General features: G+C 66.9%; 79 protein-coding genes and 21 pseudogenes (1 of these 100 cut by a window edge). 44 read left to right on the top strand and 56 right to left on the bottom strand.

The window, feature by feature from the left end:
• Window positions 1-19: 19 nt before the first annotated feature.
• From BKA18_RS34490 to BKA18_RS34470, 5 genes and pseudogenes are all read right to left on the bottom strand, one after another.
• Entirely contained in the window at window positions 20-1,324 is a 1,305-nt protein-coding gene (locus tag BKA18_RS34490; RefSeq protein WP_366048706.1) for an alpha/beta hydrolase, read from the bottom strand.
• A 396-nt stretch (window positions 1,325-1,720) separates the two neighbouring features.
• Window positions 1,721-2,041: a hypothetical protein gene (locus tag BKA18_RS34485; protein ID WP_366048707.1), complete on the bottom strand. Its 321-nt coding sequence runs from the start codon at window positions 2,039-2,041 to the stop codon at window positions 1,721-1,723.
• Between the two features lie 563 nt (window positions 2,042-2,604).
• Window positions 2,605-2,799 carry a hypothetical protein gene (locus BKA18_RS34480; RefSeq protein ID WP_366048708.1) on the bottom strand — a complete coding sequence of 65 codons (195 nt, stop codon included), beginning with the start codon at window positions 2,797-2,799 and terminating at the stop codon, window positions 2,605-2,607.
• Between the two features lie 111 nt (window positions 2,800-2,910).
• A complete protein-coding gene (locus BKA18_RS34475; RefSeq protein ID WP_366048709.1) occupies window positions 2,911-3,054 on the bottom strand; it encodes a hypothetical protein in 144 nt (47 codons plus the stop codon).
• 30 nt (window positions 3,055-3,084) lie between these two features.
• Window positions 3,085-3,543: pseudogene (locus BKA18_RS34470) on the bottom strand (SPDY domain-containing protein); the annotation flags it as partial.
• Here BKA18_RS34470 and BKA18_RS34465 point away from each other — a divergent pair.
• Both BKA18_RS34465 and BKA18_RS34460 read left to right on the top strand, forming a co-directional pair.
• The gene (locus tag BKA18_RS34465) at window positions 3,511-3,828 is read left to right on the top strand and encodes a hypothetical protein (protein WP_429638738.1); all 318 of its coding nucleotides are present in this window, start codon (window positions 3,511-3,513) and stop codon (window positions 3,826-3,828) included. The pseudogene BKA18_RS34470 and the gene BKA18_RS34465 overlap by 33 nt on opposite strands.
• 20 nt (window positions 3,829-3,848) lie before the next feature.
• A pseudogene (locus BKA18_RS34460) lies at window positions 3,849-4,169 on the top strand (hypothetical protein); the annotation flags it as partial.
• Here the strand turns inward: BKA18_RS34460 and BKA18_RS34455 are convergent.
• The 4 genes and pseudogenes from BKA18_RS34455 to BKA18_RS34440 form a co-directional block, all read right to left on the bottom strand.
• The gene (locus BKA18_RS34455) at window positions 4,085-5,134 is read right to left on the bottom strand and encodes a cation:proton antiporter (RefSeq protein ID WP_366048607.1); all 1,050 of its coding nucleotides are present in this window, start codon (window positions 5,132-5,134) and stop codon (window positions 4,085-4,087) included. The pseudogene BKA18_RS34460 and the gene BKA18_RS34455 sit on opposite strands and share 85 nt — an antisense overlap.
• 24 nt (window positions 5,135-5,158) lie before the next feature.
• Window positions 5,159-6,697: a tryptophan halogenase family protein gene (locus BKA18_RS34450; protein ID WP_366048608.1), complete on the bottom strand. Its 1,539-nt coding sequence runs from the start codon at window positions 6,695-6,697 to the stop codon at window positions 5,159-5,161.
• Window positions 6,698-7,038: 341 nt separating this feature from the next.
• Window positions 7,039-7,143 (bottom strand): annotated as a pseudogene (locus BKA18_RS34445) (3-deoxy-7-phosphoheptulonate synthase); the annotation flags it as partial.
• Window positions 7,144-7,383: 240 nt separating this feature from the next.
• Window positions 7,384-8,359, bottom strand: a pseudogene (locus BKA18_RS34440) (AAA family ATPase); the annotation flags it as partial.
• Window positions 8,360-8,696: 337 nt separating this feature from the next.
• Here BKA18_RS34440 and BKA18_RS34435 point away from each other — a divergent pair.
• The 7 genes from BKA18_RS34435 to BKA18_RS34405 all read left to right on the top strand — a co-directional run bounded on the left by BKA18_RS34435 (window position 8,697) and on the right by BKA18_RS34405 (window position 18,793).
• On the top strand, window positions 8,697-10,292 hold the full coding sequence (locus tag BKA18_RS34435) for a sensor histidine kinase (RefSeq protein ID WP_366048629.1): 1,596 nt from the start codon (window positions 8,697-8,699) through the stop codon (window positions 10,290-10,292).
• A complete protein-coding gene (locus tag BKA18_RS34430; RefSeq protein WP_366048610.1) occupies window positions 10,285-10,980 on the top strand; it encodes a response regulator in 696 nt (231 codons plus the stop codon). Before BKA18_RS34435 ends, BKA18_RS34430 begins: the two co-directional genes overlap by 8 nt.
• A gap of 179 nt (window positions 10,981-11,159) precedes the next feature.
• The gene (locus BKA18_RS34425; protein ID WP_366048611.1) at window positions 11,160-11,930 is read left to right on the top strand and encodes an ABC transporter ATP-binding protein; all 771 of its coding nucleotides are present in this window, start codon (window positions 11,160-11,162) and stop codon (window positions 11,928-11,930) included.
• A gap of 74 nt (window positions 11,931-12,004) precedes the next feature.
• The gene (locus BKA18_RS34420) at window positions 12,005-14,563 is read left to right on the top strand and encodes an ABC transporter permease (protein ID WP_366048612.1); all 2,559 of its coding nucleotides are present in this window, start codon (window positions 12,005-12,007) and stop codon (window positions 14,561-14,563) included.
• A gap of 236 nt (window positions 14,564-14,799) precedes the next feature.
• Entirely contained in the window at window positions 14,800-15,351 is a 552-nt protein-coding gene (locus BKA18_RS34415) for a tyrosine-type recombinase/integrase (RefSeq protein WP_366048613.1), read from the top strand.
• 172 nt (window positions 15,352-15,523) lie between these two features.
• Window positions 15,524-16,255 (top strand): transposase, encoded by a 732-nt coding sequence (locus tag BKA18_RS34410; RefSeq protein ID WP_366048614.1) that lies wholly within the window; start codon window positions 15,524-15,526, stop codon window positions 16,253-16,255.
• A 1,413-nt stretch (window positions 16,256-17,668) separates the two neighbouring features.
• Window positions 17,669-18,793, top strand: a complete 1,125-nt coding sequence (locus BKA18_RS34405; RefSeq protein ID WP_366048616.1) for an RICIN domain-containing protein — start codon at window positions 17,669-17,671, stop codon at window positions 18,791-18,793.
• A 330-nt stretch (window positions 18,794-19,123) separates the two neighbouring features.
• Here BKA18_RS34405 and BKA18_RS34400 read toward each other — a convergent pair whose 3' ends face one another.
• From BKA18_RS34400 to BKA18_RS34390, 3 genes and pseudogenes are all read right to left on the bottom strand, one after another.
• Window positions 19,124-21,439 (bottom strand): ATP-binding protein, encoded by a 2,316-nt coding sequence (locus BKA18_RS34400; protein WP_429638737.1) that lies wholly within the window; start codon window positions 21,437-21,439, stop codon window positions 19,124-19,126.
• A gap of 263 nt (window positions 21,440-21,702) precedes the next feature.
• Window positions 21,703-21,840 (bottom strand): annotated as a pseudogene (locus BKA18_RS34395) (alanine--tRNA ligase-related protein); the annotation flags it as partial.
• Between the two features lie 1,032 nt (window positions 21,841-22,872).
• Window positions 22,873-23,454 (bottom strand): hypothetical protein, encoded by a 582-nt coding sequence (locus tag BKA18_RS34390; protein WP_366048633.1) that lies wholly within the window; start codon window positions 23,452-23,454, stop codon window positions 22,873-22,875.
• Between BKA18_RS34390 and BKA18_RS34385 the strand changes: the two are divergent.
• A pseudogene (locus tag BKA18_RS34385) lies at window positions 23,348-23,886 on the top strand (transposase); the annotation flags it as partial. The gene BKA18_RS34390 and the pseudogene BKA18_RS34385 sit on opposite strands and share 107 nt — an antisense overlap.
• A gap of 20 nt (window positions 23,887-23,906) precedes the next feature.
• Here the strand turns inward: BKA18_RS34385 and BKA18_RS34380 are convergent.
• Window positions 23,907-26,771 carry an ATP-binding protein gene (locus BKA18_RS34380; protein ID WP_366048618.1) on the bottom strand — a complete coding sequence of 955 codons (2,865 nt, stop codon included), beginning with the start codon at window positions 26,769-26,771 and terminating at the stop codon, window positions 23,907-23,909.
• Window positions 26,772-27,411: 640 nt separating this feature from the next.
• Entirely contained in the window at window positions 27,412-27,726 is a 315-nt protein-coding gene (locus BKA18_RS34375; protein ID WP_366048619.1) for a hypothetical protein, read from the bottom strand.
• A gap of 485 nt (window positions 27,727-28,211) precedes the next feature.
• Between BKA18_RS34375 and BKA18_RS34370 the strand changes: the two are divergent.
• From BKA18_RS34370 to BKA18_RS34360, 3 genes and pseudogenes are all read left to right on the top strand, one after another.
• Window positions 28,212-29,373, top strand: a pseudogene (locus BKA18_RS34370) (IS110 family RNA-guided transposase); the annotation flags it as partial.
• A gap of 33 nt (window positions 29,374-29,406) precedes the next feature.
• On the top strand, window positions 29,407-29,613 hold the full coding sequence (locus BKA18_RS34365; protein ID WP_366048634.1) for a hypothetical protein: 207 nt from the start codon (window positions 29,407-29,409) through the stop codon (window positions 29,611-29,613).
• 687 nt (window positions 29,614-30,300) lie between these two features.
• Entirely contained in the window at window positions 30,301-30,507 is a 207-nt protein-coding gene (locus BKA18_RS34360; RefSeq protein WP_366048621.1) for a hypothetical protein, read from the top strand.
• Between the two features lie 350 nt (window positions 30,508-30,857).
• On the opposite strand, the gene BKA18_RS34355 is transcribed toward BKA18_RS34360, so the two are convergent.
• Complete coding sequence (locus BKA18_RS34355; RefSeq protein ID WP_366048622.1) at window positions 30,858-32,213, bottom strand: alpha-L-fucosidase; 1,356 nt, start codon at window positions 32,211-32,213, stop codon at window positions 30,858-30,860.
• 1,057 nt (window positions 32,214-33,270) lie between these two features.
• On the opposite strand from BKA18_RS34355, the gene BKA18_RS34350 reads away from it, so the two are divergent.
• The 7 genes and pseudogenes from BKA18_RS34350 to BKA18_RS34320 all read left to right on the top strand — a co-directional run bounded on the left by BKA18_RS34350 (window position 33,271) and on the right by BKA18_RS34320 (window position 39,740).
• Entirely contained in the window at window positions 33,271-34,362 is a 1,092-nt protein-coding gene (locus tag BKA18_RS34350; RefSeq protein WP_366048630.1) for a sugar ABC transporter substrate-binding protein, read from the top strand.
• Window positions 34,363-34,402: 40 nt separating this feature from the next.
• Entirely contained in the window at window positions 34,403-35,491 is a 1,089-nt protein-coding gene (locus tag BKA18_RS34345; RefSeq protein WP_366048623.1) for a mandelate racemase/muconate lactonizing enzyme family protein, read from the top strand.
• Window positions 35,488-36,567, top strand: a complete 1,080-nt coding sequence (locus BKA18_RS34340) for an ABC transporter permease (RefSeq protein WP_366048624.1) — start codon at window positions 35,488-35,490, stop codon at window positions 36,565-36,567. Before BKA18_RS34345 ends, BKA18_RS34340 begins: the two co-directional genes overlap by 4 nt.
• Entirely contained in the window at window positions 36,564-37,640 is a 1,077-nt protein-coding gene (locus BKA18_RS34335) for an ABC transporter permease (protein ID WP_366048625.1), read from the top strand. Before BKA18_RS34340 ends, BKA18_RS34335 begins: the two co-directional genes overlap by 4 nt.
• Window positions 37,637-39,181 (top strand): sugar ABC transporter ATP-binding protein, encoded by a 1,545-nt coding sequence (locus BKA18_RS34330; protein WP_366048626.1) that lies wholly within the window; start codon window positions 37,637-37,639, stop codon window positions 39,179-39,181. Before BKA18_RS34335 ends, BKA18_RS34330 begins: the two co-directional genes overlap by 4 nt.
• Before the next feature lie 35 nt (window positions 39,182-39,216).
• Window positions 39,217-39,376, top strand: a pseudogene (locus tag BKA18_RS34325) (fumarylacetoacetate hydrolase family protein); the annotation flags it as partial.
• A gap of 193 nt (window positions 39,377-39,569) precedes the next feature.
• The gene (locus BKA18_RS34320; RefSeq protein WP_429638736.1) at window positions 39,570-39,740 is read left to right on the top strand and encodes an amidohydrolase family protein; all 171 of its coding nucleotides are present in this window, start codon (window positions 39,570-39,572) and stop codon (window positions 39,738-39,740) included.
• A gap of 157 nt (window positions 39,741-39,897) precedes the next feature.
• On the opposite strand, the gene BKA18_RS34315 is transcribed toward BKA18_RS34320, so the two are convergent.
• Window positions 39,898-42,732: a SpoIIE family protein phosphatase gene (locus BKA18_RS34315; RefSeq protein WP_366048627.1), complete on the bottom strand. Its 2,835-nt coding sequence runs from the start codon at window positions 42,730-42,732 to the stop codon at window positions 39,898-39,900.
• 644 nt (window positions 42,733-43,376) lie between these two features.
• A complete protein-coding gene (locus tag BKA18_RS34310) occupies window positions 43,377-45,416 on the bottom strand; it encodes an FG-GAP-like repeat-containing protein (RefSeq protein ID WP_366048628.1) in 2,040 nt (679 codons plus the stop codon).
• A gap of 3,077 nt (window positions 45,417-48,493) precedes the next feature.
• Here BKA18_RS34310 and ilvC point away from each other — a divergent pair.
• Together ilvC and BKA18_RS34300 are read left to right on the top strand one after the other, a co-directional pair.
• Window positions 48,494-49,492, top strand: coding sequence for a ketol-acid reductoisomerase (ilvC, locus tag BKA18_RS34305; protein ID WP_429638735.1), 999 nt, complete (start codon window positions 48,494-48,496; stop codon window positions 49,490-49,492).
• A gap of 497 nt (window positions 49,493-49,989) precedes the next feature.
• Entirely contained in the window at window positions 49,990-52,842 is a 2,853-nt protein-coding gene (locus BKA18_RS34300; RefSeq protein WP_366048602.1) for an ATP-binding protein, read from the top strand.
• Between the two features lie 830 nt (window positions 52,843-53,672).
• Here BKA18_RS34300 and BKA18_RS34295 read toward each other — a convergent pair.
• Window positions 53,673-54,935, bottom strand: a complete 1,263-nt coding sequence (locus BKA18_RS34295) for an alpha/beta hydrolase (RefSeq protein ID WP_366048601.1) — start codon at window positions 54,933-54,935, stop codon at window positions 53,673-53,675.
• A gap of 558 nt (window positions 54,936-55,493) precedes the next feature.
• On the opposite strand from BKA18_RS34295, the gene BKA18_RS34290 reads away from it, so the two are divergent.
• Complete coding sequence (locus tag BKA18_RS34290) at window positions 55,494-55,667, top strand: hypothetical protein (protein ID WP_366048600.1); 174 nt, start codon at window positions 55,494-55,496, stop codon at window positions 55,665-55,667.
• A 588-nt stretch (window positions 55,668-56,255) separates the two neighbouring features.
• On the opposite strand, the gene BKA18_RS34285 is transcribed toward BKA18_RS34290, so the two are convergent.
• From BKA18_RS34285 to BKA18_RS34275, 3 genes and pseudogenes are all read right to left on the bottom strand, one after another.
• Window positions 56,256-57,446: a peptidoglycan recognition protein family protein gene (locus BKA18_RS34285; RefSeq protein ID WP_366048599.1), complete on the bottom strand. Its 1,191-nt coding sequence runs from the start codon at window positions 57,444-57,446 to the stop codon at window positions 56,256-56,258.
• Between the two features lie 610 nt (window positions 57,447-58,056).
• Window positions 58,057-58,467 (bottom strand): annotated as a pseudogene (locus BKA18_RS34280) (transposase); the annotation flags it as partial.
• 142 nt (window positions 58,468-58,609) lie between these two features.
• Window positions 58,610-59,776: pseudogene (locus BKA18_RS34275) on the bottom strand (IS701 family transposase).
• 442 nt (window positions 59,777-60,218) lie between these two features.
• Here BKA18_RS34275 and BKA18_RS34270 point away from each other — a divergent pair.
• Both BKA18_RS34270 and BKA18_RS34265 read left to right on the top strand, forming a co-directional pair.
• A complete protein-coding gene (locus tag BKA18_RS34270; protein WP_366048598.1) occupies window positions 60,219-61,364 on the top strand; it encodes a YncE family protein in 1,146 nt (381 codons plus the stop codon).
• Between the two features lie 74 nt (window positions 61,365-61,438).
• Window positions 61,439-61,687 carry a hypothetical protein gene (locus tag BKA18_RS34265; RefSeq protein ID WP_366048597.1) on the top strand — a complete coding sequence of 83 codons (249 nt, stop codon included), beginning with the start codon at window positions 61,439-61,441 and terminating at the stop codon, window positions 61,685-61,687.
• Window positions 61,688-62,394: 707 nt separating this feature from the next.
• On the opposite strand, the pseudogene BKA18_RS34260 reads toward BKA18_RS34265, so the two are convergent.
• Window positions 62,395-62,712: pseudogene (locus tag BKA18_RS34260) on the bottom strand (transposase); the annotation flags it as partial.
• Here BKA18_RS34260 and BKA18_RS34255 point away from each other — a divergent pair.
• Window positions 62,707-63,079, top strand: a pseudogene (locus tag BKA18_RS34255) (transposase); the annotation flags it as partial. The pseudogenes BKA18_RS34260 and BKA18_RS34255 overlap by 6 nt on opposite strands.
• Here the strand turns inward: BKA18_RS34255 and BKA18_RS34250 are convergent.
• The 4 genes and pseudogenes from BKA18_RS34250 to BKA18_RS34235 all read right to left on the bottom strand — a co-directional run.
• A pseudogene (locus tag BKA18_RS34250) lies at window positions 63,064-63,497 on the bottom strand (IS110 family transposase); the annotation flags it as partial. The pseudogenes BKA18_RS34255 and BKA18_RS34250 overlap by 16 nt on opposite strands.
• A 154-nt stretch (window positions 63,498-63,651) precedes the next feature.
• Complete coding sequence (locus tag BKA18_RS34245; RefSeq protein WP_366048596.1) at window positions 63,652-64,344, bottom strand: helix-turn-helix transcriptional regulator; 693 nt, start codon at window positions 64,342-64,344, stop codon at window positions 63,652-63,654.
• A gap of 276 nt (window positions 64,345-64,620) precedes the next feature.
• Window positions 64,621-65,874 (bottom strand): IS701 family transposase, encoded by a 1,254-nt coding sequence (locus tag BKA18_RS34240; RefSeq protein WP_429638734.1) that lies wholly within the window; start codon window positions 65,872-65,874, stop codon window positions 64,621-64,623.
• A gap of 216 nt (window positions 65,875-66,090) precedes the next feature.
• Window positions 66,091-66,392, bottom strand: a pseudogene (locus BKA18_RS34235) (DDE-type integrase/transposase/recombinase); the annotation flags it as partial.
• Window positions 66,393-67,287: 895 nt separating this feature from the next.
• Here BKA18_RS34235 and BKA18_RS34230 point away from each other — a divergent pair.
• Both BKA18_RS34230 and BKA18_RS34225 read left to right on the top strand, forming a co-directional pair.
• Entirely contained in the window at window positions 67,288-68,499 is a 1,212-nt protein-coding gene (locus BKA18_RS34230) for an ABC transporter substrate-binding protein (RefSeq protein WP_366048595.1), read from the top strand.
• A 650-nt stretch (window positions 68,500-69,149) separates the two neighbouring features.
• A complete protein-coding gene (locus tag BKA18_RS34225) occupies window positions 69,150-69,386 on the top strand; it encodes a hypothetical protein (RefSeq protein WP_366048604.1) in 237 nt (78 codons plus the stop codon).
• Window positions 69,387-69,428: 42 nt separating this feature from the next.
• On the opposite strand, the pseudogene BKA18_RS34220 reads toward BKA18_RS34225, so the two are convergent.
• Window positions 69,429-70,128 (bottom strand): annotated as a pseudogene (locus BKA18_RS34220) (transposase); the annotation flags it as partial.
• Window positions 70,129-70,683: 555 nt separating this feature from the next.
• On the opposite strand from BKA18_RS34220, the gene BKA18_RS34215 reads away from it, so the two are divergent.
• Window positions 70,684-70,932 (top strand): hypothetical protein, encoded by a 249-nt coding sequence (locus BKA18_RS34215; protein WP_366048606.1) that lies wholly within the window; start codon window positions 70,684-70,686, stop codon window positions 70,930-70,932.
• Window positions 70,933-72,298: 1,366 nt separating this feature from the next.
• Window positions 72,299-72,733 carry a cupin domain-containing protein gene (locus BKA18_RS34210; protein ID WP_429638790.1) on the top strand — a complete coding sequence of 145 codons (435 nt, stop codon included), beginning with the start codon at window positions 72,299-72,301 and terminating at the stop codon, window positions 72,731-72,733.
• Between the two features lie 1,240 nt (window positions 72,734-73,973).
• On the opposite strand, the pseudogene BKA18_RS34205 reads toward BKA18_RS34210, so the two are convergent.
• A pseudogene (locus tag BKA18_RS34205) lies at window positions 73,974-75,299 on the bottom strand (IS1380 family transposase).
• Between the two features lie 236 nt (window positions 75,300-75,535).
• On the opposite strand from BKA18_RS34205, the gene BKA18_RS34200 reads away from it, so the two are divergent.
• Window positions 75,536-76,036 (top strand): RICIN domain-containing protein, encoded by a 501-nt coding sequence (locus BKA18_RS34200; protein ID WP_366048591.1) that lies wholly within the window; start codon window positions 75,536-75,538, stop codon window positions 76,034-76,036.
• 172 nt (window positions 76,037-76,208) lie between these two features.
• Here the strand turns inward: BKA18_RS34200 and BKA18_RS34195 are convergent, their stop codons facing one another.
• From BKA18_RS34195 to BKA18_RS34180, 4 genes are all read right to left on the bottom strand, one after another.
• Window positions 76,209-76,406 carry a hypothetical protein gene (locus BKA18_RS34195; RefSeq protein ID WP_366048590.1) on the bottom strand — a complete coding sequence of 66 codons (198 nt, stop codon included), beginning with the start codon at window positions 76,404-76,406 and terminating at the stop codon, window positions 76,209-76,211.
• Between the two features lie 432 nt (window positions 76,407-76,838).
• Window positions 76,839-77,120, bottom strand: coding sequence for a hypothetical protein (locus tag BKA18_RS34190; RefSeq protein ID WP_366048589.1), 282 nt, complete (start codon window positions 77,118-77,120; stop codon window positions 76,839-76,841).
• Between the two features lie 89 nt (window positions 77,121-77,209).
• Window positions 77,210-77,713 (bottom strand): hypothetical protein, encoded by a 504-nt coding sequence (locus BKA18_RS34185; RefSeq protein ID WP_366048588.1) that lies wholly within the window; start codon window positions 77,711-77,713, stop codon window positions 77,210-77,212.
• A gap of 394 nt (window positions 77,714-78,107) precedes the next feature.
• A complete protein-coding gene (locus BKA18_RS34180; RefSeq protein ID WP_366048587.1) occupies window positions 78,108-78,857 on the bottom strand; it encodes a trypsin-like serine protease in 750 nt (249 codons plus the stop codon).
• 1,213 nt (window positions 78,858-80,070) lie between these two features.
• On the opposite strand from BKA18_RS34180, the gene BKA18_RS34175 reads away from it, so the two are divergent.
• Window positions 80,071-80,787, top strand: a complete 717-nt coding sequence (locus BKA18_RS34175) for a GntR family transcriptional regulator (RefSeq protein WP_366048586.1) — start codon at window positions 80,071-80,073, stop codon at window positions 80,785-80,787.
• A gap of 64 nt (window positions 80,788-80,851) precedes the next feature.
• Here the strand turns inward: BKA18_RS34175 and BKA18_RS34170 are convergent, their stop codons facing one another.
• From BKA18_RS34170 to BKA18_RS34115, 12 genes are all read right to left on the bottom strand, one after another.
• Window positions 80,852-81,715 (bottom strand): amidohydrolase family protein, encoded by an 864-nt coding sequence (locus BKA18_RS34170; RefSeq protein ID WP_366048585.1) that lies wholly within the window; start codon window positions 81,713-81,715, stop codon window positions 80,852-80,854.
• An 8-nt stretch (window positions 81,716-81,723) separates the two neighbouring features.
• Window positions 81,724-82,392, bottom strand: a complete 669-nt coding sequence (locus BKA18_RS34165; protein WP_366048584.1) for a LutC/YkgG family protein — start codon at window positions 82,390-82,392, stop codon at window positions 81,724-81,726.
• Window positions 82,389-83,852, bottom strand: coding sequence for a lactate utilization protein B (locus tag BKA18_RS34160; RefSeq protein WP_366048582.1), 1,464 nt, complete (start codon window positions 83,850-83,852; stop codon window positions 82,389-82,391). Before BKA18_RS34160 ends, BKA18_RS34165 begins: the two co-directional genes overlap by 4 nt.
• Window positions 83,849-84,589, bottom strand: a complete 741-nt coding sequence (locus tag BKA18_RS34155; RefSeq protein WP_366048581.1) for a (Fe-S)-binding protein — start codon at window positions 84,587-84,589, stop codon at window positions 83,849-83,851. Before BKA18_RS34155 ends, BKA18_RS34160 begins: the two co-directional genes overlap by 4 nt.
• 2 nt (window positions 84,590-84,591) lie before the next feature.
• On the bottom strand, window positions 84,592-85,623 hold the full coding sequence (locus tag BKA18_RS34150) for an aldo/keto reductase (RefSeq protein WP_366048580.1): 1,032 nt from the start codon (window positions 85,621-85,623) through the stop codon (window positions 84,592-84,594).
• On the bottom strand, window positions 85,610-86,431 hold the full coding sequence (locus BKA18_RS34145) for an SDR family NAD(P)-dependent oxidoreductase (RefSeq protein ID WP_366048579.1): 822 nt from the start codon (window positions 86,429-86,431) through the stop codon (window positions 85,610-85,612). Before BKA18_RS34145 ends, BKA18_RS34150 begins: the two co-directional genes overlap by 14 nt.
• A gap of 14 nt (window positions 86,432-86,445) precedes the next feature.
• On the bottom strand, window positions 86,446-87,297 hold the full coding sequence (locus BKA18_RS34140; RefSeq protein ID WP_366048578.1) for a fumarylacetoacetate hydrolase family protein: 852 nt from the start codon (window positions 87,295-87,297) through the stop codon (window positions 86,446-86,448).
• 104 nt (window positions 87,298-87,401) lie between these two features.
• Window positions 87,402-87,725 (bottom strand): L-rhamnose mutarotase, encoded by a 324-nt coding sequence (locus BKA18_RS34135; RefSeq protein ID WP_366048577.1) that lies wholly within the window; start codon window positions 87,723-87,725, stop codon window positions 87,402-87,404.
• A gap of 166 nt (window positions 87,726-87,891) precedes the next feature.
• On the bottom strand, window positions 87,892-88,983 hold the full coding sequence (locus tag BKA18_RS34130; RefSeq protein WP_366048576.1) for an enolase C-terminal domain-like protein: 1,092 nt from the start codon (window positions 88,981-88,983) through the stop codon (window positions 87,892-87,894).
• 72 nt (window positions 88,984-89,055) lie between these two features.
• The gene (locus BKA18_RS34125; protein WP_366048575.1) at window positions 89,056-89,979 is read right to left on the bottom strand and encodes a carbohydrate ABC transporter permease; all 924 of its coding nucleotides are present in this window, start codon (window positions 89,977-89,979) and stop codon (window positions 89,056-89,058) included.
• Window positions 89,976-90,890, bottom strand: a complete 915-nt coding sequence (locus tag BKA18_RS34120) for a carbohydrate ABC transporter permease (RefSeq protein ID WP_366048574.1) — start codon at window positions 90,888-90,890, stop codon at window positions 89,976-89,978. Before BKA18_RS34120 ends, BKA18_RS34125 begins: the two co-directional genes overlap by 4 nt.
• Window positions 90,891-90,981: 91 nt before the next feature.
• Entirely contained in the window at window positions 90,982-92,277 is a 1,296-nt protein-coding gene (locus BKA18_RS34115; protein ID WP_366048573.1) for an ABC transporter substrate-binding protein, read from the bottom strand.
• 156 nt (window positions 92,278-92,433) lie between these two features.
• Between BKA18_RS34115 and BKA18_RS34110 the strand changes: the two genes are divergently transcribed.
• Window positions 92,434-93,156 carry a GntR family transcriptional regulator gene (locus BKA18_RS34110; protein ID WP_366048571.1) on the top strand — a complete coding sequence of 241 codons (723 nt, stop codon included), beginning with the start codon at window positions 92,434-92,436 and terminating at the stop codon, window positions 93,154-93,156.
• 189 nt (window positions 93,157-93,345) lie between these two features.
• On the opposite strand, the gene BKA18_RS34105 is transcribed toward BKA18_RS34110, so the two are convergent.
• Entirely contained in the window at window positions 93,346-94,155 is an 810-nt protein-coding gene (locus BKA18_RS34105) for a discoidin domain-containing protein (protein WP_429638733.1), read from the bottom strand.
• 240 nt (window positions 94,156-94,395) lie between these two features.
• Between BKA18_RS34105 and BKA18_RS34100 the strand changes: the two genes are divergently transcribed.
• Complete coding sequence (locus tag BKA18_RS34100) at window positions 94,396-95,622, top strand: extracellular solute-binding protein (RefSeq protein ID WP_366048816.1); 1,227 nt, start codon at window positions 94,396-94,398, stop codon at window positions 95,620-95,622.
• Window positions 95,623-95,802: 180 nt separating this feature from the next.
• Here the strand turns inward: BKA18_RS34100 and BKA18_RS34095 are convergent, their stop codons facing one another.
• From BKA18_RS34095 to BKA18_RS34075, 5 genes are read right to left on the bottom strand one after another with little or no spacing between them, the layout of a single operon-like run.
• On the bottom strand, window positions 95,803-96,894 hold the full coding sequence (locus tag BKA18_RS34095; RefSeq protein ID WP_366048815.1) for a LacI family DNA-binding transcriptional regulator: 1,092 nt from the start codon (window positions 96,892-96,894) through the stop codon (window positions 95,803-95,805).
• Window positions 96,891-97,973 (bottom strand): Gfo/Idh/MocA family protein, encoded by a 1,083-nt coding sequence (locus BKA18_RS34090; RefSeq protein ID WP_366048814.1) that lies wholly within the window; start codon window positions 97,971-97,973, stop codon window positions 96,891-96,893. Before BKA18_RS34090 ends, BKA18_RS34095 begins: the two co-directional genes overlap by 4 nt.
• 50 nt (window positions 97,974-98,023) lie before the next feature.
• Window positions 98,024-98,524, bottom strand: coding sequence for a VOC family protein (locus BKA18_RS34085; protein ID WP_366048813.1), 501 nt, complete (start codon window positions 98,522-98,524; stop codon window positions 98,024-98,026).
• 23 nt (window positions 98,525-98,547) lie between these two features.
• Window positions 98,548-99,327: an SDR family NAD(P)-dependent oxidoreductase gene (locus BKA18_RS34080; RefSeq protein WP_366048812.1), complete on the bottom strand. Its 780-nt coding sequence runs from the start codon at window positions 99,325-99,327 to the stop codon at window positions 98,548-98,550.
• 34 nt (window positions 99,328-99,361) lie between these two features.
• On the bottom strand, window positions 99,362-100,648 hold the full coding sequence (locus tag BKA18_RS34075; RefSeq protein WP_366048811.1) for a class-II fumarase/aspartase family protein: 1,287 nt from the start codon (window positions 100,646-100,648) through the stop codon (window positions 99,362-99,364).
• A 272-nt stretch (window positions 100,649-100,920) separates the two neighbouring features.
• Here BKA18_RS34075 and BKA18_RS34070 point away from each other — a divergent pair, with 272 nt between their 5' ends.
• Together BKA18_RS34070 and BKA18_RS34065 are read left to right on the top strand one after the other, a co-directional pair.
• A complete protein-coding gene (locus tag BKA18_RS34070; RefSeq protein WP_366048810.1) occupies window positions 100,921-101,868 on the top strand; it encodes a thiamine pyrophosphate-dependent dehydrogenase E1 component subunit alpha in 948 nt (315 codons plus the stop codon).
• Window positions 101,861-102,850, top strand: coding sequence for an alpha-ketoacid dehydrogenase subunit beta (locus BKA18_RS34065; RefSeq protein WP_366048809.1), 990 nt, complete (start codon window positions 101,861-101,863; stop codon window positions 102,848-102,850). The genes BKA18_RS34070 and BKA18_RS34065 overlap by 8 nt, the downstream gene beginning before the upstream one ends.
• A 512-nt stretch (window positions 102,851-103,362) precedes the next feature.
• Here BKA18_RS34065 and BKA18_RS34060 read toward each other — a convergent pair.
• The 3 genes and pseudogenes from BKA18_RS34060 to BKA18_RS34050 all read right to left on the bottom strand — a co-directional run.
• A complete protein-coding gene (locus BKA18_RS34060; RefSeq protein WP_366048808.1) occupies window positions 103,363-103,611 on the bottom strand; it encodes a hypothetical protein in 249 nt (82 codons plus the stop codon).
• Window positions 103,612-103,753: 142 nt separating this feature from the next.
• A pseudogene (locus BKA18_RS34055) lies at window positions 103,754-104,606 on the bottom strand (IS5 family transposase).
• Between the two features lie 188 nt (window positions 104,607-104,794).
• Window positions 104,795-104,899, bottom strand: a pseudogene (locus BKA18_RS34050) (IS5/IS1182 family transposase); the annotation flags it as partial.
• Window positions 104,900-105,054: 155 nt separating this feature from the next.
• Here BKA18_RS34050 and BKA18_RS34045 point away from each other — a divergent pair.
• Window positions 105,055-105,249: pseudogene (locus tag BKA18_RS34045) on the top strand (transposase); the annotation flags it as partial.
• A gap of 32 nt (window positions 105,250-105,281) precedes the next feature.
• Here the strand turns inward: BKA18_RS34045 and BKA18_RS34040 are convergent.
• Window positions 105,282-106,805: a hypothetical protein gene (locus tag BKA18_RS34040; protein WP_366048836.1), complete on the bottom strand. Its 1,524-nt coding sequence runs from the start codon at window positions 106,803-106,805 to the stop codon at window positions 105,282-105,284.
• Between the two features lie 122 nt (window positions 106,806-106,927).
• Between BKA18_RS34040 and BKA18_RS34035 the strand changes: the two genes are divergently transcribed.
• The 7 genes and pseudogenes from BKA18_RS34035 (at window position 106,928) to BKA18_RS34005 (ending at window position 114,337) form a co-directional block, all read left to right on the top strand.
• Window positions 106,928-107,176: a transposase domain-containing protein gene (locus BKA18_RS34035; RefSeq protein WP_429638732.1), complete on the top strand. Its 249-nt coding sequence runs from the start codon at window positions 106,928-106,930 to the stop codon at window positions 107,174-107,176.
• Window positions 107,127-107,276: a hypothetical protein gene (locus tag BKA18_RS34030; protein WP_429638796.1), complete on the top strand. Its 150-nt coding sequence runs from the start codon at window positions 107,127-107,129 to the stop codon at window positions 107,274-107,276. The genes BKA18_RS34035 and BKA18_RS34030 overlap by 50 nt, the downstream gene beginning before the upstream one ends.
• Window positions 107,277-107,298: 22 nt before the next feature.
• Window positions 107,299-108,584, top strand: a protein-coding gene (locus BKA18_RS34025) for an IS3 family transposase (RefSeq protein WP_366048837.1) whose coding sequence is annotated in 2 segments (ribosomal slippage) — window positions 107,299-107,572 and window positions 107,572-108,584 — 1,287 coding nt in all. Because the reading frame shifts where the segments join, the coding sequence is not laid out codon by codon here.
• A gap of 454 nt (window positions 108,585-109,038) precedes the next feature.
• A pseudogene (locus BKA18_RS34020) lies at window positions 109,039-109,891 on the top strand (IS5 family transposase).
• Between the two features lie 636 nt (window positions 109,892-110,527).
• Window positions 110,528-111,496, top strand: coding sequence for a sugar ABC transporter substrate-binding protein (locus tag BKA18_RS34015; protein ID WP_366047318.1), 969 nt, complete (start codon window positions 110,528-110,530; stop codon window positions 111,494-111,496).
• Window positions 111,497-111,501: 5 nt separating this feature from the next.
• Window positions 111,502-113,037 (top strand): sugar ABC transporter ATP-binding protein, encoded by a 1,536-nt coding sequence (locus tag BKA18_RS34010; protein WP_366047317.1) that lies wholly within the window; start codon window positions 111,502-111,504, stop codon window positions 113,035-113,037.
• A 31-nt stretch (window positions 113,038-113,068) separates the two neighbouring features.
• Entirely contained in the window at window positions 113,069-114,337 is a 1,269-nt protein-coding gene (locus tag BKA18_RS34005) for an ABC transporter permease (RefSeq protein ID WP_366047316.1), read from the top strand.
• 170 nt (window positions 114,338-114,507) lie between these two features.
• On the opposite strand, the pseudogene BKA18_RS34000 reads toward BKA18_RS34005, so the two are convergent.
• Together BKA18_RS34000 and BKA18_RS33995 are read right to left on the bottom strand one after the other, a co-directional pair.
• Window positions 114,508-114,790 (bottom strand): annotated as a pseudogene (locus BKA18_RS34000) (transposase); the annotation flags it as partial.
• A gap of 497 nt (window positions 114,791-115,287) precedes the next feature.
• Window positions 115,288-115,343, bottom strand: partial view of a thiamine pyrophosphate-binding protein gene (locus BKA18_RS33995; RefSeq protein WP_366047315.1) — the 3' end only. It continues 1,558 nt past the right edge of the window; 56 of the gene's 1,614 nt are visible here — the last part of the coding sequence; its start codon lies off the right edge, out of view — the gene reads right to left on this strand; its stop codon occupies window positions 115,288-115,290.

Below are 115,343 nucleotides of genomic sequence, written 5' to 3'. Positions count from 1 at the left end.
CAAGGAGGCCAACCGCATTTCAGGGTTGGTAGACCGTGCCGCGGGGCGGGGTCTTCAGCGTAAGGAGGTAGGTGTCGATGGCCAGTGCAGGGGACGACTGGCGATTTTGATAGAGCCAGTGGCCACCGGTGTCGAGGACGGCGAGCCTTCCCTTGGGAAATGAGCGTGCCATGCGGTGTGCGCCGACGAGTGGAGTCGCGATGTCGTACTTGGCGTTGACCACCAGCACCGGCGGGAGCGGGCCCTTCTTCTGGCCCGGCTGCGGCTTGGGAGCGGTCGGCCATCCCTGGCAGCCGAGGATCATGTCCAGTGCCTGGGCGTTGTAGCGGGCCTGCGGGTGGGCGGATTTGGCTTGCTGGAGCAGGGCGCGGTAGTGGGCGTAGTCTCGCAGGCGGAAGTCGAAGTCGCGGCAGAGCACCGGGCGCCAGGCAATCTCAGGGGTGGGGTCTCTGACGATGCCTTTCGATGTCCCCCTGCCGCTGCGCAATGCGGCCAGGCTCTGGGCGGTGCCCTGCGGGTTCCACGACCCCAGGGAGTCGTAGAGGAAGGCGGCCAGCTGGTCAGCAGTGATCTTCTTTCGCGTGGGGCCTTGCGGACCGGGTTCAACCAGCGTGCCGTTGTCGGCGCGGGCGAAGAGCTGACGGATAACGGCCTTCACGTCCTTGCCCTTCAGGGCACACGAGGCGTCCTTGGTGCACCAGTCCGCCAGTCGCTGCACCACGCCCTCAACGGCAGCGGTTCCGTCCATGAGGGAGCGCTTGGCGTCAGGGCGTGCGGGGTCCATGGCGCTGTCGAGGGCCAGCGCCCGGAGCCTTTGGGGGAAGAGGCTGGCGTAGCGCTGGCCGATGAGCGTGCCGTAGGAGTGGCCAAGGAAGCTGATCTTCTGCTCGCCGAGGGCTGCGCGGATCGTGTCCATATCGCGGGCAACGCTTTCGGCGTCCATGTGGTCGACCAGCGGGCCGGTGTGCTGACGGCAGCTGTCCGCGAGCTGCTTGTTCATCTCGCGCATGCGCTGGAATTCCGCGGCGTTCTTCGGGCGGGTGGGGATGCTCGCGGCGAGCTGCTTGTCGCACCGCAGCTGTCCGCTGTGGCCGATACCGCGCGGGTCGAAGCCGATGATGTCGAAGCGCTCCCTGATGCTCTTTTTGTAGCCGTCGATCGGGGAATCGGCGTAATAGGCATCGTCGAGACCCGTGTTTCCGGGGCCTCCTGGGTTGGAGAGCAGCACTCCGATGCGATTGCTGGGGTTGGTGGCCTTCTGGCGAGCCACCGCGATCTTCATCGTCGGTCCGTCCGGGTTGGCCCAGTTGACCGGAACCCGCACGGTGCCGCACTCCGTGCGCTTGCTCGGAATGGGAAACGGCGGGTTTGGCTTTGGACAGTCGCTCCAGCGGACCGCCTGCGCCGAGCTTGCCTTCGGGGTGGGCTCCGGGCCGGCCCAGGCGTGCTGCGGGACCAGGAGCGACGTGACGAGAAATCCAGCCACCGACCCGGCAGCGACGCCGGCCGAATGTCTCTTGACCAAGGATGCCGCGGGAGCCACCGCGCGTGCTCCAGCACGATCATTCGAATGCTTCATGGCGCCATGATTATTCCCCCACATGAGGATATCTTGATATTTTCATCACTGAGAGGTAACAGTGCAGCCGGGGTCCGGTCTGCGCGGATGCAACGGCGGGGGCCTCGGTCGGGCCGGCGTGGTGGGCGCGCTCGGGGGGCCTCATGGCTGGATCAGTGCAAGTGCGTGGCAGGCGTAGGGCGAGTGCGGTCGTTCCGGAGAAGATTGCGCATAGCCCGTCTTGAAGTTGTAGGTCTGAGGTTCCCCCGTTGTACGGGAGGTGCTGATCAGCTGGTTCAGGGTGGATTGACAGGGTTTCATCTTCGCTTGTTCGGCCGTCGCATGGTCGGTGTAGTGCTGCTCGTCGAACTCGATCGGGCTGAGGAAGCCGAGCGGCTCCTGGATGCCAGCTGCAATCCGCTCGGCCCGGTCCGAAGTGCGGGAGCACGTCTGGAAGTTGGCCGGGCCTCGTCTCAACGTCACCCTCGGCCACAAGGCGATCTACCCCGAAGAAGCGATCCTGGCCCACCGGGCCTTCCTTGCCCGCCGCTGTCCGCCCCTCCCGCGTCGTACACCGCGGCGGCCGAAGATGGGTAGCGGGTTCGGCGGATAGGGCTGGTCCTGGGAAGCGACGACACCCGCCCCGCCCTTCCAGCTCTGCAGCAGTAAATGCGTACACCTCACCCCGGCGGCCGGTATGGCCCGCCGCAGGTCGCGATGATCACCGCAGAGGCTCCGCCGCAGTAAATCCGGCATTTACTGCGGGCGCACCCTAACGGGCCGTCAGTGGACCCAAGTCCGATAAACGACCAGGGAAGGGGACGGAGGAGATACGCGAGAATAGGGCCACTTCGTGACGCTCAGTTAGTTCTCGCTGCGCTGTGTGGCGACACGCTGGGTGGTTGTCCGGGGTTCGGAACGTCCAGTTCTGTCGGGGTTAGGGTGCGAACGTTCGAATGATGCCAGTTCAGTCCGCTGAGGAGAGTGCTAACGAGCTCGTGCATGGTTGGCGGTGAGGCATCGAGGGCTTCGGTGGGGCTCTGTGTTCACACCTGCTGAGCCGAGGTCAGGTCCGTAGTCTGCTGGTGGGACAGCAGGCCGGCGACGGCCTGGATGGTGTCGCTCATGTGCTCGCGACGGCCGAGGTGGCGGGCCAATGCCCGCCAGTTCTTCAGGTGCGCGATGCCGTGCTCGTCCCGGATGCGTCGCGAGGAGTGTGCCTTGCGCTGTCGTTCGTACATCTCCTCATACCAGCCAGGCGCGTTCTTCTTGAACTTACGGTGCGTTGGTGTCACCACGCATCCGCGGTCTGCGCGCCCAACCCCTGGTAGCCGGCATCAGCGAGGATCTCCTCAATGCTGACTTTCCTGACGTTGTGGCAGGCGAACCTGATGGCTCCCGCGATAGGGGTGGGCGTAGTAGGTGTTCCCGACGACCGTGCTGTCGGTGAAGGGCAGGCACAGCTCGGCGAAGAACTGGCGGGCTTGGAGTGACATGAGCGGCTTCCGCTAGGAGTGGCGCAGGGCCTATCGACGGGGGCCGGGCAGGGCAGGGCGGCTGGTGGTACTCCAGCGCGGGACGCTGGGAGCGGGGAGTACAGCCGGGCCGCGAGAGGCGGCCCGTTGAATGTCGAGTGGGGTGGGGGCCGGGGGGCTCGGAGGAAGGGTGGGGGTGAGCTGGGCCAGGCCCTCGACGTAGCTGTGGGTGTCCTGTCGCCATCGGGGCAGCGGGGCCGGGTCGGAGACACAGTCGGTGACGACTTTGAGCAGGGCGACAGGGGCGTCGGTGCTGGCGGTGGCGTACCAGGCGGGGCGATCGAGGAAGTGCCGGCCCACAGCCGCCATCGGGCGTCGCGGGTGGTCAGCTCGGCTTCCGGGTCGAGGTGTCCGGTGGTGAACTCCAGCCCGGCAAGCCCGTCGGCCGACTGGACCGCGAAGACGCCCCACCGGGGAGTGGTCGACCTCCCAGCCACGGTTGATGAGCGGTGCTCCGCCGAGTTCCACGAGGGCCTCGGCGACGCGGCCGACCCGCACATCGCCCGACGCCTGCGCTACCTCGCCGACGAGCGCCTGGGCGTCATCAGGAGCGACCTCTCCCACACACGCAACGACCTCGCCGACCGCCACGTCCCGCATCCCGGCCGCAGCATCTGCACCGAGCAGGTCCCCGCCAACGAGCGAGAGCGCTCCGCCGTGTGCGCCTGCCCGCCCCCGCCGCGCACCGTTCCGGCTCCGCCTCCCCCGCCCGTTGCCGCCGCGATGCGCCGCTGACCCACCCGCCCAAGGACACCATGCACGACCACGAAAACTCCGAGCGTCTCGCCTCGTTCGCTGACGTCCTCGCCAGCGAACTCCCTGACAGCTGGACCAGCGCCTATCTCCCGCCCGAGCGCAAGGATGACCTCGCCGAACTGGTTGACCGGATCTGGGACCTGGACCTCGTCGCCGAGGCCCTCGCCCATCACCCGCTCCAGCAGGCGGCCGTCCTGGCCCGGTCGGACGGTGCCAGGCTCGCTGTCCTCCACCGTCACGACGAGCGCGACGGTTTCCTCATCGCCGCCGTCGCCCCCCACGACCTGCCCGACGAGGCATACCGCGGCGTCAGCGAGCCGGCCGTCCAGGGCAGCGAGTCCAACGGACCAGTGGACAGCGTCACCCCGGTGGCTACGAAGAACGCCGGTACCAGCACCCGGCCGATCCGGCTGAGCGTAGCCACCATCGAGGGCCACGGACAGTCCACGTCGTCCTTCGGGATCATCATGCCGACCATGAACGCTCCGAAGATGGCAGTCAGGCCAGCCCTGTGCGCCTGAGTGCCTGCCACCACGGTGGCGACGGCGAGCAGCACGGTCGCCGCGCGCGGGCTCCGGGCGCACGCCTGCCCGACCACCGGGGCCGACAGTAACCTGTACCCCGCAAAGGCCACCACCGCTCCGACCAGGGTCACCGCGAAGGTCGCGCTGACCCCGCCGACGCCGCCCGCAGCCAGGCCCAGCGCCACGATCAACAGCAGCCAGGCCAGGGTGTCGATGACCATGGCGGACATCATGGTGAGCTCGCCGGAACGGCCGAGGTCCTCCTCGCGCTCCTCGACGATGCGGGCGAGCACGGGCACCGCGGTCACGCTCATCGCCACAGCCAGCAGCACCAGCAACGCGGACCACGGCGCGCTGCCGCGCAGCTCCGCCGGGCCGAGCCAGAGCAGCCACCCGGCGAAGGCCAGCCCGGTGAGCAGAGGCAGCACGAACAGCCCCGCCGTCACCCGGGCCACCGCGCGGCTGCGCAGCCCGGTCGATCCATGCTCCAACCGGTAGACGATGCCGACCAGGAACAGCAGGAGCCCCGCATTGCCCATCTGACCCAGCAGGCCCATGATGTCCTCAGGCAGCAGTGCCTGGAAGGTCTGCCGGCCCACCAAGGCCACCAAGACGGGACCGAGGAGCAGACTCACCAGAATCTCCCCGACCACCGAGGGCAGACGCAGCAGCCTGGCCCCCCTGCGTCCGGCCGCGGCGATCAGGAACACGACGCCGAGCAGCGCGATCAGGTGCACCCCGGACAGCCCCAGATCGATCATCGTCTCTTTGCTCCCCGGACTCGTCTAGCGGAACTGCGCGAAGTACTCGTACTGGGTGGGCAAGGACCGTTCCAGGTTCCTGGCCTGCTCGGCCACCAGGCCGAACTCCCGCTGGGCCGAGGACGCGTCGAACAGTTCCAGGGCGGGCGGGGGCTTGAGCGGGATACCGCCCAGCCCGAGGAGCATGCACACATACGAGTAGGGCTCGAACCCGTGGTAGTGCGGGTAGACCGACTCGGAGTCCGGCATTCTCGTCTGCCACTGCTGGATCCGCTCGGCGAGCGAATCCGGGATCTTGCGCGTCTTGGTGTCACGCCAGTAGTCGTTGTCCGCCCGTGCCGCGGCGTAGTAGTGCAGCACGAGGAACTCGCGGACGCCGTCCATGCAGCGGTTGACGACCTGGTTGTAGGAATCGCGCAGACGCTCGTCCCAGTTGGCGTCCGGGAAGTGCTTGACCAGTTGCTCGATCGCCTGCTGGATGAAGAAGATGCCCGTGGACTCCAACGGCTCGACGAAACCACTGGACAGGCCGACGGCAACGCAGTTGTGCACCCAGGACCGGCGGCTGCGGCCGATCCGCATGCGGATGTGGTTGGCCTCCAGGTTCTCCGCCGCCGGGCCGACAAACTCGCGAAGCGTGCGCTCGGCCTTCTCCGGGGTGGTGTAGTCGCTGGCGTAGACATAGCCGGTGCCGATACGTCCGAGCAGCGGGATGGTCCAGATCCAGCCCGCCTCCTGAGCGGTGGCCGTGGTACACGGGCGCAGACCGTCGCGCTCCATGTCCACCGGCACCCGCAGCGCCACGGCGCTGTCATTGGGGAGGGTGTCCTGGTAGGACTCGAACGGCTCGCCCAGCGTTTTGCCGATCAGCAGACCTTTGAAGCCGGTGCAGTCGACGAACAGGTCACCCTCCAGGTCACCTTGCTCGCGGGTGGTGACGTGGGTGATCCAGCCACGCTCGTCCTGGACGACATCGACGACGTCGTCCACCACGTGATTGACCCCGCGCTCCACCCCGTAGTCACGCAGGAAGTCGGCCAGCAGGGCGGCGTCGAAATGGTAGGCGTAGGGGAATTGGGTGTTCTGCTCTGCCAGTGTGGTGCGATAGAGATCCTTCTCGGAGATTCCCTTCTCGAACAGCGAGCCGTCGAGATGGCGGGGCGACTTCTCGTTGTCGCACAGCGTCCCGATGAGGAAGCAGTCCTTGTCGAAGCGGTCAGCGTCCGGGTTGCGCAGCCACCAGTCGGTGAGGCTGAAACCGTCGACCACTCGCTGCCGCTCGAAGGGATGGTAGAAGTGGTGCCCTTGCTCCCGCCAGTTCTCGAATCGGATGCCGAGTTTGTAGGTGGCGTTGCAGGCGGGCATCCAACTGCTTTCGGACAGACCCAAGTAATCGAAGAAGTGCCGCACTGTACTGAACGTCGCCTCGCCGACACCGATCGTGCTGATCCTCGCCGATTCGACCACCGTTATCGAAATTCGATCGCCGAATGCGGCGATCAAGTACGATGCCGTCATCCACCCCGATGTGCCACCGCCTACGACCACAATGCTTTGCAGCATCAAACCCTCCAAGAGCAGACTCTCCATTGACCCGTGCGACATGAACGTCGCATGCGGATATCGTGATGGCCGGATTTCCCAACTCCCCGGAATGCTAGTTAAATTGGGCTCCTTTCGGATGCTCCGACCTGCAAACCACGCGCACGCGCAGGCTCGGGCAGCCGTCCGGGGTGGCGAGTGGGGTCATGCCCACGTGCCCGGCGATGGCATTGAGGGATGCGCGCCTCTCGGTCGAGGCGCTGACGGGAGGTGGGACGGCAGCGAGGAGGGTCCTCTTGCCGTCGGATTGACGGGGTCGTGTGGCCGGAACTCCACGCGCCGGAACGCGCCTGAGCGCACGCCAACGAGCGATGCACCTCGAAGAAGCCGCGCACCTCGTCGAGAATGACGTCGAGGCTGCGGGTCTTGCGCCTGTCGGGAGCGGTGAAGGTGCTGCCGTGCAGGGGCTGAACCGTACAGAGGCTCGCGGGATGCTCTGGATCTCAATGCTTCGGCGCAACTGGGCGAGGACGTCTGCCGCGCGCGGTGACCACGGCATAGCCGGGTGAATGATGTCTCACACTGGCCGAGGCCTCTACGGGCTTCTCCGCCGCGTCCCAGGTCGCTCGCACCCAGCTACGACGGCCTGGTTGGCTGCCTTCAGCCGCCCGCTACGCACCTGGTTCGAAGACTGGCCACTCTTGGTGTCAGCCGCCGTAGAGAGTGGGCAGATCGACCAGGAGGAGGTCGTCTCGGCGTTCGGCCAGGTCCACCAGGTCAGGGTAGAAGCCGTGCAGTGAGTACAGAACCAGAGTGGTGGCAGCGGTGTCGTACCCCTGATCTGCGAGCAGGGCACGGATACGTTCCAGGCGCTCCAGGTCACCGGTCCCACGGCGGGCGGCCGTCGCCTTGGCCTCGCCCAGCAGCGCAATCCTCGCGCTAGGGGCCTGCGGGCGCTCGCCGGCGGCCAGGGCGATGACATCGACCTCGTGCTTGGTCCGGGCAGCCTGGTCGGCGACCTCGGTGGTGCCGACCGGGCCGGGCAGTCCACCGGGCAACAGGGTGTGGGCGTAACGACGAGTGAAGTCGCGGGCCAGGTCCTCGAAGTGCGGCCCGAGGATCTTGGAGTTGAAGGTCGGAGCGGCCTGTTGCCACACCTGCTCGGCGAAGCCCTGTTCCACGGCAGCGGCCTGCGGGAGGGTGATGAGCTGGTTAAAGCGGATGACGGGGTCGGCGAGCGTGATGACGGGGTGCCTGGAGCGGAGGATGTCCTGTTCCCTCCGGATGTAGCCGGTGGATTCCAGCACTCCGAGCGGGTGAGCGACGGCGTTGCGCGGGCGCTCCAGGGCGGCACCGATCCTGCTGGGGGTGGTGGCGCTGCGCGATCGCGGTGAGGATGTCGCAGTACAGGGTGTGCTGCGTGATCCTCGGGTCCTCACGCAGCAAGTACTCGGTCTCGATACGTGAGTACACCGCCCGCCCCGGGTCCAGCAGCGTCCGGGTGAGCCAGGTGTCGAAGCCGTCGTCCGGATGCGGCCGGGCAGCCACCAGCCGGTAGCCGGGGGCGCCGCCCAAGACCGCGTGCACCTTCAGCGCGGTCAGCGGGTCGGCGATCTGCCAGAAGGCCCGGCTGTCCCGATAGTCGAAGGCACTCAGCCGTAGATCGACAACGGCACGCCCTGGCTCCCAGATGGCTCCCAACCACTCCCAGCGGGAAGGAAGAGGCCGGAGCGTGAACAGAACCTGTCTCATGGCTCGTTTGCCGATGCGTCGGACGCCTCGCCCGGGTCCAGCACATGCGTGCTGGCCCCTGGCCGCCTTGTGGGCCTCTGCCTTTGGGTAGAGGCAGGTCGTCCGCAAGGCGTACAGAACTTCCGTGCGGGATCCCCCAATAATCGGCGCTATGTCGTCCAGTGCTCCACCTATCGCCGAGAACCGCCCGTCTCGTAGCCCCTTCGTGGGGCCCGGGGAGCGAGGGTGGGGGTTGTGGCGGGCTGCGGGTGAGGCGGTCTTGGCCGGGGTGCTGGTGCTGCTCACCTACACGGGTGAGTCGGCGATCGACAGGCTGAGGGACGGGGCGGCGGCCCTGGGGCTCATCGGCATCGCGCTGGTGCTGGTGCGGCGCCGGTTCCCGGCGGCCGGTGTGGTGGGGCTCGCGGCGCTGATGGGGGTTGTGCCCTCCGTGGCGCTGCTGACCGCGGTGGCCGCGTACACCGCGACGCGGCAGGTGGAGAGGCCACGGCGGCGGGCCGGGCTGTTGCTCGGTGCGGCTGCTTTGGCGGTGGCCGCCTGCGCGGCGTCCGCGCCCGTGCTGGAGCTGGGGAGCAGGTCGTTCGGTCTGGCGCTGGGTGCGGTGCTCGCCACCACCACGGTCATCGTGCCCGGGTTGGCGGGCACTGCCGCGGGGCAGCAGGACCGGCTGCTGCGGGCGTTGCGGGAGCGCGCCGCCGCGGCAGAGGAGGCGCGGCGGCTGGCGGACAGCGAGTCTCGCGTGCGGGAGCGGTCGCGTATCGCTGCGGAGATGCACGATCTGGTCGGGCATCGGCTCAGCCTGGTCTCGCTGTATGCGGGTGGGCTGGAGGCGGCGCTGTGGAAGGACGCGCCGGAGTTGCGGGACGAGGCCACTGTGGTGGCCCGTGCCGCCCGTGACGCGATGCAGGAGCTGCGGCAGGTGCTTGGGGTCCTGGGCCCGGTGGGGCGGGATACCGGCACTGACGCGCTGACGGAGGCGACGGGTACGCGTGCGGATATCGAGGCACTGATCGAGGAGACGCGCGGCGTTGGCATTCCCGTCGAGTTGGTCTGGGAGGGGCCGGAACTCGATGCGCGGTCGGCCCAGGTGCGGCGGGCGGTCCACCGGGTGGTGCGCGAGTCGCTGACCAACGTTCACCGGTACGCGGCCGGGGCCCATGTGACCGTCGCCGTCCGCCACACCGGTGAGCGGGTGGAGGTGCGAGTGCGCAACGGCGTGCCGCCCGTGCCGCCCGCCGCCGCGACCGGACTCGGCACCGGGCGCGGCCTGACCGGACTGCGGGAGCGGGTGGGGTTGCTCGGCGGCGACTTGGAGGCGGGGCGGACGCCTGGCGGCGGGTTCGCCGTGGCGGCCGATATCCCCGCCGACCCCGGGCCCGGCGTGGAGACGGCGGACGCGGCGTCGTACGAGAAGGGGCCGATCGCTGCCGACCTCGGGCCGGGCAGCGGGCTCTCCGCCTTCCAGCGGCGGCTCGCCGGCGCCGTCACCGGGTTGCTCGGCCTGGCGGGGGTGGGCGTGATGATGCTGTTCGGGGTCATTCTGGTGGACCGGTCGCAGCACGGTCCCAGGTACCGGAGCCCGGAAAAGCCCCGGGTGGGGATGGCGCGGGAGCAGGTGGTGGGGAACGTGGCGCCCGATGACAGCGCGTCCCGCGCGGCCGCCGCGGGGCGCGAGCCGCCGCGGCCGGGCTCCGCCACGGACTGCATCTATCCGTACCCGGGCAGGGAGCCGAAGGGCGAGCGGCTGGAGCTTGTCCGTTACTGCTTCCGCTCCGACGTTTTGATCGCGATCGATCGTTTCACCGTCCCTGTGGTGACGGAAAAGGTGACCGGACCGTCCCGTGGGAGTAGGACGCATGACTGATCAGGCTGACTCCGCGGGCTCCGGGCCGGGTTCCGTGATCCGGGTGCTGCTCGTGGATGACGAGGAGATGATCCGGCATGGCGTCCGGCTGGTCCTCCGGCACGCCGAGGGCATCGAGGTGGTGGGCGAGGCAGTCAACGGTGCCGAGGCAGTCCGGCTCGCCGCCGAGCTCCGGCCCGATGTGTTGCTCCTCGACATCCGTATGCCCGTACTCGACGGGTTGGCGGCTGTCGAGCCGCTGGCCGCCCTCGACCCCGCGCCACAGGTCGTCATGCTCACCACCTTCGGGGACGAGGAGAACGTGATCGGGGCCCTGCGGGCGGGTGCCACCGGCTTTCTGCTCAAGGACGAGGGGCGGCAGGAGTTGATCCGCGCGGTGCGGGCGGCGGCCATGGGGGACGCGGTGCTCTCGCCCGGCGTCACCGGGGCCGTTGTCCGGCGGATGCTGAGTGGTGGGGCCGGCGCCGTGGCCGCTGCCTCGGACGGCAGGGTGGCGGGGCTGACGGACCGGGAGCAGGAGGTGCTGGTCATGCTGGGGGAGGGGCTGTCGAACCTGGAGATCGGCAGGCGACTCGGCATCGGTGTGGGGACCGTCAAGACCCATGTCCGGTCGGTCCTGGGGAAGACGGGGTGCGGCAGCCGGGTGCAGGCGGCGCTGTTGGCGCACCAGGCCGGGCTGATGGGGTAAGCCCCGGGCCGGGGCGTCGGGTCTCTCTTCGGGTAGAGGGGCCATGGCCCGCTGGGACGACACGGCAACGGCGGGTAGCCCTCAGGTATGCGGCGCATTCCCGACCTGAGGGCGACGGATTCGGGGGTGCAGCGCGGCCACGATGGACGGAAGTTCCGCACCCCTTCCAGGAGAGTCCCATGTCGCAGCCTGCCACCCTGTCCCCCTCCTTGGGCGTTGCCGCCCGTGCGACGGAGCTGACCAAGATCTATGGCGAGGGCGAGACCCGCGTGGTCGCCCTCGACTCGGTCTCCGTGGAGTTCGGACGCGGCCGATTCACCGCGATCATGGGGCCGTCCGGATCCGGGAAGTCGACGCTGATGCACTGCATGGCGGGGCTCGACACGATCTCCGGCGGCTCGGCCCGGATCGGTGACACGGAGTTGTCCGGCCTGGGCGACGGGCAACTGACCAGGCTGCGTCGGGAGAAGATCGGCTTCGTCTTCCAGTCGTTCAACCTGCTGCCCACGCTGGATGCCCTGGAGAACATCACGCTGCCGCTGGACATCGCCGGCCGCAAGCCCGACCAGGAGTGGCTGGATCTGATCGTGGGGACCGTCGGCCTGTCCGGGCGGCTGCGACACCGCCCGTCGCAGCTGTCCGGCGGTCAGCAGCAGAGGGTCGCCGTGGCCCGTGCGCTGGCCGGGCGCCCGGAGATCGTCTTCGCGGACGAGCCGACCGGCAACCTCGACTCCGGTTCCGGCGCGGAGCTCCTGGGCTTTCTGCGGGATTCCGTACGCGAGCTGGGGCAGACGGTCGTGATGGTCACCCATGACCCGGTGGCCGCCTCCTACGCGGACCGGGTGGTCTTCCTCGCCGACGGGCGGCTCATCGACGATCTGTCCGCCCCCACCTCCGAGGGCGTGCTGGACCGCATGCGGAGCTTCGACGCCCAGGAGCGGACGAGCTGACGCGTCCCGGCACGGCTTCCACCCCCATCCTGCTCCCCTGTCCCGGCCGTGTACCTCCAGAACGGACTCCGACCATGCTGCGTAACGCCCTGCGTAACGTCCTTGCGCACAAAGCCCGATTGATCATGACCGCGCTCGCGGTCCTGCTCGGTGTCGCCTTCGTCTCCGGCACCCTCGTCTTCGGCGACACCGTCACGAACGCCTACCGCAGCGCCGCTGCCACGAACCTCAGGGACGTGGCCGTCTCCGTACGGGCGGTGGACGACTCCGGGCCCGGCGGCGCGGACCGCCAGCGGACCACCGTCCTCGACGCCACGCTGGCGCGGAAGATCCGCGCGTTGCCCGGCGTCGCCGCAGCGCGCCCCACGGTCAACGGCCAGGCCACCTTGGCCGCCAAGGACGGCCGTCCGGTCAACGCCGACAACAACTGGCAGAACCTCGCTATCAATTACCAGCCCGGCAAGGACGGCAAGGACAGCCGGTTCCCGCTGAAGGAAGGCCGCGGCCCCGTCGCCGAGGGCGAACTGGCGCTGGATGCCAAGACCGCCGAGAAGGCCGGCTACCGGATAGGCGACACCGTCCGCTTCGCCACCAACGGGCCCACCCTGACCAAGAAGCTGGTCGGCATCGTCTCCACCGACGACCCACGGGTCACCGCCGGCGCCACCCTCGCCCTCTTCGACACCCCGACCGCACAGAAGCTGTACCTCCACCCCGGCCAATTCGACGAGATCGCCATCGCGGCCAACCCCGGAACCGACGAGCGGGCACTGACCGACCAGGTGCGCACGCTGCTCCCCACGAAGGGCGCCCAGGCCACCAGCGGCGCCGACCTGGCCGCCGAGCTGTCCGGACAGATCACGCAGGACAACAGTGCCTTCGCCAAGATGCTGACGGTCTTCGCCGGCATCGCGCTGTTCGTCGGCGCGTTCATCATCGCCAACACCTTCACCATGCTCATCGCCCAGCGCAGCCGCGAGATCGCACTGATGCGGGCCGTGGGCGCTTCGCGCCGCCAGGTCGTACGCTCCGTCCTCATCGAGGCGACCCTGCTCGGCCTCGTAGCCTCCGTCGGCGGATTCGCGCTCGGCCTGGGCATCGCCACCGCCATGGTCCCGCTGCTCAACACGACCGGTGCCGCACTGCCCGACGGGCCGCTGGTCATCTCGCCCGCGACCGTTGCCTCTTCGCTCGCGGTCGGCGTCCTTGTCACGGTCCTGGCCGCCTGGCTGCCGTCCCGCAAGGCCGCGAAGATCGCCCCCGTCGAGGTGCTCAGCAGCGTCGATCAGGCGCCGCCCGCACGTGCCCTGCTTATCCGCAACGTGCTCGGCACCCTGCTCACCGGGGCCGGGGTACTGGTGATGCTCTACGTCTCCACGCAGACCGACTTCAATTCTCTCGTACAGATCGCGATGCTCGGTTCCGGGCTGACCATGAGTGGCATGATCGTGTTGGCCCCGCTGCTGTCCCGGCCGCTGATCGCCCTGGCCGGCAAGGTCACCACCCGCCTCTTCGGCGTCAGCGGCAAGCTGGCCAGACAGAACGCGCTGCGGAACCCGCGCCGCACCGCCGCCACCGCCTCGGCCCTGATGATCGGGCTCGCTCTGATCACCGGTCTGACCGTCGCCGGACACTCCATGCAGCAGGCCACGTACAAGGCTCTGGGCAGCCTAGCCGTCGACTACGTGATCTCGAACCGCTCCGATCGTGGTCTCGACGTGGACACGGCCGACAAGGTCACGCGGGTGCCCGGGGTCGCCGCCGCCGTTCCCATCACCTCGGCAAGGCTCGATACCAAGGGCGGGCACGTCCTGATCACCGGCACGGAGCCGAAGGCGTTCGGCAGAGCCGCGCAGCTCGACTTCCGTGCCGGCTCGCCGCACGCCATCGGCCCCGGGAAGATCGCGGTCTCCGACGCGTTCGCCGAGAAGGCCGGCCTCAAAGCCGGCGACACCATCGACGCCGGCACGGACGCCGGCAGGGCCGAGAAGAAGAGACTGACGGTCGTCGGCATCTACGCCAACACCAGCGCCGCGGGCGGGGCAGTGGGCACGCTTGCCGACGTCCTCCCGTACTCCGGCACCAAGAAGCTCGGCAAGGTGCTGGTCAAGGCCGAGCCCGGCAAGGCGGTCGGCCTTGAGCGGACGATCCGCGCCGCGCTCGGCGACAGCCCCCTGCTGAACGTCCAAAGCCAGGAGCAGCTCATCAAGTCGTATAGCGGGCAGCTCACCGCGGCCCTCAACATGCTGTACGGGCTGTTGGGCATGGCCGTCGTGATCGCGGTCATCGGCGTCGTCAACACCCTGGCCATGTCGGTCTTCGAGCGCACCCGCGAGATCGGGATGCTGCGGGCCATCGGCCTCGACCGCTCCGGCATCAGGCAGATGATCCGGCTTGAGTCGGTAGTGATCTCACTGTTCGGCGCGGTGCTCGGGATCGGCGCGGGCATCTTCCTGGCCTGGGCTGGAGGCAGCCTGCTGACTTCGTCGATGAAGGAGTACGAGATGGCGCTGCCGTGGGGGAGGCTGGGGATCTTCCTGGTGCTGGCCCTGGCGATCGGCGTGCTGGCGGCGATCTGGCCGGCCCGCCGGGCAGCCCGCCTGAACATGCTGCGCTCGATCCAGACGACCTGAGCGACGAGGTGGGTACCCCGAGACCAGGGCCGCTCCGGGGTACCCCGCCCGACCTGAGGGCGGCATGTACGGGGTGCGCCGGGTCCACGATGAGGTGCGCTGTACGAGATGCTCATCGGGGCGGTGACGGCCCTGCTCCTGCTGCGCGGCACCGGGCCCAGCAGGACAAGGACCGCGAGGAGTGGGGCAGCGCGTGGGTGGAGAGCGGACGCGTCTGCACCAAGGAGAACGGCGAGATGCTCCACCCCGCCAACGTCACCCGCCGCTTCATCGAGCCGTGCGAGGAGATCGGCCTCCCGCCGATCCGGCTCCATGATCTGCGTCACGGTGCAGCAACTCCCGCGCACGCGGCGGAGGCCGACCTCAAGGACATCCAGGAGATGCTCGGCCACTCCTCGATCGCGATCACGGCAGATACCTACACGAGCTTGCTGCCGGAGACCGACCGGGCAATCGCCGAAGCCGCCGCCCGCCTCGTCCCCCGCGCACGCCCGATGGAGCCGACCACCGAGACCGTGACGGACCTCGAAGCGAATGAAGAACCCGGAACCGAACCCGAAGCCGTGACAAAAGGTGCCGGAAAATCCGTGGCTGAGCACGGCTCTGGTGCCCCATCAGCTCACGCACCGCGCACGCAAACGCCCCGGACTAGGAGGACGCTGACTCTGTCGGGGATCTTGAGGGTGCCCGGCGGGCGGGGCAGCATGATCAACGGGCATGCTCGGCTCTGTTCAAGAACCGATGCAGTTGTCGAGGTGCCCATTGTCGCTCCACGCCCGTGCTGGTGAGCAAGTCCCTTCTCTGACCGTGCAGATGGCGTGAGCGAGCAGCCCGGGCGGTACAACGGCGATGTGGGTGAGAGACCACCTGGGCGGGCTGCGGCGGGACGAGGACTTCGCCGACTGGTAGCCGCGCGACGGCCGCCCGGGGCTCTCACCCGCCCAGCTGGCCACCGTCTGCGTGCTGCAGTTCCTGCTCGGTCTGTCGGACCGGCAGGCTACCGAGGCGGTTCGCTGCCGCATCGATTTCAAGTACGCGCTGGCCATGGAACTGGGCGATCCCGGCTTCCACCACAGTGTGCTGGCCGACTTCCGCGAGCGTCTCACCGAGGGCGGCCGAGCCGACCGTCTCCTCAACCTCGCGCTCGCTCGCCTGAAGGAGGCCGGTCTCGTCCGCGAGCGCACCACCCAGCGCACGGACTCCACCCATGTCCTGGCCGCGGTGCACGACCTGACCCGGCTGGAACTGGTCACCGAGCCGTCCGCGCCGCGCTGGAAGAGCTGGCCGGCACAGCTCCGCACCTGCTTGCCGCCTGTCGGACGAGGAGAGGGGCGCTACTACGGCCGTCCGGTCCGTCTGGGCAAGAACCCCACCCGCCCCAAGACCAGGATCCTCGCCACAGGCGGCGACGCCGTCCGACTGCTGGAGCACGTCGGGGAGCATGGGGCGGATCGCCTGTCCGGTCCCCGGGGCCAGGCCCTTCTGCAGATTATGGTGCAGAACCACTACCGCGACGGGGCCGGCAGCCTGCGCTGGCGCACCGCCGAGGACGGGGGCTGCCGCCCTCGGCCATCGCAGTCGTCTCGCCCTATGACCCGACGGTCCGCTACGCGCGCCGCGGACGTGTCACCCGTTGGAAAGGGTTCGTCGCACATCTCACCGAGACCTGTGATCCCGATGGCGTCAACGTGATCACAGATGTGGCCACCACCGGCGCCACCAACTACGAGGCGAAGGCTCTGCCCGGGATCCACACCCGGCTGAAGCAGCGCGGGCTGCTGCCCGCCGAGCATCTGGTCGACGGTGGATACACCTCCCTGGTCCATCTGAACAGGCAGCCCGCGAACACCAGGTCACGGTCACCGGACCGCTGCCGGTCAACTCCACCCGCCACCGTCTGCGGAGCCCCTGGCCCCATGCTCGATCGGGGCGTTGTGGTCTTCCTCCGGCCAGAGCCCAAGCACTGCGTACGCAGCAGCTGTCACGATCCCCACCAGCCCTGGAGCCGAAATGGCCGCCCGGGTGGCTCGGGCGGTCAGTGCGTGCAGATGTACGAGATGAGGGTCACCATCGGAGTCATCGGTGAGCAGTCCGTATCGATGGAGCTGCCTCAGCACCGCCTGCGTGTCATCCACAGTCACCGTCAGACGGGGGTCGGATGTCTCTGGACGGTGTTCGGTCAATTACGTGGCAAGGACCGTGGTGCCCCATAGCCACCTGGGGTGGCCAGCAGGATCGAGGAACGCAGCGAGGCGGAGTGCCGGGACGGCAAGTCCGACAGGATGGGACGAGTTGGCAACGCTGAGCGAAAGCAACAAGGCTGCGGCTACTGGCCGGCCGTATCCCTCGGTGTCCGCCTGACGTGCCAGCAGCAGGTCCAGCCGAGATTCCTGGTCGATCACTCGGCGCAGCTATTCCGTGCGGACACAGCCTCATTGACGACGTAGGCAGCAGCATTGGGGTAGCGCCCAGGGAAGTCGCCCGAGCTCTTCAATAAACGGGACCACCTGCTCATCCATCAAGGTGGCCGCATCTTCAGCAGTAAGGCGATCCTGTAGATGGGCCAGAGCTTCGGGCTGGGTGAAGGTGTCGACATGCACGACAGATCGATTGCCGCCGGACGGCGCGGAGTCCCGGCGTCGGGGCGTGGAGAGTACCCGCCCACTCTCCGGATTCGAAGCCATGTACTACCGTCCGTTGAACACCCCGACCGCCGCCTGAATCACACAACCCGGCCTCTACGAGACTCGGCGCAGCTCAAATGGGTTATTGGACGTCTGGGGTCTGCTTCGCGGACCGCAACCGCCGCGCTACAAGTCCCCACGCATCGACATCCGTTCCCGATGAAGCACGTAGCGGATGCGTAGTTCTACGCTTTCACAAGCGGGCCCGCCGCGGCGATCGTTGTGCCCGGCCGATATGCGTCTGCCCAGGGACCTGGCCGTTTGTCCTCCAACCTCAATGCGCGCGCCGCATGGCAAAGCCAGGGGAAGGGGGCCAGTCGGTTGATCCGTCTTCTGGGCGACCAAGGCGAGTTGATGAGGTTGCCTTGGCGCCAGTCAGCACGTCGGCCTCAGAGCAAGACACACGAAGGGAAAACACACCATGATCGTTCAGCCGCGATCACCCAGGGCATGGCGACGCGGGAGTGCCGCACTCGTCACGCTGGCCCTTGTGTCACTCGCCGTCGGGGCATCACCACTCGCCACAGGAACGGCGTACGCGGATGGTGAGACCGCCACCTCGCGCCTGTCTATTTCGCCGTCCGAGCCGCAGGCCGCCGGCGGGCCGATGGAATTGGCCTTTTTTACGGAAATGACCGAATTGCGCGTCCTCGACAAGGCGGTGCCCCATAACTGGAGCTTGCTGCCGAACCGCGACGGAAGTTTCGCGATCCGCTCGGAGTACAACGGGGAGTGCGTCGATGTCAACAACGACGACAACCTTACGCGGTCCTCCTGCGACACGAGCAACGGCAAGCAGAACTGGTACCTGCAGGGGAATGGCGGCGACGGATACCGGATCCGGAACGTCACCAACAACAAGTGCATGGACGTCCGCGAGCTACAGAGCCCCGTCATCGGCAAGGTCGGGCTCGGGGACTGCGGTCAGGGGAATAAGAAGCAGATCTGGCACTTGAGCCCGGCCCAGCCCGGCGGCACCGGTCCGACCGTCGCCGATCTGGCCGCCGAGTACGCCCTGAAGCAGTGCAGCAGCCAGTCCAACATCGTCAAGTCATGCGACTACAAGGTCGAAAGTGACAGCACGGCAACGATCGCGCCCTATAAGAGCGTCAGCGACAAGGTCTTCAACTACAGCACCACCCCGGCAAATCGGGCGATCGCCTGGTCGCAGACCATTTCCGAGACGGACATGGTGGGTGGATCCATCACCATCAGCTCCGAACAGGGGTTCGACGTCAAGATGGTCGCTGTCAAGGTCAGTCAAGCCATCAGTGCCCACTACAGCCACTCCTGGCAGCAGTCGTCCACGGTGAGCGACACGAACACGATCACCGTGAACCCAAATCAGTACAGTTGGGCGATCCGGGGCCAGCTGATGAAGACGGTCACGGGCAAGTGGACGTTCACCAACGACCTGGGCGAGAAGTGGTCGGGCGACGGCACGGCAACCGTTCCGGCCGTAAAGGGCACCGACGACAAGGATAGCGCTCTTCTGCTCTGCACGAGCGACAACAAAAAGCCGGAGTGCGTCGCCACCCGTGTGTGAAGGGAAGTCCGTCGTACCAGTGACATGACGGTGGCACCCCGTCCGGAGGTGTCCCGGCCCGTACATACGGGCCGGGACACCGTCCTGCCGTCTCGGCGCCCAACCCGTTCGAGGTGTCCTTCACCGATCCGTGGCCGGTGCGCTGCCCCGGCAGCCGGGCGGAGCCCGCGACCGGTGGCTCGAACACCGGGCGCGGTTTCACCGCGTTCCGCGAGGATTCACCCACGCGGTGATCAGATTCGCCGCCACCGGCGGGTTCCGGTCGCGACTGGCCTGCGCGCGAAAGCCATGGCGACCCTGGGCCGGCAGCCGCCAAGACGACTCCCGCGGTCATCGTCCCGGTTGGCTCGCCTCTTCGCAGGAATCGTTCCATAGCCGGGACTCCTTCAAGGCCCAAGTGGCCGCCTGGGTACGGGAGGTGAAGCCGAGCTTGGCGAGCATGCGTTGGACGTGGCCTTCCGCGGTGCGTGGGGAGATCACCAGTTTGGCGGCGATCTGCCGGTCGGTAAGTCCTTGCGCGAGCAACTCGACCACTTGTCGTTCCCGCCTGGTCAGCGGGGTGTGCGCGGGTTCGGATGTCCCGTTGCTCGCCGCGATGACGACACTGCCGTCGAGCGCGTAGTCGTATGCCTGGCTGCGGGTGAGTTCGATACCGGCCCGTACGGCCTCGTCATAGGCGGTGCCGCCGAGAGCGTTCCGCAGTCGGTTTTCGCATTCGGTGTGGTGGTGCAGCAGGTGGCCGAGCCCGGGAAGTGCGGCTCCGACCGACTGCCAGGCCGTCTGGGCCGCGCCGAGCAGGGTGGCGGCGTGTTCGCTGTTTCCTTCCTGCGCTGTGGCCCAGGCCAGCATCTCCAGGCACTGGGCAGAGCCGAGGAGGTCGCAGCCGGAACGAGTCAGACGCAGGCCGTCCCGAAGCCGCGTGATCGCTTCCAGGTTTTCCCCGTGGAGCCAGTGTTGGAAGCCCAGGAGCCACAGTGCGTAGGAGCGCGCCAGTATCGCGTCGTGGGTTTCGCACAAAGCGAGGCACTGCTGTGCCATCGTGGCGGCGCGCGGGTCGCGGGTGAGGCAGTGGGTGAGCGCGAGGAGGAACAGCGCGGTCCACTGGGCCCACAGGTCCCCGGTGGCGCGGTGACGGTCGAGGGCTTCCTCCAGCAAGGAGGCGGCCGCGGGGAAGTCGTTCTCGAAGAGGGCTGCCAGTCCGCCGAACTCCACGGCGTGGGCCAGGGATTCCGCATCGCCCAGTCCGCTGGCCAGGGCCTGGCACTCGGCCAGCCGGTCTCTGCCCACCACGGTGTCGCCCCGTAGGAAGGCGAGCCAGCCATCCATCCACAAAGCCTTCACCCTGGCGGTGCTGGGCCCGGTTTCCAGGGTGAGGGCCTGGCCGAGCCAGTGGCGCGCCTCGTCCATGCCACCGGCGATGAGGCCATGGCTCCACAAGGAGGAGGCAAGCTGCAGTCCGGTGTGGCTCTCCTGGGGAGCGGTGAGACAGAACTCCAAGGCCGCGCGGATGTTGGCGCGTTCCCGGCGCAGCGTTGCGAGCCAGGCGTCCTGGCGTGCGCTGAACCAGTCGGACTCCGCGCGGGCGACCAACTGCTGGTAGTAGTCGCGGTGGCGGCGACGTACGACTGTCTCCTCACCCGCCTGGTGCAGGCGTGCGCAGCCGTACTGGCGGATCGTCTCCAACATGTGGTACCGCACCGTGCCTTGACCGCCGTTCCGGATGAGGACCGACTTGTCGACCAACTGCGACACCACATCGAGGATCTGCCGACGGTCGAGTTCGTCGCCCACGCAGACCGCTTCGGCGGCTTCCAAGTCGAACGCGCCGCCGAACGCGGACAACCGGGCCCATCCACATTGTTCTTGCGGGGTGCACAGGTCGTAGCTCCAGTCGATCGCGGCGCGCAGCGTCTGCTGGCGTGGCGGTGCGACGCGGCAGCCGCGGTCCAGCAGGCCGAAGCGGTCGTTCAGGTAGGAGAGGATCTGCCGAGGGGTCAGCACCCTCAGCCGGGCCGCGGCCAGCTCGATGGCGAGCGGCATGCCGTCCAGGCGGTGGCAGATACCGGCAACCGCCAGGCGATCCTCCTCGGTGAGCGTGAACCCGCCGACCACGGCTGAAGCTCGCTCAACGAACAACTGCACCGCGTAGTACCGCGCCATGGAGGCCAGCGGCGGTGGGCACTGCGGGTCCGGTGCCGACAGTGGCGGTACCGTCAGCAGGCACTCGCCCTCGACTCCGAGTGCCTGTCGGCTGGTCGCCACCACCTGCAGGTCAGGTGCTGCGGCCAGCAACGCCCTCGTCAACGCGGCACACGCATCAAGTAGATGCTCGCAGTTGTCCAGGACCAACAGCGACCGGCTGTCCGCGAGGTGAGCGATCAGTGCGGCCATGGGCGGCAGGGTCGACGTACGGCCGATGCACAGCGCGGTCAGGACCGTCCGCGCGAGGAGCGCGCCGTCCTCGAGCGGGCTCAGGTCCACAACCCACGTTCCGTCCGGGAAGGAACGCTGAACCTCGGAGGCAAGCCGTAGGGCCAGACGGGATTTGCCGAGCCCGCCCGCACCGGTCAACGTCAACAGCCGCGTCCGCGTGAGTGACTGCCGTGCCTCCGACAACTCGCGCCGCCGCCCGACGAAGCTCGTCACTTCCGAGGGGAGATTGCCGAAATGTCGCTTCGAGCCCGCCACTATCTCAGTCCCGCCTTCCACGCGGGGCACCGGCGGGCGCGGGTTCGGAGGTGATCCGGCGGCCGGCGCCGCCTGGATACACGGACAGGCGTGTGATGAGCGCCAGGCTCGCGTAATGGGAATGACGGATCGGGTCGCTTCTGTTCCGGGGACTGGTGACCAGAACAGCGGTGCAGGGCATGGCGTATCCAATGAGGCGTACGCCGAGGAGGGAGGCTGCCTCGCAGGACGTAGCCGCGGCCCTCGTTGCCGGGGGCGGTGCCGTCGGCGAGCAGCACCAGCGCGGTGCGGGCATGGTCGGCGACTACCCGCAGCCGGACATCGGCTCGGTGGTCGGCGCCGTAGCGCGTCCCGGTCAATCGAGGCACGCTACCTGTCCGTCGATGTACGGCAGCCAGTCTTGGCAACGAGTTCCCCCACCACAAGCACCGCGTCCTCGATGTCGCCCTTCGGAAACCGCAGCGCTGCCAACGCTGCCCCTAGCACGGCCCGGGCCGTGCTGACCGCGGTGCGCTCACCCTCCTCCCAGCGAAACAGGACGCCACTCTGACAACGTTCAGACCTGGTGTTCATCGCGAACCACCGCGCAGTGCGCGCTGCCTTGCAAAGTACGACGGTGCCGGTCGCACTCCAGTCGTAGGCACACCCGTACGTCGCTGAACACGCATGCTTTGGAGCACAACCACGGACAGGAGCAAGGCACCTGTGAGCGGCAGGGACAGGATCATTGCGAGCCTCCAGTGATCACGACGCTGTTCCGGCCCCACCGCACCGTCCGCTCGCGTAAGAGCGGAGCCGTCCTTCTCCGAAGCGGTCGACATTGTCTCCGGAGCCCGCTGGGGCCTGGGCGGGCTAAAGCCGTCCTTAAGCGCCGTTCCGGTTCAGCAACGGCGACTTCTACACCTACTGGCGCTTCCACATCGCCAGCGAGCAACGATGGGCCTGTCAAGTGCCGGGCCAGGGCGAATACTTGCTCGGTGCCTGAGCAGCACCTCCTGTGGGGCGATCCTTGCCCAACCCGCGTAGCCGTCAACGTATGTTCATATGGCAGGCGATACATCCGTCATCTGACGGAAAAAGCGACTTTGTGGTTCTCGGTCAGGCGTCTGACGTTGGTTCACGCGACGATTCGCGACTTCTGGGACTCGGCGTGGGCTTCGCGCAGCGGCGGTAACCCGGCGCCGAGTGAAGACGTTTGCCGTTGCACCAGAATTCGATGGAGCGGGCGATGCCCTGCCGGGCTGCCATTCGGGTCAAGCCCGTTTACCCGTCATACGCGTTCGTTCCGCCCTCGGCGAGCCCCGGCCGCCGGCCGGACTGCGGGGTGGGCCCGCCCTGTCCCCGCTGTGATCCGCATCGTTGCCTCACGGCGCTCGCAAAGGCGGGATACCTCAGTGCGTCGCAGAGATGCCCATACGGGCCGCGATCTCGGGGTTGGGGTGGCCGGCCGCGACATGGTCGGCGACGACGCATTCGGTGTTCGTCAGTGCCTCCCAGCCATTTCGGGCGCTGCCGGAGGGTCGTCGCACGGTCTGACGCACGGCTACGGCACGCAGGCGGGAGGTGGCGCGGACCGAGTCCCAGGCAGCGTCCAGGCGGTTATAGATCGTCAGCGCCCTTTCCAGCAGGTCGCGTGCCTCGCCAGGCATGTGACGTTGTGCCAGCAGGTGCGCTGCGTCGGTGTAGGAGTGTGCTTCGTTCAGCGGCCGTGGTGCGGAGCGGTAGCAGAGGGCTGCTTCCAGGAGCAGGTAAGGGCCTTGGGTCGGTAGCCCTTGGCGTCGGAAAGCATCGCCGAGGTGGTAGTGGTCGGCGCGCTGCTGGGCGGCGCAGGCGTAGCGTTGTGCATTGGTGGCGTCGCCGTGGGCCAGGACGAGGCGGGGTGGCATCGGCTTCCACCCGCTGCTGTGTTTCCTCGCGACCACCGGCGAGGCCGCGTCGGGGCGGCTGCGGCCCGGGAATTCCGGAGCCAACACTGCCGCCGATCACATTGCGGTGCTCGACCAGGCGCTCGCGCAGACCCCGACGCTCACCGGCACGGCACCGACACCCTGGTCCGCGCCGACAGTGCCGGATCCACGAAAGCCTTCCTCGCCCACGTGCACGACCTGCGGAAACGAGGAATTCGTACGTTCTTCTCGGTCGGATACGCAATTCCCGAGCCGGTCCGCTGAGCTGTCCGGGCCATGCCCGACCGCCTCTGGCATCCCGCCCTGGACCAGAACGGGACCCTGCGAGAGGGAGCCGAGGTGGCCGAGCTGACTGGCATGGTCGATCTGGGCGGCCATCCGACCGGCACCCGCATCATTGCGCGCCGGGAGCGGCCGCACCCCGGAGCCCAGCTGTCCCTGTTCGACCAAGACGAGGGCCTGCGCCATCAGGTGTTCCTCACCGAGTGGGACGTTGGCCGTGCAGGTCGGTCACGTCGCTACCGGCGTCCAGCGCTTGAGCCTGAGCGTTGCTGATCCTGGTGGTTGCGGCGGATGACTTCGGCGGCGAGTTCGACGCGTGAGGCCATTCCCAGCTTTTGGAGAATGTTTGAGACGTGGGTACTGATGGTGCGTCGTGAGACGCACATCCGGGCGGCGATCTCGGGGTTGGAGTGGCCGTCGGAAACGTGATGGGCGACGGCACGTTCGGTGCCGGTGAGAGCCTCCCAGCCGTGGCGGACGGTGTTGCGCGACCGCCGTGTGCCCCAGTGGACGTCCGCGGCGCGCAGCCGGGTGGTGGCGCGGGTCGCGTCCCAGCTGGCGTCCAGACGGTTGTAGATCTCCAGGGCTTGGCCGAGCAGGGCGCGGGCCTGGGCCGGCTGCCGGCTGCCGGCCAGGAGTTGTGCCGCGTCGGTGAGGGCGTGTGCCTCGCTCAGTGGCCGGGGCGCCTCGTGGTAGCAGCGAGCTGCTTCCACCAGCAGGTCCGGGTCCTGGCCGAGCAGCCCTTGGCAAAGGTAGGCATCGCCGAGGTGGTACGCCCCTCGGCTCTGGTCGGCTCGGGCCCGCGCAGCGGCGGCGTAGCGGCGTGCGTTTGCCGTGTCTTCCTGATCTAGGGCGAGACGGACGAGGTCGGGTGTCAGGAAGCTGAGGATGTGGCGGCTGGGGAGGGAGCCATTGCCGTGATCGAAGGCATGGCCAAGCCGGCAGTAGGCGTACTCGGTATCGCCTAGGGCTTCGTGCGCGAGGGCATCGGCGCACAGAGGCAAGTATTCGTAGAACCAGCCGAGCGTTCCGCTGTCGAATGCTGCGGATATTGCGGTCAGGTGAGCCGTGGCATCGGTTCTCTGCCCGCGGTGCACGGCGATTTGGGCTGCCACCGCTCGCAGGGCCCGGCTCATGGCGAAGTGTTCACCCGGATCGAGTCCGGCCTCGACTTCGGCGAGGGCATCGTCCCAGCGGCCGGTATGGAAGGCCAGGAGGGCACCGGTGAGGTGGTACCAAGGCAGGAATATCCCTCCGGTCCGCTCCGCCGCGTCGTGGACAGCCATAAGGGTGCGCTGCGCATCGGGACTGCGGTCGAGCTCGATATAGCTGTTGGCCAGAGAGAGTTGTAGCTCGATCCCCTGTGTGGGACGGCATGGCTGCGAGGTGAACCGGGTTGCCTGCCGGGCCAACTCCAGCGCTTCGTCTCCGGGTGCTTCGAGGAACTGTTTGGCGGCCAGGACGTGCAGGGCATCGGCCAGAGCCGGGCCGTCGCCGTCCGCTGCGCGCCGCGCGGACTCCGCAACCTCCCCAGCCTCCCGCAACTTGCCCAGGGACAACAGGCACACCGCACTGAAGGCCTGAAACCGGGTCGCCTCGGTCACCGGAACGCCCTTGCTGCCGGACGCGGCTCGGGCTTCGGCCAGCGCCAGATCAGGCCGGCCGCGGGTGAACGCGGCCTGCACAATGATCCAGCGCAGGGGCCCCTCCCCCTCAGGGATATCCGCCTTGAGCAATGCACATCTTGCGGTTTCCTCGGCATCTGCAAGATGACCCAAGGAGAGCTGGGCGAGGGCACGGTGCAGGTGGAGCCTGGCCTGAAGTGGTTTGTCGGGGTCGGCCAGCGCCAGGGCCGTGTCGATCAACTGGATTGCCACAGCAGGAGCCCGTGCGGTGAGTGAGGCAGCGGATTCCACCAGCCAGGAGCCCAGGAAGGCACCGGCCACCGGTGCGGCGGCGAGCAGGTGCTCGGCAACGTGCTCGGGTGCTGCCCCGGCCCCGTCAAGGGACTGTGCCGCCCTCAGGTGCAGCAAGGCGCGGGTCGAGCCCGGCACGGCGTCGTACAGGGCATGCCGGACCAGGTCATGGCGGAAGACCAGTCGGTCACCGACATCGCGCAGAACGCCGAAGGCTTCAGCTTCGGTGACGATCCTGAGCAGTTCGTGTGTCGGCCTGCCCAGGACCGTAGCGAGATCGGTGACCGTGCAGCTGCCTCGTAGCACAGCGGCGACGCGGAGCGCCTGCAGTACATCGTCCCGAAGGTAGCTCAGCCGGTGGGTGATCACCTTCGTCAGCGGCGGCAGGGGGAAGTCGGCGGTGGACTCCGCTGTCTCGTCGTGTACCTCGATCGCTCCCTCGCGCTGCAGGGCAGCGGCCAATTCCGTGATGTACAACGGGTTTCCCCCCGTTCGGCCGGCCATGGCCCGTAGCCGCGGACCGGGCACACCGCCGCACAACCCCCTCAGCAGGGCCGTCACGGAGGGCGGGCTCAGCGGCGCCAGCTCCAGCACGGTGGGGCGCCCCAGACTCACGCCGCGTGCGAGCCGGTTGGCCTCGCTGTTCAAGCCCGACTGGTAGGCCCCGACCAGGAGGAGCGGCATCTGGTGCACCGAGCGCATCAGCCTGTGCACCACATGCAGGCTTGCTGTGTCCGCACACTGCAGGTCATCGAGGAAGAGCGCCACGGGCTGGTTCGCACACAAGTCATCGATCAGGCTCAACAGCGCTTCGACACAGGCGAAGTCCGCCTCGACAACCCCGCCAGCCATCGCACCCGGCATTCCGCGCCGTCCGCGACCCTGAAGGGTTTCGGCGACACTCCGTCGGCGGTCATCGGCTGACGTCCCGTCCACCCCCAGGCAAGCAGCGATCGCGGCGAAGGGCCGCTGCCGCGCCTCCTCCTGCGCTGCCCCGCTCAGCGTCCGCATTCCCAGCCGCTCCGTGTTCTCCGCAGCCACCTCCAGCAGGGCGGTTTTGCCCAGCCCTGCCTCACCGATGACGAACGCCGACTGCCCCGTTCCTGCCACTGCCAAGGCCGCCAGCCTGCTCAGTTCCGTCGTCTCGGCCGCACGGCCGACAAGACATCTCGCGCCAAGTTCCATGCCCTTGCCCTTGCCCTTGCCCTTGCCCTTGCCCTAGCCCTTGCCCTAGCCCTTGCCCTTGCCCTTGCCCTAGCCCTTGCCCTAGCCCTTGCCCTTGCCGTCTGATCCTTGAGGAGAAGTGAAGCCACCACGGCCCGACCAGCTCGATCCGCTGGCATCAGTGCGCAACAAGCGCGATCGTGGGAGGCCGAGGGCTGCCCCTGGGTGGGTTCGGCCATCACGTCGACGCAAGATCTTCTCACTCCATGCCACCAGCCTCGGTTGGTTACGTAATGAGTTCTGGATGACCGCATCATGGGCGCGTAACAATCTTGCTCGTCATGCGCCGACGGCCCGCCCTGCCCCGATCGACGGGGCTTCGCCCGTTCTTGGCGCCCTCTTTTAACGCCCGGATATGGGAGCCATAGACCGCCACCCGGGCGAAGTCGAGGGCGTTCGTCCTGCGGAGTTCGGCGAGTAACGATCACTGCACCTTCAGTCCGTACCGCGTCAGCACATGCCGGTACCACTGGTCGGGAACGAGGTCGTTCATTGAACGGTCCCGTTCGGAACTCCTCCGTGACGCCCAGCCGTGGCGCACGTCAGCCTCGTTCAGCGGCCGACGTACACCACGGCGGACATGACGAGGAGCCGATCTCCTTCAACCGGTCGACATAGTTCTGCGGTATGCGGCCGGTGCGGTCGGGCCCACGTTGAGCAGGTAGAGACCGTTGCCGGCGTTGGCCTTGTGGACGTTGTCGACAATGTCGTTCGCGGGCCGCGGGTCACCGGTCGAGGTGGTGTTGAACCACGTGCTTTTCGTGTCCAACGTGTCGCTGGCATCGACGGGGCTGGAGTTGGTGGCAGGGGGCATGCCGTCGACCGGGACCGCATAGACGAGGACGTCCGACGTCTGGAGCGATTTGCGGTGGTCGTTATTGGCGACCACGGTGTGCGGTGGGTCCTTCCGGATCATGTCCCGAACGGGCTGGTAGGGGATCTTGTCGTACGGACCTTTCAGCCCCTGCTCGACCCGCTCGACATCCAGGAAGACGCCGCCCGGGCCGGGCCGACAACCTCCGCACGCAGATCGAGGAACTGCAGGGCCGGCTGGGGGGAGGCCGCGCCCCCTCTCGAACACCTCGCGATCCCGCAAGACCATCACCGCTCGCACGGACGAGCCCCCGGCTCAGACCTCCGCGCCCGACCTGCCCGAGCACCCGGACTCCCCCGTTATCTTCTCCACAGCCCCGCAACGGTGCTCCCGGCCTCCGGGCCCGGCATGACTTCTCCCCCCTGTTGAACCACATGATCTGGGGGGTGGTGTCACCGGGCCCTGGGGCACCGGTAGACCGCTGATAAGGGCAGGACCGCCGCAGTGTCGGCAGGCTCTTCATAACGTGGATGCCGGAGATCGGTGCCGCAGGTGAGGCCGGGTGGGCAGAACCTCTCGCTGGAGGAATGCACGTGACCGAGCTCGACCACGTGAACATCTTCGTGGGCCTGGACGTCGGCAAGGGTGAACACCACGCCACCGCCCTGACGCCGGCCGGGAAGAAGGCCTTCGACAAGCGGCTGCCCAACAGCGAACCGAAGCTGCGAGACTTGTTCACCAAGCTCCAGGCCAAGCACGGGACCGTACTCGTCGTGGTCGACCAGCCCGCTTCCATCGGGGCCCTGCCCCTGGCCGTGGCCCGTGACACCGGATGCCGCGTCGCCTACCTGCCCGGCCTGACGATGCGGCGGATCGCCGACCTCTACCCCGGCGAGGCCAAGACGGACGCCCGCGACGCCGCGATCATCGCCGACGCCGCCCGCACCATGCCCCACACCCTGCGCGACCTCGCGCCAACCGACGAGGCCGTCGCCGAGCTGGAGATGATCGTCGGCTTCGACGACGACCTCGCAGGGGAGGCGACCCGCATCAGCAACCGGATGCGCGGCCTGCTGACCCAGATCCATCCCTCGCTGGAACGGGTCCTGGGCCCCAGGCTGGACCATCCCGCGGTCCTGACCATGCTCGAACGCTTCGGATCCCCAGCCGAGTTGAGGAAGGCCGGACGCCGCCGGCTGATCAGCCTCGCCCGCCCGAAGGCCCCACGCATGGCCGAACGCCTGGTCGGCGACATCTTCACCGCCCTGGACGAGCAGACCGTCATCGTCCCCGGCACCGACGCGGCCGCCCTGATCATCCCGAGCCTGGCCGGCTCCCTGAGGGCCGTCCTCGACCAGCGCAAGCTCATCGAGAAGCGGATCGAGGAGCTGCTGGAGGCCCACCCTCTTTCCAAGGTCCTGATCTCGATGCCCGGCATCGGGGTCAGGACCGGAGCCCGCACCCTGATCGACGTCGGCGACGGCAGCACCTTTCCCACCGCCGCCCACCTGGCCGCATACGCCGGACTTGCCCCCGTGACCAGAAGTTCCGGTTCCTCGATCCGCGGTGAACATCCGGCCCGGCGAGGCAACAAACAGCTCAAGAGAGCCTTCTTCCTCGCCGCGTTCGCGTCCCTGGCAGATCCCGCTTCCAGGGCTACTACGACAGGAGATCGCCCAGGGAAAGCACCACACCCAAGCCATCCTCTGCCTCGCTAGACGACGCGTCGACGTCCTCTTCGCGATGCTGCACCTTCTACGAGTCACGACCAGCCATCCCAGCTTGACCAAACCCATAAGGGCACCCCCCCGCGTCCTCACCGTCTTCAACAAGGCCACCGGCCTCCTCCAGGCCCCTGACGTCTGTGAAGCTCTCGTCCACGAGCTGCTGCCGAAGAACATCGAAGGCGCCCGCGCCAAGCTGAAACGCCTCGTCAAGCTCGATATCCTCACCGAGGTCGACGCCAGGAGCTTCACCAGGAAGCACTAGGCAGTTTTGTTGGATCAGTCCGTCGTTGGCCTGGGTATGCCGTCAACTGATGTCCAGTGGGCGCGAATCGAGCCATTGCTCTCGGACCGGACGCCGAAGCGGGGTGGACGCTTCCGTGATCACCGGGAGGTGACCGACGCGATCGCCTTCAATGTCCAGACCGGACGCAGTGGGTGCATCTGCCGGAGAAGGACGGCAACTGGCGAGGCGTCGACAACCGGGTGCGGATGTGGGCCCTGGACGGCACGTGGGAGCGAGTTTTCACCGCACTGATGACTCAGGCGGACGCCGAACACGTGCGCGAGGCAATCGCACGACGCGACGGGGGCATTGAACCCCGGGACCTCAACCGCGTACACCTGCGACAAGCAGGGCCTCCTGGCGTGCGGCGAGACTTCAACACCTTCCGAACCGCCACCAGGCCCTGTTCTCACGAATGAACCACTCCCACGTCATCCGATGGTCCCGCAGCACGTCTGGGCCGAGCCCTGTTTAACGGCAGGGGGGGTCACAGTGCAGCCGGGGTCTGGTCTGTGCGAACGCAACGGGGGCCTCGGCCGGGCCGGTGTGGTGGGCCCCGGCTCGGCGGGCCTCATGGCTGGATCAGTGCACGGTGCGTCGCAGGCGTAGGGCGAGTGCTGTCGTTCCGGCGACAATTGAGCCTCGTCCATCTTGAAGTTGTAGGTCATGGGGCTGGCGTGGGTCGTGGCTGGGGTGCTCGCGCTGGTTTTGGTCGTGATCGGTAGCGGGCCGACGCTGGATCTCGGCGTTCGTCAGCACGAGGAGGGCACGCAGGAGCGTGGCCACATGGTGGGCGTTCATGCGGATTTTGGTGAGCACCCGCCGGTTCTTCAAGTCGGCGAAGCGGTGCTCGTTCGCCGCTCGCTCAGCTGACCAGCCAGTTCGCCTACTTCTGGGCGGCAGTGAGGGGAGGGCTGGCCCCACGGGGCCGCCAACCCGGCCGTGACGGCACGGGTCGGGCGGGCGCTGCTTCGAAGGTCAGCTGGGCAGTGCTGTTGCCGGCTGCGATGAGCGGGCTGGCCGTGCTGTCCCGTGCATCGCCGTATCAGTCGGGCAGCGCGGGTGCCACGGCCTCGGTCTGCTAGGGGATGCAGGCCGTCAGGTTGCTTATCTCAACTGCCGGTTGGTTCTTCACGGCCCGGCGGCACATGGCCCGGTCGTCGATGCAGGATGCCTCGCCGGCGACGGCGAGGCATCCTGGGTTGGTCAGCCGCTGCGACGGTTCAACGCCCCAGCACCCGTACTTCCGCGAGGGTAAGTGTGTCGGCGTCGGTCTTGACCACCGCGACGTACTGCCAAGGCCCAGCTGGCAGCTGACAGCTGTACGTGCTCGCGTAGGGCAGTGGTGTCGCACCGACGGTGCATGCAACGGTGTGCCCTTGGGACATGTCGTGGGTGTTCGACACCCAGACCTGGAAGTTCTTCCGCTCGGTCGTGTAGTCATAGCCGTCGTTCCGGAAGACGATCTCTGCCCGCGACAGGGTGTACTGCTTCGGAAGGGAAGTCTCCCACCACTGAGTGCCGCCGGTAGTACTGGCGAAACTGGTACTGGGGTTGTCGTCGACAGCCTTGGACGCCGGGAAGGCGCTTGACCACTCCGATTTGGCCTCCGCAGTCTGGCCGTAGGCGACGTTCCAATTCCCTTGCAGGCTCCCGATCTCCTTGAGCCGGTCCACATAGTTCTGCGGGATGGCGCCCGTCTTGTCCGGGCCGACGTTCAGCTGGTACAGGGAGTTACCGTCCTTGAGCCTTTTGAGCTTGGTAAGGATGTCTCCGGCGCTGCGGGGATCGCCGGTTGCGGTGGTGTGGAACCAGGTGCTCTTCGAGTCGAGGGTGTCACTGCCGTCGGTGGGGTTGGTGTTGGTCGCCGGTGGCAAACCATCTATGTTGTTGGCGACTTCATAGACGACGACGTCCGACGTCGTGAGTGATTTCTGGTGGTCGTTGTTGGCTACAACGGTGTTGGGCGAGAGCTCGCGGATATAGTCCCGGACGGGCTGGTAGGGGATCGTGGAGTAGGGCACTTTCCAGCCCCAGCCGTCGAACCACAGGTAGTCGATCTGCCCGTAGTTCGTAAGCAGTTCCTTCAGCTGGTTCTTGACCAATTGCTCGTCGTTGCCGTTCTTCTGGTCCCAGATGGAGAAGTACAGACCCACCTTGAGACCGTTGGCGCGCATCGCATCGACGTACTCACGGACGATGTCACCATTGCCGCCCTTGTACGGGCTGGCGGCAATGTCGTGGGTGGAGTAGGCCGTGGGCCACAGCGCGAACCCATCGTGATGCTTGACGGTGAGAGTCCCGTACGTCATCCCGGCGGACTTGATGGCTTTGGCCCACTGGTCGACGTTCAGGTTGGTCGGGTTGAAATCGCTGGGCGAGGCGTTGGGACTGGCCACCTGCACGTTCTGGTAGGTAGACATGTTGTAGTGAATGAACGCCCCGAACGGGTTATCCGTCACCCACTTCTGCGCAGGCGACGGGTCAGCGGCTTGCACCGTGGCGCCGCCTGAGATGCCGGCCAAAGTCAGACACAGTGTCAGGCAGGCGACCGCGTAGGTTCTCAACAATCGGATCACTTCAAACCTCCTCGCATGAAGGTGTTTCCTATATGATTCAGAACCCTGCGGGAGAGTCAAGAAGGATGACACGTCCAAATCAAACCGCTCTCGCAGTCGACTGCGGGAGTTGATGCCGCCGATCATGCGGCACGCCGAACCCGTCGCCACCGTGAAAACAGACGATATCTCCTACATGCAGGCTCTTGCCCGCCGAGCGCACGCGGGTGCATCGAACCGCCCGCACCCGCCCGCAAGCCGGAGATGTCGGCGCGGGCTTAACTGGCCCCTCCTGCAGATCATATGTGATCTACGGGCTGCGGCGGCGTCACTGCGGTGCCCAGCTCCCCAGTAGCGGGAGGCATGGGCGACTACGCGACTGTCATCGATGAGGGGCGTTTAGGGCGTCACGGTCTGGCTGCGATAACAGATGAGGGCCGTGGGGGGGGTGATGGCGGCGCATGCGGGAAGTACTCGGCCTTGCATTCGTAACGGCGATGCAGGCATCGGCAGCCGGCCGCCACGGCCATCCGTTCCTCGATCCGGCGGTAGCGACCCATTCGCTCCCCGGACGCAAGGCTCTGCACTTTCGTCGGCGAACGGCGCCTGCAGCGGGTAATCCCGCTCTCGCGCATGACCCGCTCCACTCGCTTGCGGCTAATGACATGACCGGCCCGCCGTGCGGCAGACACCCACGGCGCCCATGGCCCCGGCAAGAAGGCGGTGCCGAAGGGGCGAAGAGCGAGCTGACCTGGCGACGGGTGCGCCTGCCACAGTTTCCTATATGCATGCGGGATCGAGGGCGCTCAACCAGGCAGGCCATGACCGGTCGAACCATTACCCTCCGGAGCAGTGAGCGTACGCGGCGCGACTGGAAGCCTGCCCTACAGGGCGCCAGCGGGCCACAGGGAGGGGAACTAGCTCGGCACTTTGCCCGGCCAAAGGCCTTGAACGCGAGGTCCGTTCATGGTTGCAGCGGAAACCGGCGGACTTCGTGTCAGCCAAGAGTATTGACGGGACGGCTCGAGTAGCACACTATCGCGGCAACCATTTCCTATTTGATTTGGAGGTGAGGGGGTTGCGTCTCCGGACCAGATCTCTCCTGCCGGGCGTCGTCGCCGTCGCGGTGCTGGCCGCGGGTTCGGCAGCTTGCACGACCAAGAACTCGGATGAGTCAGGCGGGAATACCCGCGCGGCCGCGCGGCCGGGCAGCGGCACGGCTGTGCTCAAGGACGGGTCGGCCACCAAGGTCGCGCTCGTGCCGGGCGGCGCGCACCCTTACTTCCAGCCTTGGAAGACCGCGGGCGCCAAGGCAAAGAAGACGTACCGGCTCGGGGACGTGACGTTCGACGAGACGGCGGAGTGGGACCAGCAGAAGCAGAACAACCTGCTGTCCACGCTCGCCGCGCGCGGCTACAACGCGTTCGGCGTCTTCGGCGTCTCGCCGACTGACATCAACACCACGTTCGCGGACCTGAAGTCGCAGGGCTTCGCCGTGGCCTCACTCGGCTCCTGCCCGGCGGGCAAGAAGAATGCGGCCGACTTCTGCCTCTCCACGGACGTCGAACTCGCCGCGTACAAGGCGGCCAAAGCCGCCATCGACGCGATGGGCGGCAAAGGCAAGATCGTCCACTTGACGGGCAACAATGTGGACGCCAACACCCAGCTGCGGATCAAGGGCGTCGCCAGAGCCGTGAAGGAGTCGGGCGGCAAGGTGCAGCTGCTGCAGACCGTCACCGACATCGACAAGGACCTGCAGACCGCGCAGCGGGCGGTGTCCGACCTGCTGGCGGCCAAGGGCAATCAGATCCAGGGCATTGTTACCACCGCCTACAACCCGGCCGTCGCCGCCGCCGACGCGGTCAGAAGCTCCGGTTCGCGGGCGAAGGTCGTCGCCATCGACGACGACGCCAAGATCCTCAGCTCGATCAAGCAGGGCACGGTCACTGCCACCGTCGTGCAGAACCCGGTGGGGCAGGCCGAGGTCGGAGCGTGGGCACTCGCGCTGCTGCAGACAAAGCAGTGCACCATGCACACGCCCGGGCAGTCCATCGACTCCGGCTCGTTCGTCGTCACCAAGGAGAACATCGCGAGCTACGACAGCGCGAGGCAGCGGAAGACCGATCGGCTGAAGGAGCAGTTCGCTGAGAAAGTCCTGACGTGCCGCTGACCCCTGCCGTCCCCGCACCATAGAAAACGGACATCACGAGATGAGCATCATCACGACCGCCACGGCCAAGCTGGCCGACATAGCCGTGGAGACGGACCGCACCGACGCGGTGCAGTCCTTCGTCAAGCAGGAGACGGTACTCGTCGACATCACGACGGCGGACGGCAGCGCGGGGACCGGCTACGCCTACACCATCGGCACCGGCGGAACCTCCGTACTGGCCCTGTTGCGGGACCACCTGCTGCCCCTCCTCATCGGGCAGGACGCGCGCAATGTCGAAGCGCTGTGGCAGCGGCTGTTTGCCCTGACCCGTGCGACCACTACTGGAGCCATCACTTCGCTCGCGCTCGCCGCCGTCGACACCGCACTGTGGGACATGCGCTGCAAGCGCGCGGGCGAGCCGCTGTGGCGGCTGGCCGGCGGCCACCGCCAGGAAGTTCCGGTCTACGACACCGAGGGCGGCTGGCTCCACCTGACCACCGACGAACTGGTGAAGGGCGCGCTCCAGGCCCAGGAGGCCGGATGGGCCGGTGTCAAGATCAAGGTGGGCAAGCCGCATGCCGCCGAGGACGCGGAGCGCCTACGGGCCGTACGAGAGGCTGTCGGCCCCTCGCTGCACATCATGACGGACGCCAACCAGTCGCAGACGATGTCGTCGGCTCTCCAGCTGGCAGCCGCGCTGGAGCCCTACGATCCTTACTGGATCGAGGAGCCCCTGCCGGCGGACGACATCAGCGGCCATGCCCGGCTGGCGAATGCGACTCGGATTCCCGTCGCTGTCGGCGAGTCCATGTACTCCCTCATACAATTTCGCAACTACCTCGAAGCGGGCGCCGCTTCCATCGTGCAGGTCGACGTCGCCCGCGTCGGCGGGATCACGCCCTGGCTCAAGGTCGCGCACACGGCGGAGAGCCACAACGTGATGGTGTGCCCGCACTTCCTGATGGAACTGCATGTCAGCCTCGCCGCCGCGGTGCCCAACGGCAGGTACGTCGAGCACATCCCACAGCTGCGCGCCGTCACCCGCAGTCAGTTGATCGTCCGCGAGGGGCTGGCCGTGGCGCCTGACGCTCCGGGGATCGGCATCGACTGGGACGTGGACGCCATCGACAACCGGAGGGTGTCATGAAAGCACCCGTCAACGCGCCGGACAGTGACATCGGCACTGCCGGGGCCACCTCGTCGCGTCCCGTGCACCGGCTGCCGTTCTGGGTCAATCAGCGGCTTGGCCTGCTCGTGCTCGTCGTCGGCCTCGGTGCCCTGTTCGGCGTGCTGCAGCCGTCGTTCCTCAACGAGCGGCTCGTGCTGTTCCCGCTGCTGCGGGACATCTCGACGCTGACGGTGGTGGCGCTCGCCCAGATGGTCGTCCTCTCCGTGGGGCACATGAACCTGGCCGTCGGACGGATGGCCGCCTTCGGTGCTCTGTTCGCGGGATTCGGATACGACCGGCTGAGCCTGCCTCTGCCACTGGGCCTGCTGCTGTGTCTGGTCGCCGGAGCCGCCATCGGCGCGCTGACCGGCTGGATCATCACCCGCACAGGGGTGAGTTCCTTCGTCGTGACCCTGGCGATGGACTTCGCGCTGCTGGGACTCGTCTCGCTGCTCTACTCGGCCCTGACCGAGAACGCTGCCTTCACCGCCAAGCCGTCAGGGCTCGCGGAACTGCGCTCGTACTCGCTGGCCGACTTCTGCGTCGGCCCCGTGTGCGGATCCCCGGTCGTACCGCAGCTGGCACAGTTCACTGTCCTGGCACTGCTCGGCCTGGGTTTCCTGTACGCCTGCACCCGCGTCGGCCGGGAACTGCTGCTCACCGGGGCGAACCCCGCGGCAGCGGAGCTGTCCGGCATTCCCACCGGCCGCCGCACCATCCTGGCGCACACGCTCTCGGGGCTGCTCGCCGCGCTCGCCGGATTCATGGCCGCCGTCAGCACCGGCACGTTCCGTGCCTCCATCGGGGACGACTTCATGCTGCCCTCGTTCCTCGGCTCAGTGCTCGGCGGCACCCTGCTCACCGGCGGCGTCGTGTCCGTACTGGGAGCTCTGCTGGGCACGTCCCTGGTCGGCGTCATCCGCAAGGGGCTCGATCTGCTCGATGTCGGTCTCGAAAGCCTGAACATCTACCTCGGATGCGTACTCCTGCTGGCCCTCTCGGCCGACCGCGTGCGCACCCTCCTGTCCTATCGCAAGGTGGTGCGCTCCATATGATCACAGTCCGGGATCGGGGAGCCCGGGGCATCGCGGTCCTGCGCCGCTTCTCCCGCTCCACGACGATGACGCTGCTGTGCGTGGTGCTCGCCGGTTACGTCGCCCTGGGTGTGGCCTCCTCTGGCTCGTTCTTCGAGGGCTCATCGGTGCGTATCTTCCTGCAGTACCTGGCCACCCCCGTTCTCATCGGGCTGGCGCAGATGGTCGCGCTGTGCGTCGGACAGCTCAACCTCGCGGTCGGCGCGCTCGGCGGCTTCATCGCGTGCCTGATGGGCGTCCTCATGGCAGACCATGGCGTGCCCGCCGGGGTCGCGGTGGCAGCCGGTGTGCTGACGGCGACAGCTGTCGGCCTGGTGACGGGCCTGTTCATCGTGGCGACGAAGATGAACGGCTTCATCGTCACACTCGGGACGATGACGATCCTCCTGGGAGCGCAGTACCGGCTGGCCGGCACGCGCACCGTCGACGGCTACTCCCCCGGCCTGAGGGACCTCGGCAGGGCGGCCCCGCTGAACGTCCCACTGGTGTTCGTCACGGCCCTGGCCGCTGCGGCCCTGCTTGCCGCTTTCCTGTACCGCAGCACCGCCGGCCGGCGGCTCCTGGCGGCAGGCGGCAACCCGCTGGCGGCCAGGCTGTCGGGCATCTCCACCGACCGGCAGATCGTGCTCGCCCACACCCTGTCGGGGCTCTTGATCGGTGTGGCCGCCCTGACCGCAACGGCGTCACTGCCCGGAGTCAACCGCAGTGTCGGCGGCGACTGGCTGCTGCCCAGCTTTGCGGCTCCCATCATCGGCGGCGTCGCGCTCACCGGGGGTTCGGTCGCTGTGCTCGGCACGGTGCTGGCAGCCTTCGTGATGCGGCTCATCGACGCCGCACGCGCGCAGTTCTCGCTCGACCCGAGCTGGGTGAACTTCCTCATCGGCCTGGTCGTGCTCGGCACGGTGGTCGGCAGCCGGATCCACCGGACCCACCTGGAGAAGAAGGGCAGTTCGCCCGGCTGCACACCGCCCGCTCCACCGGAGAGTGACGCGCAGGCGGCTGCCGTCCTGCCGCACATGGGAGGTTCCCGATGAACAACGTCCTTCTCGACTGCCAGGACATCGTCAAGGTCTTTCCCGGAGTACGGGCCCTGGACGGCGTCGGACTGCACCTCACCGCTGGGTCCGTCCATGCGCTGCTCGGCGAGAACGGCGCAGGAAAGTCCACCCTCATCAAGGTCCTGACCGGGGTGCACACCCCCAACAGTGGCCGTCTCACCTGGTGCGGCGACGAGGTGCACCTGCGCTCGCCGCTGGAAGCCACCCGCACCGGCATCGGTGTCGTCCACCAAGAGCGCAACCTGGTTCCGGGCTTCTCTGTGGCCGAGAACATCACGTTGCAGAGCCCTCCCTCGCACCGCGGTCTCATCAACCGCTCGGCGATGACCGCCCCCACTCTGACGTGCCTCGGTGAGCTGGGCCTGGACATCAACCCGGACCAGCCGGTTTGTGAACTATCCGTGGCGCAACAGCAGTTGGTGGAGATCGCGAAGGCCCTGTACACCGATAGCCGAGTTCTGCTTCTCGACGAGCCGACCGCCTCCCTCTCCCCGCAGGAGGCGGAGCGCCTGTTCGAGGTGGTCCGGCGGCTGAAGGCCCGAGGAACGTGCGTCGTCTTCGTCAGTCACAAGCTGGAGGAGGTGTTCGCCATCTGCGACACCGTCACCGTGCTGCGCGACGGCAAGTCCGTGCTCGAGTCCTCGCCGCTCGCCGAATACACCCAGGATGACGTGGTCAGCCTCATGGTGGGCCGCGCTCACTCGGCGACCGAGATGCGTCCGCGGGAGGTGGACACATCCGCGGCGCCGGTGCTCTCGTTGGACGGAATCTCCACCGCCGCTGGGCACCGGGACATCAGCCTGGACGTACGGCCCGGCGAGATCGTTGGTCTGTACGGGCTGGTCGGCGCAGGGCGCAGCGAACTGGTTAAAGCCATGCTCGGCCTCGACCGCGTCACCGGCGGCGAGATCCGTGTGCACGGCAAGCCGGCGCGTATCACCTCTCCCCGGCAGGCATTGCACGGCTTCGGCATCGGTTATCTGACCGAGAACCGTAAGGAGGAAGGTGTCTTCCTGGAGCAGCCCATCGTCCGGAACATCACGGTGACGGTGTGGAAGACGCTGGCGAAGGCGCTCGGCTTTGTCTCCTCGCGCGAGGAGCGGGACGTGTCGCACGACCTCGTCGAACGTCTCGGCATCCGCATTTCCGGGCTCGGACAGAACGCCGGTGAGCTGTCCGGCGGCAACCAGCAAAAGGTGAGCCTGGCGAAGTGGCTGGCGGCCGACACACGGCTGCTCATCGTCGATGAGCCGACGGTCGGTGTCGATGTGCGCACCAAGCACGCCTTCCACGAACTCATCTGGGAGCTGGCCCGCGACGGCCTGCCCATTCTGCTGATCAGCAGCGACCTCCCGGAAATGATCACGCTCGCGGACCGGGTGATCGTGATGGCGGACCACCGGATCCGTGGTGAGGTCGTCAACGATCGTGACTACGTGAGGATGAGTGGGAGGGTCATTCGGATTATTCATGATCGGGCGGTGTCGGTGGTGGGGGCGGAGGTGGTGGAGGCGTGACGCGGGTGGCGCAGGTCATCGGGGTTCGTCCGGAGATGTGTGTGGGCCTCAACTATCGGGATCACGCGGCGGAAACCGGGGTTGAGGTGCCGCCGCGGCCGGTGGTGTTCATGAAGGACCCGTCCACTGTGGTTGGTCCGTACGACACTGTTTTGATTCCGCGGGGCTCGGCCAAGACCGACTGGGAGGTTGACCGGCGCGCGCTCGGCGGCTCAAGTCCGCGACGCTGGTGCACAGATGGATCGTGCGATCCCCGACGTGATGTGGGAGGCGCTGCGGTGGGAGGGCCTGCTGCCGCGGCACGTGCCCGTACCGAAAGGGAGGTAGTCATGCGCATCGCACTGTTCATCACCTGCTTGGCCGACACACTGTACCCACAGACCGGCAGATGATGTTCGGCTCCGACTGGCCTGTATGCACCCTGGCCGCGAGCTGCACCGACGTCGTCACATACACCCAAGCCCTCACCACCACACTCAGCAAGACCGAACAGTCCGCACTGTGGTCCACCGCCGCCGCCCGCATCTACCGAATGCCAACAGACCAACCCACACCGTGACCACTCACCCACCACACACCAGCACACCCCCAGCCGAACCGACATGGGAAACCGCACGGGGCGGCAGATGTACGGCAGCGCAAACCTCCCGCTCCTCCGCCACCGCACACCCTGCCTCTCGCACGGCACCACCGGAAGTGCGACAGAGCCGAACGAATTACAGCCTCGTTGTTCCAGGGTGGCCTTCGGGTACGTCCTGTGCGCACTCGGCCCAGATGACCTTGCCGTCGGTGGTGTAGCGGGTGCCCCAGGACTGCGCGAGCTGTGCGACGAGGAACAGGCCGCGGCCGCCCTCGTCGGTGGAAGCCGCCTGCCGCATGCGTGGCGCGGTACTGCTGGTGTCGGAGACCTCGCAGATCAGGGTGCGATCGTGGATCAGCCGTACCCGGATGGGTTCCGCACCGTAGCGGATCGCGTTGGTGACCAATTCGCTGAGCAAGAGTTCCACGGCGAACGCGACCCCGTCCAGCCCCCACTGGCTCAAGCGCCGCATGGCGGCGGCGCGGACGTCGGAGACGCGGGCCGGGTCGGCGGACAGCTCCCAGGAGGCGATCCGGTCGGGCGGCAGGGCATGGGTGCGGGCGACGAGGAGGGCGATGTCGTCGCCGGGGTGCTCGGGCGCGACCGCGTGCATGACCGCGTCGCAAGTGTCCTCGGGTGTGGCGCCGGGGTGTGCCAGCGCGTCGCGCAGACGGTCGAGGGCCTCGTCGACGTCGCGGTCGCGGTCCTCGATGAGACCGTCGGTGTAGAGGATCAGCTGGCTGTGTTCGGGGAGTTGGACCTCGGCCGTTTCGAAGGGCAAGCCGCCCAGGCCCAGAGGGGGGCCGGCGGGCAGCTCGGGGAATGTCACGGTGCCGTCGGGGAAGACCAGCGCGGGCGGAGGGTGGCCTGCGCGAGCCATCGTGCATTGTCGCGAGGTCGGGTCATAGATGGCGTACAGGCAGGTGGCGCCGACCATACTGGCACTACCGACGCCGACGTTGTCGCCACCCTCCTCCCGGTCCAGGCGCACCAGGAGATTGTCCAGGTGGGTGAGGAGCTCGTCAGGGGCGAGCTCCAGTTCGGCGAAGTTTCGTGCGGCGGTACGCAGCCGGCCCATGGTGGCCGCGGCGTGCAGTCCATGACCGACGACGTCGCCGACGAGGAGGGCGACGCGGGTGCCGGAGAGCGGGATGACGTCGAACCAGTCACCGCCTACTCCGGATTCGGCGGGCAGATAGCGATGGGCGACCTCGACGGCGCCCTGCTCGGGGATGCCGCGCGGGAGCAGGCTGCGCTGCAGGGACAGGGCCAGGGTGTGCTCGCGGGTGTAGCGGCGGGCGTTGTCGATGCACAGGGCGGCGCGGGCGGCGAGTTCCTGGGCCAGCGAGCGGTCGTCGTCCCCGAACGGCGCAGGGTCCTGCGAACGGTAGAAGCTGACGATACCCAGGACGACTTCACGGGCCAGCAGAGGGACCGCGATGAGGGAGTGGAGGTTGCAGGCGAGGAGTCGCTCCGCGTGCTCGGGGTCTTGCGCGATCCAGCCGGCGGCAGACCTCAGATCCGGTTCCAGCACTGCCTGCCCGCTGGCCAGGCACCGCATGTGTGGCGTGGTCGGGCGCAGGTCCAGCTGCTCGCCGACCGGGTAGAAGGGGTAGTTCTCGCGGATTCCGTGCACCACCGTACGGTGGAGATCGCTGCCGGGGGCGATGGACTCCTCGCCACGCAGCACGGCCTCGGGCAGATCGATGGTGACGAAGTCGGCCAGCCGCGGGACCGCTGTCTCGGCCAGCTCCCAGGCGGTGCGGCTCACGTCCAGAGTCGTGCCGATACGGGTGCTGGCCTCGGCCAGCAGCTCCAGGCGGCGTCGTGCCGCGACGGCGTACTTCCCCACCTCCGGCTCGCCCACCAGCACCAGCCTGCTGACCATGCCGTTGGCCGAGTCACCGTTGCCCCGCGCACCAGGGTTACCGGACATTGCGTCGCCTCGGCTGGGTGCTACGCCAGGCAGGGGACCACGCGGCGGGGCGGGAGGTGCCAGGAGCTTGCGTGGCTCGTCGGCGAGGTACGGGACGGCGAGGCCCTGCTGGGACCAGTCGTAGGGAAGAAGCACCTCGATGACGACGCCCTCCACCTTGGATGGGCTCGTCACCGAACGGCTCAAGAGGGTGAGCCGCCGTCCACCAGACACAGGCACCTCGACGGCAGCCTTCTGACCCAAGGAGATAAGATCGGCGGCCTTCTCCACGAGGATCACGTGATCACTCCGGTCCACTCCGTAATGGCCCAGATCCTCCATCCCGATCAGGTGGCCTCCGACGACCACCTCGCCGGTCTGCGCGCGCGCCCTGGCCTCGAGGTACGCCTGTAGCAGGGCGCGCTCGCGCGCCGCGCTCTGCTCCAGCAGCCGACGCTCGACGGCTTCGGCTGCCTTGCGAATCAGGGCCCCGATCGGCATGTGCGTGGCGGTCCGCGAAAAGCAGCCGGCGAGGACACCCTCAATATGGCCACTGAGGGGGTTGCGAATAGGTATGCCCGCGCAGACACTCGACTGATAGCACTCGGCGAAGTGCTCAGCACCATAGACGTGGCAGAGGCGCCTTTCCTCGAGCGCGAGACTGATGGCGTTGGTTCCAGCGAACCGCTCGGCAAACACGAAGCCTGGCGTGCTGTGGATCGGAGGAAGTTCTCGGGCCATCGCCGCTTCGCCGAAGCGGCGTAGAAGCACCGCACCGCGTTCATCGGTAAGGCCCACTCGTGCGCTGCTACCCGAGAGTGCAGATTGTAGTCGATCGAGCACGGGCTCGGCTGCGCGAACGAGGCGGCTGTCCACCTCGAGTCCCTGCCAGTAAGGAGGATCCGATCGGTCTGGTGAGAGCCCCATCAGCCGACAGCGCTCCCATGACGTCAGGATGGGACTTCTCACACCCTCTTCGACCTGGTCTCCCTGCAGGAAATGCTCACGAGCGCGCCTGATGCTGAAATTCGCCCCGTGTGTCTCCGACCAGAACATTTAATTCACCGAGCCTGTCACGGTCAGCACACCGCTGCCCCTCACCGGCGGCGCCGGTTGGGCGAATCCTATAACTCTATTCGCGTGTAGGGGCTGGTCGCGGCGAGTATCACGCTGACCATATGGATCCACGGCTCTCAGTTTAGCTTGTTCGCATAGGTCTGAACTCAAACGATTTACCGAACGTGATCGCCCACAAGGGCATTCCGGGGACGTCAAACCGACCTTCGTTTGATTCTGCGCTCCGACCAAAGAGCAGCCTGACCAGCACGAAGGCCCTCAGGAAGAGCCTGCTGCATCATGGCGCCCAGCGGGAGCCGTTACGTTACGTTGCGTAAAACCGCACCCCGCCCCTGGGGCTCGGCAATCTGCGTGGTGGCTGCGTCGGGCTCGCCCCCAGATCTCCGGCCGGGCAAAGCGAAACTCCTTGCTGTGTTTGTGCGGGCGACCGACCGGGGGCGGCGGTTCCGAAACCTCCGGCGGTTCTGAGCCTGGTGAGCCGGGAGGGCTCGGCAGGCTTCTGCGGTCGGCGATGTGGATGCGGTCGGCCTCGCACGAATACCGCGAGGCCGCACAAGGCGGCACCACCGAGTGGATCGGTGCTGCCGCCTTGTTCCCGTAAGGACGGATTGCGTCCGCGGTCGTCAGATCATGCGCTTGCCGGTGGCGAGGTTGCCCTTTCCGTCGCCGGTGTAGAGGTAGGGGAGGTTGTTGTACCAGCGGCCGAGCAGGTCGGCCTTGCCGTCGCCGTTGAAGTCGCCGCGCAGGACGGTCTTCATGGCGTCCCAGGACGGGTCGTTCCACAGCTTGACGGACTTGCCCAGCGGGCCGGAGCCGCTGCCGAGGTAGCGGCGGAAGCTGCCGTCCTCCCACACAGCGGCGACGTCGGTACGGCCGTCGTTGTTGAAGTCCCCGGTGACGAGGTGCTTCATCGAGCCCCAGCTGTTGTCGTGCCAGAGGCTGCGGCTGGTGCCGTTGAGGGTGCCGTCGGGGCGGGTGGGGTAGGAGTGGATGCTGCCGTTGCCCCAGATGGTGAGCAGGCCGTCGCGCTGGGTCCCGTCGATCTTCATCGGGACGATCTTGCGCATGGTGGTCCAGGAGTTGTCGTGCCACATCTTCCGGCCCGGGCCCAGGGCGCCCCGGTCGTTGCTGGTGTAGAGGTGGATGGAGCCGTCGTACCAGATCGCTGCGATGTCGCCGCGGCCGTCGCCGTTGAAGTCACCGGCCACGATGTGCTTCATGGTGGCCCAGCTGTTGTCGTGCCAGAGCTTGCGGCCGTACCCCAGGGTTCCGTCGGTCTTGCTGTAGTAGACGTGCAGGGAGCCGTCCTTGGCGATGGTCACGACGTCGGTGCGGCCGTCGCCGTTGAAGTCCGTCGAGGCTATGCGCTCGGTCATGCCCGCGAAGGCGGGGCGTTGCGGCTTGGGCTGGGGATCGGGTCCGGGCTGCCCGGGGTTGTGAGCGTGCATGCGCTGAGCGACTCGCTTGCGCAGATCGGGCAGCTTGTCGTAGAGGTGCTCGCCGGGGCAGACGGTGTTGAAGACATCGCGGTGGCCCGAGATGACGTCGAGGGATACCTTTTTCCCCTTCGGATAGCGATTGCCGTTGCCGCCACCGGACGTCAAGGTGGCCTTACCTTTGGGGTCCAGGCCGTACTGGGCACCCTTCCAGGCCAGGAGCGTGGCCAGACCGTCCATCATCGGTTCGCTGGGCTGGGGATTGGGGCCGCTGCCTTCGACGTTCGACTCGAAGTTTCCGAGGGTGGCGACGCCCAGAGTGTCCCGGTTGAAGCCCAGGGCGTGCCCGGCCATGATCGCCTTCGGGTCGGAGGTGGGCGACGCGTCGGTGCTTCCCTTGCGGCCCTCCCAGACGCGGCCGAAGCGGTCCACGACGAAGTTGTACGGGAAGTCGCCGTACCCCAGGTTCCTGATGGCGTTGGTGTAGATCGCGCGCAGCACGCCGGGAACGTCGTCGCGGCTGTACTGGTTGCCGTTCACCGTGTGGTGGATGAACATCGCCTTCACGGTGTCCATGCGCTTGTACCCGGAATCGGCCAGGGACTCGTCCGCGCCCCAGTCGGCCCGGGAGTGGACCTCGGGCCGCAGGCGGTCGGCACCGCCCGCCGACCACGCCGCAGGCTTGATGCGCGTCTGCTGCGGGGCGGTGCCCTCGGCCTTCTTGTCGGGATTGATGAGTGACAGCCGCAGACCGGCCGGCAGCTCCCCCTTGGGAGTGGTCATCCGCAGCTGTACGCCGTCGGCGGTGTCGGAGAAGAAGACAGGGCTTCCGGCACGCGTGGCCTCGTCGTCCGTCATCTGGTCGCCGCCGAGCGGGATTTCCTGCCACTGGCTCCAGGATCCGCCACGGTGGAAGCGGGCGAGGGCACGCGCATCGTGGTCGAGAGGGGTGCCCTTCTCCCAGCTGAGGGCGATCACCCGGAACGGCTCCGTGGAATTCTTCCGCAGCGTGATCTCCTGGTTGGCCTTCGAAGGCTGGGTGTTCGGCTCGGGCGTCTCCTTGGTGTCCGTAATCGGAACGTTCGTCAGCTCCGTGACGGGTGCGGCGTCAGCGGCCGGGGCCAGAAAGTCGGTCCGGGCGGGAGTTTCGACCGTCAGGACGGCGGTGGTCAGCGCTCCGCCCAGCAACAGGGCGGTGAGCGCTTGCGCGGTACGCGCTTTTGACATGGCTACCCCTTCGGTATGGACGCTCAGAAATAGGCAGAAATACCCCGGGGTTTAGTCAAGCCTGAACGGACGCCACGCCCAAGTGAAAGTCCCGGTAATAGCTGAAACAACTTGCCAAAAGCATTAGGCGGTTAAGTCAGACTGATGACTGCCGTTGTGTCTGGTATGCAGAGAGGGCGTTCAGAGGTGCTCTGTGCAGAGCACCTCAACGGGCCTGCCAGGAGGGCTGGTTCCTGGAGCTGGTCGACCCACTGCACGCGGTCCATGTCTCGCGGTCCTGGATGGGCCGCGGCGTTTTCCTGTAGGGCGCGTCGACTGGTTCTGTCTGGACAGTCAGGAGTAGTGGCCAGCCGTCCACTTCGTGGGGGTGTGGCGTTTTCGATGCGAGCGCCGCCGACATCGAACGGGACGGGGTGCGTGGCGCGCATAGGCTGCCGGAGCTGGGTTGAGCGGGTGCTGCTCGCCTGCAGCCTGTGGGACGGCGCCTTTGCCGCTGCGGGTGCGGCAGGCGATGCCGGCTGACACATCGCAGGCGGCGCAGTCGAACTATTCGACGGCGGCGGCAGGTTCGGCGAGCCCAGGCATCTTGCAGCAGGGCCATACAGCGCAGGGCCCGGGGGAGATCCGTGCCCTCTCACCGCCCCTATGGCAGCCTCGCGCAGACGCCGACGACTTCCTGAGGCAGTGGCAGATCAGGGAGTGCTCTTGGCTTGTCACTCCGAGGCGTAGTTCAACTTCCGTGAGTTTTCTGCGGAGTCCACCCTCCTGGTGACCGTGTGTGGTCGCGGGGGGCGTATCGGCTCCAGATCTCGTCAGTCTCGCCGAGGAGTCGGGTGGTGGCGTTGTGGTGGTAGCCAGGGCATCTGCGGCAACAGGGGCGGACATCTCAAGGACTTGCTGACGGATCGCTTCGGTCGGGGCGGCGGCCGTGGGAATGCCGAGGCCGTTGAGCTGGCCGGAGAATGCGCCTGGGGGTAAGAGCCGGCCGGCGCGTCGGCCGGGGAGGAGCCAGCGGGAGTCTCGGTGGGTCGCGGTGTTCATGTTGTCGCCGTTGTCGATTGCGGTGCACGGCGCGGGCATGGGCGAGGCAGGTTCGCCCAGACGCAGCAGGACCTGGTCGTTGTCGTGGACAACATCGTCGATGGTCAGGTGGACGACTCGGCTGCAAGGTTGCGCGTAGAGCAGGACGATGACTGCGGCAAACGGCTCCGCAGCGGCAGGCCGTCGTCGGTGAGAAGCCGGCCGAGAAGGCTCGCGCTCCTTTTGGGACAGCGGGGCTGCTCGGCGGGCCTGCGGGGGCGACAGCCCGAAGGCGCCGGGTGAGTTTGGTGGTCTGGCACCACAGCAGGAAGCTCCAGTCGGGGTTCCGGTTGCGCTCCTTGCGTTCGACGTGCCAGCGGTCAATGTCGGTCTGATGGCATGTGGTGAGGTCAGGTAGTGACCACTGAGCCAGCTCAGGAACGCTGTCGCGTGTTTGATCTGGCCCGTGGCGCATTTCCGGCTGCCGGGTGTGAGGGGTCTGCGGTCGGCAGCGGTCCGGAACCTCGGTATGCAAACCCGACCGGGGGACGCTCGCGCCGAACGGTGATCCGCGTGCTGTCCGGGCGGTCGGCAGGGTGGACCATGCGGGTCACTACTGCCACTTCGGCGCGGATGAGGGGCGGGATAGCCGTGGACGTGGAAGCCGGAATCCGGGCCAGGGCCGCGTCCAGGACCGTGATGAGATCGGCGGTGGTCTGCTGGGGACGGCCGAGGAGGGCCGCCGGTCTGCGAAGGCCGAGTCGGCGCGGGTGCCACACACGCCACTGGAGGGGGAGATGAAACGGCTGTGACCCTCCTGGGTATTGCCCGTTCCAGCTTCGGCCGCCAGAGCCGCCAAGAGTCGGGCGGCACTTACAGCGTTGCCAGGATCACGATCGAACTCCACGAGAACGGCGAGCACATCAACCACAAGTGCACCCCGCCCGCGTCATGCGCACGAGCGGCCTGGCGGGCGTGCGACTGTCTCGCAGGCACCACACGACCATTGCGGGCCCGGCCACCACGAAGGCCTCGTGACCTCATCGGACGGAACGCCACCGCCGACACGGAACGACCAGAGCAGCTTGGCGGCGATTCCCCCGGGAAACCGTCGATCCACCACGGTTGCAGTTCCCAGCACACCAGCTCCTCTGCCGTGGGCCGGTGGAAGCGGCCGGCCACAGCAAGGACTTGGCCACAGTGCCGCTGCACTGCTGAATCCCATCAGTCCTAGTTCTACGTAAGATGACGGATGTAGTGCCCCCTACGACGTCTTAGGGTCAGAGAAGTCCCTGCGGTAAACCAGAGGGACGGAACTGGATGGCGGACGGGCCACATGTCACGAGCAGTCGCCTCGGTAAGTCTCTCTTCTCGACGGGCTCGGGGCGCAGCCGCGACACAAGGCCCACCCGTTCCCCGCCTCATCACCAGAGGAGAACGGAAGAATGCGTACACGGCTGTCCCCAACGGGGCGCATGGCCTCCATCCGGCAATCGCACTCCTCGCGCTGCCGTTTGCAGCATTCGGGGCACAATGTCACCATCGGCCGCGTACGTGGAGTCGGCCGATTTGCACCCCATAGCGCCTCGGAGCGATGCATCCCTTGCGATGACCCGTTATTAGTCCTGAGCTTCGAAGGCCGATACGTAGTCATGCTCACGCCTCGTGAAGGCGCAGGCCATGAGACAGCTCAGGGCCGATTGCAGGGACCTTCGACAGGATCCGCAGCATTGGTTACGACAGTCGCATGGCGAAGGTTGCGCTGGACAGCATTATGGGAGGCATTAGGGAGCCGAGACGGACTCCAGGTGAGTCCCGACCTTGAGTGGTTGCGTCCAGGCTCCGTCCCGAGGAACGACGTGTAGAAGACCGTTTTCAACGAGGCCGAGCGATACGGCGCCGACTTCTGGGACGTCAATCGGGCAGGAGGGCCAGGTCGACCGGCCCCCACACCACATGATCTCGTGCAGTGGCACACCATTGGCGACGATGCCCCGACAAACCTGCGGGCTGTCACGGAAAACTGTCAGCCTGCCAGACCTCAAGGAGAACCCAAAGTGGCCGAGCTCTTCTACGACGACGACACCGATCTGTCCATCATCCAGAACCGCAAGGTCGCGGTCATCGGCTACGGCAGCCAGGGCCACGCCCACGCGCTGTCGCTGCGGGACTCGGGCGTCGATGTGCGCGTCGGTCTGCACGAGGGCTCCAAGTCCAAGGCCAAGGCCGAGGAGCAGGGCCTGCGCGTGGTCACGCCGGCCGAGGCGGCGGCCGAGGCCGACGTCATCATGATCCTGGTGCCGGACCCGATCCAGGCGAAGGTCTACGAGGAGTCCATCAAGGACCACCTCAAGGACGGCGACGCGCTGTTCTTCGCCCACGGCTTCAACGTCCGCTTCGGCTTCATCAAGGCCCCGGCCAACGTCGACGTGTGCATGGTCGCCCCCAAGGGCCCGGGCCACCTCGTCCGCCGCCAGTACGAAGAGGGCCGCGGCGTGCCGTGCATCGCGGCCGTCGAGCAGGACGCGTCCGGCAAGGCCTTCGCGCTGGCGCTCTCGTACGCCAAGGGCATCGGCGGCACCCGCGCCGGCGTCATCAAGACCACCTTCACCGAGGAGACCGAGACCGACCTGTTCGGTGAGCAGGCCGTGCTCGCCGGTGGCGCCTCGGCGCTGGTCAAGGCCGGCTTCGAGACCCTGGTCGAGGCGGGCTACCAGCCGGAGATCGCGTACTTCGAGTGCCTCCACGAGCTGAAGCTGATCGTGGACCTCATGTACGAGGGCGGCCTGGAGAAGATGCGCTGGTCGGTCTCCGAGACCGCCGAGTGGGGCGACTACGTCACCGGCCCCCGCATCATCACCGACCAGACCAAGGCCGAGATGAAGAAGATCCTCACGGAAATCCAGGATGGGACCTTCGCCCTCAATTGGATGAGGGAATACCACTCAGGTCTGGCGAAGTACAACGAGTACAAGAAGGCCGACGAGGACCACCTGCTGGAGACCACCGGCAAGAAGCTCCGCAAGCTCATGGCCTGGGTCGAAGGAGGTGCCTGATCTCTCGCGTGCCCCGGTACAGCCGGGGAGGCTCAGGCGCCACGCTGTCGGGTGCGGGATCAATCGCTTCACACGGCACCGGGACAGGCCACTGAGCACGACCAGCTCGCCGTCCGCTACTAGCCTGCGCGTTTCGGGTTCGGCGGGGTCCGGATCCTGACCGGGAAAGCGAAAGTGCGTTCTGGGCTGGGATGATGAGGCTTGTCTAGGGCCTCTGTCATCACAGCGGGAAGATTAACCAACGGCATCCCACTCACTCGGGGGCCGGCCGACGCCCATCGCGTCACCGACGGCCACTCCCACCCAGATATCGCCACCCGCACTTATTCCTCACGACGCACCGTCAGCACCCACGTCTCCCGCATTCTCCGCAGGCTAGCCGAGATGTCGCCGTTGATCTCCAGTCCGGTGGTGTTGGAGCGAAGAATCGACAACTCGCGTAATGAGTCATCAAGGTATGTCCCTTCTCTTAAGGTGCCGATGCATTGGGGTGAGGTATGGAGGACTTGGTGGGCCGTGAGGTTGAGGTGGGGGTGTTGGAGGCGGCGGTGGCGTCGGTGGTGTCGGGTGGGGGACGGGCGGTGTTTGTGGTGGGTGAGGCGGGTGTGGGTAAGACGGCTGTTTTGGGGGTGGCGGCGGCTGCAGCAGAGTGTGCGGGGTTTCGGGTGCTGCGTGCGGCGGGGCAGGAGTTGGAGCAACGGATTCCGTTCGGGTTGATGTCGGCGTGTCTGGGGGTGGATGCGGGGTCGGCTGAGGTGTCCGGGGGTGCGGTTGCTGCGGTTTTGCGTGGGGACGGCCGGTACGGGCTGCCGGGTGCGGTGGGTACATCGGCCGGGACGGTGGACTTCGCTGTTGCGGAGGCGATGCTTGCTCTGGTTGATGAGCTGTGTGCTCAGGGGCCGTTGGCACTGCTTGTCGATGATCTCCAGTGGGCCGATGCGGCGAGTCTCGTGGTGTTGCGGCGGCTGGTGGGCGGGGTGCAGCAGCTGCCGCTGTTGATTGTCGGGACCTACCGGCCGGAACCTGAGGTCAGGGATGTCGTTCGGTTGTCCCAGAGTGCTGGGCTGCATGAGCGGACTGTGCTGGAGCTGGCGCCGCTGAGCCCGTCGGCGGTCTTGGCGCTGCTGGCTGACGTGTGTGGTGCCAGGCCCGGTCCGCTGCTGCGGCGGATGGCGGAGCAGGCGGCGGGAAACCCGTTGTATGTCAGAGAGTTGGCCGCCGCTCTGGTGCGGGAGAAGGCGATCGAGACGTGCGGCGGGATCGTGGAGCTGACCGTCGACAGTCGGGTGCCACCGCTGACCACACTGATCACGCACCGGCTGCGCTACCTGCGCGAGGAGGTGCTGCAGGCGCTGCGCGTCGCTTCGGTTCTGGGAGCCGGCTGCACGGTCGCCGACCTCGCGGCGGTCCTGGACCGGCCGGCACATGAACTGCTCGGCATCGTCGCGGAGGCCGAAGCGGCCGGAATCCTGCAGGAGGTCGGTGACCGGCTGCTCTTCCGCCACGACCTGATTCGGCGCGCCCTCTACGACGCCGTGCCGGGTTCGATCCGCGCCATGCTGCATCTGAGGACGGCGCGGGCCCTGGCAACAGCTGGGGCAGCACCCGAACGGGTCGCCGAGCATCTACTCGTTGCGGCACCGGCGGCCACAGAGTTCCTGACCGCCTGGCTTGTGGAATCTGCGGCACACCTCACCATCCGGGCACCCGCCATGGCTCTCCACCTCATCGACCAAGCGCTGGCGTTGGCCGACCCCCACGATCCACGCCACGACCACCTCCAATGGCACCGCGCTATCGCCCAGCTCTCGTGCGGCCACCTCGCCGAGGCGGAAGAGACCGCCCGACGCGCCCTGACCAGAAACCACGACCCAGACTGGGAATGCCCCCTTCGCTGGATCATCGTCCACGCCGCATTCACCCGCGGACGACCCGACCTCGCGCTCATCGAGACCCGTCTGGCGTGCAGCGGCCAGGACATACCCGCCACCGAGGAGATCCGGTTCCAGGCCTTCAGCGCACTGTGCCTGTTCGCACTGGGCAAGCTCCCTCAGGCCGAGGAGATCGCGGCGGCCACCCGGCAAAGGGCCGAAGCCGAAAACGACGACCCCGCCCTGGCCCACGCCCTGCACATCCTGGCCGCCAAACGCTTCCTCGAAGCGCCCGGCCCCCAGGCCCTCGAACTGGCCCAGCAAGCAACCCGGCTCACACCACAAACCCTCCACCCCGCACAAGGCACCTGGCTGCAACTCACCCTGGCCAACGGCTACATCGAGCTCGACCGCCAACACGACGCCCACCACACCCTCGCCGCCACCCGCAGGGCAGCCGAGCACACCGGAAGCATCCTGCTGCCCTGGTACCACCTCTCCTGCGCCCTCCTCGCCTACAACACCGGCCGCTGGGACGACGCCCTCGCCGAAATCGAGGCCGGGCTCGAACCCGGCGAGCACTTCGCCATGAGCCGAGCACTGCGGGCAATCGCGGCAATCATCGCCCTCCACCGTGGCCAGCCCACCACCGCCTCAACCCACCTGACCGCCGCGGCCGCAGCCACCGACACCCAAACGATCGCCTGGTTCTACGAATACCTGCCTCTGTGCGCCGACATCCTCGCCGACGAAGCTCACGAGAATCCACAACGCGCCTACACCCGGCTCGCAGCCGCATTCGACCACGGCGTCGGCCACCTGTCCGGCCAATCGACCCTCTGCTTCCTCACACCCGACCTCGTCCGCCTAGCCCTGGCCCACGGCGACACCACCAACGCCCACCGCTACACCTGCGCCGCCCAGGCACGTGCCGATCACAGCAACGGGCCCTACCATCTCGGCGACGCCTACCGATGCCAAGGGCTACTGACCAAAGACCCCGATCTTCTCCTCGAAGCAGCCCACTGCTACCACCACGCACCACGCCCCCTGAACGAGGCACACGCCTACACCGACGCAGCCGAACTACTCGCACAGCGCCACATGCCCCGCCAAGCAAACACCCTCCTGGACAAAGCACTGACCATCTACACCCAACTCGACGCCGCCTGGGACGCCACCCACGCCACCTCCCGTCTCCGCTCCGTCGCCACACACCACACCACCCGACGACCACGAGGCGCCTCCAGCCACGGCTGGCAAGCACTCACACACACCGAACGCGTCGTCGCCCACCACATCGCAGCCGGCCACTCGAACCCCGAAATTGCTGCCCGCATGGGCATCTCACGACGCACCGTCAGCACGCACGTATCCCACATCCTGAAAAAACTGAAAATGACCTCACGCGTCGAAATCGCCACCGACCTCATCCGACGACGAGACCACACCCCCCACACTGACCTGCCTCCACACTGACCAGCCCCCACGCGCAACACCACATCACACGACCAATGGGCGCGGTTCTTCTAGAAGTGGCTGGTCGTGGGGCCGGTGTGAGGGCTGGGTCGTCGTGCTCGTGCCGGTCGTGAGCGGCTGCCGGGGGTACATCGTCTGTCAGTGGGCGGCCTCTCGGTTCCTGACGGCGAGCAGAGCCCCCGCACGAGCATGGCCGCCCTCCAGATCCGCGAAGCCCCGACATCCCGCTTGAGCGGAAGCGACGTAAGATCCGCTTCGCTCAGCTTGACGCGGCCTTCGCTGTAGACGAATCCGTGGCCGTCAGTGAACAGCCGGATGACCACGGCCCGGTCGAAGAAGCCGTGGCCGCTGCATCTATTTCCGAGTCGAGCCACTCCAGCACACTGGGCCAGCTTGAGAAACGCATCCGGTTGAGACACCCCATGCGGGAATTGAAGGCAAGTGCCTCGTGGACCGTGGCGTATTGCTCAGCCAACGTAGTCGTCTTTTTTCTCATGATGCCGAGCCTCTGCTGCCCGTGTGCTGACACCCAGGCCAACGTTCTCCTGTGCCGTCCCCTGCCGGGTTCGCATGCCCGGACGCCTACCGCTGATTGCCGCCAGTTCCAGCAGGCGGTCTGCGCGGGCCAGCCGGTCTCACCGACGATGAACGCGGGCTGCCCCGGACCCGCCCCAGCGGATACCGCCAGCCTGGCCAGTTCCGCCGTCGCAGCTTCACGGTCGACCACACGGCCGGCGGCATCTTCATGCTGTCACGCCTATGCACGTGTCCTTGAAGAAGCTGGCGGTTCTGCCGTCGTGCTGCGCCAAGTCGATCCAGGGCGCCTGTGGTCAGGGGTGGGGGTAGACGGTGCCGGGGGGCGGAGTCTTGAGCGTGCGGAGGTAAGTGTCGATCGCCTGGGCCGGGCGGGGCGACTGACACTTGCGATAGAGCCAGTGGTCCACTGCGTCGAGGACGGCGAGCCGGCTCTGCGGGAACGCGCGTGCCATGCGCTGTGCGCCCGGCAGCGGGGTCGCCGGATCGTTCTTGGCGTTCACCAGCAAAACCGGCGGGAGCTTGCCCTTGGCCTGGGCCGGCTGGGGCTTGGGGGCGGCCGGCCAGCCCTGGCAGCCGAGGATCATCTCCAGGGCCTGAGCGTTGTAGCGGGAGTGCGGATTGGCGGACGTGGCTTGCCGGCGCAGATCACGGTAGTGGGCGTAGTCACGGAGACGGAAGTCGTAGTCCCGGCACATCACGGTGCGCCAGGCGAGAACCCGGGCGTCATCGGTCCAGGTGATCCTGCCCTTGCCGCTGTGCAGGGCGGCCAATTGGTCGGCGGTGGGCGCTGGGTTCCACTTTTGCATGGACGCGGTGAGCCGGCCGGCCAGTTGGTCGACGGTGACCTTCTTTCGCGTGGGGCCATGCGCGCCCGGCTCGAACAGCCTGCCCGCCTCGGCACGCGCGAACAAGGAACGCACGACGGCCTTTGCGTCCTGACGTTTCAGGGCGCACTGAGTGTGCTGCTTGCACCAGGCCGCGAGCCGCTGTACTGCGGCTTCGAGGGCTGCGGAGCCCTCCTTGAGGTAACGATCGGCGTCCGGCGAGGAGGGGTCCATTGCGCTGTCGAGGGCCAGCGCCCGTAGGTGCTGCGGGAAGAGACGGGCGTATCGCTGCCCGATCAGTGTGCCGTAGGAGTGACCGAGGAAGCTGATCTTCTTCTCGCCGAGGGCGGCACGGATCGCGTCCATATCGCGGGCGACGCTTTCGCTGTCCATGTGGTCGGTGATCGGACCGCTGCGCTGGCGACAGCTGTCTGCGAGCTCCTTGTTGAGGGCGCGCAGTTGTTGGAACTCGGTGGCATTCTGGGGGCGGGTGGGGATCTTCGAGGCGAGCTTCTCGTCGCACCGGAGCTGTCCGCTGCGGCCGATGCCGCGCGGGTCGAAGCCGATGATGTCGAAGCGTTGCCGGATGTCCTTGCTGTAGCCCTCGACCGGGTTGTCGGCGTAGGAGGCGTCCTCCAGGCCGGAGTCGCCGGGGCCGCCCGGGTTCGAGAAAAGTGCACCGATGCGCTTCTTGGGGTCGGTGGCCTTCTGGCGGGCCACAGCGAGCTGCATCTTCGGCCCGTCCGGCTTTGCCCAGTCGACGGGGACCTGCACTGTCCCGCACTCGGCACGCTTGCTCGGGTTGGGGTAGGGCGGATCGGCCTTGGGGCAGGCGGACCAACGGATCGCCTGTACAGGGGACGTGGCCGTCCGCGTGCCGGGGCTCGCCCATGCGCCCTGCGGAGCCAGGAGAGAGGTGGCGAGGCAGATAGCTCCGGCAGTGGCCGTGCGGGACGCCCTGCGAGGCAAGGGCGTCCGGACGTTCGGGTACCCCTGCGGTCCCGAGGCGGATTCGGAAAGGGACGTCGTATCAGTCATGGCGCCTACCGTAGAGGCGCCGCATGATGGTCCTTCCATCGCCGCATGATGGAGACGTAACAAAGGAATCCTGCAAAGGATGGAGCCTTGCTCCGCGACGTGGCCCCCTTGGCAGTTGGATCGTTTCGGTCCGGGGAGAGAAGTCCAGGTGGGACGTCCGTCGAAGCCAGTGCCGCGCCTCGGCACGTCGGCGCACGTTCGTGACGGTCGCGAAGTAGACCGGGGCCAATCACCAGACCCCTGCGGAGTTGGGTGCGTGCGGCCGACGCCGAGAAGGTGGTGCTTGAATCGGCGTTGAACGCCGAGGAGCGGGCTGAGCTCGCGCGGCTGCGCAAGGCGACCGCGAGTGGCAGGTCGAAGGAGGAGATCCTGCGCCGGACCGAGGCGAGGGTGCTGCCGAGCCGGCGTATTGCGCTCGGAAGATGAAGTGAGGACCCACCGCTGGGACTTCGTTTCCGCCCACGCCGACGAGTTCGGTGTCCAGCGGTGCCAGGTCCTGGGCGTGGCTGGCTCGGGGTACTACGCCTGGCGAGCCGGAGCGCGGGCGAGCGCCGATCGCGCCGCGGGCGAGGCTGCGCCGGGGGGCGAACTCCGCGAGCTCCACGGCCGGACGCAGAGCGCACGTGCCGTGGGCGCATGGCGAACTGCGGGCCCAGGGACGGGTGGTCGACAGAAAACGGATGGCCCGCCTGATGCGCGAACACGGCATCATCGGCCGTCACCTGTGCAACCGCTGCCGCACCACCATTCGGGACAGGACACGCCCCCCGCACCCGACCTGACCGGACGTGACTCCAGCGCGAGCAGACCCGGCGTCCGGTGGCCGGCGAGCTGCGTATCTGCCAGTCGGCGGGGCGTGGATGCGGGCTGCCTGACCGGCGACTTCCGTGGTTTCCTGCCCCGCCCCTGGGCTGCCGTCAGCACGACCCGCCGGAGCCTGCGGACGGGGCGCAGGGCCTTGAGGAGGTCCCGGTCCGGAGAAGTGCGGGTCTGCGGGTCGGACCGGGGCTGCGCTCAGCGAGTGACCAAGGCAGCGACATCCCCGCGAAGAGCCGGAAGCGCGTTGTACAGCGTGCCGCCAGGGCATTCCGTTGCCAGCCAGTCGCGATGGCCACTGATCAGCGGGACGCCCTTTTTAGCGCCGTCGACCGGATTCGTGAAGGTGATGTTCGCCTCGGGGTTGAATTTGTGCGCCTTGGCCAGCCTCGCCAGCAAGCCGACAAGGGCCCGGCGGGCCGCGTCCGTCGGCTGCTGCTCGTTGAACGTGCCGAGCAGAGCGATCCCAAGATTACCCGAGTTATACCCCTTGGTATGGAAAGCGGTGACCACATTGCCGTTCTTGTCGTGAGCCGGGATGCCGTCCTCTCCCGACCAACGTCCCTCATAGACCCGGCCGGCTTCGTCGATGAGGAAGTGGTACCCGATGTCGCCGAAGTCCTCGAAGTCCGGGGAGGCGTGCTGCTCGTAGATGGCGCGTACCGTGGCCGCTGGATCAGGGTCGTTGTTCGGCGTGACGGTGTGATGCACGGTCAGAGCCTGCGCCGGAAAATACTTCGGCGGTGAGGATTCGGTGCCGTTCTTGTAGAAGCGCTTCTTCTCGTCCGCTCCCCAGGCTGCGCGGGAGAGGTACTTCAGCCCCCACATCTGGGGCAGTTCAGCAGGAAGGGCAACCTCCCGCACCGGCCCGTCCTTTGCGTCGATCGCGATCAAGCGCGCGCGCTCTGCACCGTCGGGCAGGGATACCTCATATCCAAAGGCCCCGCCCGCCGGGACGAGTACGGCGGCTGCTTTGGCGGAGTCGCTCAGCTCGGCGCCGTCCACTCCACACGCGCAGCCGGCAATCAAGTTGTGCCAGGTGTCGATGGCTCCGTCCTCCTGGTGGAACCGGATGGATGCCCCCCGCTTGGACCCGCTCCAGGTGAGTCCGAGGTACTGGATGGGGAACTCCGCCCTCTGCACCCCCGCGCTGGTAGCGGCGGCCGTCGCCCGCGTCTCGGGAACGCTCTCGGTGCGCCCCGGTGAGCCGGCGGAATCCCCGGAGGGCTCCGGCGAAGACGATGTGGCCGCCGAAACCACCGGCGCGAGCACCGCAGCTGCGGCTGTGGCCCCAAGTCCGCCCACCACCGCCCGGCGAGGGACACGGGAAGGACCACGATGGGAGGACGGGGAAGAGGTCGAGGAAAACGTCGAGGACGGATCGGACACGGCACTGCTCCATGGTTGCGTAGGGGGAGGGATTCGGCGTCACTGAGCCGGCCGGGAACGCGTTCAGATCCTCGGCCGCTCACTCTGAGATCGACGCACTTGAGTGAGAGGCGGGGCCGGCCCGCGCATTCGTATGGGGGCGTGGCACCGAACGGTCTTCAGGGGCACAAAGATGGATTGATGAGCCGTCAATTTATGAGGGGCTGATGTTGTCCTTCAGGTCTTGATCTGGACCGCTGCCCAGGAGTTGTCTCTGCGCACGCCGGGAACGTCGCCGACGGTCGCAGAGGTCTGGGAAGCGAAGGTGATACCAGCCTCGGTTCACGGGCATGGGCGGGCGGTGATCACACTCGGTGCGGCCGTCGGGGGCGGGCTCTGAAGGGCAGTCGTGGCTCGGATGAGGTGAACGGTCCGGTTCTGCGCAGTGGGACTTTCTGCATGGTCCGATACGGCAGTGAGCACCGCCCACGCGAGTGTGAGCGAGAGCGCGATGAATGCCGCGAACGGGCGTAGCGAATAATGCGGAACTGCGTCGTCAGCAAGCATTGCTTTCTTTCTTCGGCGGGCCGTGCGCTGCGGGGTCGGTGCAGAGGGGTGGACATTCACCGGCTCACCCCGCCGTGTGAGCCGTCATGGGACTCTCAACGTAGGGCCGAGCAAAGGGAAATACATCCGTCAAGCGACGTATCACTGGGCCGGTTCTGCTGGGACGGACATCCAAGATCCATGGGGTCATCGCAGCTTCGGGGCCCTTGCGCCAGGTGACTGTCACGGCCCCGGCCCGGCCCCGTCCGGCGGACAGAACCTGTTCGCACAGGCTCATCGGGCGGGTGCGGTAGCAAGGCAGCGGCCTGGGCCCGAGCCCGCCATAGGACGGCTCATACGGTTCAGCCGCTTGGGCACAGTCGGTCAACTCGCCCTTGAGCTGCAGTGCATTGCCCAGGCCCCGGTCCGACGGGTGCCGGAATTCCGCGTTCGCGCCGTAGCCGGCATCCGCGACCAGCGCCGCGGCCCGCAGCCCAACGGCCGCGAGCTGTCAGGACCCGCTCGACGATGAGGCTGCACTGGGTGAAGAACGTCTGGGCCCGCATCCAGAAGGCGGTGGCGGTCTCCTTAGGTCGCCGTCACCAGCGGGGCCAGGTCAGCGCGTGTTCGAAGTGGTGTCACTGGTGGCCGGTGCGGGCAGCGTCCATGAGGCGCCGCACCTCTGGCACGGTGAGAGGGAGCAAGGTGGGGTCACCGCTTCTTCGGCCCCCTTTCGATGCCGCTGTGGCCATGGCGGCGAGGAAGGCATGGGCAAGCATGGCCAGGGCGATGTGCTGGTACCAGCCCGGGTAGCGGCGACTGCGTACTGATCCAGCTCGCATTCGCTCTTGGCGGCCTGGAAGCACTCCTCGTTCGTCCAGCGAACCCCGGCGATCCGCACCAGTGTCTCGACGGTGGTGCCGCTGGGCGCGTAGGCGAGCCAGTAGGCGATCTCGTCGGGTCTGGCCAGACTGCCGCGGGCCAGCACCCACCGCTGGTGGGTGGGGTGGTCGCCGTCGAAGTCGGCGATGGCCGGCAGGCGGGCGGCAGCCCAGTCGTAGACGCGCGGGCCCTTCGCCCCGTCGCCGTACGAGATCCGCTCCCATGCCTCCTCGGGCGCTTGGGCGATGGCGAAGTCGATGCGGCCCACTGCGTGAACCTGCTGGGATTTCGGCACGGCCAGGACGTAGCCGACGTCGGCCGCTTCCAGGGCACGGCGCATGCGCCACTCCTGGCCGTAGACGCAGTCGCCCGTCACCCAGGCGATCGGGAGGTGGGAGGCCAGGGCCACAGGATCATCGCGCGAGCCAGCTCACCCTTGGTCGCGAACCCCCGGCTGGCGGGAACCTTTGCCGACCGGCACCGCTCGGCGTCATTCGTCCAGGACTTCGGCGGATACAGCTCCCGGCCTACCAGGGCACGACCCTTGACCGAGGCATAGGCGGCGAAGACCCCGATCTGGCAGCTCTCGGTGCGGCCGGCGGTGCCGGAGTACTGCCGCTGGACACCGGCCGACGTGGTGCCCTTCTTGAGGAAGCCGGTGTCATCGACGACCAGCACACCGTCCGGGGAGCCCAGCCGCTCGGCAACGTACTCCTGGACGTCGTCCCTGACCCCGTCGGCCAGCGGCATGAGGCGAGCAACCGCTGCAGCCCGTCCGGTGTCCAGTGACCGGCGTACTCGGGAGGCTGCCCGCCGTTCTTCCTGCCGACCGGCCCCAGCAGCCCCCAAACGCAGTCCCGCATCCGCCGTCGCGGCTCCGCACGGCAGAACCTTCCGCCCACCGCACCAACAAACGACCCCAGCCTACCCGGCCTTGGATCAACGCCCCACCAAGTGAGCGCACCTGAACTCGGCTACCCGCACAAGAACGCCCTCGCACCACCGCCCCGGAACGCGCACTACCAAAAAGATCCGGCAGATGACCGATGTATGACGCCTGCACGCGGACATACGCTCTGGCAGCGCAGCGAGGTGAGCGGCTGAATGGGCTGGGCTCTCGCCAGAAGCACAAGACGGGCGATTCGATCCTTCTTCGTTTTTCCGGATAAGTCGCCGCGGGTAGAGCAGTCGCTGTCTATCCGGAGAAGGGAAGGAGTAGGCCGTTCGGAAGGTGAACGCAAGAACCACGCTCGTTGAGTGACCATCATCGCGCCCAGAAGACTGATTGTGCACTGTGGACACGTCATATGAGGCCGTCGCCCAAGCACTGTGGAACGGTTCCAATAGGCAAGAGGTTGTCAAGGCATGAATTTCGAAGTTGTTGAATACCGCCGACCCAGCGTGAGGGCTGCAGTCGCCACAGTGGCTCTAATAACGGCGGTGGCTGGACAGATTTGCGGTTCGAGCGACGCGGCTGCCGGTGCACCTTCCTCTCGGCAGGCGGGAGAGGAGACTTCTCCGCACGTGCGGGCGGTCGGCAAGGTGAACCTCAACGGACGCTTCCCGATGTTCGTCATTCCAAGCAGCGATGGCCGTTACCTCTACGCGGACACCTTCAATGCCAATGACGATTTCAAAGGAGAGGTGGCAGTCATCGATGCGGTTACACACAAAGTCGTGCAGACCATACCCGTCGGCCGCTACCCCCAAGGTATGACGCTCGACCGGGAAAGCAACAGATTGTTCGTGGCCAATTCCTTCGACCACACAGTGTCCGTCATCGACGTCTCCGGGGGGAAGCGGCGCGTCGTCCGTACCATCGCTGCCGGCGGCATCACGCCTGTCGGTATCGCGGTGAGCCGACAGGGGGAAAAGACGAATGTCCTCATTGCCAATCAGGGCAGCCAAAAGGACAAGGTAGGTGGCAGTGTTTCAACCTTCAGTCTGCACGGCGACCGTGCTACGCGCGCCTCGACCGTGCTGCGGGTTCCACCGATGTCTTCGGTGAGCATGATCGCGGCGGGGCCCGACGGCCGGATCTGGGCAGGCAGTGGGAACTTTGACCACCACCTATTCGAAATTGATCCGAAGACCGGTGACGTCGTCCGTACGATCACCGCCCCCGATAACTTTGAACCCACTCAGTGGGGCATGGCCTTCACCCGAGGTGGCCACGAGGCGTGGGCAGCCGGCACCTACAGCATCGCTCGGATCAACCTCGACCAGGGCACCTTCACCCAGACAAAGCCGCAGCTGGACGATATGGCTATGGACGCAGTCATCACCCGTGACAGAAAGTACGCCCTGGTCTCCACCCTGTCCCACGGAATGCAAATCATCAACACCCAGGATGGGCGCCCCAACGGAAGCGTCGACATGGGTCCGGGAACCACAGACCTGGAACTCAGCAAGGACGGGCAGACGCTGTACAGCACCAGGTCCGGCGACGACAACCTATGGATCTCTACCGTCCACGATGCAATGGCCCGGCGGTCAAATCCAGTTACGTAAAGCGGCGACCAAGCCCCAAGAGCGGCACGGTACGTAATCGGCGGGACTGCGGCGGTCGCGGCTGCGTGCAGCCAATGAGCCGTTTCCATCCTCAGTCTGAGCTCAAGCAACTGCTGCTCTCGCTGCTTCTCGTAGCGCCCCTGGCCGGGGTCAGCTCGCTGGTGGCTGTGGTCACCGGCTACGCGGCCGAGGTCTGTGCGACCCTGCTGCGCTCGCGGGGGACCGGTCTGGCCGCTGCGATGACCAAGGCAGGCCGAGTACTCATCCTGGCCCTCATCGTTGCCGCAGCCACCGTTCCGCCCTCATTGCGACAACTGCGCTGATCGGCGCGATCCCACTGCTGCTGGCGGCGGTGGTGTACGCCTGGATGGGTCCAGAGACCAGGCGGCGCTCACTTGAGGAGATCAGCCAGGACCTGTCGTTCCCCGAGCCGCAGGGCAACGAGAAGACAGGCTCACCGGCCGCACGGTGAGGGACGGCGGTGCGGGATCCGGGAGCTCCTGGCGGGTGTTGCCCAAGGGCACGCCCCCAGAGCACTACCCGGCGCCCCCAACTACGTCATCCCTCTACGTCCGCCCACAACCTGAGATGTTCAGCGGGTATGGCCGGCACCGCCGGGAAGGCGAGCACGGCATCGAACGCCTCGGGGGCCGGGTGTTCAGGGAGGAGCTCTGGGGCCGGATCCCGTTGAGAAGTGGTGCCCGCTGGGCGCCGCACGGTGTGTGGCGCAGGTGGGTCACGGTAATCCGGTCGATGAGGTGGGCGTCGGTGAGGGCGGCCTGGACGCTTCCGGTGGCAGGCTGAAGGTGGGCTTCGGCAAGGGTGAAGCCGACCGCGGCACTGATCAGGGTATATCTCCGGCACCTGGCCGGCGGTGTGGACGAATACCGTGCGGTAGTCCTGGCGGAGCTTCGCTGCAGGTGCTGGCCCACGGGCATGGGCAGCGAGGTAGGCCGCCGTCGAACTCCATCTCGGTCTTATGACGGGGCGTAGGACATCTCCCGGAGCCTGGTGGCGATGTGTGTGCGGACACACGCTGCAGGCATCGCTGATATCGCTGGGGCCGATGGAGGTTTCCGCTGATCTTCCCGCGTCACGCGGTGCGGGAGTCACGCAACGCGAAGGCAGCGAGGCGGTCAGGCGTCGAGAATGCGTCCGGGCCACCGCAGATGCCGACGAGGAACTCGGCGCCGAGAAACGCGCGGCTGCCGGGCATCGACTGGACTACCTCGGCGAGTTCGTGCTCGCGGAACCGGCCCTCGATGAGCTTGTCGGTTTCGCTGATCTTCTCGTTGAGGGGCATCACCTCCATGGGCAGAGCCAGAGCCATCTTCGGGATGGCGGCGTCTCAGCTGGCAACACCCATGACAGCGAAGGGCTGAAGCCGATGGTTGAGGGCTCACCAAGCGGGACACGACGCTCACCGCGGCCGGTATTTCAAGCCTCAGCGATTGCACGCCGACAAGGCGTATGACTGGCTCGACCTGCGCAAATGGCTACGGGGTAAGAGGATTCGAGTGCGGATCGCCCGCAAGGGCATCGAGTCCAGCGAACGGTTGGGACGGCGTAGATGGGTGATCGAGCGCACCATGTCGTGGCTGTCGGGTTACCGCAGACTCAGCCCCCGCTATGAACGCGATCACTGGAACAACCTGGGGTTTCTCGGACTCGCCGCCGCCATCTGCTGCTACAAGCGATACGTCCGCCTCACCACAAGATTAGTGCGGCAGGCCGGGAACAGCTTCAGCTCCACCATGGCCTCGTCACCGGGACGCACTGGGTTCAGGTCGCGGCGCATGCGGGCCTGATCAGCGATGACAAGAGCGTCACGGGCATCGGTATTGCCCTCGCCGCGATAGCTGCCGGAGGCTCGGTTGACCACGCGGCCAGGGGTATAGAGCAGGTGCTGGCCGTGGTTGACGAGCACGGCGATCAACAGAGCCGCACCGCCATCGGCCAGGTCGACCGCCCAGGTGACCTCATCTCCCAGAGCCAGGACATCGGCGAAGAGTTGCAGAAGCTCGGGCTCGTCGTTGGCCACCCGGCGGGACAGAGTTTGGCACCTTCGGCGTCGAGGACCACGCAGTGGTGATGCGTCTTTCCGGCGTCAACACCGGCCCATTTCCGGCTCATCGTGCTCCCGAGCATCGTCGTGACAGCGCGACCCTGCAGACAACCTCGCCGACGTTGTACTACTCAGCGGTCTGCTCGCACATCCCAATCAGTTTCTTGCGGCGTCGCCAGCAGATGCGGGACTTCCCTGGCGGCCGGAGACCGGCGGGGGGTCTCAGTCTTTTGGGTGTGCGCGGTCCTGGTTCTGTCGGCGGGTGACCTCGGCTGCGATTTCGACGCGGGAGGCCATCCGCAGCTTGTGCAGGATGTGGGATACGTGTGTGCTGACGGTGCGTCGTGAGATCCCCATTCGGGCGTTGATCTCGGGGTTGGAGTGGCCGGCTGCGACGTGGTCGGCGACGATACGTTCGGTGTTCGTCAGTGCCTCCCAGCCGTGTTGGGCGCTGCCTCGCGGTCGGCGCGTGGTCTGGCGCATGGTGACGGCACGGAGGCGGGAGGTGGCGTGGGCCGCGTCCCAGGCGGCGTCCAGGCGGATGTAGATCATCAGCGCCTTGTCCAGCAGCGTGTTTGCCTCGCGGGGCATGTCACGCTGCGCCAGCAGCTCGGCTGCATCGGTGTTGGAGTGTGCCTCGTTCAGCGGTCGTTGTGCATGCTGGTAGCAGCGGGCTGCTTCCAGGAGCAGGTCAGGGACTTGGGTCAGGAGGCCTTGGCATCGGTAGGCGTCGCCGAGGTGGTGTGGGCCGCCGCTGTGGTCGGCTCGTTCCTGGGCGGCGCGGGTGTAGCGGTGTGCGTTGGCGGTGTCGCCGTGGGCCAGGGCGAGGCGGACGAGGTCGGGGGTCAGAAAGCAGAGGATCGACTGGCCGGGCAGGTGGCCGACGCCGTGGTCGAATGCGCGCGCAAGGGGCATGCCCAGCTGGGGTCATGGGTTCTGGTGGCGGAAGGCCAGCGGTCACCGACCTCCCACTCGCCACAGCGGATAGATCACGAAGTCGCACTGGAGTACTAGTACTCCAGCAGGATTTCGCTGTCTGACCTGCGTCTTTGGCTGGGTGGCGGGAGTGTAGCGGGACTTCGTTCGTGCGGGGGCGGTCTCACGGAGGCCGCCCCTCGATCGTGCGACACCGCCGCAGGTAGTGACAACGGCGGGCGACTGCTTGGTGTCGGCGGCGCCAGTTCGACCAGCTCAGCGTGTGGCGTCGTCCTCGGTGTCCGCGCAGGTGCGGGGGCCGGGCACGACAAGCTGCCAGGAGTCGCCGAACCTCCGCCACTGTGAGTTCGATGGCCCCGGCCGTCCCACCCGTTCCGCCCCCTTTTCCCGGGCCTGGTGTGCCGTGGCGGCCAGGAAGGCGTGCGCGAGCATGGCCAGAGTGATGTGCCGATACCAGCCCACGTAGCGGCGGACTTCGTATTGGTCCAGGCCGCATTCGTTCTTCGCGGCCTGGAAGCATTCCTCGATCGCCCAGCGTGCCCCGGCGACCCGCACCAGTTCCTGGACGCTGACCTGAAGAGGTGCGTAGGCGAGGTAGTAGGCGATCTCGTCGGGCTTGCTGATGCTGCGCCGTGCCAGTGCCCACCGCATCCGGTGAGGGACCTCGCCCTGATAGTCGAACTCGGCGACGGCCGGCAGCCGCACCGCGGCCCAGTGGTAGATGCGGGGCCCCTTCGCGCCGTCGCCGCATGAGATCTTCTCCCACGCTTCGTTCGGGGCCTGCGCGAACAGGCCCTCGATCCGTGAACAGCCCACGCTGAACTGGGACTTGGGGACAGCCAGCACGTAGCCGACGCCCGACTGCTCCAGCATCCGGCGGAATCGGTTGTCCTGCCCATAGGCGGAATCCGCGGTGACCCAGGTGATGGGCAGCGGTGAGGCGAGGGCCCGCAGCACCATGTGCCGGGCCAGCTGGCCCTTGGTGGCGAACTCCCGCTCGTCGGGGACCCTTGCGGTGCGGCAGCGTTCTGGGTCCTCGGTCCAGGACTTCGGGAGGTAGAGCTCGCGGTCGACCAGGGCCCGGCCGCGCGTGGAGGCGTAGGCGGCGAAGACGCCGATCTGGCAGTTCTCGGTCCGGCCGGCGGTTCCGGAGTACTGGCGCTGGACCCCGGCCGAGATGGTGCCCTTCTTAATGAACCCGGTGTCATCGACGATCAGGACGCCGCCGGGCTCGCCGAGCTTGTCGGAGACGTATTCCTGCAGGTCGTCGCGGATGTCATCGGGCTCCCACTTCGCTCCGGCGAGCAGGTGCTGCAGGCCGTCGGGCGTGCGGTGGCCGGCCTGTTCGGCCAGCTGCCAGCTGTTCTTGCGGGCCACCGGGGCGAGTAGCCCGCGTACATAGTCACGCATGCGGCGGCGGAGCTCGACTCGGCCGAAGCGGTGCCCGATCGTCAGGAAGAGATCGTCCAGTTCGAGGTCCCACTGCGCGGCGGCAAACTCGGTGATCACCTTGGGAGGCTGCCCCGCCGTTGTCACTACCTGCGGCGGTGTCGCACGATCGAGGGGCGGCCTCCGTGAGACCGCCCCCGCACGAACGAAGTCCCGCTACACTCCCGCCACCCAGCCAAAGACGCAGGTCAGACAGCGAAATCCTGCTGGAGTACTAGCGGCTAGTTCTCCGCCTGTTTGTTGAAGTATGTCTATTGCCGGTGTTCCGCGGAGAGCAATGACCTCGCGGTGGGCTGCGCCGCAGCAGCGGAGTTTGCTGGTGACGGTCACCACCCGGGCGCCGCGCCGGCCCTCTTCAGCAGGCGGCGGAAGAAGCGCCTGGCTGCGGTCTTGTCCCGCCGGTCCTGCACGACGAGGATGTCCAGCACCGTCCCGTCCTGGTCGATGGCCCGACATGGATGCTCCAGCCCGCGGTTGATCTTGATTAAGGCCTCGGCCGGGGGCTTACGGCGGCGCAGCGCGTTGGCGTAGCCCTGCCCGAGCTTGAGACACCACCGCCGAACTGTCGCGCAGGAGACTGTCCAACGCTTCACCGCCACCTTCCATGCCGCCAAGGACGCCTATCGGTTCCTGCTGCCCGCTCGCCCCACTGATTCGTAACGTGCACAGCCGCGTACGGCTCGCCCTCACTCAGCAAGTCGCCGACCGCTTCGAAGGCGGCGCATTCGAAGCGGTCGGCGACCGTGCCACCGCCCTGAGCGCCGCCGCCGAGGCTGCCTCCGACACACCTGCGAAGCCTGCGGCGCCCCGCCGTACCCGTCTGCGGCGCGCCGGGCAGCGCACCTGGATGCAGGCCGGCTATCGGGATCTGCCGTGCCCTGCACCGGCCCTCCGCCCGGTCGGCAGCGAAGTCGGCGGTGACGATCCCCTTCCTCGGCAGGTCGCACCGGGTTTTCCACTGCAGCGACCTTGACGCCGCGCAAGCCCCTGGGCAACACTCGCGGCCAAATCGTGCATGAAGCCGGAGGTCTCATGCTTCGTACCCTCAGGATGCCGAGTGTGGGCGTCGCCTCGCTGATCACCGCCTGCCTGACGGTCGTGTCCGGCGGCGCTGCCCACGCCACCACAGTCGCGCTGTAGCTAGTGCCGCGTCAGTCAAGGTTTGCCCGGCAGCGAGGCGTCCTGGTGCGTGCGATCGCAAGGCGGCCGGAAGCCCTCGTAGTGGGCCCACTCGGGTTTACGGCCAACGCGGCGAGCGCGTGTGCCAGGCGGCGAGCGGCGCGAACCTTGGCTGACGCGGCACTAGGGACGTAAAACGAGAGGAACAGGCAAGTGCAGACACCGTTGAGTTGGGTCGCCAGGAGCGGGACCTTGGCACTGTGTTGCTCACTGCTGACTGCGTGTGGAGGCGCGGGCGGCAGTAAGGGGAGCGGCAGCGAGCAGCTCGACCTGACCAAGAACGTCACTCTGATCGTGCAGCAGCAGACCAGTGACGAATCGATGTTCGCCTACATCGGAGAGAAGTTCGAGAAGAAGTACCCGAACGTCGAGGTCAAGTTCCAGACGGTCAACCAGAAGCAGAAGGTCGGCTCGAATCTCGCGGTGATCGGCTCGAGCGTCCCGCCGGACGTCGCCATGATCCCGCTGAACTCCGAGGTCTACACCCAGCTGACCAACGATCACATGCTCGTCCCTATCTCCGACGTCTGGGATGAGGCGCGCCTGAAGGACCGTTACAGCGCCCCGGTGGCTGCCTCCATGCAGACCGACGACGGTCCGACGACAGTCGTCTACTCGCAGTTGATATACAACGTGCTGTGGATCAACCCGATCCTGTTCCAGAGGGCTGGTGTCAAGATTCCGACAGACCACCGGATCAAGTCGGTCGACGATTTGATCAGGATGGCGAAGACATTCCGCAAGGCCCACATCGCGCCGCTGCAGGTGGGTGGAGGCTCGGAGTTCGAAGCGAGCTGGATGCTTGACGCGTTCTTGCCGACAGTCGCCACCAAGGACCAGATGGCGAACCTGCTCACGAACCACAACACGAAGGTCGACGTCACGACGCCGTACGACAAAGGCCCGTTCGTCGACGCGGTCAAGGCAGTCGAGAAACTCGGGAAGGGCCGCGTCTTCCAGGACGGCTACCTAGCGCAGGATGCTGCAACCGCGCTGGCGCCCTTCGTGGCCGGTGACGCGGCAATGGCCCTCTACGGCAACTTCGCAGTCCCGGAGTTCCAGAAAAACAAGAAGATGGACTTCACTCCCGACTGGCTGCTCCTCCCGCCGGCCGGCCACCAGTCCAAGGTCGTCCAGACCCAGTACTTCGGGGACGGCCTGGGCATCCCGGCCAAGTCGGACGACATCGCGTGGGCCAAGGAGTTCGTCAAGTTCGCGATGAGCGACGAGATGCAGAAGGACGCTGTCGTCGGTGTGGGCAAGCTCCTCCCCTCTGTCACGTCCCTCCCCGCCGATCAGCTGCACGTCGACGCCTGGTCGAAGAGCCTGCTCGCTGACATCGCGGCGAACGGCTCGGCCCCGGGGTGGACCTCAGTCGTTCCCGGTGGCTTCGGTCAGCAGTTCGTGGATCCGCTCATCCAGCAGATGCTGAAGGGTGACCTGACGCCGGAGGAGGTTGTGGAGAAGCAGCAGGACAAGCTCACCGACTTCCGCAAGAAGAGTTGAGGTTGAACGTGACCGACCACAAAGGAGCGGCCCTACTCAGAGGGGCCGCCTCCTGGACCGCAGACAAGGAGAGGCGGCCATCTCGAAGCCCGGGTCAGCCACCAGCGCGCGCCACTCGTCGATTCCGCCGGGAACTGGTGGCGCCGAGGCGAAGACGCGCCGCTCCTCCCGATCCAGCAGGGACTGGACCATGGGGTCGATGTCGTCGTTCCCCGAACAGCGAGAGCCGCCAAGGAACCTGTGTGTTCTGTCATGTCGTCAGTGGAACAGGTGGCACTGACGAAACGTCACAAAGAGGCCTAGTCAATAATGATGGGCGGTCAAATGAATGAAAGAAGCCCCGCGGGCCTGCAGAAACGCTGGAGAGTCGGCACACGAAAACGCACAGCTGTGTGCAACCCCCCGCGCGCACTGACCACTGCGCGGCGGGCATGAACACCGAGCCACAAACCCGGCGGCGCCTCACCGCTAACCTGCACGAGCCCGGTAGCCGCAGGGTTCCTGTCGTCCGTGAAGCCAACATCGAGCCTACCCATGTCGGCTCGGCACCAGCCGGCCACTCGAGCGGACGGGTAGGGGTCAGATAGGCGGTGATTGCTTTGAAGCGAAGCGACACGAAGAGCAGAGCGCAGCAGCCGTGAAACGAGTGCCTGCTCGCGCCTGCCGAGGCTGGCCGGCAGATCACTACGGCCGCCTGCGATCCCAATAACAAGGCACAGCAGTGGAAATACGACAGTGCCTCCCGTGTTGTACAGAACCCTTCCACGGAGTGGGTAATGGCCATGGGTACGGGCGGCTCGGGCGACGCAACCGTCCCAGTTATTGCTGAACCACGCGACACTTCCGATACAACCCAAACCGTCCGATTCGGGGAACTCCCCCTGTAATGTCGGCGGGGGATGCTCTTGGAGTGCAAGGGCATCCCCTGCTTCCGGGCCCGCGCGTTGACGGTGCCTCACTTCGCGTGAGGGCTATCGGGATGGCGGTGGTGTTGATGGCGAACGCGGTGAGCCGCCACCATGGGCATTGATGAATCGCAACTGCGCGCCGGGGTGCGGGCGTTCCTTGCGGACGTTCAGCTGCATCCCCTGCGGCCAGCCCTTGAGGACATCGCCGGTAAGTTCGCCGACCCAGGCCGCGTCGCGGATCTCGCCTCCCGGCTCGATGGCCACCGTCCACGCGGCGGGCGGGACCTTGAGGACAGCTTCGTGGATGGCGCCGGTGATGGTCAAACCCGACCGAGTGCGACGGCGACCTGCCCCGCTTCGCGAGCCAGGCTGTGAACTCATTTGTTCCGCCACCGGAGTCGGTACGAAATCAGCGTCGGACGTCCACGCCGGTGCTCCTTCGGCAGCTGGGCAGGGCGAGTTGGGCCGTGGTGATCTGGTTGGCGGCGGTGGTACCGCCTGCGTTGCCCGGCCTCAGCAAGCCCGCCGCAGGCTTTCCGCTCCCACCGCTTTCGTGATCGACAAACGCCAACAGCGGATGCCGGCCGAAGGCCTTCTTCCAGGTCACGGTGGCATCCTGCTTCTCGGAGTGTGCCAGCACGGTTTCCCGCCTCATCGACACCCTCGCCGCAGCTGGGTTGGAGGCAACCGTCCCGACCACGATCGGCTCGGCCCGCAACATCCCGGCGCCAGGCACTGACTGCCAGTAGGCGCTCGCTATCCAGTACCGCAGAGCAGAACCGCAGTAAGCGACCCAAGCAATGTGCAGGCATGTTTACCCCCTCGGGGAACGAGCGCCGCACCTCAGCAGCGACCCTGAGGGCCAGCCGGGTCTTGTCCAGACCGCCCACACCGGTCAACGTGAGCAGCCTGGTACGGGCGAGCAACCGCCGCGCTTCGGACACCGCCCACCGACGCCCGACGAAGCTCGTCACCTCCGAGGGCAGGTTCCCACCTCACCTTCCGGCCCGGTCCCGTCCCGGAAGAGACGCCGCCCGCCTGGTCGGCGGAGGAGCGGCGATCGCTGCCCTGAATGGTCCTTGTGCATAGCGGCGTTCTCACCTCCCAGTTCGCTTGCCCTCTGCGGTGTCGATCTCGGTCATGTCCCCCCACCACAAGATGTCGGGAGCGATCGTGTCGGAGCGGCCCATCGGCCAGCTTCGCGCGTCTGACCTCGCGGTTCTTCGTCCGCTTGGGGCAGAGGCGCCACTTGTAGAACCACGGCTGGGATACGCGCATGGCCCGGCAGGCCACCGTATGCGGGGTATTGTGCTCGGTCCTCAAGGCGCTGATCACCCTGACGAGCGTCGCCGGGTCCGCAATGGCTACTTCGCCACAGGGCCATGCAGCGAAGGATATCTGCCAGGCCCTCGGTCACGACGTGCTGCCGAAGAACGTCGAAGGCACCCGGGCCAAGCTGAAGCGCCTGGTCAAACTCGGCATCCTCACCGAAGCCGACACCGGCAACTTCGCCAGGAAGCAGTAGCCGAAGCTGCGGCCAGCACCCCTGCCCCAGCCACTACTTGGAAACGGGCATCGCCTGACGAACCGCCCACTTAAAGCCACACTCGACACCCCTGGGCGAGCCAACCCTACGAATGGCTCGCTCAACCCGGTCAAGAAGGTAGGACGGTCTTAGCCTTGGACATGGGCCTTCGCGGTGTCACCCGGCCCGACCTGCACCTGCGCTCCCTCGACTCCGTCGTCCGACTCCTTCTGGCCGGCTCGAACGAGTCGGAGCAGAAGAGCAGACTCACCACCCTCGTGGCATCCAACGGCTCCTACTACGCCTCGGGAAGCAGCAACCACGTCACCCTCGACCTACCGGAGACCTACCGCTCTGCCGAGGAGCGCCTCAGCAACGGGCAGCTGGTGTGCAGCCTGGCCCACGCCCAGGCTATCCTCCACCCCCAAGCTCCGTCCCGACGACGTCCAGGTCACCCTCCGCTCCCAGGGCGAGTTCCGCAGGGCCTGCGGCAGCAGGCCCTGGACGGCACCGCGCCGGAGAGTCCGATGGGCCTTGTCCGTCACCCCACCGCAGCTGCACCTTTGTTGGCGGCGCCTCAAGAAACGCCCATCGTGATCGCCTTACGCGATGTGACTGGCGGCGAATATACGTCAACTAACCGATGTGTATCGATTTTCTCCTCCTTACATTTGCAGGCGCCGGGTTCAACCGCCAAGCGTCCGAACTGCAAGTTCCCGTAGTTGCGGGTAGCTGTCTCACGCGAGCGTGGCAGTCGCTACGGCAGTGGCCGGTCAGCATGAGGGAAGGTCAAGTATGCGTCGTAGTATGTCTTTCGCGGTCCGCAGGATTCCGCTTCGACTGAGCGAAGAGCGCACTGATGACTTCAGCTGAGGGTTCAGAAGCCGTTGCCGGTACGGGCCTTGCCGCCGCCTCCGAAGGACCGTGCACGGCTAGCACGCTGGATAAAGCCACCGTTCTGGAGAAGCTACGGTCGGCCAGGGGGCGGCAACTCGACCAGCTTGCCATGAATGGTGCACAGCGAGGCGGTGGGACGACTCCGTAGCCATGCAGGTGATCGTCGAGGTACTGCGCCTGGAGCCGGGCGATGTGGACGGCGAAGCCACCCGCAAATTCCTGGCCACGGTCGGCTTCCCTTGAAGCCTGGCTTCGCATTCCAAGGTTCGAACTTGGGTTCAGCACAGCAAAGCGTCGCCCCTGAACCGTAGAAGTAGCTCAGGGGGACTTTCCCGGTCTGATATCGGCACATGTCGTGGCGATTGACATGCCGTCACTGGCTGTGAAGAGCAGCTGCCTAAGACGTCGTCTCGATGGCGCTCCGACCGGGGAGCGCCAGGTACTATCTCACTGAAAGTTGGTTTTCATGATGCGGGCAATACTTCGTGCAGGCCTGACAGGAGCTGCCGTCGCCAGCATGTCTTTGGCTGCTGGGGCGGCTTACGCCACTCCGGCCGGCCCAGGTGTCACCAGCAAGCTGATATACCAGAAAACGGACGGCAATACGGACTACATCGTGCGGGAGATCACGATCCCTCCCGGCCAGAGCACCGGCTGGCACTATCACGACGGGACCTTGTACGGCGTCGTCGAACAGGGCACCCTGAGCCGTTTCGACGCCACGTGCCAGCAGAACGGGACCTTCAAGTCCGGCAGCACTGTGACCGAGCGCCCTGGGGCCAACCACGTACACATCGGCCGCAACCTCGGCAAAGCACCCCTCACTCTGGTGGTGCTCTACGTCCTGCCTCACGGTGCACCGCTGAGGCAGGATGCAACCAACCCTCCTTGCGACTCCCAGTAATTGTCTATCGGCTTCCCAGAGAGTGCCCTGAAGAGGGCCTTCTCTGGGGCGCGGGGCGCATGCCGAACGGGCACCCACCACGCAGGTTGCGATGGTTCTCGGCACTGGTTCAAGAGCAGTGCTGATGAGTGGCGGTGGACCAGTCATCGCAAGATCTATTTGGCTCGGACCGGTGGGGGCGGTACCGCCGGTTCGAGAGTGTCCGTGACCGTGCATCAACTCCGGCCCCGTCGCTGGCGGGCCTCGACGCCGGCAAATACGTCGAGGCGCCGCGACCAGGCAGGAACGTCAGGGTCTCCCTGCTCAGCAGCGGATACGCTCCGACCCACTTCGGCCGCCCTGGACGACTCAGTCGGATTGCAGTTCCGATTGAGGGCGTCAACTTGCCGGTGGTACAAGCCTCGAAGCCGAGGTGTCTCCAGTCCCACCGGCAGCAGATTTCGGTGAACTGAGCGGACGGGCTCGCTTGCGGCCATGCATGCCCCGGCCGCGCTCTCGTGAAAGGGCATTTCGCGGGGAGACCTGCCAGCGCACCGGTGGCTGACAGCCCGTCCCGAAGGTTGGCGTATTCCACACTCGTGCTGCGATCCAAGTCCGTGAATTTCACCATGAGACGACCGCCGATCTTCCGAGCGGGCAATAGTAATTCCGGGACGGTTGCCAGGGCGGTCGAGGCGACCCTCTCTCATCGTTGCCTATTTTCACCATGCGATCAGTTGTCACGGCACTGATTCACGTGATCGAGTTCAACATGCCTCAGAACATGCAGCGGCCCCGGCGGAAAGCACAGATTCCGCCGGGGCCGGGATCCCCCAGGTCCTGGGGGAATGAACCGTGGGGGCTGGGTGAGTGCTGGAAGTCCGGACCTCCCATCGGCACTTCCTTCACCGGGGATATTTCTACCACTCCCTTTGGCTGAAGGATAGTGGATTTGGCGCAAATCATTAATCCTATGGATAGGGAGAGCTGAGGCGGGCCTGTCAGGAGCTGGCTTCCCTGGCAACGCGGAACGAGGATTCGGAGGGTAAGGCCGGGTCAGACGTCCGCCGAAGCGCATGGATGTGTGCTTAGCCTTGGTCTTGCATGAGGGTCCGTCAGCTTGCTGACGGACCTTTCTACTTGTTCGGGGTGGTTTTCTGGAGGGCGGACGTGCTTGTGGACCCACAGTCGCGTCGGGTGGGCGCCGGGTTTCACTGGCTCCGGTGGGGTGGTGCTGCTCGCAGGGACAGGAACGCGCTGGTCAGCCGGGGGTTCGGGAGGCGTGGAGCCGGTCCGGGGCGCCGGTGATCACATCCGTCCAAGGCCAGTGCTTCGCGAGGCGGAGGATGCGGCGTCGGCCGGTGGTGACCAGCTGGGCAGCGGGGAGAACAGCCGTAGCCGCATGCGGCGGGGCTCCCACAGGCGGGCGGCCCCGGTCAGGGCGAGCAGGGGCATCCAGGCCAGCAGGGTCAGGGCGATCTGGACGCTCTCCAGCCAGATCTGGTTCTGCGCGGCGTCGTGGAGGGGCAGGTTGCGCAGGTCGGTGGCGCGGGCGGCACGGATGCGGTCCTCGGCCCGGGCCCGCTGCCGGTGGCGCAGTTCGAGGGTGGCGATCGCCTCGCCCGCCGTGTTGGTGACGAAGGAGGTCAACCGCATGCCGTCGGCGTCGGCGAAGCGCAACTGGGCCCCAGAGTACGGGCGTTCCTTGCGGACGATCAGCCGCAGTCCTCTCGGCCAGCCTGTCAGACAGTCACCGGCGAGTTCGGCGGCCCAGGCCCCGTCGCGGATCTCGCCGTCCGGCGTCCACGCGGAAGCGGGTACCTTCAAAACGGCCTGGTGGATGGCGTCGGTGATGGTCATGCCGACCGAGTACGACAGCCACCTTCCGCGCTGGGCGAGCCAGGCGACAAACTCGTGGGTGCCGCCGCCGGAGTCGCAGCGGATCAGCGTCTGACGGCCGCGCTGCAACCGCCTCGGCAGCTGGGCCAGGGCTTGCTTGGTGGCCTCGATGTGGTCAGCGGCGGTGTTGGGACCCGCGTTGCCGGGCCGCAGCAGGCCCACGACTGACTCGCCGGACCCGCCCCGGCCGTGGTCGACGAACCCCATCAGCGGGTGGTGCCCGAACGTCTTCTTCCAGGTGGCAGCGGCGTCCTGCTTCTCGGAGTGCGCCAGGACGAGGACGCCGTCGATGCACAATCGCGTGCCCGTCCGCGTCCGGTGCCGCGTCACCGGCCAACCGCCCTACGTGTTCGCGCACTTCGGCACGGGCGGTGCGCAGCACGGCCAGGACCGCTGCTCGCCCGACGCCAGCTTGCTGACCAGCCGGGAGACCGTGGGGTCGGAGGCCACCGGCCCAAAGAGGGCGGCTCGGCCCGCAGCAGGCCCACATGGCCAGGCAGTCCGCGCCCAGGGCCACCGCGATCGCGACATCCAACAGGATCTTGCCCGGATCGTGCACCGGTCGCGGTTTGCGCCACGGTGCAAGCGCTGCCGATATCGCTGCATCCAGACCGGTCTTACGGACCGTCCTGGCTGTCCACTCCGGTGACCAGGACGGCGCCCGTGCGCGGGCATGACCGGCCTCCATTCGGTACCGAAGTCCACCAGTTCTCTAAAAATGTAGGTCGGATGACGGATATAAAGGTTCATGGCGCATCGTAGATTGGTGCCATCTTCACGCGGAATCTTCAGACAACGCGGCGCAGGGCGAAAGGGCCCCCGGTTCACACACGGTGAGCCCGTAACTTCCTGCTGCACGCCGTCGCGCGGAGAGCGATACGCCGGATCCGAGTCAAAGTACCCACGAGTGAAAGGGAAAACGCTGTGGTTTTCGCCCGCAAGCATCCGCTCCATCTCGCCCCGCGGCCCCGCCGGGCCATCGCACTGTTCGTGATGCCCGTTGCGGCACTCGCAGTCATCACGTTGCCATCAGCTGCCCACGCGGACGGTGTTGGTTACATAACGCCCAAGAGTGACACGTCGAAGTCGCTCAGCGGAGACATGACGCTCAAGCCGAAGCAGGACGGCAACCCAGACCAGCAGTTCGCGGTCAAGGAGACTTTCACCGACGCGGGCCGCGGATACGACATCTTCGCCCACAGGGGGACCGGACAGTGTCTTAGGCGGGGTAGCGGGCCCAGTGTTGAGCTGGGAAGGTGTGACCTTCCCAATTCGGGCTGGCACATGCGGGACACGTCAGATGGATACATGGAGCTGGTGAACGACTATGCACCCCATGGGGAGGAATGCTTGATTCCGAATGGAGACAAGCTTATTCTCAAGGCAGGGGCGTGCGGTACTGACGAGGCGAAATTCCTTAAATAGCGTCTGACGGGCCGCCGGTTGTGGTGGATTCTGGGGGCGTTGCCACACGTGATCGCTGATGTGTGGTGGTGAGTAGCTCAGGCAGACGCTCGGCTGGGTTTCCCAGCCGAGCGTTTTGCGTGGGCGGCTGTTGAGTTCGGCGGGGACGGTGCGGTGTACCCCGGGGCATCGTTCAGCCCAGCCCCTTGATCTGGTTGCCGTTCGCCAGCTGCCCCGTCAGCTCCGTCCGGTCGCCTGCCTTCGCCGGGGCCGCCAGCAGCCGCCCGGCTACCTGGCCGGGGACCCCGCCGGTCGCCGTGATCGAGGTGACCTGGCTGCTGCCGGCCGCGCACCACGTGCCGGCCGGGGACTTCCACAGGACCCCGGCCAACGCCCGTGGCGCTCGCGGTCCGCAGGCCGTAACTCCCTCGGCACGCGCCGTGACCGAGCCCGTCGCATAGGGCGCACCGTTCGGCGCCGGGGTCTGGAGCTGGGCAATCGTCCGGCTGCCTGACCCCGCGCCAGGTCTCGGCGCGGGTGCATAGCCAGGCCGCGAGGCCGACGCCGGTGGGCAGCGGCTGCCGGGCGAACTCTCAGGCGTTGACCGTGCGGACGCCCTGGCCGCGCACCGCGGCCAGCTGGCAGGCCGTACGGGCCCAGGCCGCCTTTGCTTGCCTGCCGGTCACCTCGCCCGGCCTGCGCGGTTGCCGTACGTCAGACGGGCTGGGTCAGCTCACTGAGATCGGTCAGCAGCCGGCTGCAGGCCTGGAGCGCTGCCAGGTCGTGCACTTCTCCGCGGGCCGCGCAGTGGGCACCGGATCGGTCACCCGCCCGCGCCGATCGCCAGCGGCTGGTCCGCTGCGTCCGGTTTGACCAGATCGAGCACCCGCGCCGACTTCAGCCAAGGGGCGTTCAGATAGCGCACATTGCGCTGCGTGCGGCTCACGACCACCGCACTCGCCGAACCCGCCGCCGCGCCGTCCGTACGCGCGAAGTCCGGTGCGGCGCCTGTGCCCTCGCTCTGCCCCTCGCCGTCGGCAGCTTCTGCAGAGCGCACCACCCGCAGCCCGTCGTGGAAGAGCACCACCACGGCGTGGTCGACCACCCCCGCGAACAGCAGCTGGACAGGACCGGCCGCCGGGTCGGCCGGGGTGCCGGGGTCGCCGAGACCGGCACCCTCGGCCCCGGCCTGGCCTACACGGCCAGCGCCCGCCGCAGCAGCACCCTGTCGTGGATCCGGTCGCCGCGGGCGGGCCAGGTGGCGAAGTCCTGCCGGGCGGCCTGCTTCCAGGCGGTCGCGGAGGTCACCGTCAGCTTTCCGGGGTCCAGGGCCGCCTCGGCGGCGCCGTTGCGCGCATACGGCGGGGCGGCGGCACCGTCCGGGCCCCAGCCGTCGCCCGGCATCCCCAGCAGCGCCCCGCACACCAGCACGGCCGCACCCGCCGCCAGCACCGCCCGGCCGTGCTGCCGCCGCCGGATCAGATCCGTCGGCCGGGCCTGAAGTACACAGGGGTCCAACTCCGACGACTCCAGCACCGACCGGTCCTGGCTGCCGGCCGGCGTCGCGGCCCGCTCCGCTTCGTCCGGCGCCTCCCGGGCGTGCGCCACCCCGCCCGCCTCCAGCACCCGGCGCGTCTCTGGCGCGCTCAGGCGCTCCAGATCGCGCGGCACGAACAGCGCGACCGACCCCACCTCCACGGCGAGCAGAAGCCCTAGCCTTGATCTTGCATGAGGGCCGGTCGCAAGCTGACGGGTCCTCATGCACGATCAAGGCCAACCGGACGTGTCGTCCCAAGGCAGTGCGCGGCTGTCAGTGCCCACTTCGGACCGATCAGGGCTCTTAACACGGGCCGACTGCTCCGATGCAGACGGTAGAACTCGACCCTTGTGGCCGTTGGCGTCGGCGACCTGCTTCGACACCGCGGTGCGCGACGTCCTGGTGGGCCTGCGCTGTCGCGGTGGTCGCCGTACGAGCGATCACCGAGCGCAGAACCCTTCTCTGGGTTAGGCGAAGCGGGCGAAAGCCCGGCCTGGATATCTCAAGAGGGCTGACGCGTGGCGGCCGGGCCCGGTGTCCGCGGAGACGGGGTGGTCAGATCCCGGTGACTTCCTGGATCCAGTCCCGGTTCATGGCACCGGTGCTGTCAGTGCTCCAGACAGTGGGACCACCTGCGAACCAGGTGCTGCGGTCGCCTTCTGTGTAGATGGTTCCACCGCTGACGAGGCCGATGAGCGTCAGAGCGCCATTGCCGTGTGAGCGGAAGACAGGCCCGCCTGAGTCGCCTACGAATGCGGCTCCGCCGTCGTCAGACGTCGATCCGACCATGCCGTAGCTGCCGTCGGGGCCGTACGAGGTGATTTTCTCTTCGGCGACTTCCAACCCCGCGCTGCCGTAGCCCATGGCATACACGGTGTCGCCGGGTCTGGCGGGCTGGTCGGTGCTGGCGGCCAGGGGAATGTATCCGTCGCCGATGGTGCCCCAGATCCTTGCCCCGTCCAGAGGCGAGGCGAGGTGGAGAAGTGCCATGTCGCCGACCGGAGCGCTGTACTGCTGGTCGACTCGGACGCTTTTCCCGTCACCCCGGTCGATGCTGTACCCCGGCGTTTCCTCTAGACAGCGTTTGACTGTCAGCACCCAGTTCGCGCTGATCAGTGCTCCCGAGAACATGTAGCCGACATCTGCTCCGATGTAGACAACGGTGCTCGCCACCGTCTGCGCGCCGACGCCGCCTTGGAGCGCGTGCGCCGTACTGGTGGAGGCCGCCAGGGCAGGGGCGGTTTCGGCCGATGCCAGCGCAGACCTTCGCGCTGCTCGTCTCGTCCTTCGTACTCCGGGAATCATGGGCTGTTCTCTCCCCTGGTCTTTCCGTTCGGTGGGTCGAGCGGAAAGGGCGGATTGCTAGAAGCTACATCCCGAGCAAAACCAGCACATCCTCATATGTGTGGAGCATGTCAGCAAATACTGACTCTGGATCATTTTGTGATCGACCGCGTGGGGTCACCACGTCTGCGGAAAGTCAGGAATGACATGGGCCACGGGAAAGGGGGCCCCGGCCAGCACTGGGTTCTGGCGGCAGTGATGGACTGACTTTATGTAGTGAGTCCGTCGGGATGATTGCCTGAGCATACGGCCACGTGCAGGCCTGATGGCATCCGTCATCTGACGGAACTTTTCTCGGGGTGCGCTGCGGGTGGAGGTGTGAGGGGATTCTGCGCAGGTGGCTGGACTGGGATTCTGCCGACCGTCGAATCCGCGGACGGCCGCTGTTCGCCGAGACTCGGCGGTGAACCTGGAGTGCAGGTAGCCATACTGGTGACAAGCTCGTGCATGGCTGGCGTCGGTGTGTCGGGGCTGTGGTTCGCTGATCATGGTCTGCGTGCTGGGGAACCGGGTCCGTGCCGCGATCATCAGAAGCCGCCGGATCACGAGCCCGTCGCCGGGTGTAAGAGCTGAAGTCGCCACCGCAGTGGGTTCGTTGGGGCAATGAGCCGCACCCGGGCGGCGCCCGCCGCGCGGCCGCGCCAGTGGGTCGTGGGCGCCGGGGCTAAACACGGGCTTGGCTTCGTCGACCGCTACCTGACGCCCCTCGCCATCTCCACCTCGCGGCGTCACGCACGACGGGCTGCTGGGTTCGGCGTCGGCTGCTCCACGACCACACACGCGATCGGCGAAGTGCGGCCTTGCTGGACCAGCCGGGCTGCGCCGTCGCGCTCAGAGAACGCCTGTACACCCTCGGTAAGGTCATCGAGTACCTGGGCGCCGGCGAGCAGACTCAGGCGCCGGGATCCGGGGGCAGGGCGCAGAACGGCAGCTGTCTGCCGGCCGCCGCCGGCCCCTGGCCCCCGGGGCCGTCCACCAGGCCACCGGCGATGGCGATCGTCCCTCTCGTGCTACTGATCGCCGTCTACGCCGGGCTGGCCCGGGTGGGCATGGGCGCGGCACCCTGCGGAGGGCATGTAGCTTTTCGGGGCAGACTCGCAGCGCCCCTGAAGCACGTCCCACCTGGGTAAACTGTTGCTGCCCCGACAAGCCGCGAACAGTAGTAGGAGACCGGATGCCGCAGCACGACACGTCCGCGCCCGGGGCGCCGCGGGACAGGAACGGACGGGACCTGCCTCCCGCCCGTCAGGCCCTGTCGGACAGCGTCTACGAGAACATCAAGGCCATGGTCATGGACCATGAGATCACCCCCGGCGCACGCGTCAGCATCGAGGCCCTGGCCCGCTCCCTCAACGTCTCGCCGACCCCCATCCGAGAGGCGCTGGCCAGACTGGAGTCCGACGGCCTGGTGGTGAAGAGGACGCTCTCGGGGTACCGCACCACTGAGCTGCTGACCCGCCAGGGGCTCGAGGAACTCTTCGAAATGCGGCAGCTGCTGGAACCGAGGGCAGCTGCTCTCGCTGCGGTCAACGCCAGTGAGGATCAGCTCGATGGCATCGAGCGGATCGTCGAAGAGATGCAGTCCCACCCGGGGCCTGCTGGGCGCTACGCGGCCTACCGCGACTTTGCCGCCCTCGATCAGCGCTTCCATGATGCGATCGCACGGGCATCCCAGCGGCCACTGCTCGCGGACGCGGTGGAGCGGCTCCACTCCCATCTGCACATCTTCAGGCTCAGCAGCGTCCTCGGCGCCGATGACCCGACCCTCGCGGAGCACGAGCGCGTGGTTCGCGCAATATTGCGCCGCAATCCCGACCGCGCGGCCGAGGCGATGGCGGAGCACCTCAGCCACAGCCTCCAGCGCCAGCTCAGCCGGGATGAGGAGCCCTGACCGTGCAGCTCTTCGCGCCCGCTCGGTCAGGGCGGGGCCGTGCCGGCCTGTGGACGGTCAGCCGTCACCGCAGTGGTTGGTCCGCCGGCATTCGGTAGACCCGGGCCGCGGTGCCGGACCATACGGCCGACTGCTCGGTTTCGCCGAGTGCAGAGGTGAGAGCCTGGGTGTACGCGACGACGTCGGTGTAGGTTGCGGCGAGGGTGCATACGGGCCAGTCGGAGCCGAACATCAGGCGGTGGGGGCCGAATGCCTCCAGTGCCGTGTCTGTGTAGGGGCGCAGGTCGTCGAGGGTCCATGATGCCCAGTCGGCTTCGGTGGCCATTCCGGAGAGTTTGCATACGGTGTTGGGCAGGGCGGCGAGGTGCTGGAGTTCGGTGGTCCAGGGCTGGATCGTGTGCGATGCGATGGGTGGTTTGCCCAAGTGGTCGAGGATGAAGGTGAGTTGCGGCACGGTGGCGGCTGCTTGGGTGGCGGCGGGCAGTTGGTGGGGGAGCGCCAGAACGTCGTAGGTGAGGCCTGCGGCCGCCACGGCGCGCAATCCGCGCAGCACGTCCGGCCGGGTGAGCCATCGCGGGTCGGGTTCGCTTTGTACCTGGTGGCGGATGCCGCGCAGGAACTCTCCTCCGGGAAGGGCGCGTAGGCGGGCGAGTTCGTCGCTGATGGCGGGTGAGGTGAGGTCGGTCCATCCGACGACCGCACCGATGAGGTCGGTGCCGGCGGCCAGGGACAAGAGCTCCGGGGTCTCTTCGGGCACGGCCATGGTCTGGACGAGGACGCTTGCGGTGATGCCGGCCGGCCGGGCTTGGATCTCGTAGTCCTTGAGGGTGAACGAGCGTTGCAGTGGGGTGAGTTGGGGGCCGGTGATCCATTCCTGGGCGCGTACGTCCAGGTCCCAGAGGTGGTGGTGTGCGTCGATGATGTGCATGTGTGGCCTCACTGGGTGGTGGGGGCCGCGGTCGCCGTGTCCTGGCCCTCGGGTTCGACGATGATGATGTCCAGGGTGCGGGGTCCGTGGACTCCTTCCACACGCTGCAGTTCGATGTCGCTGGTGGCGGATGGTCCGGAGACGAGGGTCAGTGGGCGGCGCGGGTCGGTCCGGCGCAGGGCCTGGGGCACGTCCCCGGCGATCTGGTCGGCCCGTACGAGGCAGAGGTGGTAGTCGGGCAGCAGGGTGAGTGCCCGGCGGCCCTGCCCGGGGCCTGCGTCCAGGATGAGGGTTCCGGTGACGGCGATGGCCAGTGCGCACGTGGTCACCACCCCGCTTGCCGTGTCGAGTTCGTGGAATCCCAGCGGTGGGTCGTCGCAGAGCCGCTGCCATGTGCCTGGCGAAGGCAGCCATTGTTCGGGGAAGCCGTCCGGAACGACGACGCGTGTGAGCGCGTGCCGCTCGAATGCCGCCGTGACCGCGGCGCGTGCGTCGTGGGTCCGGGTCACCGTGGCGTGGTAGTCCGCGGCGCGTTGTATGAAGAGCCCGGTGACGTCGGGGCCCGCGTGGCTGTCGTGGTAGGCACGGGGCACGGCCTCGGTGTCTGGCGCCTCGGTGTCCGGTACGTCGCTTAGGGCCTCCCGGATGCGTCCCAGTACTGTTTCCCTGCTGCTCATCGCTCCTCCTGCTGCCGGTGCGTGCGGCGCCACCAGGCGCGGAATGTTTCGCGGGCAGGGACTGGGGCGTCGCGCGTGCGTGACCAGTGGGCGAGTGGGCCGGGCAGGTTCCCAAGGACGCCCCGCCGGGACAGCAGCCGGCCGCCGAGCGCACCGGCCCACTGTGCTGCGGTCAGGGTGCGTGGGCTGGCGAGGGTGGCCGCGGCGGCTTTCATGAGCAGTGCCTCGGCAGTGGGCACCGGGCCCCGTTTGCCCTCGACGGCTCGTGCTCGCAGATGTACCAGCACCTCGGGAATGTCGATCTTGACCGGGCAGGCGTCATAACAGGCGCCGCAGAGGGTGGAGGCGAAGGGCAGCGATGGCGCGTGCTCGATCCCGGCGAGCTGTGGGGTGAGCACCGCGCCGATCGGGCCGGGGTAGACCGAGGCGTAGCTGTGGCCGCCGGTGCGCTCGTAGACCGGGCAGACGTTCAGGCAGGCGGAGCAGCGGATGCAAGCGAGTGCCTGGCGTCCGACTGTGTCGCGCAGAGTAGCGGTCCGGCCGTTGTCGAGCAGCACGAGGTGGAAGTCCTGTGGCCCGTCGCCGGCGGTGGTCCCCGTCCACAAGGAGGTGTAGGGATTCATCCGTTCGCCGGTGGACGAACGCGGCAGAAGCTGGAGGAAGATCTCCAGGTCGGCGAAGGAAGGGAGCACCTTCTCGATGCCCATGACGGTGATCAGTGTCTCGGGGAGCGTGAGGCACATACGGCCGTTGCCTTCGGACTCGACCACGGCGACCGTGCCCGTGTCGGCGGCGGCGAAGTTCGCGCCGCTGACGGCGACCTTGACCCGCAGGAACTTCTCGCGGAGGTGGAGGCGCGCGGCCTCGGCGAGGGCGGCCGGGTCATCGGTCAGTCCTTCGGGCGCGGGCCTGCCCCAGGCGGCCATGGAGTCACGGAACAGGTCCCTGATTTCGGAACGGTTCTTGTGGATTGCCGGGACGAGGATGTGGGAGGGACGGTCGTCGCCGAGCTGCACGATCAGTTCGGCCAGGTCGGTCTCGTAGGCTCGGATACCGGCTGTGGCCAGGGCCTGGTTGAGGCCGGTCTCCTGGGTCGCCATGGACTTGACCTTGACCACTTCGCGCTCGCCGGTGGCCGCCACCAGCGAGGTCACGATCCGGTTCGCCTCGGCGGCGTCGGCTGCCCAGTGGACAGTGCCGCCCGCAGTGGTGACGGCGGCCTCCAGACGGATCAGGTGGGCATCCAGGTGGCGCAGCGCGGAACGTTTGACGGCGGCCGCGCAGGTGCGCAGTTCCTCCCAGTCGGACAGCTCCGCGGTGAGCGCCTCGCGTTTGGCGCGGATGGTACGGGTGGCGCCTCGTAGGTTGGCGCGCAGGCGGCCGTCGGCGACAGCGGTGCGGGCCGCCTCGGGGAAGGAGGGGGTACCGAGCCAGACGAGGCCGTCCTCGGTGGCGCTCATCGTGCGTCTGCTGTGGTCGCGGCGAGGATTTCGGCGAGGTGCATGCTGCCGATGCCCGTACGCAGCCGGTTCAGGCTGCCGGAGATGTGCATCAGACAGGAGTTGTCCCCGGCCGTCAGCACCTCGGCGCCGGTGGACTGCACGCAGTGCACCTTGTCGGCGAGCATGGCCGTCGAAACATCGGGGTTCTTCAGGGCGAAGGTCCCCCCGAAGCCGCAGCAGCCGTCGGCCTCGGGCAGCTCAACGAGGTCGATTCCCTCCACAGCACGCAGCAGCCGCAGTGGTTTGTCGCCCACCCGCAGCATGCGCAGGGAGTGACAGGTGGGGTGGTACGTCACGCGGTGCGGGAAGTACGCGCCGACATCGGTGACGCCGAGCACGTCGACCAGCAGCTCGCACAGTTCGTGCACCCGCGGCGCCACCATCTCCACCGCGGCCTGCAGCTTCGCGTCGCCGTACTGCCCGGCGATCGTGCGGTGGTGCTCGCGGATCATGCCAGCGCAGGAACCGGAGGGGGTGACCACGTGCTCGTAGCCGGCGAAGACCTCGGCGAAACGGCGCACCATCGACAGGGCCTCGGGCCGGTACCCGGTGTTGAAGTGCATCTGGCCACAGCAGGCCTGGTCCCCGGGGAACTCCACCGTGTGCCCCAGCCGTTCGAGGAGGCGGACCACCGCCCTGCCGGTCTGTGGGTACAGCGTGTCGGCCAAGCAGGTGATGAACAGTGCGATGCGCATGACTACCTCCCTTTCGGTACGGGCACGTGCCGCGGCAGCAGGCCTTCCCACCGCAGCGCCTCCCACATCACGTCGGGGATCGCGCGATCCATCTGTGCACCAGCGTCGCGGACTTGAGCCGCCGAGCGCGCGCCGGTCAGGACACAGGCGACAGCCGGGTGCCCGAAGGGGAAGCGCAGCGCGGCGCCGCGCAGGGGCACCCCGTGCCCCTCGGTGACCATCCGCATGCGCAGCGCACGGCTCACCAGGGATTTCGGAGCGGCGAGGTAGTCGAATGTGGCGTCGTTCTTGGGGTCGGCCAGCAGGCCGGAGTTGAACACGCCTCCCACGATCACACTCTTGCCGCGCGCCGCGGCGGCCGGCAGCAGCGCTGTCAGCGCCGTCTGCTCCAGCAGGGTGTAGCGGCCGGCGCACAGCACGGCGTCGACATCTGTGTCCTCAAGGAAGCGGGTCAGCATGCGGCTGTGGTTCATGCCCGCGCCGATCGCGCCGACCACGCCCTGGGAGCGCAGTTCCTCCAGCGCGGGATACGCCTCCCTGAACGCCTGCTCCTCGTGGTCGTCGGGGTCATGCAGCAGCACGAGGTCGACGCGGTCGAGGCCAAGGCGGGTCAGGCTCTCCTCCAGCGAGCGGCACACACCGTCGGCACTGAAGTCCCACCGCCTGCGGTGGGTCGCAGGCACGGCGAATCCGTGGGCGAGATCATCCCCGTAATCCCCCTCGTGCCCGCCGCCTTCCGTGGGTACGAGCAACCGCCCGACCTTGGTCGAGACCGTGTACGACTGACGGGGCTTGGTGCGCAGCACGGCGCCGAGTCTGCGCTCCGACAGCCCCAGACCGTAGTGCGGGGCGGTGTCGAAGTACCGGATGCCCGCGCCCCAGGCCGCCTCCACCGCAGCGGCGGCCTCGTCCTCCCCGACAGGGGAGAACAGGCCGGCGATGGCAGCGGCACCGAACCCCAGAGTCGTGACGGCGACGTCACTGCGCCCCAGCGTGCGGCGCGGAAGCACCGTTTCGTGATCAGTGCTGCGCACAGCCCTCACCTCCCGCCGGCCGCAGACGCAGCCCCTGCATCCCGCCGTCCACCGCAAGGGCAGCGCCGGTGACCGACGCAGCCGCCGGCGAGGCCAAATAGACGATGGCAGCGGCCACTTCGCCGGCCGAAACCAGACGACCCAAGGGCTGGCGGGCATTGAGCGCGGCGCGCTCCGCCGCCGGATCCGCGGCCTGGTCCAACAGGCGCCCCACCCACGGCGTGTCCGCCGTTCCCGGGTTCACGCAGTTGACCCGGATACCCTCGCGTACATGGTCCGCAGCCATGGCCAGCGTCAGCGACTGCACCGCGCCCTTGCTCGCGCTGTACAGCGCCCGCTGAGGCAGACCCGCCGTGGCGGCGATCGAGCACACATTGACGACGGCAGCGTGCAAGGAGGCCCTGAGGTACGGCAGCGCCGCCCGGGTCGTACGCACCACACCCATGACGTTCACATCCAAGACATGCTGCCACTGGTCATCGCCACCGTCCTCAACGCTGCCCACGGCCCCGATACCCGCGTTGTTGACCACAATGTCCAGGCCCGAAAGATCCAAGACCGCCGCATCCACCGCGATCCGCACCATGTCGTCATCCGACACATCCGCGTAGTAGCCACGCAACGGCTCCACCACCCCCGACAAGTCGAGGTCAAGGACAGCCACCTCCGCACCACGGGCAGCCAGCAGCCTCGCCGTGGCCAGCCCTATCCCCGAAGCCCCACCGGTGACCAGAGCCTTGAGCCCGGACAGTTCCCCCCTCGGCGCGCATGCGCCGACCCCAGCGTCACAGTCGTCGTACCCGTTCATGTCCGCCGTCTCCTTCATGCCGGTTCGAAGGTCTGCCGTTGTGTGCCGAGACCGTCGATGACGAGTTCGGTGACGTCACCGGCCCGCAGGTAGGGCGAATCCGGCAGGCCCAGAGCGACTCCCGCAGGGGTGCCGGTGTTGATGACGTCGCCGGGCTCCAGCACCATGTACTGGCTCAGATACCAGACGAGGTACGCGACATCGAAGATCATGTCCCTGGTCGTGCCGTCCTGCCGCCGCACACCATTGACCGACAGCCGCAGACCCAGCGCCTGCGGATCGGGCACCTCATCCGCGGTCACCAGCCAGGGCCCCAGCGGATTGAACGTCTCACACGACTTGCCCAGATCCCACTGCGCCGAGAGCTCCAGCTGAAAGGCACGCTCCGACACATCGTTGCTGATCGCATATCCGCCGATCACCTCCGCCGCGTCCGAGGGGTCGGCGAGATAACGTGCACGCCGGCCCACCACCACCGCCAGTTCCACCTCCCAGTCGGTCTTGGCCGAGCCCCGCGGAATCAAAACAGTGTCGTACGGACCAACCACAGTGGACGGGTCCTTCATGAACACCACCGGCCGCGGCGGCACCTCAACCCCGGTTTCCGCCGCGTGATCCCGATAGTTGAGGCCCACACACACCACCTTGCCCGGACGCGCCACCGGCGCGCCGATGCGCATCCCCTCCCCGTCCAACAGCGGCAATTCACCACAACCGAGGGCAGCTCGTACCCGCTCCACACCACCACTCGCCAGGAAGGGCCCGTCGATGTCACGGGTCAGCCTGGACAGGTCGTAGGTGCGTCCGCCACTGTCGAGGACTGCGGGGCGCTCGTTGCCGAAGCCGCCAAGGCGCAGCAATTTCACGTGATTCCCTTTCACTTCTCGCTGTTGCACTGATCATTCGTGTAGGGGTGGGCCCAGGTTCAATGCCGCTACCTGTAGCCGCGAGTCGCAGGAGGGACAGCGGCCTACTCCATGAGGAACACCTGCTCCATCGCGGCCCACCACTCACCCGCCGCCGCCTCCGGCACCGGTTGCTGGCAAGGGCCGGTCAGATTCCACCAGGCCTGCGTCGCCTCGTCCGAAGCCATAAGGGCCATATCCGCAGCCAGATCATCGCCGTGATACTCGAAATAACTGAACAACCGGTCGCCGAGCAGATGGATCGAATAGTTCGCGATATGGCAGTCACGCAACCGGTCCACCACCGCCTGCGGCACCTCACGGTGCAACGCACGGTACTCATCAAGCATCCCCGGACGAACCCCGATGACCTGCGCCACCCGAATCATGCCTCCACCACCCCCGCCCCCACCACCGACACCGCCCGATTATGAATAATCCGAATGACCCTCCCACTCATCCTCACGTAGTCACGATCGTTGACGACCTCACCACGGATCGCGATCCTCATCGTCGGCTCCTCTGGGTGGCGGCGCGTTGCGCCCACGGTGGGTGTCATGCGGACGGCAGGACGGTCTCGACTGCAGCCGGGGCGCCGGTTGCGGCCCACTGGTCCTCGTACCCCATGCCCGGGCCGGTGGGCGCGTGGACCAGGCCTTTCTCATCCACCTCGGGCGTCCGGCGGACAGGGTTGGAGTCGACGAGGTACTCGTAGTAGGTGGTGTTCGGGATCGCCATGCACAGGTGGGTATTGGGCAGCCCGCCTCCGTGGACCTCGGCCCGCAGGTGGAAGGAGTCCGCAAGGTGGGCAATGCGCAGGGACCCTGTGATGCCGCCCCGGAAGTACGTGCCGGTGCGTACTGCGGAGGCAGAGCCGGAGGCGATGAAGTCGGCGGTGTTCATATGGACTCCGTCGCTCGTCTCACCGACGAGCAGCGGGACGCCGACGCGTTCGGCGAGTCTGCGGTAGGCCGTGACACTGAACTCCCGCATCGGTTCCTCGTACCACAAGTAGTCGTATTCCGTGAGGACTTGACCGAGCCGGATGGCGTCGAGCAGGTCGAAACCGGCAGAGCCGTCGTACATCAGCGCCACATCGGGGCCGACGTGCTCACGCAGCGCCCGGCACAGCTCGACGTCGCGGTTCACATCGCCCCAGGCATGCAGTTTGATCGCGTGGAACCCCAGCTCCAGACACTGGTCGGCGACATCGAGGTACTCAGCGATGCTGGAGAACGTGACGGTGGAGGCGTAGGCGGGAATGGCATCCCGGAACCCGCCGATCAGCTGATGGACCGGCAGTCCCGCGGCCTTCCCGGCGATGTCCCACAAGGCAACGTCGACCACGCCCTGGACGTAGATGGGGAATTCCTCAATGCGGTCGAGCTCCCACATCCGGTGCCACAGCCACTCGCGGCCCAGCGGATCCGCACCGACGAATTCGCTGCGGAGGCGCCGGTTGACGATGTCCTTGAGGATGGGGCCGCGTCGGCAGTACGCATAGCCGCTCAGCCCCTGATCAGTTGTCACGATGAGCCAGCCAGCTGTATGGGGGCCGTCGGAGCCGGGCAGGCCATTGCGCCAACGGAAGGCCGGCGAGTTGCCGGGCTCCTCGACAAGGACGACCTCGACAGACGTGATACGCACAGATTCCTCCGGAAAAGAGTGGGGGATGTGACCGGCCGGAGCGGCCGACGGTGCTGCTCGCGCAGTCCGGGGTCAGCTCTTGACGGAGCCGGCCAGGATGCCGCGGACCAGGTAGCGCTGGCAGAGAAGGAAGATGACCGCGATCGGCAGGACCACGATCACACCGGCGAGGGCGACTTCGGGCCGAGTGATGGGCAGTTGGCTCCCCCCGATGGCGGGGTTCAGTGCGGGGGTACCGGAGATGACCGCGCCCAGTCCGACAGGCAGGTTGAACTTCTCCTGCTCGCTGAGCATCACGTAGGGAAGGAAGTAGTTGTTCCAGTTCGCCACGAAACCGAAGAAGGCGATCAGCCCGACCAAGGGTTTGGCGAGCGGCAGCGCGATGCTCCAGAACAGCCTGATCTCCGTGGCGCCGTCGAGGCGGGCGGACTCCATCAGCTCCCTCGGCAGGCTGGTGGAGAAGTAGATGAAGGCGAGGTAGACGCCGAAGGGGTAGAAGGCCCCGGGGAGGATCACCGACAGGGCCGTGTTGGTGAGGTGTACCGCATTGATCTCCAGGAACATCGGCAGGACAAGCGCGGTGGGCGGGATGATCATGGCGATCAGGGTCAACACGAGGATCAGGCGCCGCCCCAGGACTCGAGTGGTGGCCAGCGCATATCCGGCCAGCACGGATGTGGCGAGAGTGATCACAAGGGATCCCGCCGAGTAGAGCACCGAGTTCACCAGCCACTGGTAGATCACGCCGGAGTCATAGGCGATCAGATGGTGCCAGGCAGTGGCGACCTGGCCGAGTGAGCCGAAGCTGAGCGGGTGGTCTCCGACCAGTTGGGCATCGGTTTTGGTGGGGGCGAGCAGCAGCCACAGCAGGGGGATGAGGCAGTAGACGGCGAAGCCCAGCAGGATGACGCAGCGCAGTGTGCGTCCCGTAGTCCAGCGCTCGGAGCGGCTGCGCCGACGGCGGCCTTCGGCATGTTCGGCGGAGGCGGTGGTCATCGGTCCATTTCCGTACTGAAGAAGTCGGTGCGAAAGATCAGGAGGAGCGCGGCCAGGGTGGATATGGCGAGAAGGATCACGGAAACGGTCGCGGCACCTCCGAAGTCGCCCGACTGGAAAGCCAGCGTGTAGCCGAACTGGTTGAGCGACCACCACGGGCTGCCTGCGCTGCGCGTGATCTGGTAGATGAGCTGTGGCTCGACGAAGATCTGCACGCCTGCGGCAAAGGACAGGATCACCATGTAGAGGACATACTTTGTGACCATTGGCAGCTTGATGAGCAGAGCCCGGCGCACGGGACCGCAGCCGTCCAGCGCCGCAGCCTCCAGTACCTCGTCGGGAATGTTCTGCAGCGCGCCGTACATGATGACGATCCACTGGCCCACCCCGGTGGTGAATGCCATGATCGCGAAGATGAGCGTGAGATTGCCGCTCTGGAAGACCTCGGCGTCACCGGTCAGCCCCATCGCCTTCAGCATCGGGGCGAAGGGGCTGAGGCTGGGTTGGAGCATGCAGTACCACAGCAGGACGCTGGCCGAGCCCGTCACTGCACCGGGCAGGAAGTAGACCAGGCGCATAGCCCCGGTGACGCGGCTGACACGATCGTGCAGGAGCAGCGCGAAGAACAGGACGCCGATCACCATGGGCGGCAGCCACAGCAGAAGGAAAATGCCGACGTGCGTGAGCGCGGGCAGGAACCGGAAGTCGGCGAAGACGTTCTGATAGTTGCCCGTGCCCAAACCGCTGCCTGCGCTGGCTGCATTGTCGACGACAAACGAGTCGTAGATCGCGTAGCCCGTGGGGAGGAGTCCGAAGACCAGCAGGAGCACGAGGTACGGGGCCAGGAACCACCATCCGTGGGCGTCGGACCGGCGCCGTCGCGGCGCCATCGCGGCCAGCCTGTTTGCCACGGTCTCTCCTTTCATTCGGTGCGCAGGCCCGGGCGCCCGTGCGTCCGGGCCGACAACTGCTTGCGGTGCACGACCGCCGGGCGACCATGGGTCAGTTGACGGTGTAGCCCGTTGACTGCGCGAGCTGACTGAGCTGGGTCTGCAGCTCCGCCATTCCGTCGGCGAGCTTTCCGCCGGCGCGGACCTTGGCCACGAGGGTCGACGTGATGGCGGCATCGACCTCGTACACGGTGGGCTTTTCCGCGGGATTGATCAGGTCGGCCTGCTTCTGCAGCACGGGGAAGGGGTTGGTTGCATAGAAGGTGTCACTCGCGTGCTTGGCGCCCCAGGCCTTCGCTGCGGGGCCGTAGGCCGGGTAGGTAGGCGCATTTGCCTGGTACTCGTTGGCGGTGGCCATCCACTGGGCGACGGCAGCGGCACCCTTCTTGTTGGCCGAGCGCTTGGAGACCACGTAGATGCCGCCGCCGGTGGCACCCGAGTAGTTCTTCGACTCCCCCTGCCACTTCGGGTAGGGGGCCGCCGCGATCTTGCCGTTGGGGGTTGCGAAGGATGCCTTGGGCTTGAAGAGGAAGTCTCCGTACCAGGAGGCGCCCGGCATCATGAGGATCTTCCCCTTCTTGCTGAGCTTGATCATCTCAGGGTCGAAGGGCCCGTTGCGGGAGACGGCGCCCGACTTGATCAGCGGGTCCAGCAGTTCGGTGACCCGAGTGCACTTGGGGTCCTTGGTATTGATGTGCACAGCGCTCGGACCGGTGACGGTCTGCAGCGGGCAGCCGCTGGAATACAAGAAGTCGTAGTACACGAATTGGCCCCCGGCCGAGCCGATGATGGTGCCGGGGTGGTCCTTGGCGACGCGCCGTCCCAGGGCTGCATACTCCTGCCAGGTAGTGGGGATCTCATAGCCCCACCGGTCCATGAGCGGCTTGTTGTACCAGAGAACGGACTGCGCCAGGTCGTTCTTGAGACAGACCAGCTTGCCGTCGATCTTGCAGGTGTCGTTGGCGCTCCCGAAGCCCCGCTGCACGCTCGCGGGGACCAGGTGGTCCAGAGGCTCGGCGAAGTCGAAGAGCTTGCTGCTGAGCGATGCGGCATGGGTGGGCAGTGGACTGAAGACGACGTCCGGGTGGCCCTTGCCCGTGCGGTTGAACAGCTGGATCTTGGTCAGGAGCGCGCTGGTGTCGTACGTCTCGATCTTCATCTTGACGTTCGGGTGGGCCTTCTTGAACTGCTCGAAGCCGGCCTGGCGGGTGGCGTCGGTCCACACCAGTAGGGGGCGGTTCGGGTCGCCCTCTCCGGACGAGGCGCACGCCGAGAGGACCATTGCAGCGGAAGCGAGAAAAGCGGGAGCTAGGACGCGCCAGCGTCGTGACGCAATACCGGGGATCACGGACACTCCTTCAGTCACAGTCGGTCTATGCGAGCACCGTGCTGAAAACATCATGTACGATTCCGCTTAGATTGCAGACGAGTGCAGCCACTGTCAAGGGATCTGTGAACGAATGTTTGACGGCGCAGTTGCAGCAGAAGCGGGAGGGAGAGGGCAGTGACGGACGAGACAAACCCAGTGGCCACGCATCAGGCCAAAGGCGTCGGCCGGGCCGAGAAGATTTGGCAGCCGCCGGCACGCAACGTACTGGCCGACGACATTTATGAGGTGATCAAGGAAGGTTTGCTCGCCAACCGCTTCGCTCCCGGCGAGCGACTCAACCTTGACCAGATCGCTCGCGAGCTCAAGGTCTCCAATACGCCGGTCCGCCAGGCCCTCGCGCGTCTCACGTCGGAGGGGCTGGTGACCAACGAGCCGTACCGCGGCTTCAGGGCATCCATGCTCCTCGACTTCCGCGGCATTGAGGAGCTCTATGAATACCGGCTGTTTGTCGAACCGCCCACCGCAGCCAACGCCGCCCGGCGGAACGACCAGGAAGGCGTCGCCGATCTGGCTTCGACCTGCGATCCGTCGGCCGCCCCCGCAGACCAGTCAGGGGATGACGCGCGCGACACCAAGGCCCAGCGGGACATCAACTTCCACCTCGGGCTGGCAAGGATCTCCGGCAACCGCGTCGTGATCGACCATCTGGAACGCACATACACCCGCATGCGGCTCTACAACTTGTACGGCCGTCCCGATGCCGCCGCCCAGACGGGAGAGGAACACCAGCTCATTGTGGACGCGATACGCCGGGGCGATCCGGACGCCGCAGCCACAGCCATGCGGGACCACCTCACGAGCGCGTTGGCTCGGCTGCGTCAGGCATTGGTCGAGTAGAGCCGGGGAACCGTCTGCGGACCCGTGATTGCCGGGGTTGACGGAGCTGTCCTGCGTCACAGATCACGACCGCGGTCTGAGGATCGTCCAGCGTGAAGAGGGCAGCCCTGCCCGCAGCGGCTGAGCACACGCAGGATGCTTCGTCGGCGACGACGAAGCATCCTGCGTGTGCTCAGCCGCTGCGGCGGCTCAGTGGCCGAACACCCTCACCTCCCCCAGGACTAGCGGCTTTCCGTCTGTCTTGACCACTGCGACGTATCTCCAGGACCCTGCGGGCAGCACGCAGCTATAGGAGCACTGATATGGCAGCGGTGTCCCGCCGACGGTGCATGCAATGGTCTTGCCTAGCGACATGTCCTGGCTGGCCGACACCCAGACTCGGAAGTTCTGGCGCTCGGTCGGGTAGTCGTAGGCGTCCTGGCGGAAGAGGATCTGCACGCTCGACAGGGTGTGTGCGGCCCCGAGGTCGGTCTCCCAATAGGCATTGGCGTCAGAGGAGCTCGAGGCCCATAGGGTGCCGGCATTCTCATCATTCGCGTTGGCGCCCGGAAAGCTGGTCGAGTATGTGGTGGAGACGAATGCCGTCTTGTTGTACGCAAGATTCGTCTGTGCCTGACCGTTCAGGAGCCCGACGTACGCGGGCTCGAGTCCGGCGTTGGAGATGATGTTCAGTGCCGCTGTCGGCCAGGTCGTCAGGCCGACGGTGTTGTTGCCCGGCGGGGTGCTCTGGTTGTCCGGCACGGTCGAGTTGTGGGAGCGCCCTGCGTCAGAGCCGGCGTAATTGTTCTGCACGTCGTTGTCATGCGCGGCTGGAGCTCCGTTCTGGACAAAAGCCCAGTGCGGTGTGTAGCCGCCGACGACGTTGTTCTTCACGTCCCAGTAGCTGGATCCGTTGTCCAGGTACAGCGAAGCGAAGTCTTGGGAGTCCTGCTCGACGTAGTTGCCCCAGGCGCGCGGGAGGTACTGATCAGCTGGCCAGGAGGGGCGACGGGGTTTCACATTCGTTCGTCCGGTCGTTGCCTGGTCGGCGCGGCGGGGAACTCACGAGGCGATGAAAACAGGCATCAATCGATTGACCAATGTGGGTTCGACCCCATGCGCAGCAATCCGGCAGTGGTCGAGCATAGAAGACATGTACGAGCCGTTGACCTGGGGGCGAGATCAGGCACATACTGCGAAACAATCGATTGACCTATTGGTGTGATGACGAAGGGCGGGCTTGCTGCCCGTAGGAGGACCATGTCCGCGACGCAACAACCCCTACGACTGCTGGGGCGCGCATTCGACGGCTTTGACCGCGCGCTTGGTCGCCAGCTTTCCCAAGTGGCCGCCGGGCTGGCCGAGCACCGGCTGCCCGACATCCTGGATCTCCAAGAGCAGGTCGTGGTCGGCGACGCCGCGACGAGCGGGGAGGCCGATCTGCTGTTGGTGGTCACCGACTGGCTTCCTGCCCTGATCGCGGACGGCAAGGTGCTGCCGTTGGACCAGTTCTTCGCGCAGGCGCCGCCGGCCGGCTGGCCGGACGTCTGGCATCCGGCGCTGCGCGAGCTGCAGCGCGGACCGGACGGGTGGACCTACGGCGTGCCCTACCACGTCGGGCCGATGATGCTGCTGTACCGGGCGGACCTGTACGACGACCCGGCGGAGCGGGCGGGCTTCGCTCAGCGGTTCGGCTATCCGCTGGCGGCGCCCGACACGTGGGAGCAGTACCTGGATCAGGCACGCTGGTTTACCCGGCCGGAGCATGGGCTCTACGGCACGATCGCCGCGGGCTATCCAGATGAGCACAACACTGTGTACGACTTCCTCACCCAACTGTGGAGCCGCGGCGCCGAACTCACCGACAATCATGGCCGGTTGTCCCTGGACAGCCCCCAGGCCCTGGAGTCCGCTGGGTTCTTGTACGACCTGTGGCACACGCACCAGGTTGTCGACCCGGCCGCCGCGGAGTGGGACAGCGTATCCAGCGGGGTCCATTTCGCCGCCGGGCAGGCCGCGATGATGGTCAACTGGAGTGGCTTCGCGGCACTGTCAGCCGACCCGGCAAGCCCCACCCACGGCCGAGTCCGCTGCGCCCCCGTCCCGCGCGCGGACGTTCCCGGCGGCAGCCGGGTCGCCCTCAACAGCTACTGGGTACTGGCCGTCGCCGCGGGCTCCCGCCGCCCAGAGGCCGCGTACAACCTTCTTCGTGCCCTCACCTCCCCCGAGATGGACCGGATCACCGCGGAGGAGGGCGCCACCGCAACCCGCCGCGACTCCTGGGCGGACCCCGCGGTGGCCCGACTGGCGCCGTACTACGCGCAGTTCGAGGAAGCGCACGAACACACCCGCCCTCTTCCACGCGATCCGCGCTGGCCGCGCATCTCGCAGATCCTCAACGCCATGGTCGGATCTCTCGTCACGCGCAGCTCCCAGCCCGGGGACGCGGTCGCCGCCGCGGACCATCGACTGCGCGCGTTGGAATGAGCGGCGTGGAGTTCGCGGTGGCGCTCCCGGCGGTATGAGGACGGCGAGCGCGCCGCGCTCCTCACCTCAGCGCGCTACCGGGGCCGCGCATAACGGCGCTGGCCCACCACCCACGGGAGGGCAGCCCACCGGAAGACTGAGGGCTGTGCGGCGAGGGGGCGGCGGCGAGCCGCCCCCTGGTCAGTCGTCTGTGCGCGGCGGGGCGGTCGATGCGCGGACCACGATCTCGACGGGGTCGGTGACGACTTGCGCGATCGGGTCTGCCGGACCGCAGGTAGCCATCAGGCGGACCGCACGGGCGCCCAGTTCGCCCAGGGGCATGCGGACCGTGGTCAGGGCCGGCACGAGGTGGTCGGCGAGGTTCATGTCGTGCATGGCGATCACCGACATGTCGTCCGGCACGGCCACGTGGGCGAGGTGCAGTGCGTGCAGCACGCCCACAGCGGAGGCGACGTTGGAGACGTACACCGCGGTAGGACGCTGGGGTGCGGTGAGGAGCTCGTTCATCGCCGCACGTCCCCCGGCGGGAGTGTAGTCCGCGTGGATGATCAGCCAGGGGTCCACCGTGAGGCCGGCCCGGCTCATGGCCTCGGTGTATCCCATCCGGCGGCGGTGCGCGGTATCGGCGGCCTCCGGTCCGGCGATGTGCGCGATGCGCCGATGGCCCAATGCCACCAGGTGTTCAACGGCCAGTCGGCTGCCGTGCGCGTCATCCAGCACGACATACCGGTCCGTACCCCCCAGGCGACGGTTCACCTGCAGCCAAGGGACCCCCAGCGCCCGCAGCTGCTCCATGTCGCGGCCGGACTCCTCACCCGCCAACAGCAGTCCGTCGACGCGCCCTTGCCCGAACAGTTCCACGTAGTGCTCGACGCTCTGGCGCACGCCCTCCGAACTGGCGGTCATCAGCCCGTACCCCAGGTTACCGGCTTCGGTCTCGGCGCCCTTGATGATCTCGGCGTAGACAGGGTTGGCGAAGTCGGGGATAAGCAACCCGATCATGTACGACCGGGCTGTACGCAGGCTGCGCGCCGCTGCGTTGCGCCGGTAACCGAGCTTCTCGATCGTTTCCAGCACCCGCTTGCGGGTGTCGGGCCTGATGCTCAGCCGCGGGTCGTCGTTGATCACCCGGGAAACCACGGACCGGTCCACTCCGGCGAGCAGGGCGACGTCATTCAGCGTGACCTTGCCCCTGCCCGGTGTGCCGCGCTTTGCCCCCTCCGGGACGGCTCGTTTACCGGTCTGCGCTGGTTTCGATGTCATCGCGATCATCTTCCCATAGGCATGCTGCGGCCGGAGTCCATTGAGGAGTACAGCCGGTCGACCAGGCGAATCGTGCCCAGATTGTCCCGGGCCGAGGGATACGGTTCGCCGTCCTCGGCGATCGCGCGGAGTAGCGAGGCCATGGGGCCGAGGAAGGCATCGGGAATCCACCGGTGGGTCACCGGGTAGGCCAGCCATCCGTCCGTCGGCAAGGCCCGGCTGTTGACCTCGACAGTGTCGGGCCGGCCGTTGGGGTAGTCGTAGAGCAGGCCAAGTGTGCCCCGGATGCTGCCGTGGGAGCCGTCGATGCGGAAGAGCGCCTGTGGGTCGCCGGCGCGGTTCTCGTGCGTTGCGTGGACCAGGGCGCGGGCGTGGCCCGGGAAGACCAGGGTGCTGATGGTGCGGGTCTCGCCGGTGGCGACCTGGCCGGGAGTGCGACCGCCGGCGCAGAAGACGGTCTCGGGGTCGCCGAGCACCGAGCGTACGGCGTCGAGGTAGTGGATCGAGTGGTACATGATCTCCAGGCGCTCGCTGCGGACGAGCCAGGGCCACGGGGTCCAGTCGGTGGCGATGTCCACGGTAAAGGTCATGGCTGTGGGTTCGCCGATCCACCCTGCATGCACCATGGCGCGGGCGGCGGCGATGCCCTCGTCGTAGCGCAGTTGCTGGTTCACCGCGATTTTCAGGCCGATCCGGTCCGCGACCGCGACCAGCTTCTCGCCGGTCGCCTCTTCCAGCACGAAAGGCTTCTGGCACAGCAGGTGTTTGCCTGCCTCCAGGGCGCGCAGCGCGATCTCCGACTGGGCCTGGGGCGCTACGGCGATGTCCACCACGCGTACGTCGGGGTCGGCCAGCAGTTCGTCCAGCGACTCGTAGACGGTCGGCACCCCGTGCCGTTCCGCCACCTCGCGTGCGCGGTCGGTGTTGAGATCGAGAAGTCCGCGGACCTCCAGACCGGCCGAGCGGTATGCGGGCAGATGGGCAACGTCGACGATGGCGCCGGCGCCGACGATGGCGATGGGGAGCCGGTGCTCTGGCGCGACGGAGATGTCACATGCAGCGGCGATGGGGGCCAGTACGTCGAGCATGAGGGGCGGGGTCCTTCCTGGTCGGGCGAGGGCACAGATCGGGGTACGGCTTAGCTGCGGCTGCTGCAGCCCGTGGCGCCCTGCGCACCCCGATGTGCGGGGGGCTGTACTAGCTCCAGGACAATGGCGTCGGGGTCCTCGAAGTAACAGGTCCAGCCGCCCTCGTTTACGCCGGAGGTGATGGCGTTGGGCGGGGAGAAGAAGCGCACGCCAAAGCGTTCGAGTGTGCGGTGCAGTGCGTGGATGTCGTCGACGGTCAGGGCCATGTGGGCCGCGCCGGGGTGGCAGATCTGCGGATCCTGCCGGGTTCCGGTGGGACTCAGGTACTGCACCAGTTCGAGGTCGTGGGTTGAATGGCTGGGAGCCCGGCCCGGGACGGCCAGCTGGCCGATCCGAAGGTGCGCGTCGGGGTATCCCACCAGACGGCTGGTGTAGTCGCCGCGTTGCTCTTGGACATGGACGAGTTCGAAGCCCAACAGACGGGTGTAGAAGTCCACGGAACGGTCGAGATCCGCGACCGTGAAGCTGAAGTGCCATACGCCGTGCAGCATGTCTTGTGTCCTTTGCCTGGGTGCTAGTTCATCTCCAGGCCGCCGCAGACGTTCAGCGCCTGGCCGGTGATGTATGAGGACTGTGCAGAGAGCAGGAACGCGACCGCGTCCGCGACCTCCTGCGGGGTCTGGATGCGTCCCAGCGGGATCTTTGCCGCCTGCTGCGCGAAGGACTCCTCTGGAGTGATGCCGCTGATCTGCGCTTTCTGCTGATGGATGGCCCGGGTCATCTCCGTGTCCACGACACCGGGGCAGACGGTGTTGACACGGACGTTGTGCTCGGCCAGGGACAGGGCCGCCGAGCGGACCAGGCTGATGACCCCCGCTTTGCTGGCCGCGTAGTCGGCGCAGGTGGCCCGCGGGCCACGGCCAGCCGCGGAGGACACGGCGACCAAGGCGCCTCCGCCGTGTGCTGACGCTCGCCTGGCAACCTTCTGCACCAGCACGAACATGCCCTTCAGGTTCACGGCCATAGTCCTGTCCCAGTGCTCGGCCGGCAGGTCCAGGAACGGGTGGTTGCGCACGATGCCGTGCGCGCCCACGGCCAGTGTGACCGGACCGAGGTCCTGTTCTGCTTGGTCCAGAGCCTGCTCGACCGCGGCGGGATCGGTCACGTCAACCTGGTAGCTGTGCGCGTGTCCGCCCGCGGCGGCGATTGTCCTGGCAGTCAGGGCTGCGTTCGCGGTGGAGATGTCCAGTAGGGCGACGCCTGCGCCTTCTTTGGCGAGCAACTGCGCACAGGCCCTGCCAATCCCGCCGCCTGCTCCGGTGATAGCCGCCGTCTGTCCTTCGAAGCGTCCCATCGTCTGCTCCCTTTCGCCGCGGGGCCGGTCCCGTTCAGTCACGGTGGCGCCACTCGGCCAGAGCCGCGTCGACCGTTGTCCGCGGATTGCCCACGTAGTCCTCCGGCGCCAATGCGCGCAGCGCTTCGGCCGTCTCGGCGGGCACGATGCCGCCCAGTACCGACCGCAGGCTCTCGCCTGTCGTCCGGCAGCGGCGCGCCGCGTCGTACACGAGATCATGCGCCTGCTCCCGCCCGAGCCGAGGAGCCAGCGTAATCATGTACGCCTCGGCCATCACCAGCCCGGAGTCGGCATCGAGATTGGCCCGCATCGAGTCGGGGAAGACCTCTAGCCCTGACGCTATCTTGTACGCCGTGGCCAGCGCCCCAGCCGCGAGAGCAATGAGCTGGGGCAGGACCTGCCACTCCGCCTGCCACTCGCCGGCCGCCCGCTCGTGCCCCGCCTCCATGATCCGGTAGAGCGCGGAGCTGAGCGCGCCGCTGGTGGTGGCCATGCCGATGACAGCCTCGGAGTCGATCGGATTGGCCTTCTGCGGCATGGTCGAGGACGCCCCGCGCAGGTGGCCGGCTGCCTCGGAGACTTCCGCGATCTCCGTCCTCGACAGGTCGATCACTTCCCGCGCGAAACGTGCGCACGTCGCGCTGAGCATGGCGCACACCGCCCCGAACTCGGCCAGCCGGTCCCGAGCCACATGCCAGGGGATGTCGGTGGCCCGCAGTTCCAGCAGTTGCGCGACCCGCTGACGCACCTTCACGGCCTGTTCCCCGTAGGCGGCGGACGTGCCACCCGCGCCGAACAGCGAGACCGTGGCGATGTCCTCCCGCGCCCAGGCGAGCCGCTTGCTGTCGCGGGTCAGCTCGCCGAGGTACCCCGCCATTTTGGCGCCGAACGTGGTCGGCACCGCCTGCAGGGCATGGGTGCGGCCCGCGATCACCGTGTCCACATGTGTGGCGGCCAGGTCGGCGAGGACGTCGCCGAACGCGGCGAGCAGCTGCTCCAGCCGTACCGCGGCAGCGGAGAACTGCACAGCCAGGCCGGTGTCCATGATGTCCTGCGTGGTCGCCCCGTAGTGCACTCGGCCGCGGTGCTCCTGTGGCAGGACCTCGTCCAACTGCCGCACCAGCGGGAGGATCGGATAGCCGACGTTGCGGGTCTCCCGCCACAGCCGGACCGGATCGATCGACGCAGGGGTGGCAGCGGCAGCGATGGCCGCCGCGGTCTTCCGGGCGATCACCCCCGCCTCTCCCTGGGCCGTGGCCAGGGCGGCTTCGACCCGAACCCACGAAGAGATGAGCTCCTGCTCGGACAGGATGGCAGCCATAGCATCGTCCCCATACAGGCCGACGAGCATCTCAAAACGCTTCGGAATCATCGTCCCCGTCTCATACGGCTACACAGGCATGCCGATCCAGGCATGTCTTAACAAGTGAATCAATCGTTTGTCTAACCTAGGCGAGGAAGGCTGCGTCGACAAGAGCACGATCCGGCGAATCGCCCATCGGGTCTGCTCAGAGCAATCCCTTGTTCAAGCCTATTGGCCTGGTCTACGATTGAGGCAATCGATTGACTCTAATGGAGAGGCAGTGAAGCGCAATGTGTGAACGGCTCATGGCCGACCTGAGGGCGATGTGGCGAATCCGCGCCTTTGAGGAAAGGGCGCAGGCTCTTTGCGGAACTGGGGACATCCGCGGTTCGGTCCACCTGTGCATCGGGCAGGAGGCCGGACCGGTCGGCGCCTGCGGCGCTCTTGAGGGGAGTGATGCCCTGTTCGCCACCTACCGCGGGCACGGCTGGGCCATTGCTCGCGGCACGCCCTTGCGTCCGCTGATGGCCGAGCTTCTCGGCCGTTCCACCGGCGTCAACGGAGGCCGCGGCGGCTCCGCGTACCTGAGCGCCCCGGAGTACGGCTTCCACGGCGAGAACTCGATCGTGGGCGCGGGCGCGCCGATCGCCGTGGGTGCCGCCCTCGCAGGACGTCACGACGGTACCCATCGAATCGCCCTCACTGTGTTCGGCGACGGTGCGATGAACCAGGGCTCCGTGCACGAGGCCATGAACTTCGCCGCCGCCACCTGCCTGCCCGTCCTGTTCATCTGCGAGAACAACCGCTGGTCGGAGCTGACACCGATCAAGGACGCGGTGGGCAGCGACACCCTCGCCGACCGCCCGAGGGCACTGGGCATGACCTCCGTGCGCATCGACGGCAACGACCCGGATCTGGTCCGGCGGACGATTGGCGACCTGGCCGCGGCAGCCCGCACGGGCGGCGGCCCGGCCTTCGTCGAACTCGCCACGCAGCGACTGGTCGGTCACTACGTCGGCGACCCCCAGCAGTACCGCACCCGCGAGGAACTGGCCGCCGACCGGGAGCAGGAGCCGATCGCACGGGCTGTGCGGGAGTTGACCGCGGCGGGTGTCGCGGCCGAGGAGATCGCGGCAGTGGAGAAGAACGCCCGCGAGGAGGTCGAGCGGGCCGCGCATGCTGCGCTCGCCGACCCGCAGGCTGACAGCGACCGTGCGAGGGAGCACGTCTATGCCTGAGACAACCATCAAGGTCAACTACTCCGGTGCCGTCAACGCGGCACTGCAGCGCGTCCTGGCCGAGGTGCCCGAGACCCTGCTGTACGGCGAGGACGTGGCCAAGCCCGGCGGAGTGCACGGTGTGACCCGCGGACTGTGGAAGCAGTTCGGCGACCGCGTCTTCGACACACCCATCAGTGAGTCAGCGATCCTCGGCTCGGCCGTCGGCGCTGCGATGATGGGCCGCCGGCCGATCGTCGAGATCATGTGGGCGGACTTCTTCCTTGTCGCCCTCGACCAGATGATCAACCAGGCCGCTAACGTTCGCTACGTCTCCCAAGGCAAGCTCACCGCGCCCCTCGTCGTACGAACTCAGCAGGGCAACTCACCCGGTGCATGCGCCCAGCATTCCCAGAACCTTGAAGCGCTCTTTCTGCACACCCCCGGACTGCGGGTGGCCATGCCCTCCACCCCGCAGGACGCGTACGACATCATGGTCTCCGCGGTGCACTGCGACGATCCGGTCATTGTCTTCGACAACCGCACGCTGTACTTCGGCGAGAAACAGGAAATCGTCACCGGCCGCCCGCCTGCCCCCATCGGCGGCAGCATGCTGCGACGCTCGGGGCAGGCGGCGACGGTAGTCACATGGGGTGCTATCACGCACCGGGTCTTGGAGGCCGCAGACCAACTCGCCGCACAGGGAACACCCGTGGCCGTTATCGAGACCCCATGGCTCAACCCCTTCGACACCGACACCGTCATCGAGTCCGTCGAGCGCACCGGCGGCCGGCTGGCCGTGGTGCACGAAGCCAACACCACCGCCGGCTTCGGCGCCGAAGTCATCACCCGTGTCGCCGAAGCGGGAGTGCTCCGTGGGCGCCCGGCCAGGATCGGCGTGCCTGACGCACGCATGCCGGCCGCCCCCGCTCTGGCATCGGCCCTCATCCCCGATGCCGGGCGCATCATCGAACGGCTCGCCCGCCTCACGGCCGACAGGTGACCGGTCAGGCCTGCACATCCACAGAATGATCAACGGCGTGATGCTACCTCTTCGGTCTCAGGAGTGATCTTGCACGCAGGCGAAGCCGTGGGAGGTCGGCGACGAGCTGTGGGCGGTGATACACCGCCGTCTTCGCAGGTACGGCAGCGCTGCGGACCGTGCGGTTGCAGCCAGGTCTCGATCCCTTTCGCTACCGTGCGACGGATGGCCGCGGGCGTCTGATGTCCGGCCAGCAGCATGACCCAACCCTGGTTCGCAGCTCCAGGCCCCTCCCACGCGGGAAGGACCTCCAGCATTTGTGCGCGGAGCCGGTGAGCTGGTGGGCGTGGCCGAAGACCAAGTTCACGCGGCGGGTGGTCAGGGTGCGCAGGTCGACGGCGGTCTTGTCACCGGGCCGCAGCGGGCCCAGGTCGCGACGGACGCGCGCCGGCGATGACGGACCTGTCTTCCCCTCCCCCGGTAGGTGCCCGAGGCCAGTGCATCCAAGGCCCGTCAGGTCGGCAACGGGCTGGTCATGACTGACCAGCATGCCGATCGGCAGAGCAGCCACCGTGGTGGAGGTCGACGGCCCATAGCGCATCGTGGGAGATGTCCAGGCCATCGCCGATCAGGACCAGGAGCTGTGACTCGTCGTTGTGGGCCCGGCGGGACAGCAGCCTCTCGCCCGGCGTGTTGATCACCACGCAGGGGTGACGCGGTTTGCGGATGTCCACCTCGGCCCAGGTCTCGGGCACGTTCCCTACCGCCAGCTCGTCGTGCATCGATCCCGCAGACAACCTCGTCGGCGTTGCCCTACAGAAGCGACCGAGACGCAGTTCCCAATGGGCGGTCGAGTTGTCGCGTGGCCCAGGGCGGTCAAGCCCCTTGAGCCATTACACGGTCTTAGACCGACCGGCAAATGGATCACTTGAGGCGGCGTGTGGTGGGCCGACCCGTCCCAGCGATAGCGGCTTGTTGCTCGGCGAATCAGCATACGGAGTGTGACGAGGGCGGCGGCGAGGTAGAGGTGGAAGTCCACGACGCTGCCGCTCTTCTCTGTGCAGCGCCGCAGCTTGCCGTAGTCGTTCATCCACGAGTGCGTACGCTCGACCACCCAGCGTTTGCCAGCCTGGATCGGGGCCGGCACACCCTTGCGCGCGATCTCCGCCGTGAATCCCAACTCCGTTATCAATCCACGGGACTTGACACTGTCGTAGCCACAGTCGAGGTTGACGTTGACCGTCGTTGGCATCTCACCGACCTGAGCTTTCGCCGCATCCAGGGTGGGGTCGAGCAGGGGTGAGTCGTGCCGGTTGGCCCCGTCGGAGACGATCCCGAGCGGGACACCGCAGGCATCGGAGGCGACCGATCGCTTCAGCCCCTGCTTGCCCCGGTCGACTGGTGAGCGTCCTGCCTTGTCGCCACCGGACGGAGCCTTGGTGATGCAACCGTCCACTGAGATCGCGCTCAGCCCGAGGCCGATCATCTGGTCGTACGCGTCAAGCGCCAGTGCGTGAATCTTCTCGGATATCCCCAGCTCGGCCCACTCTTTGACCCGGCGTCTGATCGTGCGGTCGGAACAGCCGGGCGAGGAGATGCGCTCGTATCCGGAGCCGTGGACCAGTGCCTGGATGACATGGTCGAACACGACGCGGTCCGGTATGCGCCGCCGATGGCAGCCGAGCGGATGGCCGGGATCGAACTCGGCCCGACCGGGCAGCAGAGCCCTGAACTGGTCCCAGGCGGGTTCCAGCAGGCATGATGGCAGCGCGGGCACAGTCGTCCTTCGCGGTCACAGAGCGTAGAGAACTCAATGATCACGTGGGCCTGTGCCCATTCTGCTACCACCCCCTCATCACGAGCGCTCTCCATCACCTACTGCCGGTCGGTCTAAGAAGTCATCTCATTTGGTGAGTCTGCGGTAGCAGATCAAGGCGCAGGCGATGCTCGTGAAGGCGAGGAAGCTCTCAGAGCCCTCATGTTCACCGAGTCGATCGCGCAGCGGGACCAGTCCAACTCACCACGGGAGCCGAGCTCGTCCAGGACCAGGCGGTGGAGCTTGGCCCACAACTCATCCGGCACCAGCCGCTCAACGATCCCCACCACGGCCCATAGCCTTCCGAGCCAGCCACATGAGATGACTTCTAAAGTTGATGTCTCGCAAGCGATGCCAACGACTCTGGTGACGCTTCGCCACCACCGATTACGGGGCAGATCCGTTGATGAGACGCTCCTCCTTCCAGACCGAACTCCCGGCCTGGAAGGAGGAGCACACCACCCACCGCAAGGTCCGTGCTCGCGTCGAGCACGTTTTCGCCCGCATGAAGACCTGGATGATTCTGCGCGACTGCCGCCTCAAGGGCGACGGCGTCCATCACGCGATGCTTGGCATCGCCCGCCTGCACAACCTCACCCTCGCGGTCAACTCAAGTCTGGGCAGACCCCTCGGTCGTTACGTGGTTGCGTGCCAGCCGATTGAGTAGATGTTCTTGTACATGTTGTTGGTGGCGGTAGGAACCTTTGCCCCGAAGTTCTTCCCAAGACCTGAGAAGAGAGATTCCGGGGAGGAGCCGATCGACTTGTCCCCGGGGATGATGATAGGGAGCATGCTGACCACGTAGTTGTAGGCGTCCTTCCAGGTGAAGGTGTTCTTGACTCCGTTCGTGGTGTCGTTCCAGCAGTCTGTTCCGGGGTATGCATCCATTGCGACGGCGGCGTTGGACGAGCGGGCAGTGGTCCAGGCGAAGCTGTTGCACAGGTTGCCGTTGGTGTGGACGGTCAGATCGGCATTCCAGCCAGCGATTGTGGTGGCGCCCATCGCGGCCCATTTGCCAGAACCCTCCATTTGGAGAACCGGGGTGACTGTGCCGACTAGGTACCCATTCGGTGGGTTCACCTCGATGCACTGCCCGGCGGTGACAGTGCCGGATTGATAGTGCCCGTCAGTGTCGACTCCTGCCTTATCGGTGGTGGTGTAGTCGAACACGAAGTAGGCGGTGAATGCGCCCCAGTTGCACATGTGAACGGAGTTGGCCGATTCCGCCATGACAGAGAGCGGGATCGAATCAACGTTAGCGTTCTCTACGGCTTTTCCTTCCTGTACCGGGAAGAAGTTCCATGTCAGATCCGCAGACGCCTCATTGGCCTTGTCGCCGGTGGTGAGTGCGTCATGTTCATCTTGGCCATCGGAACAGCTCCCGAACTGTGGTGCCCAGGAACCCACCTCGGGCTCCTGTGATCGGACAGCTTTAAGGCATCCGTTCGGTCCCCTCAGCGGCCTGACGAAGTAGCCTCCGGGGCGCAGGCCCGGGGTCAGGTAGAACACTTGTGAGGAATCGTCGCACGGGGTCCATGTTGTCGGACCGCTGAGGGCGTGGTCCGCGGGAAGAGCGAGGCAGTTGTTGGTAACTGTGTTTCTGATGCGAAAGTATCCGGAGCCCATGTCCATGGCGTCGTCCAGCGCCACCTCATTCCCGGGAGCCGATCCACGGTCGAGTGCGGCTTGTGCCTTCTCCAGCGGCTTGTCTGCCGGTAGGCCGGCCTGCATGATCGTCGGCGTCCGCTGGTCGAACTTGCCAACTGTGAACGAGGTCCTGGCGATCTCAGTGAAACCGTCCGGTGGCGAGGTGAATTGGTTCAGCGTTGCGTAGTAGCGTCCGCCTGCCGACATCACGAAGGACCTCGTGCCGCTGGTGTTACCCATCATTGCTTCAGTGATTCTTTGATCTGTTCCGGGAGTCGACCCGACCTTGTAGATCGCGAGCGAAACTTGATCGCTGGGAGATGTGAAGGTCAACTTCACGGTTGCTCCCAATTCATAGGTGCTCGCATCCGCTCGCAAGCTGGGCGAGGCATCATCGGCGTGAGCTGGCAACGGGCCGAGCACCAGGGTGACGATCGCTGCACAGAGCACAGCCGTGAGCGCCGCCAGGGACCGTCTTCGCGAGCGATAGTTGAAACCAGGTCTACGTGACATTAGCTGTTCCCTCCATGTCGAAGGCGCTAGATGCGCGTTGGAGGCAGGCAACATGACGAGACCGGCATGCTGGCCAACGATTCGTGAACTACGCCTGAATAGCCCGTCTAGGACCAATACTGGTGACTTGGTACCGTGTTGTGCTGGTCGTTGGGTGTGGTGCGCCAAGGCCAGGGCAGGTGAAGTCGTCGGGTGAGCGGTTGTCGGACCTGATCGCTCTGGGTGTGCTGACGCGGGTGTTTCCGCCCGAGCTGGTGGATGAGGTGGTCGCCGAATGCGGGCGTGTGGAACAGCGGTCCCGCCTCTTGCCGGCCCCGGGCGGTGATCTACTCCGCGCTCGCGATGTGTCTGTTCTCCGGGCAGGGCTATGAGGAGGCTGCCCGGCTGCTGACGCACGGCCTGGAGCGGGTGCGGCGGTGGGAGAAGTCGTGGCGGGTGAACCGTTCCGACTTCTCTGCCGCTCAGTTGTGAGACAGCAGGGAAGGACGGGGTCATGCCCAAGAAGATTGACTCAACGCTTCGGAGCCAGGCTGTGCGGCTGGTGACGGAGCATCGTTCGGAGTACTCCTCCGAGCGTGCCGTCCACGTCCAGGTCGCCGAGTCCCTCGGTGTCTCGCGGGAATCGGTGCGGCGGTGGGTCAGCCGGCATGAGATCGACAGCGGCCAGGCCGCGGGCGTGAGCACGGGCGAGCGCGAGGAACTGCGCAGGCTGCGGGCGGAGAACAAGCGGCTGCGCGAGGTGAACGAGGTCCTGAAGTCCGCGACGATTTTCTTCGCGGGGGAACTCGACCCCCGAAACCGCTGATCGTGGCCTTCGTCGATCAGATGAAGGCCGTCGGTCACACCGTCGAGTCGATCCTCACCGCGCTGAACACCGCGGGGCTGAAGATCGCGGCACGAACCTTGCGAGCCTGGTGCGCCCTAGCCGCGGGCACGAACAGGCCCGCGGCCCGGACCGTCAGTGACGCCCACGTCGAGGACGCCGTCCGGTCACTGGCCTTCACCACCAACGCGGCCGGGCAGCGTGTGCTGGCTCCGGAAGGGCTCTATGGGCGGCGCAAGATGCCGGCCCTGATCCGCCGGACCCTGCTGCCCGAGGCCGGGTTCTGCGCCGTCGACCGTGCGATGCGCTCGCTCGGCCTGGCCGGCGTCGTCCGCGGGAAGAGACCGAGAACCACGATCCCGAACCCGGCCGATACCCGAGCCCCGGACCTGCTGGACAGGGACTTCACCGCTCCGGCTCCGGACCAGAAGTGGATCACCGACTTCACCTACGTCCGCATCTACCAGTCGTTCACCTACGTGGCGTTCATCGTGGACTGCTTCTCTCAGAAGATCGTCAGCTGGCATGCCTCCATCAGGAAGGACGTGGAGCTGGTCGACGTGCCGCTGCGGATGGCGCTGTGGCGCCGCGGCCACGAAGGAGACCCCGTCCCGAGAGGCCAGTTGATCCATCACAGCGATGCCGGGTCGCAATATACGAGCGTGCACTTCACCGAGCACCTGCACATCGAGGGCATCAGGCCCTCGATCGGGAGCGTCGGGGACGCGTACGACAACGCGCTGATGGAGACGATCAACGGTCTCTACAAGTCCGAGTGCATCCGCACCAAGGTCTTCCACGACGGTCCCTGGAGAACCGTCTCCGACGTCGAGTACGCCACCGCCGCGTGGGTCGAGTGGTACAACAACCGCCGTCTGCACTCCACTCTGGGCATGATCAGCCCCACCGAGTACGAGGCAGCACACTACGCTGACACAGAGACACGAGCCGACTGATCACCGGCCAACAAACCACCGGCAGGAAAGTCGGAACGGTTCACTCGGCGGAGGGTCAGGAACGTTGCCGTCCTTCGGCGTACCACGCCAGATGCACTCGGCACACAACGAAAACACGGGGAATCGATGGTCGGCCGTTCGGGAAACCACGCCCAGAAGGGCGGCATGGGCGCCGAACAGCAGCGGGTGGACGACGAGGTCCTACGCCGTCCACCCGCCCGCCGACTGAAGTGATCCACGATGCGCACTCACCTCCCGAACGTCGCCCTACGCCGAACACTCACCCCGGCGCTGACCACATTCAGTGACACCACGCTGAAGCTGGCAGCCGCTAACCGTGGGCACCCCGAACAGCTCATGGAGCGGACAGTCAGGCGCGGGCATGCACCCGGCATAAGACCGACCGGCAGTAGGTGATTGAGTTCTCTACGCTCTGTGACCGCGAAGGACGACTGTGCCCGCGCTGCCATCATGCCTGCTGGAACCCGGCTGGGACCAGTTCAGGGCTCTGCTGCCCGGTCGGGCCGAGTTCGATCCCGGCCATCCGCTCGGCTGCCATCGGCGGCGCATACCGGACCGCGTCGTGTTCGACCATGTCATCCAGGCACTGGTCCACGGCTCCGGATACGAGCGCATCTCCTCGCCCGGCTGTTCCGACCGCACGATCAGACGCCGGGTCAAAGAGTGGGCCGAGCTGGGGATATCCGAGAAGATTCACGCACTGGCGCTTGACGCGTACGACCAGATGATCGGCCTCGGGCTGAGCGCGATCTCAGTGGACGGTTGCATCACCAAGGCTCCGTCCGGTGGCGACAAGGCAGGACGCTCACCAGTCGACCGGGGCAAGCAGGGGCTGAAGCGATCGGTCGCCTCCGATGCCTGCGGTGTCCCGCTCGGGATCGTCTCCGACGGGGCCAACCGGCACGACTCACCCCTGCTCGACCCCACCCTGGATGCGGCGAAAGCTCAGGTCGGTGAGATGCCAACGACGGTCAACGTCAACCTCGACTGTGGCTACGACAGTGTCAAGTCCCGTGGATTGATAACGGAGTTGGGATTCACGGCGGAGATCGCGCGCAAGGGTGTGCCGGCCCCGATCCAGGCTGGCAAACGCTGGGTGGTCGAGCGTACGCACTCGTGGATGAACGACTACGGCAAGCTGCGGCGCTGCACAGAGAAGAGCGGCAGCGTCGTGGACTTCCACCTCTACCTCGCCGCCGCCCTCGTCACACTCCGTATGCTGATTCGCCGAGCAACAAGCCGCTATCGCTGGGACGGGTCGGCCCACCACACGCCGCCTCAAGTGATCCATTTGCCGGTCGGTCTAAGCCATTGCCAGGGGCTCCGGGACCAGCGATCTTACGAATGACCAGTTCACCTAGAGCCTCGCGACCGTCATCAGCATGCCCCAGCTGAGCTGCCCTCGCGGCGGGAGCCGACTCCGGCCGCGAGGCGAGCTCCCCCGGAGATGGGCCCTGGTCTGTACCGCTCGCAGCGTGCGCCATGGTGCCAAAGCCTGCGAATCGCCCGCCAACTGCACGGCCCCGGCCTGGCTGCCCCCACCTCCACGCAGAGACGCGGGGAGGACAAAGAGGGCCTTGCCTTCAGCGCCGCCACTTCGGCTGGACCGGATCGTCACGCTGGTCGATTCTCCGCCCAAGAGAAATCACAGTTAGACAACCGTTTGACCATCTAGCTTCGAAGAGGCGCAGAATTCGCTGCACGCACTCATTGCACCTGGCAGGAATCGTCCCTATGGTCATGGCCAGCCTAAGTCAATCGATTGCCTGGCGCGACGCCGCGTGGGAACACTCCCCACACCCCGACGCGGCGAATTCTCCGATACCAGTACGCGCGTCGACCCCACCCGCGCATCAGCCCAGACAGGACGAACAATGAACGCAGTGAGAAGTGGGCGCAGAGTCCAGGTGGCGACCCTTGGCGTGGCTCTGCTGATGGCGGCCACCGCAGCATGCACCGTGGAGTCCACGACGCCCGAGGCGAAGGGGGCGACCGCTGGCGGGAAGGGTGGGTCGTACACGTTCGGCCTGGCCAACCAGCAGGAATCGGTGACCTTCCCGGCCGCGATCGCGAAGGGCGCCAAGGACAAAGCCGCAAAGCTCGGAGTGAAGCTGATCGACCTGGACTCCCAGGGCGACGCGGCGAAGCAGGCCAGCCAGGTTCAGGACCTGGTGGCGCAGAAGGTCAACGCGATCTTGCTGGTCCCGCTTTCGCCGGGCCCTGCGCAGGCGCTGGTGGACCAGGCAAGCGGCGCGGGGATTCCTATCGGCACCGTGCACGGGTACGCGGGTGCCGACCGCAGCGTGGACAATCCCTACTCGAAGCTGGCGTTCGTCCTGGACGAGAACGAGGAGGCCGCGGGTGCCACCGCGGGACAGCTCGCGCTCAAGGCGCTGCCCGGCGGCGGCAAGGTCGCGGTCATCACCGGGGCGCCCGGCTTCGTGGAGAACAAGACGCGTGTTACCAAGTTCAAAGCGGCTTTGAAGAGCACCGGAAAGGGCAAGTACCCCATCGTCGCCAACCAGCCGGGCAACTGGACCAAGCAGGACGGCCGGTCCGCCTGTCAGAACATCCTGGCATCCGCCCCGGGTGTGGGCTTGTTCTACGCCATCTCCGACGACATGGCCGTCGGCTGCGCCGCAGCGGTGAAGTCGGCCGGCTCGCACGCCAAGATTGTCAGCATCGGCGGCTCCAAGAGTGGCATCGCCGCGATCAAGTCGGGCGATCTGTACGGGACGGTCTGCTACAAGCCGTACGACGAGGGCGCCATCGCGGTGCAGATGATGCACGCCGTGGTGACGGGCAAGCTCACCGGCCCCCCGAAGACGAGGTTCTACGATACTCCCGGGATCACCGCCGCCAACGCCTCCAGCTGCACTCCGCAGTGGTGAGATCCATGAGCGGCCCCGTACCAGGGACTTCCACCGGCGATCGGCCGAGCACGGTACCGGTCCTCTCGGTCGCCGACGTGCACAAGATCTACGCGAGTGGCACGCACGCCTTGCGGGGGGTGTCCCTCGACATCCTGCCCGGCTCTGTGCACGGCCTGATCGGAGCCAACGGTGCCGGGAAGTCGACTCTCATCAAGATTCTCTCCGGGGTGCAGACCGCGTCAGCCGGGACCGTCGCCTGGCGCGGCGAGCCCGCTGCCTGGACGAGCCCCTCACAGGCGCTGTCCGCGGGCATGGCCGCCGTGCACCAGCACACCCCGCTGGTCGACACGCTGACCGTGCTCGACAACGTCTTCCTCGGCTGTCGGGAAACCGTCCGCTGGGACGCGGACCGGCGCTCGGCGCAGCTCGCACGGTTGTGTGAGCGGATCGGTTACGGCCTCGACCCCTCGGAATCCGTCAGTCGACTGTCCATGGGTGCCCGACAGATGGTCGCCATCCTGCAGGCGCTGGCACGCGATCCGGCCGTCATGCTCCTCGACGAGCCGACCGCAGCCCTCTCCCCCACCGAGCGCGAGGTGCTGTTCCGGACGATCCGGCGGCTGCGGAGCCAGGGAACCACCTTTGTGTACGTCTCACACTTCCTCGACGAAATCCTTGACCTCACCGACCACCTCACGGTGCTGCGGGACGGCAAGGTGGTGGTTGACTCCGCCACGTCGGACACCGACAAGGAACAGCTGGTCACAGCCATCGTCGGGGAACGTCTGGCCCGGATCGAGGAACATCCGCCCCCTGCACGCTCGATCGGTGGCCGCCCGCTGCTGACCGTGGAGAACCTGTCCTCCCCGGGGCGGTTCGGGCCGGTGACCCTCACCGCGAAGCCTGGCGAAGTGGTGGGCGTGGCGGGATTGCTCGGCAGCGGCCGGTCCGAACTCCTGCGGGCGATTTTCGGCGCGGACCCGGCCGCGGTCGGCAGTGTCGCTGTGGATGGACGCAATGTGCCTCTCGGCTCGCCGCACATCGCGGTCAGGCGAGGGCTCGCCCTGGTACCGGAGGACCGCACACGTCAGGGGCTGCTGCCCCACTGGGAGATCTGGCGCAACATCTCGCTGCCCTATCTACGCGTCTGGTCCCGTCACCGGGCCCTGGTGAACGGTCCGCAGGAGAAGGAACTGGCCCGGCAGGCCGTTGCGGATCTCGGCATCGCCGCCACCTCCATCGATGTTCCGGTCGGCGAACTCAGCGGCGGCAATGCCCAGAAGGTGGTGTTCGCCAAGTGGCTGTACGGCCCTGCGCGCGTCTTCCTGCTGGACGAGCCGTCCGCTGGCGTCGACGTCGGGGGCAAGGCCGACATCATCCAGTTGATCCGCGGGCTCGCCGACGTGGGGCACGCAGTTCTGATGGTCGACTCCGAACTCGAGGAACTGCTGGGCGCCTGCGATCGGGTGCTGGTGATGCGGCGCGGTCAGTTGATCGCTGAGCGCGACACGGCTGACACCGACCTTCACGAACTCACCGCCCTCGCCAGTGGTTTGTAGAGCGAATGGCATGCAGAAAGGCACGAGGAACATGATTTTCGACACGGCCATTGGTGGCCTCGACCGGCCACGCCAGGGCACCGCGGAGTGGCGCCGCGCGCTGTCACTGCGCTCGGCGGGGGTGGTCTACGCCTTGGTGGTGCTGGTGGGTGTGCTGGCCGTCACCTCGGCGTTTCAGGGTCGTCCCCCCTATCTCAGCGACACCAACGTCAGCAACATCCTTGACCAGTCCGCACTCATCGGCATCCTCGCGGTCTTCATGACGATCACGCTGATCACCGGTAATTTCGACCTCTCGGTCGCCTCCACCGCCGCCCTGTCCGGCACGGTCGCGCTCAAACTGGTCGACGCGCACGGCGTCGTCGTCGCACTGATCGCCGCGCTCCTTGTCGGCACCCTGGTCGGTCTGGTCAACGCGGTCCTGGTGCAGAAGGTCGGCGTTAACGCCTTCATCGTCACCCTTGGGACGCTGACCGCGGTGCGCGGCGTCGTTCAGGCGATCCTCAACGGACAGAGCATCACAGCCACGGACACCGGGTTCCACACCTTCACCACTGCGCATCTGGCCGTAGATCGGACGGTGGCGTTCGCCGCTGGAGCGGTCCTGCTGGCGGTGGGGACGCTGGTCTTCGTCCGAGGCAGGCGCGGCCTGTCGCGGACCTGGATCGAGCCCATGCTCGCCGGGCTGGGCATCGTGCTGGTGGCGGCGGCCAGTCCCGCTCTGCTCCACCAGTCCGTCCCTGTGTGGATCATGCTCGTACTGGCCCTGCTGGCCGGCGCCGTGCTCCGCTACACGGTGATCGGCCGGAACCTGTACGCGGTCGGCGGCAATGCAGAAGCGGCACGACTGTCCGGCATCAACGTCGACCGGTACAAGATGGGGGCATTCGCGCTCAACGGCACCGTGGCCGCACTGGTGGGAGTGCTCTACGCGGGCCGGTTCAACTCCGTCGACCCGACCGTGTTGACCGGTGGCGAGCTCACCGTTATCGCCGCCGCGGTCCTCGGCGGCACTTCGCTGTTCGGCGGGTCGGGATACGTGTCCAAGTCGGTGGTCGGCACACTGATTCTCTTCACCTTGAGCAATGGCTTCAACGTTCTCAACATCGGGTCCAACTACCAGAATGTGGTGCAGGGTTCGGTACTGGTCGCGGCAGCGGCCCTGTACACGGCGTCCAGCCCGCGCGGACGCTCCTTCCTGCGCTCCAGCGGGCTAATACGGAGAAGCAAGCACCGAAAGCCGCTGACGGATACAGGACCCTCATCCCTGATCTTGGACGCTCGCGACACTGGATCTTGAGCCTCTGAGAGCGGACATGTTGTGGTGATGCGTTCGGACGGGCCGCGAAGTGTTTCGCCGGGAAGGCGGCGCGTGGTGAACCGCTTTCAGACCCGCGGATCAACGGACCGATCCGCGACCACCGCGCATCTGTCAACGGCACACCCAGAGCAACGAACAGATGATCCGCACGAGAGAGCCTGGACGGAGCGGTGGACGCCGCACTTCAGCTTCCTCTGTGTGCGTTCGGCGGACCACCGCTCGACCAGGTTCAGCCAGGACGAGCTCGTGGGCGTGAAGTGCAGGTGGAAGCGTGGGGTGTGCCAGCGGCCACTTCTTGAACTCGGGCGTCTTGTGGGTTGCGTAGTTGTAGAGGATCAGGTGCACGCCGAGGTAGGAGGCAGGGGCCTCCTTGTCGAGCTTGGCCAGGAACTTCTTGAACTCGATGGCCCGGTGCCGGCGGTGTAGGGAGCCGGTGGGTCACGTCGCGCAGAAGCCGGACGACAAGCGTCGCGAACAGTCGGATCTCGTTGCAGTGAGCGGGATCAGCCCGTCTGGGGCGGGATGGCGGGCGTGTTCGTCGGTGACTGTGCAGGACGTCAGTGCCTCGTCGACGGTCGTGAACCCGGTTGGGCAGCTCGATGGCGAGGTCGTACCACCACACGCCCGAGGGATCCCGGCTCCCACACCGACCACCATCGCCGTCAGGTGCTGACCGTCCGGAAGCGTGACGTCGGCCAACGGGGCAGCGTCGGGCGGCGCGATGCGCTTGAATGCCTCCGCAAACGTCCGGCTCCACCACCCCACATCACATCTACAACTGCCCCGGGTCACATTGACGGCTCCCCGGTCTGCGTGCAGGGTGCAGGGTGCAGGAGAGCGTGTCGGAATCATCGGTCACCTGGATCAGGGCCGTCGTCACGTAGTGGCTCCTTGAGGGATGTGGGGATCCTCGGACGAGGTGCAGGGCTTCAGATACGGCCGTCGTAGGCGTGGCGCGGCAGCCTGCAGGAGATGACGCTGAACA

It is taken from the genome of Streptomyces auratus, from assembly GCF_050433025.1.
In the GTDB taxonomy this organism is placed as follows: Bacteria; Actinomycetota; Actinomycetes; order Streptomycetales; family Streptomycetaceae; genus Streptomyces; species Streptomyces sioyaensis.
Note: the sequence above shows the minus strand (reverse complement) of the source record. Positions and strands in the feature narration are given on the sequence as shown.

Bases quoted from the DNA above. Each gene is read 5' to 3' on its own strand.
- BKA18_RS34125 (WP_366048575.1), bottom strand. From the start codon at position 89,979: ATGACCACCGCCTCCGCCGAACATGCCGAAGGCCGCCGTCGGCGCAGC.
- BKA18_RS34455 (WP_366048607.1), bottom strand. From the start codon at position 5,134: ATGATCGATCTGGGGCTGTCCGGGGTGCACCTGATCGCGCTGCTCGGC.
- BKA18_RS34295 (WP_366048601.1), bottom strand. From the start codon at position 54,935: ATGCAGCTCGCTGTGGCCCGCCAGAAGGCCACCGACCCCAAGAAGCGC.
- BKA18_RS34335 (WP_366048625.1), top strand. From the start codon at position 36,564: ATGATCACAGTCCGGGATCGGGGAGCCCGGGGCATCGCGGTCCTGCGC.
- BKA18_RS34005 (WP_366047316.1), top strand. From the start codon at position 113,069: ATGATTTTCGACACGGCCATTGGTGGCCTCGACCGGCCACGCCAGGGC.
- BKA18_RS34175 (WP_366048586.1), top strand. From the start codon at position 80,071: ATGCCGCAGCACGACACGTCCGCGCCCGGGGCGCCGCGGGACAGGAAC.
- BKA18_RS34180 (WP_366048587.1), bottom strand. From the start codon at position 78,857: ATGATTCCCGGAGTACGAAGGACGAGACGAGCAGCGCGAAGGTCTGCG.
- BKA18_RS34245 (WP_366048596.1), bottom strand. From the start codon at position 64,344: ATGCCCCTTGCGCGCGCATTCGACCACGGCGTCGGCCACCTGCCCGGC.
- BKA18_RS34430 (WP_366048610.1), top strand. From the start codon at position 10,285: ATGACTGATCAGGCTGACTCCGCGGGCTCCGGGCCGGGTTCCGTGATC.
- BKA18_RS34060 (WP_366048808.1), bottom strand. From the start codon at position 103,611: ATGCACGACGAGCTGGCGGTAGGGAACGTGCCCGAGACCTGGGCCGAG.
- BKA18_RS34215 (WP_366048606.1), top strand. From the start codon at position 70,684: ATGGCCCGGCAGGCCACCGTATGCGGGGTATTGTGCTCGGTCCTCAAG.
- BKA18_RS34420 (WP_366048612.1), top strand. From the start codon at position 12,005: ATGCTGCGTAACGCCCTGCGTAACGTCCTTGCGCACAAAGCCCGATTG.
- BKA18_RS34415 (WP_366048613.1), top strand. From the start codon at position 14,800: ATGCTCCACCCCGCCAACGTCACCCGCCGCTTCATCGAGCCGTGCGAG.
- BKA18_RS34300 (WP_366048602.1), top strand. From the start codon at position 49,990: ATGGAGGACTTGGTGGGCCGTGAGGTTGAGGTGGGGGTGTTGGAGGCG.
- BKA18_RS34320 (WP_429638736.1), top strand. From the start codon at position 39,570: ATGATGTTCGGCTCCGACTGGCCTGTATGCACCCTGGCCGCGAGCTGC.
- BKA18_RS34155 (WP_366048581.1), bottom strand. From the start codon at position 84,589: ATGCGCATCGCACTGTTCATCACCTGCTTGGCCGACACGCTGTACCCA.
- BKA18_RS34085 (WP_366048813.1), bottom strand. From the start codon at position 98,524: ATGCTGCACGGCGTATGGCACTTCAGCTTCACGGTCGCGGATCTCGAC.
- BKA18_RS34070 (WP_366048810.1), top strand. From the start codon at position 100,921: ATGTGTGAACGGCTCATGGCCGACCTGAGGGCGATGTGGCGAATCCGC.
- BKA18_RS34040 (WP_366048836.1), bottom strand. From the start codon at position 106,805: ATGTCACGTAGACCTGGTTTCAACTATCGCTCGCGAAGACGGTCCCTG.
- BKA18_RS34380 (WP_366048618.1), bottom strand. From the start codon at position 26,771: ATGGAACTTGGCGCGAGATGTCTTGTCGGCCGTGCGGCCGAGACGACG.
- BKA18_RS34270 (WP_366048598.1), top strand. From the start codon at position 60,219: ATGAATTTCGAAGTTGTTGAATACCGCCGACCCAGCGTGAGGGCTGCA.
- BKA18_RS34360 (WP_366048621.1), top strand. From the start codon at position 30,301: ATGGGGCTGGCGTGGGTCGTGGCTGGGGTGCTCGCGCTGGTTTTGGTC.
- BKA18_RS34450 (WP_366048608.1), bottom strand. From the start codon at position 6,697: ATGCTGCAAAGCATTGTGGTCGTAGGCGGTGGCACATCGGGGTGGATG.
- BKA18_RS34480 (WP_366048708.1), bottom strand. From the start codon at position 2,799: ATGTACGAACGACAGCGCAAGGCACACTCCTCGCGACGCATCCGGGAC.
- BKA18_RS34210 (WP_429638790.1), top strand. From the start codon at position 72,299: ATGCGGGCAATACTTCGTGCAGGCCTGACAGGAGCTGCCGTCGCCAGC.
- BKA18_RS34425 (WP_366048611.1), top strand. From the start codon at position 11,160: ATGTCGCAGCCTGCCACCCTGTCCCCCTCCTTGGGCGTTGCCGCCCGT.
- BKA18_RS34145 (WP_366048579.1), bottom strand. From the start codon at position 86,431: ATGAACGGGTACGACGACTGTGACGCTGGGGTCGGCGCATGCGCGCCG.
- BKA18_RS34095 (WP_366048815.1), bottom strand. From the start codon at position 96,894: ATGATCGCGATGACATCGAAACCAGCGCAGACCGGTAAACGAGCCGTC.
- BKA18_RS34010 (WP_366047317.1), top strand. From the start codon at position 111,502: ATGAGCGGCCCCGTACCAGGGACTTCCACCGGCGATCGGCCGAGCACG.
- BKA18_RS34375 (WP_366048619.1), bottom strand. From the start codon at position 27,726: ATGATCCGGAAGGACCCACCGCACACCGTGGTCGCCAATAACGACCAC.
- BKA18_RS34340 (WP_366048624.1), top strand. From the start codon at position 35,488: ATGAAAGCACCCGTCAACGCGCCGGACAGTGACATCGGCACTGCCGGG.
- BKA18_RS34090 (WP_366048814.1), bottom strand. From the start codon at position 97,973: ATGCTCGACGTACTGGCCCCCATCGCCGCTGCATGTGACATCTCCGTC.
- BKA18_RS34475 (WP_366048709.1), bottom strand. From the start codon at position 3,054: ATGTCACTCCAAGCCCGCCAGTTCTTCGCCGAGCTGTGCCTGCCCTTC.
- BKA18_RS34310 (WP_366048628.1), bottom strand. From the start codon at position 45,416: ATGTCAAAAGCGCGTACCGCGCAAGCGCTCACCGCCCTGTTGCTGGGC.
- BKA18_RS34315 (WP_366048627.1), bottom strand. From the start codon at position 42,732: ATGTTCTGGTCGGAGACACACGGGGCGAATTTCAGCATCAGGCGCGCT.
- BKA18_RS34080 (WP_366048812.1), bottom strand. From the start codon at position 99,327: ATGGGACGCTTCGAAGGACAGACGGCGGCTATCACCGGAGCAGGCGGC.
- BKA18_RS34345 (WP_366048623.1), top strand. From the start codon at position 34,403: ATGAGCATCATCACGACCGCCACGGCCAAGCTGGCCGACATAGCCGTG.
- BKA18_RS34330 (WP_366048626.1), top strand. From the start codon at position 37,637: ATGAACAACGTCCTTCTCGACTGCCAGGACATCGTCAAGGTCTTTCCC.
- BKA18_RS34265 (WP_366048597.1), top strand. From the start codon at position 61,439: ATGAGCCGTTTCCATCCTCAGTCTGAGCTCAAGCAACTGCTGCTCTCG.
- BKA18_RS34135 (WP_366048577.1), bottom strand. From the start codon at position 87,725: ATGATTCGGGTGGCGCAGGTCATCGGGGTTCGTCCGGGGATGCTTGAT.
- BKA18_RS34065 (WP_366048809.1), top strand. From the start codon at position 101,861: ATGCCTGAGACAACCATCAAGGTCAACTACTCCGGTGCCGTCAACGCG.
- BKA18_RS34165 (WP_366048584.1), bottom strand. From the start codon at position 82,392: ATGAGCAGCAGGGAAACAGTACTGGGACGCATCCGGGAGGCCCTAAGC.
- BKA18_RS34170 (WP_366048585.1), bottom strand. From the start codon at position 81,715: ATGCACATCATCGACGCACACCACCACCTCTGGGACCTGGACGTACGC.
- BKA18_RS34075 (WP_366048811.1), bottom strand. From the start codon at position 100,648: ATGGCTGCCATCCTGTCCGAGCAGGAGCTCATCTCTTCGTGGGTTCGG.
- BKA18_RS34405 (WP_366048616.1), top strand. From the start codon at position 17,669: ATGATCGTTCAGCCGCGATCACCCAGGGCATGGCGACGCGGGAGTGCC.
- BKA18_RS34100 (WP_366048816.1), top strand. From the start codon at position 94,396: ATGTCCGCGACGCAACAACCCCTACGACTGCTGGGGCGCGCATTCGAC.
- BKA18_RS34160 (WP_366048582.1), bottom strand. From the start codon at position 83,852: ATGAGCGCCACCGAGGACGGCCTCGTCTGGCTCGGTACCCCCTCCTTC.